Here is a 91175-nt window from a genome sequence, read left to right on the forward strand (position 1 = left end):
ATATCATAATACCATACTAGAATTTACAAGACAAGTTTTTTTTCTTGTCTTTTTTAATATGAGAAAATTGCATAATTCCCTTTAATTAATTCTTTAACACTAATATATTAGGTTCCCGTGGGTCTAAATAATTTAATGTGTGTAAAGAATAATAATTTGAGTTATGCAATTTCCTAAATAAAACTAAAACCCTCAATTGAAAATTAATTTCCACCCAACCCAACATCCTATCTAATTAAGCTTAATATGTTCTTTAATAGAAAAATAGTAGTAACTATTATAATGAACACAGCACTTATCTTTTGCATATCAATGGCAAATTCACTAGGCTCAATTTCACTATCATCATTTTCGAACATCCATCGCTTACCCCACATAAAGGTTTCTTCTGGGTGAATAAACATATATATAGAAATTCCATAGATTGCTATAGAAAATATTATAACAAAAAATAACCCTATTATATCTCCCAACATTGTAATCACCTCTATTTTCAGTTTTTAGTATTCTAATTTCTCATACATAAATTCATATACAGATTGTCTTTAAAACTCAAACACTAGAATATTAATCCTATATCTATTCCAATGTAATATAGCTCTATGTAACATTTGCAATTTTATTATACTATATGAAATATATTTATCTGCCTGTGTATATTATTTATTGATATGTAGTCACTTTATTTTTACCACTACTTTTAGCTTTATATAATGCTTTATCTGCTTCATAAAAAATATCCAGTACAGATTTATTGGTACTGTTTGACTCTCCAATACCAAGACTTAGAGTAACAATTTCTTCATTTTCTTCTCCAATTTTTATAGGTTTAGCACTTACGTTTTTTCTGATTCTTTCTGCTATTTTATGGGCAATTTCTATTTCTGTGTTTGGAAGAATAACTGTAAATTCCTCTCCACCGTATCGGCCAATGGTATCTGTTGGACGTAACACCTCTTGACATCTAGTAACTATATCTTTAAGAATCATGTCTCCAATTCCGTGACCGTATTTATCATTTAATATCTTAAAATTATCTATATCCATCATAATAATAGACATGATTTTTTTCTCAGCTCTGTGTTCATTAAATAATAGTTCTGCCAGCTCAAAAAGATGTTTTCTATTAAAGATTCCTGTTAATGAGTCTATTACCGAAAGCTTTACAGCATTTTTCATAGTAATTAGTGTCTTTATCCTAGCCAACAATTCAGATTTTTCAAAGGGCTTTATTATATAGTCATTGGTACCGCACTCAAAGCCTAGGCAAACATTGTTTAGCTGACTGTTGGCTGTAAGCATAAGAACAGGTAGGTCTACAAGGGTAAATTTCTCTCTAATTCTTTTGCAAACCTCATATCCAGACATTTTAGGCATCATTACATCAAGTATAACTAGATCAAAGGATTCCTCTGATATAAGCTTTAATGCCTTCTTACCACTTAATGCAGTAGTAACATTATAGTTATTAAGAATTAACTGGCTAGCAAGCACCTGTAGATTAACTATTTCATCATCAACTACTAGTACTTTAAACTTATTTTTATCATTGTCGACTTCCATATTAACATCAGCTTTCTCATATGAATGATTCCTTATTAACTTACTTCTGGTTACTGCTCTTTTATCATAGCCTTCCAAACTTACCGGCATGGTGAAGGTAAACTTCGAACCAATTCCAATCTCTGATTCACATTTTATTCTTCCATTATGGAGTTCTACCAACTGTTTAGTTATGCTTAAACCTAGTCCTGTACCTCCATACTGCCTTGCTACTGATGCATCCACCTGTTCAAAGGACTTAAATATATCTTCAATTTCTTCAGGTGCAATTCCAATACCTGTATCTTCAACTATTATTTCAACAAAGCTACCTTTAGCTTGTGCTCTTACATTAACTTCGCCTGATTCAGTAAATTTAACAGCATTTCCAACTAAATTGTATATGATTTGTTGTAGTCTATCTTCATCGGCATAAATATCAGGTATATTTTCTGGAATTTCATTACTTAGAATTACTTGTTTATCTTCCATTGACATTTTAAATACCATTAGTATTGAATCAACCACTTCGTTTAAATTTAAGGCTTTCCTGTTCAACTGCAAATCTCTATGCTTAAGCTTTGAATAGTCTAGAATATCATTCACAAGGTTGCTTAATCGTTTAGCACTGGAGGAAACAACAGTAAGATTTTTCTTAACTGATAAGGGTATTTCTATGGCAGCAGCTCCCTCTAAAAGAGATTCAGTGATACCTATAATTCCATTTAAGGGTGTTCTTAACTCATGGGATGTGTTGGCTAAAAATTCATCCTTCAACTTATCTAAGGACATAAGCTTTATAGACAAATTCTCCACTGATACAAAGGCATTAGAAAAAATTTTTGAGAGCATAATAGCAAGAATAAATGCAAAACTCATTATAGCCAGTGAATTCATCCCATAAAAAGATATAACTGTATCTATATTATTGACATACAACACATCACTAATAGCAGCTATTATTCCAAATGAAATGCCTCCCATCATAAAATAGGAGCCCTCTCTTTTAACTTTAACTGCTTTGAAAATAACGAATGCAAAGTAAATTAGACTAAAAATCAAGAAAAAATTATTAATGTTTTTCATTTTACTATATATATGATTAGGCAAAACAATCATTATAATTAAGAAAAGCAAGGAATAACCTTTTATAAACATATATACCCCTTTAGGAAATTCATCCTCATAAAGAGAATATAAGAAATTGGCTATGTAAATAATTCCAAGCATACCTCCGGCGTAATTAATGAACTGAAATAGACTAAAAGGCACATTCATGAAATTGCTCATAATTACAGTATCAGCTACAAAGGCAGTTCTAATTGCAACAACTGCACATAATATCCCTAGGAATAAAGAATATTTTTTTTGAGGTAGAAATAAATAAAGAATAATATGATAAAGTCCTAAAATAAATAATGCACCTACAAAAAACATATCACGTAGCTTCTCATTAGTATTCTTATTTATTAAATTATAATAGTCACCAATGTATATCGGAAGATCAATTTGAGAGTAATAACTACTACTTAAATTTAATATTATTTCAAACTCATCCTCTATAGCTCCAAGATATACTATTCTATTTCTAATTCCGTCTTTTTTTTCACCATCATCTAAAAAATCTCCTGCCTCACTTATAATTTCATTGTTTATCATTAATCTATGGGATATTATAGAATATGGTATGAATATTCCCATTTCAAGACCATCATTATTCTCACTTGTTCTTATTATTAATCTATGGGTACTGTAGCCCTGCTGATTAGTTTTATAATCATTTTTTTCTTCAGGAAGATTTATAAAGGATGTCATTACAGGTATATTAGTTTCTTTGAAGTCTTTATAATTCAATACTTGACCGTAATAAAGCTCCCATTCACCCTTTAACTCAACAATTCCTTCCTTTTTATGATCCCAATCCTCTAAATTAAGAACACCTTCTTCTGCCAGCGGTATATATACATTACCTATAGACTTTGTATTTCCAAACATCACAAAAACACCTATAAGACATAAAGCAATAAACAAATATGCTACGTGCTTCCCATAAATATCATAAAACTCATCCCATTTAAATATAATCTTCAAAATACCACCTACTATTAATTAATGTATTAAAACTCTAATTCGCCAATTTTTATTAAATTCCTTGATTTTTCTAAATCTTTTGGTGTGACGCATGGAGCAATCGGATTAAGTGGTATGGAATATAATGTATTTTCCTCTTCCTTAAGCTTACTCCACATGTCTACAAATCTTTGTTTAGAGTTGTACAGATCAATGTCTATTACTGCTAAGTCCGCATTGGAATTTGAAATATCCCTAATTTCATTTGAAGCTTCCATCATACCTTCTTTGATTTTCTTTAAGGTAATACCTTCTATGCTTAACTGATACTTTCTATTATTGTCTGCTTCGTCAAAGGCCCTATAGGCTACTTCAGAACATACCATTGGAGTTGTTTTATTATCAATTAGTTTAAAAAGATGCGCAGTAGCATCATCAAGAATGCTTCGTATTATTTTTTTCGTTGTATAGTCTAGGGGTATTTCTCTAGTTACACTTAGTATGGCAAGTAATATTAAATGACTGAAGGCATATTTCGTTTTTGAATCAGCATATTTCTGGCATACATCAATTACTGGATTGTAGGGATATTGATCATCACCCAGCTTATGTCCATTTTTATTAAATCTGTAAACATCTGTAAAAGTTTCAGTTTTGATATCTTCAATAGGTGTACAAACTACTCCATCTGACGTTGCCTGAATGATGAGGTGCTCTCCACATCTTTCTCCAACATATACAGCAGTGTGACTATATGTACCTCCATCAAAAAGAACTATTAGGTCAGATATCCATCCTTTCCCTCTGCAAAGCAATATGTCACCTGGGAATAAGTCAATTTTTTTTATTTTTTCCATAAAATCCCCCCTGTTTTGATTTGATTATACTACATACATTTTTAGTTGTCGATATAAATAGTAATATGTCAAAATAACTGTAAATACATATATCTAGGCTTCAACTATAATACAAAAATCAATAAAACCTTGTTAATATAAACAAGGCTTCACTGTAGGAATTATTATTAATATCACAGCTCATTACTAGAAATTAGCTTTAGAAACATATGTATCTATATGTTATTATTGAGAATTAAAAAGGTTTAGTGATTTTAGTTTTTTTACAAATACCTTAACTTTTTCTTTATCTTTATATCCATGTGTCTCTACGCTACTGCTTACATCAACACAAAAAGGGTTTACTATTCTAACTGCATCTTTTAAATTATCTGCTGTTAATCCTCCAGCCAATACTATGGGAGCTTCAAAGGTTTTACCAGATAGTATATCCCAATTAAAGGCAACTCCTGTTCCACCATATGCAACAGCACTGTACTTATCAAAAATAAGTCCATTGATATTTAAGTATGGCTCTCTATCGGAGGCAATTTCTTTATTAATACGGATTACCTTCCATATACTAATCTGGTTATTATTTATTTTTATTTTTAATTCATTAATAAATTGTTGATCTTCATCTCCATGAAGCTGTACTACCTTTATTCCCGCTTCTATGGCCTTCATTATGAATGTTATTTCCTGGTCAACAAAAACACCCACTGGAAGAATCTCTTTCTGCAGATAAGGGATTAGTTCTTTTACCTCCGTAAGCCCCACTTTCCTTTTGCTTTCTGCAAAGACAAATCCACAATAGTCTGGCCTATACTCATTTAATATTTCAATATCATTCATTGACCTTATTCCACATATTTTAACCTTTGGAATAGTTTTCATTTTCCTCATCCTCTCCACTATAGTGAAGCTCCTTAAGTTTTTCCTTAACACTATTAGCCTTCATTAATGCTTCTCCGATTAGAACAGCATTGAATCCAATCTCATGAAGTCTTTTAATATCGTTAATTGATTTTATTCCGCTTTCGCTTACCTTTATAATATCTTCAGGAATTAACTTTACAAGCCTCTCACTTGTTTTTAGATCTACATAAAAGGTTCTTAGGTCTCGGTTATTAATTCCAATCATTTTAGCTCCTATATCAATTGCCTGCTTTGTTTCAGCTTCATTATGGACCTCAACTAAGCAATCCATCTTAAGCCTATTTGCGACATCGAAAAAGCTTCTAAGCTGCACATCATTTAAAATTCCAGTTATTAGAAGTATTGAATTTGCCCCTAATAGCTTAGATTCATAGATTTGATACTCATCTATAATGAAATCCTTTCTTAGAACTGGGATATTAACCTTGCCTTTTATTTCAGTAAGGTACTTAGGGCTGCCTAAGAAGAAATCCTCCTCTGTTAATACTGAAATGGCACTGGCTCCGTAGACTTCATAATCTAATGCTATCTTCAAATAGTCAAACTCCTCACTAATGATTCCCTTAGATGGTGAAGCTTTTTTCACCTCGGCAATTACTGCTATTCCTTCTTTTTCGCTGATTGCCTTAGCAAAGACAGTATCCTCTACTTTCTTTAACTTCAATACCTGCTCCTTTATCTCATTCAAAGTGATGTGTTCTTTTTGCTCCTTTAGCCTCTTTATTTTATGGGTAACAAGTCTATCTAAAATCATATATTTATACCACCTTTGTTTTTTCAATAAAGTTGTTTAATACCGCTAGAGCTCTCCTCTCTTTTACTGATTCCTTAGCTTTTTCAATACCCTCCTTTAAGCTTTTTGCCCCTCCACCAACATAAATGGCAGCACCAGCATTTAATTTAGCAATATCAGCCTTTGCACCTTCTTCTCCAGACAGTATTCCTTTAATTATTCTTGCATTCTCTTCTGGTCCACCACCTTTAATATCATAAGGCAGGCAAGGAGTAAGACCAAAATCCTCTGGTTTGATGGTATATTCTGTAATATCTCCATCCATAACCTCAGCTACATAAGTATTTCCTGTTAGGGTTATTTCATCCAGTCCATCAAACCCGTGTACAACCATGGCATGTTTAGTGCCTAATCTATTTAATACCTCTGCCATCTTTAAAACTAAATTTTTATCGAATACTCCTAATAATTGTCGTTTTGAAGCTGCCGGATTGGTCAGGGGCCCCAACACATTGAAAATAGTTCTAAAACCCAGCTCCCTTCGAACAGACATAGCATGCTTCATTGAAGAGTGATACATAGGTGCAAACATAAATCCCACACCAACTTCTTCTATGCACCTTTCTACAACTTCAGGTGGTGTATATATTTCAGCCCCAAGGCCCTCTAACACGTCTGCAGCTCCACTTTTGCTGGTTATGGATCTATTACCATGCTTTGCAACCTTAACTCCAGCCCCTGCTGCAATAAACATGGCTGCTGTTGAAATGTTAAAGGTATTTCCTCCATCTCCCCCTGTTCCACAGGTATCAACAATGTTTTCTTCCCTACATTTAACTCTAAGACACTTTTCTCTTAAAACTCTGCTGCAAGAATATATTTCTTCAGTTGTTTCGCCCTTTAGTCTGAGGGCAGTTAAAAATGCAGCTATTTCTACTGGAGTTGCTATTCCTTCCATAATTTCATTCATGGCTCCATAGGCACATTCATCACTTAAATTCTCTTTTACTGATAATTTTTTAATCGCTTTTTCTATAAACATAAATTTCACTCCCCTTTAATTTACGCTGCAAATGCTTTTAATAAAATTATCTAAAGCCTCTATCCCTTCATCTTCAATTACCTTCTGAATCTTGCTGCCAATAATGGCGATGTCTGCCACACCCACCAGCCTCTTAACATCATCTTGATTTTGTATCCCAAAGCCCACAGCAACATTTTTACCGGAGTATTCTTTAACAAGGCTTATTTTATCAAGCACATCCAGGTTAAAATCAGTTTTACACCCTGTTACTCCTTTTCTTGGTACATAATATATAAATCCGTCTCCTGCAATTGAAAGCTTCTCTATCCTTGATTTATCAGAATATGGAGATGCTATTGTAATGGCCGATATCCCTTCATTACTGCAGCCTTCATAATACTCATGGGCCTCATCAATGGCTGCGTCGGGGACTATAATTCCTTTTACATTAATTTCTTTACATTTTTTAACGAATTGAGGAACTCCATACTGATATAAAATGTTGTAGTAGGTCATTATTAAAAAGGTTATTGGATATTTTCCACTGATTTTTTCAATAAAATCTAAGCACTGCTTTACTTTAACCCCCTTTTCAAGTGCTGCTTGATTAGATTTTGCAAAGGCTGGACCATCTGCTACAGGATCTGAAAAGGGTATTTGAAGTTCAATCATATCAACACCATTTTTATAAAAGCAGTCAATAGCCTTCTCATTTGTTTCAAAATCTGGATAGCCAATGATTTGATGGGTCATAATTAATATCTCTTTTGTTTTCTTTCTCTCTGCTATATATTTTTCAATCTGCATATTGTTCCCCTCTTTCTATAACAAATTTTTTCCAGTCTGAATCCTCCAGTGCCTCTCCAACATTAAAGATGTCCTTATCTCCTCTGCCTGACATATTTACTATTAATATATCCTCTGACTTTGTATTTTTAATTTCTGAGAAGAGCCCTGCAAAGGCGTGGGTAGACTCAAGGGCTGGAATAATTCCTTCCTTTGAAACCACCAGCTTAAAGGCATCGATTACCTCATTATCCGTAGCCGCCAAAGCCCTTACTCTATTAATATCTGACAAATGGGCAACTATTGGAGATACCCCCACATAGTCAAGTCCCGCTGATATACTCCAGGTATCCTTCATCTGTCCATCATCATCCTGTAAAAATAGGGTTTTATATCCCTGTGAAACCCCTACCCTTCCTTTACCGTAGGCAATTCTTGATGCATGGAGATCTGTATTTGAACCCTTACCGCCGGCTTCAACAGCAATTAAGCCTACATTTTTATCTTCCAGAAATTCATTAAAGGCTCCCATTGCATTAGAACCACCACCAAGGCATGCATATATCCTATCTGGAGCTTTACCCTCCAGTGTCATTATTTGTTCTTTTATTTCCCGGCCAATAACCGATTGAAAATGGGTAACCATTTCTGGAAATGGCTTTGGACCACAGGCAGTACCAAGAACATAGTGGGTAGTATCAAAGTTGGTGGCCCAATCCCTCAAGGCTTCATTTATTGCATCCTTCAAGGTTGCTGCTCCTGTTTCCACTGGAATTACCTCTGCACCCAATTGCTTCATCCAGAAAACATTTGAATATTGCCTTTTAACGTCTTCCTCTCCCATATAAATAGTAGCCTTAAAGCCCATCTTAGCAGCCATTATTGCTGTTGCTACTCCATGCTGACCTGCTCCTGTTTCTGCAATGGCTCTGGTCTTTCCAAGTCTTTTCATTACAAGCCCCTGTCCCAATACATTATTAATTTTATGGGCTCCAGAGTGGTTTAGATCTTCTCGTTTTATATATATTTTTCCCTTACCAAAATACTCTGTTAAATTCTTTGCATAGGTTAAAGGTGTTGGCCTACCAGAAAAATTAGTTAGTAATGAGTAATAATCATTATAAAATTCATTATCCTCAGCTATTTTTATAAACATTGCATTTAACTCATCAAGGGCTGGAATCAGGATTTCAGGTACATATCTACCACCATATTCTCCAAAATATCCAGTATATTTTTCTCTTTTCATTTTTATTGAACCCCCTTTATAGTATTTAATAAATTCTGAATGATTTTATATCCCTTATCATCCTCCATAGACATGATGGATTCTGGATGAAATTGAACACCAAACATCATTTTTTTCTTGTCTTCAACTGCCATTACTATGCCATCATTGGTTTTTGCTGTAACCTCTAAATTATGAGGTACATATGAGGCATATAGAGAATGATACCGGCCAACCTTTATTTTTTCTATGTTGTCAAAAATAACTGAATGAGAAGCTATTGTCAATTCCGATTGCTTTCCATGAACAGGGTAATCGAGGCATCCAAGGTCTCCACCATAATATTCAACTATCCCCTGTAGACCTAGACATACTCCAAAGACTGGAATTTTCATTTCTTCACATAGCTTAATTGCTTCTGATATTCTATAATCTGATGGAGTGCCAGGACCCGGTGACAGTACAACCAAATCATATTTTCCTGCTTTGATAGCCTCTTTAGCTATAGTATGTCGTAAGGTTTTTACCCCACAGCCGGCCTGTCTGAAATAGCTTCCTAGAGTGTGGAGAAAGGAATCTTCATGATCAATAAATAGTACCTCTAGTCTTTTTTCATTGTCTTCTTTCCGATCTATAAATATTTCTTCTTCCTTTGTATCCACCTTTTCATCCTTCAGTACCTTCATTAGGGCAGCTGCCTTTACAATTGTTTCCTCCTCTTCTGCTTCAGGGTTGGAATCGTATAGGACTGTTGCACCTACTCGTATACTTGCAATATTGCTCTTAATTCTTATGGTTCTAAGGGTAAGTCCTGTATTAATATTTCCGTCAAATCCGATGAAACCAACAGCTCCACCATACCAGTCTCTGTTTGAAGCTTCATTTTCTTCAATCCATTCAATTGCGGCCTTTTTAGGTGCTCCTGTTACGGTAACTGCCCACATATGGGTCATAAAGGCATCTAATGAGTCGAGTTCTTCTTTTAAAATACCCTCTACATGATCGACTGTATGAATAAGATGGGAATACATTTCTATTTGACGTCTTCCAATTACTTTAACGCTCCCAGGAACACAAATTCTTGATTTGTCATTTCTATCTACATCTGTGCACATGGTAAGCTCAGTTTCATCCTTATGAGAATTCAAAAGCTCTCGGATACGTTCAGAATCTTCAATAGGATTTTTCCCTCTTTTAATTGTCCCTGATATAGGACAGGTTTCTATTCTTTTTCCTTCCACCCTTACATACATTTCCGGCGAAGCTCCAATTAGAGCTTCATCTCCCAGGTTGATTAAAAATCCATAGGGACTGGGATTGATTGTTACCAGTTGATTAAATAACTCGGATAAGGTTTTTGTACAGTTTCTATGAAACTCATGGGAGGGTACAACCTCAAATAGATCTCCCCTTGCAAAATATTCCTTAGCATATTGAACTTTTTTTGAATAGTCTCCCCTCTTATATTCTGGTATATCACGTTTAACATTTATTTTGTTTTTTGGGGAATCTGCTGTTGATCTATCTTTTCCTTCTGTTGTTTTACCTTCAAACTTAAAATTGTACCTAAGCAAGTAACGTTCATTTTTTTGATGATCAACTATAAATATTTCATCTGGAATATATAAAACCATGTCCGGCTGATTTATATCTCTTTCTCTAGATAGAGGAATACTTTCAAATTGAAAAATAAGATCATAGCCGAATGCACCATAGAGACCTAAAAATCTATCCTCCTCTGTATAAAAAGCTTCTCTTAAGGTTCTTATCAAGGAAAATACCGAAACCTGCCTGCTCCTTTCCTCTTCAGAAAAGACTTCCTCCATCTTGGTTATCTTCCCGTTGATTTTATTTTTTTCTCTATTGATGCCCTCTGTATAGCTCTCCCACTCTATAAATGAATAAATGTAATCTAAAAGCAGCTCCCCCTTTTCATTTAAGGCATTAATTTCAAACCTATCTCTATAGGTTTTTATTTCAACTGGAGGATTCACAAAGCCCATATCCCATCTTGTATATCTCCCTGGATACTCAAAGCTGCTGCAGAAATAGGCTCCCTTCGTAGTATTTAATTCATTAATGAGAAAATCCTTAAATGTAGCCTCTACAGACTTCCTCACAATCTGTATTTCAATTCCGCCCTTCCCCTTAAACAAGTTTTTCATTTTGATACTCCTCCTTTTATCAAAAAATAAAAAAGCCCCTTATCCCTAACAAAAAGGGACAAGAGACCTATCTCCTGCGGTGCCACCCAAATTGGTATATTCCTATACCCACTTAAATCATGTACCATCATACATGTCCTAATGATAACGGGTAGGATTCCCGGCGACGCCTACTATAGTGATTCGGATCGCACTCATGAGCCCATTCATCATAAACATCCCTGCCGCATTCTCACCAACCAGCGACTCTCTGTAGGTTTCAATTCATGACTACTCCTCTCAATCTTCGCTTTCAAATGATATTTTTAGTATCTTATCATTATAAGTTACTAAATGCAATATATTTTTGTCGACATTTTTTGATTTTTTCTTAAATATTATGTTCTGTGGACAGTAGTCTCACTAGCTCCTTGCATGATTATTCTATACAGTCTTAAACCTAGCTATACTAGTCTGTAACTCTTCTGCCAGTTTAGCTAATGCTTCACTTGAATTGGATATCTCAGCCATTGAAGCCGTCTGTTCTTCAACTGATGCCGATGCTTCTTCTGTTCCTGCAGCATTCTCTTCTGCAATAGCTGAAAGGTTTTGGATAATATCTATTATTTCAGCCTTTCTATCCTCCATGATGAGTGCTGATTTTTCTAGTTCTTCAATTAATATTTTAGTTTTTATAATAGATTCAGAAATTCCTTCAAACTTTACTCTTGTAGTTTCAACGCTTGCTGTTTGAGCAACAACTAGATTTGAAACCTCCTTCATTCTATCAACTGCATTTTCAGTTTTGCTGGTGAGGTCTTTAATTACTAATGATATCTCCTCTGTGAATAAATTAGATTGCTCGGCAAGCTTTCGTATCTCCTCTGCAACTACAGCAAAGCCCCTTCCCGATTCGCCTGCCCTTGCAGCTTCTATCGCTGCATTAAGGGCCAGGAGATTAGTTTGAGATGCAATGTTTTTTATCATAAGACTGGCATTTTCTATTTTCTCAGCACTCTTATTGGTATTAACTATTGCTTCATAGATTTCTTTAGATGCGTTACTATTACTATCTGTTTTTTCAACTAAATCCTCTAAGGTTTCAAAGCCTTCATCCTTAAGCTTGATTACCTCATTGGCAGAAAGCATTAATTCCTTTTTATATTGTTGGTCCTTCTCAATCAATTGTCCCAGATCGCTTACCTTAGAAACACCCTGTTCTGTATCAACTGCTTGATCAGAGGCTCCTTTAGCTATTTCTTCAATAGTCTTAGCCACTTCTTCTGCAGCAATACTAGATTCCTGTGTTGTAGCTGTCAATTTTTCTGAGGAAGCAGCTACTTTTTGCGATGCTTCAGAGACGTTTTCAACAAACATCCTAAGATTATAAGTAATCGCTTCAATAGATTTACCTAGGCTACCAATTTCATCTTCACGCTTTGTAATATTTTCAGTAATATCCTCTGTTATATCTAAATCAGCAATTTTCTCAGCGTAGCTAACTGCTTTAATAATTGGGTCAGCAATTTGTTTCCCTATAAAATATGTAATGGCTATTGAAACAACCATTCCAAACAATAAAATAAGAACAAAAGAATTACGCAAAGTAATTAAATTATTGCTAATTAATGCTGCAGCCTCTTCTTTAGAAACTCCAACAAAAATAATGCCTACAGTATTACCGTTATTATCCGTAATAGGATCATATGCTGTTAAATATGGCTTTCCTAATATATTTGCTTCACCAATATATGTATTTCCCTTTGACACTACTTCATAGGCTGGACTATCCTTACCTAGAAAGGTACCTACTGCCCTTGAACCATTATCAGTAATAATATTTGTGGTTATCCTTGTAAAGTCATCATCGCTTTTTACAAAAATAGTTGCAACATCTCCTAAGTCCTTCATTATAGCATCCACCATGTCAAACCTGCCTTCTATGGTTCTTCCATTTTCGTCGACTAGAGTACCTCCTGCATACTTAATTACTCCATAATAATTTTCTACATATTGATTTGCTGCAGCAATATCCCCTGTTAGCTTTTCACTTAGTAATCTTTCTTCAAGATTCCTCATTCCTTCTGCTGCTTTATTATAACCCCAAAAACTAATAACAGTTGTAATAAAAATTATTAGACAGGAAAAATATATAACTAATTTAGTCTTAATACTCCTCATATTATCCACTCCCTTTATTAAATTTTTAACAAGTCCTTGTATTATCATTAATACCAATATTTCACCTTTTTAAAACACTATTTGATATATTATGACAAATTTCGATATAATAATTATATCCTAAAATGTAAAAAACAGCTATTGCCAATAGCTGCTAACTTATCTATAATTTTCAATTAATTCTACAGAGGATTTTTTTATAAGCTACTGGTTTTATTATTAATTACTGTCAACTTGGTTTAATTCACTTAAATCACCCATTGGTATTCTCTTAGATAATACATATGTTAATATAAATGCAGCTATTATCCTTGTCCCCAGCAGAATAAAGCCATTGGCACCTACTGCAACAAAAATAAGAGTATCCTCAAAGACTGCATGACATGCTACTAAAAAAACAGTTATCAATGTTAAATCCCGTTTTGTAAGGTTACCTTCTTTGGCAGTTTGAATTATAACTCCTGCACCATATGAGAGTCCAAAAATAAGGCCTACCAAGAGGGGGAGCACCGATTCATTAGATGTCTTGAATATTTTCGCAAGAAAGTTAAAGGGCTGAGTAATTTTATCTAGTACTTTGAAGTCTTTAAGAATTTGAAGTGCAATCATGATAGGGATTATTATAATGGCTATCGAATAAACTGAGTTAATACTTCCAAATGCTGCTTCTCTTATAATATTAATCATAGAATTGCACCTATCCTTCCTATTACTACTCCTGAAGCTATAGCTAAGCCTATCCTAATGAGAACAACCTTCGTTACACTAATTCCTAATTTCTTAGAAACTGCTGTTTCTATTAATAATGAGTGAGAAAAAGAAAGCATCATAGCTATAACAGTAATTTCTAATGTTGTTAATTGAATTGCATTTATGGCGCCAACAGCAGCATACAAGTTAAGTATATTTCCTAATACTAATATGATGGCAGCTTCACCAGGCAAATTAAAAATAGCCATCACTGGTCTAAATATATCTGCAATCCAGTTAATAACTGGTGTGTATTGTAAAAAGGTTATTACAAAATAAACAGGAATTATAACCTTTGCAAGCATCCAGGTGGTTTCTATCCCCTTCTTAAATCCGATTTTTATAGAATTTACAAGCATAAATATTCATCCTTTCAATCTGACGGTCTTTTTAGCAGCTATTAAAAACAACTAGTATTAGTATAACAGAGGTTCTTTCACTTCTCCATAGAAAAATAAATCAATTTCTTTTACAATATAAGCATGTTTATTTTTATTTGCAAGGCTTTCCTTCAATGACTTTAATATATTTAAAATTTGTACACAGTAAAAAAAGCTCTCAAAAGGAGGCCACTGAAAAAATCCCGGGTTGAGTCATTCTGAATGAAACAAAGTGGAATGATGTCAGTGTACTCCTAAAAAAGCCTTCTTGCTTTGTGAAACTTCATATAAAATTTAGCTATGTTTAATTTTTCCAAGATATGATTCTAGGATGCTTCCATCCTTTAATAATTCTTTGGCATCACCTTGTTTTTTTATTTTTCCTTGTTCTAATACATAGGCCCTATCAGCAATAGAAAGTGCTTTATAGGCATTTTGCTCTACCAATAGAATTGTTTTATTCATTTTTTTTATATCTTCAATGATTTTGAATATTGTCTTTACTAAAAGTGGTGCTAAGCCCAAGGAAGGTTCGTCGAGCAAAATTAAGTTTGGATTACTCATAAGTCCTCTACCCATAGCCAGCATCTGCTGTTCTCCTCCACTTAGTGTTCCTGCCATTTGATTAATTCTTTCTTGTAAACGAGGAAATAGATCATATACTGTATTTAAGTCTTCATCTATTTTCATTTTATCATTTCTTAAGTAGGCTCCCATCATCAAATTCTCTCTAACTGTTAAGTTAGCAAAGATCAATCTTCCCTCTGGAACCTGACAAATCCCTTGTTTTACAATATTATAGGGTGCTCTTGTTAGTCTTTTCCCTCTAAAAGTTATAACACCCTCCTTTGGCTTTACAGTTCCAGAAATAGCATTAAGAAGGGTTGATTTACCAGCACCATTTGACCCTATTATTGAGACAATCTGTCCCTCTTCTACTTCTATGTTGATACCCTTTAGAGCATGAATACCTCCGTAATAAACATTTAAATTTTCTACCTTAAGCAAGCGTAACCTCCTCCTCCCCAAGATAAGCTTCAATTACTACTGGATTTGTCTGAATTTCTTGTGCATTTCCTTCCGCCAGCTTTCTACCAAAGTTTAAAACAGCTATTTTGTCACATATGCCCATTATTAAATCCATATGATGCTCTATAACAAGAACCGTTAAATTAAACCTATCTCTATTTTCCTTAATAAGCTCCATTAGTTTTATTGTCTCTTCAGGATTCATTCCTGCAGCGGGCTCATCTAAAAGTAAAAGTTTAGGTCTAAGGGCAAGGGCTCTTGCAATTTCAAGCCTTCTTTGGAGACCATAGGGTAGGTTTCCAGCAATTACATCTTTTCTATCGGCTAAACCCATTATTTCCAATAACTCATTAACCTGACTATGGAGCTTCCTTTCTCCCACCTTAAATTTACGATTTCTAATGATTGCATCAAGAATTGTATATTTTGAATTATAGTGACACGCTGTTAGTATATTTTCATAGGTAGATAGTTTTTTGAAAAGCCTTATATTTTGAAATGTTCTTGTAATACCAATATCGGCTATCTGATAGGGTTGGAGTTTTGTTATTCTTTGTTTTTCAAATAGTATTTCACCCTCAGTGACCTGATAGATTCCTGTTATTAAGTTGAAAATAGTTGTTTTTCCAGCACCATTAGGACCAATCAGTCCATAAATACTATCCTTTTCAACATTAAAGTCTACATTACCCACCGCTGTTAATCCACCAAATTTCTTAGTAACATTTTTTATCTCGAGAATGTTCATTGTTTATCTCCCCCTAATGTTTTCTTAGTATTAAATATTGAAAAAATACGAGAGACAAGTTTTTTTATATTTCCATAGGTTATTTCATATCCACCCATCAAACCCTGTGGTCGTGTAATCATAATAAAAATAACTGCCATTCCATAGATTACTAATCTCCATTTTGCAAAGGCTCTTAATATCTCTGGTAAGGATGTTAATACTATAGCTCCAATTATACTTCCTGATATACTGCCTAAGCCCCCAAAAATTACAATGATGGTTAATTCAGTGGACTTAATTAGTTGGAACATTTTAGGCTGTATAAAGCCCGTATAATGGGCCAGGAGTCCACCTGCTACTCCCGCATAGGCTGCACTAATGGCAAGAGATGTCATCTTATATTTAAAAACATTTATACCAATAATTTGCGAGGCAAGTTCCTCTTCTCTAATAGCCTTCATATTTCTTCCATGCCTTGATCTGATTAAATTAACTAATATAACTACACCAATAATATTTAATATAAGAACATTAGTTAAATTAGTGTATAGTGGTATACCTGGCCAGCCTCTAGCTCCACCAAAATATTGAACATTATCTAATATTAATCTTATGGCCTCACCGAAACCTAAGGTTGCTATACAGAAGTAATCGCCCTTTAAGTTTAATGTCCATCTCCCTATAAACAAGCTGACCAAAGCAGCACCCATTGCCCCAATCATCAATGAAGGAATAAAGGGCAACCCAAATTTAATGCTCATGGAGGCTGTTACATAAGCCCCAATAGCCATAAATCCAGCATGTCCAAAGGAAAATAAGCCTGTAAAGCCAGTAAGTAGAGAAAGGCCAAGTACAGCTAATAAATTTATTCCCGACAATATAAGAATCCCTTTAACATAAAACCAGTCCATCCTGCCACCCCCTATGCCTTATCTTCAGTTACTTTACCCATTAACCCTCTAGGACGAAAAATAAGTATCAATATTAATAATACAAATGAGATAAGATCTCTATATTGTGAAGATATGTATCCTGCTGTTAATGTCTCTATCGTTCCAAGGAGTACAGATCCTATAACTGCTCCAGGAAGGCTCCCAAGTCCGCCAAAAACTGCTGCAATAAAGGACTTCATTGTAATAAATCCAATTTGTGGATATACAGTGTATTTCATTCCAAAAAGAACTCCAGCTATCCCTGCCAATAGCCCACCTAGCCCAAAAACTATAAATATAATTCTATCTGTATTAACTCCCATTAGTACACTTGCCCTTCCACTATATGCCGTTGCACGGATTGCCATACCCGTTTTGGTTTTCTCTATAATGAAGATTAAAACTGCTAAGCTAAAGGCAGAAACCCAAAACATAGTTAAATCTAATCTTCCAATTGATATACTACCAATGGTGTAGGGTGTTGCAGAAAAAACTCTAGGATATGTTCTAAAGTTAGGCCCTATAGTTGCAATGACTATATTTTCTAAAAAAATGGAAGCCCCCATTGCTGAAATAATAAAGTACAAAAAGGGTGCATTTCTATTTCTCAAAGGCCGATATGCTACCCTCTCCAATACCACTGCCACCATAGCCGCCCCAACTGCAGCTAAAGCAAAAGCAATAATAAATGGTAATTCTATAAGAGTCATTGCAAAAAAACCTAAATATGCACCGATCATTATAACTCCACCGTGGGCGAAATTACTAAAATTCATAATACTATAAACTAAAGAATAACCTACCGCCATAAGGGCATAGACACTTCCGATAGATAATCCATTAATGACTTGCTGTAAAAAGGTAGCCATAATATTCCCCCTTTGAAATAGCCTTCCTTTGCTTAAACTGTATAAAATAATTATTGAACAGAGAAGGCTACCCCTTCTCTGTTCAATACTAAATTAATGCATAACATCAACTTACTTTGCTGAATATTTTTGTTGGAAAACGTATTTGCCATCTATTATCTTAATAATTGCTGCTTCTTTTCCTTCGGGATTATGGGTTTCCTTACTAATATTTATTTGTCCAGTTATTCCTTGGACCTTTGCAGTTTCTAATGCGTCCCTAATTGCTACTGAATCAGAGCTTCCAGCATTCAAGATTGCCTTTTCTAGCAATTTTATTGCATCATAGGCTAAATATCCGTTTAATTCAACTGGCAAGTTGTATTTTGCTGTATAAGTAGCTTTAAAATCTTGAACCTCAGGATCATCGAAGTCCAAATGATTAACAAAGTAGCTTCCTTCTACTGCATCAGCTGCCATTTCTAATAATATATCTGATGGCCATCCGTCTCCACCCATTAATACAGCGTCTATTCCTAACTCCCTAGCCTGATTTGCACTTAATGCAACTTCCTTAAAGAAGTATGGCATAAATACTACCTCAGGATTTGCTTCTTTTATTTTGCTGAGTTGAGGTCTAAAGTCTACATCGCCAAACTTAAAACCTTCTTTGGCTACAATCTCTCCACCCTTTTCTATAAAATACTTCTCAAAAAACTCTGTTAGTCCCTGAGAATAATCGTCAGCTACATCATATAAAACAGCTGCTTTTTCGAATCCTAAAACATCATAAGCATAACCAGCAGCTACAGCTCCTTGATATGGATCTATAAAACAAACTCTAAAGTTAAATGGCTTAGTATTACCCTTTTCATCTATAGTAACCTTAGGGTTTGTTGCTACAGTTGCGATATTTGAAACCTTCATTTCTTCTAAAACTGATGAAATAGCTATGGCCTGCCCACTGGCATTGGGTCCTACAATTGCAACAACCTTATCTTGGGAGGTTAATCTTCTAACAGCATTTACAGCCTCCATAGCATCTCCACGGGTGTCGTAGCCAATTACTTCTACTTGTTTACCAAGCCAACCACCCTTCTCATTAACTTCTTCTATTAACATCTTTACGGTATTTAACTCACAGGTTCCCCACACCGCCTGATCTCCAGTTAATGACCCTATCCAACCGATTTTTATTGTGTCAGAACCCTCAGCTTCATTTTCTTCCGAGGAAGTATCTGTACTATTCGTTGTGCAGCCTGTTAAAATTAGTCCTAGCACCAATAATGCAATTAAGGCTAGAACAAAAATGTTCTTTCTCATTATTAATCTCCCCCTACATTAATTAATTTTTAATCGATTAAGGCTATAAATAAATACACCTTAAAGATTTAATTATAATTATGCCTGTCTATATAATTTAATACTTAATTTATGGGCTTCGTTAAAATAAATTTTCCAAAAAATTTATACATATAAAAAGAGCATTTACGATAAAAAGCCACCCCAGTAGCTTCAACTAAAGGGGGTGGCTTTAAAGATATAAGTGGTTTTATTCAATTTGATCTATATCATAGGGGGTTTCTTGATAAACATAGTAGTTCAACCAATTTGAAAACAAGAGATTTGAATGTCCTCTCCACCTTACTATGGGCTCTTGTGTGGGATCATCTTTAGGAAAATAGTTATATGGTATACCAATAGGTGCTCCCTTAATAATATCCCTATCATACTCAGCTTTTATAGTTAAAGGATCATATTCAGAGTGACCTGTAACGAATATTTGTCGTCCGTTTTTTGATATAACCAAATATACACCGGATTCTTCAGATTCAGATAGTAATAAAAGATTATCTACCTCTTCGATATCTCTTTTTCTAATTTCTGTGTGTCGAGAATGGGGAACGAAGAATTCGTCGTCAAATCCCCTCAGCAGCTTTACATTTCTTTCGGATAATTTGTGCTTAAAAACTCCAAATATTTTTGATTCCAAAGGATATTTGGCTATTCCATGGTGGTAATATAACCCTGCTTGAGCACCCCAACATATATGCAGCGTTGAAAATACATTGTTTTTACTCCACTCCATTATTTCAGTTAGCTCTTTCCAATATGTTACATCTTCAAATTCCAATTGTTCTATTGGAGCCCCAGTAATAATTAGACCATCAAACTTTTTATTTTTTATCTCCTTAAAGGTGGTGTAAAATTTTTCTAGATGCTCTTCAGGAGTATTTTTAGACTTATGAGATTCTGGATGAATTAATACAATATCCACCTGTAAAGGTGAGTTCCCTAATAATCGTAATATCTGGGTCTCTGTAGCAATTTTTGTTGGCATCAAATTTAAAATAGCAATCCTCAAAGACCTTATATCCTGGTGAAATGCATGACTTTCATCCATAACAAATATATTCTCCTTTGTTAGCATTTCTTTAGCTGGAAGACCATCTGGAATTTTAATAGGCATTAGATTTCCTCCTATCTAATTATTCTATTGCTTTATTTAGTGCTTGGTCTAAGTCTCCGATTAAATCTTCTACATCCTCTAATCCTATTGAGAGCCTTACCATATCTGGGGTAACTCCAGCTGAAAGCTGTTGTTCCTCAGAAAGCTGTGCATGGGTTGTGCTGGCTGGATGTATAACTAAGGATTTTGCATCCGCTACATTGGCAAGTAACGAGAAAATTTCTAAACTGTCAATGAACTTCTTACCTTCCTCAACTCCCCCCTTTATTCCAAAGGTAAATATTGATCCCGCTCCCTTGGGCAGGTATTTTTTTGCTAAAGCATTGTATTTACTATCCTCTAAACTAGGATAGTTTACCCATGAAACTGCTTTATGTGTGTTTAGGAAATTTATAATTTTTTGTGTATTGGAAACATGCTTTTCTACTCTTAGGGACAATGTCTCTAGTCCTTGTATTAGTTGAAATGAATTAAAGGGACTTATGCAGGCTCCTGTATCTCGCAAAAGCTGTACTCTAGCCTTGATAATGTAGGCAGCTGCACCAAAGGCTTCAGTATATTTTATACCATTATAGCTTGGATCTGGCTCTGTAAGCCAGGGGAATCTACCGCTATTTTCCCAATCAAACTTTCCTGCGTCAATAATTACTCCACCTATTGTTGTACCATGGCCTCCGATGAATTTTGTTGCTGAGTGAACAATAATATCAGCTCCGAATTCTATAGGTTTAATAAGGTATGGAGTACCAAAGGTATTATCTACAATAAGAGGCACCCCGTTGGAATGAGCAATTTCAGCAACAGCTTCTATATCGATCAAATTAATACCAGGGTTGCCAATTGTCTCAATAAAAATTGCCTTTGTTTTATCATTGATGGCTCCTCTAAAGTTTTCAGCATCGTCAGGATTTACAAAGTTGGTTTTAATACCTAATCTAGGAAGTGTTGTTGAAAAAAGATTATAAGTACCTCCATATAAGGTGCTTGCAGCCACAATTTCATCTCCTGCTCCTGCAATATTTAAAATAGCATAGGTTATGGCTGCTGAGCCTGATGCTGTTGCTAATGCTCCTACTCCACCTTCAAGCAAAGCGATTCTTTGCTCAAATACATCGGTGGTGGGATTCATAATTCTGGTATATATATTACCAAATTCCTTTAATCCAAATAGATTGGCAGCATGGTCGGTATCCTTAAATGAATAGGAAGTGGTTTGATAAATTGGTACCGCCCTGGACCCTGTTGTTGGATCAGGCGTTTGCCCTCCGTGTAGTTGTAATGTATCAAAGCTTTGCTTTTTACTCATTATTATCTCTCCTTTATTTTTAAAATTATTTGATGTTTAAGGAGAATTCTAAAATAAAAAATCCTCCTTCGACATGAAAGAGGACTATATTCATAAAATCCCCTCACATCTCCCAGTATTCTAACTGTCGGAATTAGCACCGTTACTAAAATTAGCCGGTTGCCGGGTTTCATAGGGCCGCTCCCTCCACCACTCTGGATATGAGTTTCATAGTTATTTAGTTTAAGGTCAAGCAACGTCTTTAACTCCATTAATCACATCCTTTCCATAGAAAATATAAAAGCCTCTTTCACAGGGAAAGAGGCAAAATAAACTAATTCTGCTCTCTCATCTGTCGATACAATGTATCGCAGGAATTGGCACCGATGCTATAGCTTATAGCCGGTTGCCGGGTTTCATAGGGCCAGACCCTCCACCTCTCTGGATAAGAGATAATTTTCATTATCTTTATAATATTCAACTATTAAAAATAAGTATAATAGGCATTAAATACATTGTCAATATATTTTTTGATATATTGACAATTTTTTTATACAAAACCAATCGGAGTACTATGAATTGTTATATTTACTAATTTTTCTATAATCAAACTCCTGTTGTCGCCTTAATACTAGGCTGTCTCTTAACCTTTATTATATTAGAAAGAAGTATTGTAACTATTGGTGAAATATAACAAAGTATAGCATAGGGCCCATATGAAACTGCAGATATTCCTGATATGGAAACTATAATAAGGGCATTTACATTCCATGGCATAAGGGGTGCAATCACGGTACCGGTATCAGATATTGTCCTTGCCAGTACCGAGCTATCTACACGTAATGCTTCATATTTATCTCTTAATAAACGTCCAGGTAAAACAATACCAACCGTTTGATCACAGGTCACTATAGTCAATATACTACTGATAAAACCAGTTTTTAGTATTAGCCCCCCTTCCGAATGAATTGAAGAGATAATTTTGTTAATCATTGGTTTAATAATACCCGACTTCTCTAATATGCTACTTAATGATATTGCACCAGCAACAATTAATACAACCTCCACCATCGAAATAACACCACCACTAACTAAAATACTATTAAGCATGGTTGAAGAAGTGTTTCCTTTGTAGCCCCAAATAATATAGTGAAAAACTGATGAAACCGATATTTTCTGTAAAACTGCACTGGCAATTATACCTCCCAATAATCCAATGGAAATTGTATAAATAGTCTTTATTCCCATAATAGATAAAAATATTATGAGTATAGGTAACAATAAAAGCCATGGAGAAATATTAAATCCCTCAATAATAGCTGATTGATATTCCATCAAGCTTCCTAAATCCGTCTTTATTGAATAATTTATTCCAATATAATAGTACCCTAATGCAGTAATCACATAAACTGGAGCTAGAGTCACCAGCATAGTTCTTAAAGCTTCCTTGTACTTAGTTTTTGTTGTAGTGAGGGTAAGGTTCAGTAACCCAGAAATAGGTGAGATTTTATCAGCAATGAAGGCCCCAGATACAATGGCACCTAATAATATATGGGGGGGTATACTAAACCCCTTTCCTATTCCTAGTAAAGCTATTCCAATAGTACTGATGGTTCCTATAGCAGTTCCCATAAAGATTGCTGAAATAGATGTAATGAGAAAGGATGCCAGTAAAAAGTTCATACCCTTCATATACTCAAGTCCATAAAATATCATGGCCGGCACAACCCCTGAAGACATCCAAACTGAGACAGTAGCACCTATTAATAATATTAGCAGATATAGAATTCTACATTCAATTAATCCAGTATATACCATACCCCATAGTTGACTATATGAGAAGCCTTTTATGTGTAGAATAAATACCATTAGTAAAATGCTTCCTAAAAAGCCATATAGTAAAGAGATACCTAGATATATACAGCCAGCTATAAGGCCTAATACTATTGTTAAAATAATATATGTGTCCTTTTTTGAAACCTTACCCATAAGCTCATCCTCCGATTTGTAACATACTTCCCATTGTTCAATACGAAAATTCCATATAAGTATTATACGGTATTTTATAGTTTAGTTAAATATAAATGTTCTGAAGTTATTTATTTGGTAAAATCTGTACTTGTTTTAATAAGTATTTTTATTTTTTGTAACTTATAGAGAATATGGTAGTCTATAATAAGGAAATACATTTGCTGGCCAGCAATTAGAAAGGACAGATTCAGTTGAATAAGGACTTTACAATTCTATACCAAAAATATAAGGAACCAATATTTTCATACATATACTATCTTTCAGGTAACCGTACTATTAGCGAAGAAATTTGTCAGGAGGTTTTCTTGAAGGTATATCTACATATTGATAATTTTCAAGGTCGTTCCAGCTTTAAAACCTGGCTATATAGAATTGCAAAAAATACCTATCTTAACTTTATAAAGAAGAGAGAAAATGTAGTCTTCTCAAAGGACGTTGGCCAGCTTGACGAAAAACTCATTGATAGCAGTTACACTCCCGAAGACCATCTTTTAAATGTTGAAATCAATGAAATGATTCAATCAGCCTTAAAAGAGATGGGTGAAAAATATAGAACCTTTATTATACTTAGAGATATACAGCAGCTTACCTATCAAGAAATAAGCGAAATTACTGAAACAAATCTTAACTCTGTAAAGGTAACCATTTATAGAGCACGAGAGGAATTTCGAAAAATATATATTAGATTGGAGGAAAAGTAATATGAGTTGTCAATATAATAGAAAGCTTCAAAAATATTTAGATGAAGGACTTTCCTCTAAAGAAATGCTTGAGGTGGAAGCTCATATTGAGGAATGTCATGATTGTCAAACAAAGCTAGATAGTTTAATCGAGGAGCCTGTAGTAATTGTAAAGGAATCATTGAATATTGATGATGAGGTACTTATAGATAGAATTAAAGCCCATCGAAAGGGAGTACGTCGCATTACACTTTATGGTGTTTTGGGTTTTATCTTGGGGCTATTTTCCAGGTACTATACCACTGATCCATTTATTGTGACTAAGGCTCTTATGGCTTTACCCTACAAATTAGCTGAATTTGCATTAAGTCCTTTCTTTTCTAAAAATGCTATCTCTCCTTGGGATCAATGGCATTACAGAGTAACAATGGGTTTTGGATATTTTCCATACCATCCAATTTTAGGTGCAGTTGTGGAATTTATTACACCTGCTATTATTGTAACTTTTATTGCTATTATGATAGGACATTTGGTTAGCGATAAACGTGTTTTTAGGCGAAAAAATATAGTTAAATTCATTCTTGCTGGTATTATTGTCTTTAGCCTTTGGATTGGAGTAGTCCATATAATTTATAGCCGTACTATTACTCAAATAGAAGAATTAAATGGAATAAAATCTGTAATTATTTATGAACGGGATGAAAGAAGTACCAGCTGGCTTATTAAAATTGATCAGTATAATTTGGGGATAGAAAATCACGCAGAATTTTTAAGTGATATTTCTAATGCTGAAATAATAAACAGTACCTATTATGGTGAAATAGGAAGCACAGGCTACGAGCTTGCCTTTGAATTCAATGGAGGTGGTCGGATGATTGGTCAGTTAGACGAAAGTGGAGCATTTATTATGCAAAATAGAAGACTTTATCAGTTATCAGAGGATACAATGAACCTATTAAAGCAAATTGTAGGGAGGGACATCAATGAAGAGAAAAATTGATAAATTAATAGTACTGGCAGCATTAAGCTTATTGGGCTACTATTTAGGGTTGTCTATTTTTAGAGCCCCTGTTCATCGCTTACTATTAAATGTGCTTCCTCCAATGAATACTCGTCATTTACCTATGTATTATTCAGGTATATTTAGTATCGTTATAGTTGCTTCTTTAGGTTACCTACTATATACAGGCTTACTTGAAAGGCATTCCTTTAAGGATTGTAAAACCCAGTATATTGGTGGTGTTATTTCATTATTATTTCTACCAATTATTGTATTGGGTATCTTTAGAATTCATGCCATTGGCATAGTAAAATCAGCAGAGGCAACACCTCCAACCGGTATTATCATTGCCATTCATGAGGCTGATGCTAGCTTCAGGATTACAGAAACTTCAGGTATTATCTATGGTAAATCGATTGAGCTTTTAGAAGATACCGAAATACTAATTGATATTGGTAATGCAATACAGGAACTTAAAATTGATGAAGTGGTAAATAGGAATAAATCAGGAGATGCTACAATGTGGTTAACGTATGCTTCTCAAAAAAATAAGTGGTACTCAAAAATAATAAACTATGATGAAGGTAAGTTTTTAGAGTCTACTCAAAACGCAAATACGGTTAGATACGAAGGTAATTTATTGGCCGAAATAATAGATGATCAAATCCTTGAAGTTGGCGAATTAGATAATTTTCACCAGGGTAGGCTCATCCATATGGATTGGGTTGAAGGAGGAGGAAAGGATGAATATAACTTATCTGATGAGGATTATCAGCTCCTTATTTCATTAATGATGGATAACAAATTAATTACACCAGAAGCTAGTATAGTTGCCTTATTTAACCATTTACTGACAAATGGAATAACTCCTCAGGATAACCACATTTATGTTATTCAGCTTTTAAGCGACCAAAGTGATGGAAGACGATTACAGAACTTTATTATATATGATGATAAGTTAAAGGTGCTGCGTTTTGAGGGAGAGTTTTATAGCTCTGATTTAGAAAAAATAATCGAAAAGTACAATTAACAAAAAACATAAAAAATGATCCACCAGTTGGATCATTTTTTATTTAATAGGAAAGTTCTACTTTCCTATTAAATTCGGGGTTGTTAAGGGGGCGATCCCCCTTATGATCAATGAGGAGGATACAGCGAAGCGTCCTAAGGAACTCAGGGGTTCCTTTGGAAAACAAAAGCATTTTATCCATAGGTTTTAACGCATGAAATGCTTTTGTTCTCATTCTAATCTTTCCATAAGCTTTAAGCTGTAGCCAATATCTTCTATTTCACCTCTATTTAATATTGCGCCTTCAGGAGGCCTATTATTAAGCTTAAATACTATAGCCAATTGCCCTACTTCTTGATAAAATTGAATACGATTCATTGGAATATGTATTTTAAATAACTCTGACATTATTTCTGCCGTAGCTTCATGTCCTATAGCTGATATATATCCGTTATCTTTTATATAACTCTTAGCCTCATTAACCCCTATATCTTTTACAAGATATAACCCGTTAGTAGTGACAACTGCACCATTAAATAATGCAACAGGAAATTTTTTCTCCTCTTTCATTATTATTCCCCCATTCAAGCAAGCCATTAATAAATACTATACATTTCCTTAAGTATATCAAAAGCCTATAATACTAAGATAGTGTATTATGTAAATTTAGTTTATTAGCTTCATAATGTCATACAATTCTTTATCAGTTAAATTACGCCACTGTCCAGTTTTCAATCCATCTAGTTTTATATTCATAATACGTATACGTTTAAGCTTAACCACTCTATAACCAAAGACTTGACACATTCGTCTTATTTGTCTGTTAAGGCCTTGGGTTAAAATTATTTTGAATACCCTATCACTTATGGGGACTAATATACATGGTTTAGTTCTTTTACCAAGGATTCTAACTCCACCTGCCATACCTTCCATAAAGGAAGTAGAAATTCCTTTGTTTACTGTTACAATATATTCCTTTTCATGGTTATTTTCTGCACGTAATATCTTATTTACTATATCACCATCATTGGTTAGGAGAATTAATCCTTCAGAATCTTTATCTAGCCTACCAATTGGAAAGATACGATCAGGATGATTAACAAAATCCACAATATTCCCTTTAATATGCTTTTCAGTAGTAGAAGTAATTCCCACTGGTTTGTTCAGTGCAATATATACAGGCTTTTTTTTAACTCCAATAGGTTTATTATCAATCATTACTATATCACCAGACTTCACAATACTACCTATCTCAGATATAACATCATTTATCTTCACCCTCTTATCCTGAATTAACTTATCAGCCTCTCGACGTGAACATATACCTGTTTCACTTATATATTTATTAATTCTCATTTCTGCTCCCATCCTAACTAAAATAGTTCTCATTTCTGTACACATATATTATTGTACATCATGGATATAGAAAAAGCATTCTTTAATATTATTTCACATATATATTTGCAATAATCCTTTGTTTTCAATGGATAAAATAGTCCCCTCACTTGATAAGTATTAAAAACACTGAATTTATTGGTTGATTACTTATTTTTAGGGGTATATATTTAAATATTTGGTACATATCTATTAGTACTACATACTTTACAAGGAGGTATTCGATGAAAAATACTATTATCAACATGGTGGGTAAAACCCCATTGGTAAGAGCTGAAAATTTAGAAAAGGAACTTGGTTTATCAAAAATCTATCTTAAGCTGGAGGGAAATAACCCCTCTGGACAAAGAATTGATAGATTAGCACATTTATTAATAAAAGATGCTGTTTCGATAAACAAAAGAACTATTTGCATGGGCACCCATGGCCCCCTGGCAAATTCGCTGGCATTAATATCACAATTTTATGACGTGGAATGCGTGTTCGCCTTCCCTTCAAACAGTAAGGCATTAAAGAGCAAAGTATTTGAAAAGGAAAATATTAAGTTAATTGAATGTGGTAAGACTCAGTATGATTGTATTAATTATAGTAGAGATATAAGCGAAAAAAATGGATGGTATAACGCTACACTGGGAATGGAGAACAATATTCTGAATATGACAGCATTATCATTCATCGCAGATGAGCTTCATAAGCAAGTAGGTGGCGAAATAGATACTGTTTTTTCCCTTATGAGCTATGGTTTCTCAGTTTCTGGCCTTCATTTAGGCTTTAGACAGCTATGGATCAATGACCATATAAAAAAGCTCCCTAAACTTTATAACTGCACAATAAATGAGGGTAATATAATTTATGAATCCTACAAGAAGAATGCCTTGAAAATTCAGCCATTACCGAATGAAACTATTAAAGTTACAAAATATAACAGACATTTATTGAACTTCAATAGCTCCATATCTCAGGATGCCCTTGATTCTATATATGATGCCAATGGTAAAATTACAGGTATAAGCGAAGATGAGCTTGTGAAATACACAGATAAATTTAAAAAAATAGAAAATATTAAGTTTAGTACTGAAAATGGATATGCTATAGCAGGATTTATGAAGGAAGTAGAAAATGGTAATATATCAGAGGGTAATCATGTTATTTTATTAAATGATGGACGAGTAGATCTAGATGTTAGAAGAGTAAATAGAACAGATGTTGATATTCCAATTGAAGAGATTGTTAGTAATATAGATGAGTGGCTAATGGAATATACTGACCCAATTTACGAAATTAAAGAGGCATTAGAATCAGCATTTGAATCTGGCTTTGTTCTAATGGCCTATTATAATAATCAATTGGCTGGTATCTCAGTTATTGTTCACACTGGCTTTGATGAATTTATACCCACATATCATTTAGGATATATAGCCACAAAGCGAACCATTAAAGGCCGAGGAATTGCTACTCAGCTACTGAGTAAGGCTATTGAGCTTTCAACTGGTAATATATCATTGCATGTTGCTAGGGACAATAATAGAGCCATTAAGCTTTATGAGAAAATGGGCTTTAAAAAGTCTTATTTAAGAATGATACATCAATCAAGATAACTTATGATATAAAAAGGCAACTGGAATTCAGCTGGCTAAATTCCAGTTGCCTTTTTGATTTTAAATGCATTTTTTCTTAATCTGGTTTATTAAGTAAAACCTTTTCAATAAATATTCTAGTTATGTATGGGTCGAATTTTTTAGCTGCATTAATATACAGTTCTGTTATTGCTTCTTCCTTTGATAATGTTCTCCCAAAAGGTTTTATACTTATCATGGTATCGTAGGAATTGGCAATTGATAGTATTCTTGATTGAAATGGAATATCTTTTCCTTTAAGACCTTTAGGATAACCAGTTCCATCCCAATTCTCATGGTGGGCTAATACATATTCAGCTATCTTTGCCATCTCATTGGCTGAGCTTAATATTCTATAGCCTATTTCTGGGTGACGCTTAATTTCCTTCCATTCCTCCTCACTAAGCTCTCCCTCTTTATCTAATATCTCATCAGATATAACTACTTTTCCTATATCATGATATAAGCCTAAATCTTTAAGCTCCTTAATCTCTATAACTGATAAACCCATTGCCAGGCCTATGGCTTCGCATATTTCACTAACTCTTCTGGAATGTTCACTTTCTCTTTGATTCCTTTCAGCCAACTGCTGAACAATATTTCTAATCGTTTCTCTTCTCATCCTTGGGCTTTCAAATAACTTCCGTCTATACATGTGATCTTCTGCCTTTTTAAGGATATCCTCTATTTTTTCTTCCATATTTCTCTTTTCATGCCAGCCTATTGAAATAGAAAGTGCTAAGGATTCTATTTTGGTTTTTGATGATAAACATCTTATTCTCTCAACTATTTTTTCTGCATCATCGTAGCTAGTCTTAGGCAAGAGAATAACAAATTCATCCCCACCTAGTCTTGCAATTATATCATCACTTCTACACGCCTCCTGCATTATTTTTGCAGTTTCTTGTAATAACCTATCTCCTACGGCATGGCCAAAGGCATCATTAGTTAGCTTCAAACCATTAACATCTGCCATAACTATTGTAAGGGGTAAGTTCCTTTCGGTATCTAGCCTTTTTAATTCTTCGTCAAAATATCTTCTATTATACAGCCCTGTTAATTGATCATGGAAACTTAAATACTTAATTTCCTCTTGTTTAATGTCTTCATCAGTTACATCCTTAAGTACAAGTACTATCCCTTGAGCTCTCCCTCTTTTCCCCTCAATAGGTGAAATACTAATCATTATTAACCTCTCATTATTATTTTTAGAAATTATCATGTCTCGTTTTTGTAAATCTACTATGTTCCCTTTTTTTAGTAGGCTTTCAATAGAAGCCATATCTTTTTCACCAGTATATTGATTAATAATATTCAAAACCTCATTAAGCTCTTTTCCAAGAGCTTCCTCTCGTTTCCATCCAGTGATTATTTCAGCAGCTGCATTCATAATTCTAATTTTACCTTTTTCATCTGTAGCAACAATACCATCCTCTACTGAAAGAAGTATAGCTTTGAATCCTTCTTTTTCCTTCCACAAACTATCCTCAAGGGCTTCTTTATTATATCTGATGGTTTTTAAAAGATGAATGATGAAAATAAGCTGTACCAAAATTAATAAAGCTAAAATAAAAAATATAGTTGCATTTATGTAATGAGGCTTCACGGATTTATGTATAAATGCGGAACTCTCGTAGTAATCAGCTGCCCCTATATATTCAAGTGAATTATATAAAGATATAAAAATAGAAATTGTAAAGATTTCTTTTATGCTCTTTCTCATCAATTTCACCCTCTATTATAATAGATTTGTAAATAGTCACTTGTCTTCATACTGGAAAACTAAAATTGAAAATTTATTTTTATTTATACCCATATGTAGTCCTTACCAACTAATTTTTAGCTTAAACATAATATTACTCGCTAAATTTTTACATCAAATGACATTAAAGAATTTATATGTTGAAGAAAAATACTATATATTGTAATATATTAATATTGTAGTTTTTTGTAATTATTTATTTTAAGGAGTGAAGAAATGAAAAGTTTGCGAAGAACAATAGCTTTTATAATAATACTTGCTTTGTTAATACTTATTGCCATGAGCATGCTAAATTTTTTCTATATTAAAAGTGTATTTAATGATTTAGAAAAATTTAATGATTCAATTACTACACTTAATACTATTTACATAGAACTTGATTTACCTATCAAAGTAATAGATAATTTATTATACCAGCTTCCCATACATCCCACTATTAATTTCGAACATTTTTATAATCTGGCAGATTCAAATACTATCGATAATGTACAAGATAGAATTCAGCAGCTAAACAGTAAATTGCTTAAACTAAGTCAGGTAAATGAGGAATTGATAAATTCAACAGAACAGCTTAATAGTAGGCGTCTTTATAATATATTAGAAGAACTATCTTTAATTAATGATAGTGTAAATAATATTAATGAAAAAAATAACCAGCTTATTCATTTAGTAAGTGAGTTTACATCAAATTATCCCAATAAAGACTTAATAAAAGAAATAATTTATTGTTATGAGTCTACAAAAGAAGATATAAATACCACTATTATAAGCTATAACTCTTTTAGAAAAAAACTTACATTAGATTATATACATTTTACTTTTATAGCCTTCATAACAACATTAGTTATCATAGGTCTATTATCTACAATACTTGTAAAGTTTTTAATTTATAATATACCTTTTATAATTGAAGGTTTTATGATGTTATCAAGACATGACTATAACCATAATAATTTACCACAAATGCACGAATTTTTTTCTGAAGAAACTTCCACAAAAAATTTAGTACACAGTGTAATTCAAGAACAAAAAATTATTGATGAAATTAAATTAATATCAAGTAATGAATTTATTTTGGAGGATGTTCTAGATAGCATATTTAATATAATAAATAGTACCTTGAAAACAGATAGATTAGGTGTAGCATTTGTAAACTATAGCCAAGAAAAAATAATAGCCGAGCATGGTGTCTTCAAATATAACAATGTACTTCTTGGACCTGGTTTTGAAGTCAGCTTTAAGGATACATCATTGACTGAATTAATCCACAGCAAAAAACCAGCTGTTATAAACAGCGTGGAAAAGGAACTCCGAAAGCGACCCCATAGTAGACCTTTAAGGCTTTTATTGGATGAGGGTGTAAAATCAAATATGATAATACCCTTAAAAACAAATACAAATGTAATTGGATTTTTGTTCTTTAGCTCCATCAATGAAAATAACTACGATGAAAAATCTTTACTTCTTGGCAAAAACATTGCGTATGAGCTATCATCTATTATTAGCAAGACTTATTTAACACAAAAAATGTTTGCCAACGTTACAAAGACATTTGCTGATATAGTTGAAAAAAAAGATTATGAGACTGGTGATCATATAAAACGAATGACAAGCTATGCAAAAATTATCTCCCAAAAACTTATAAACCATGATAACGAAAATTATAGAGTTAAACAAAGCTTTATAAATGATATTGAAAATAATGCTGCTGTCCATGATATAGGTAAAGTTGCTATACCCGATAATATTCTTAACAAACCAGGCAAACTAACACCTGAAGAATGGCAAATTATGAAGGGTCATGCTTCTATTGGTGCAGATTTATTAGTAGGTTTAAAGGATAGTCTTCAAATCTTCAATAAGAACTTCTTTGAAATAGCCATTTATATAGCACGGTATCATCACGAGCGATGGGATGGTTCAGGCTATCCTGATGGATTGTCCAGAGAATCTATTCCCTTAGCAGCAAGGATAATTGCTATTGCGGATGTTTTTGATGCTATGTCTACCAAACGAGTGTATAAAGATCCATATACCTTTGATGCAACTGTAAAGTATATAAATGAGAATTCTGGAAGTCACTTTGATCCTGTCCTGGTTAACATCTTTAATTCCTCATTAAACGATATAAAAGAGGTATATGACAGTCAGAATTTATAAAAGAACCTTCCTTGTTGGAAGGTTCTTTTTTCATTCTATCAATGTTTACCTTGTATTTACTGGGGTAAGTAGTACTAATAGCTATAGATACTTATTATCTATGATATTACATATAAAAAACGAAACAAGGAGGTTAATAAATGACTTTTTTAACTAAGGATTTACTTGCTAGTTTGATAAAAGAAAATTACTCAGAAACGTGTGTGTCCATCTTTATACCTACCGCACAGGCAGGTAAAGAAGTAGTGGAAGGAAGCATAAGACTTAAAAATTTACTAAAGACAGCAAAGGGTGAATTAGAAAAGGAAGGTATATCGGCTAAAAACATCGAGGAATTATTGAAGCCCGCTTATGATTTAGTTGAAAATTCTATGTTTTGGAGTTATCAAAGGGATGGCTTATGGATTTTTATCAATAGCGAAGGCATTGATTATTATCGACTACCAATTAAGTTTCGCGAATTGGTGGTAGTATCAAAGGGTTTATATATACAACCACTTCTTCAGCTATTTTCTAAGGATGGAGAATTCTATGTTTTAGCACTCAGTCAACAGAAGGTTCGACTAATTCATTGTACTCAATATACATCTAAAGAGATTAACCTCGATGCCCTTCCAAGCAATATGTCTGATGCACTTGGTTACGACACCGATTCTGAAAAACAGCTACAACACCGAGTGGGAGGTTCAGACAGAAATGATATTATGTATCATGGTCATGGAACTGGTAATGAAGAGCATAAAAAGGATATTCATAAGTTTTTACAATTAATTAACGCTGGTTTACCGGATTATATTAAATCAAATAATGCCCCAATAGTATTGGCAGGTGTTGATTATATATTATCAATTTTTAGAAAAATGAATACATATAATAATATACTTGATAAAGGAATGTTAGGTAATGCAGATGAGTTAAGCCCAGTAGAGTTACAACGAAAAGCCTGGGAAATCGTCAGCACTTATTTTGATAAACCCTTGCAAGAATCTATAATTGAATATGATCAGAAGAAAGGCTCTGCTGAGGTCTGTAATGATATAAAAAAAATAGTTAACTACGCATACAACGGACAGATTAAAATATTATTTATAACATCTGGCATACACCAATGGGGAGCCTATGATCCTACAACTAGTAGTACTCAACTATATGGGGAGAAACTAACTGACTCCATTGACTTACTTAATTTCGCTGCAATTCACACCTTTCTTAATGGAGGTAATGTTTATGAGGTTACAAAGGAGGAAATACCAAAAAAATCCTTGCTCTGCAGTTTTAAGATACTAAAATAATGCTATAATCATGCCAATCAAAACCCTTCCTATAGTTTTTTTAGGAAGGGTTAGACTGATGAAAAACCCCCATCTTCTTCGTTGCTTCGAAAACCTAGCACCCTTACGTATTACGTATACGCTGCAGTCGCTAGGTTTTCTTGCGCCTTGAATCTGCGGTTTTTTGATCAGTCTGCATTTTGATGACTTTGTCATCAACCTGACCCTTCCTATAGTTTTTATAGGAAGGGTTTTTTATAAAAAAACATGGTAATAATTCCCTCAAACAATTAAATAATGTATACTTAAATTATAAAAAACAAAAGTAGGTGTTAGAATGAAGCCACTAAATAAATATTTTTATGGAACAATTGCTTTAAGCATTTTTTTAATACTTTTAGCCTCTTACATTATTAAAGACACTAATGTATCAAATACTGATATATTAGTATTTAATCGACAATGGTATGAAGAAGATAAAGAATATTTTTATACCTTATATAATCAGTTAAACTCTGATACCAATGCTTATGAAGTTTTATTTAACGAATATAAGGATTTATTAGAAAAAAAGGAAAAGGTATATGATAATGCTTATATAAGTAAAAAAGGATATTTGATATTTTCTCCAGAGCTTACTGACAATATTAATGCTCTAGCATTAGCAATTGAAGCTAGAGCTAAATTGTTATATGATGTAGTATCTAACAATAAAATACTACCAAAGGAAAGCTACTATCCTGAAGAGTTTCAATATACATTTTTCAAAGCAGAAAATGTCATAATGCTAAATGATTCAGATGATAATCTTATTGAAATCAAAGATGATTTTGACTCTTATGATTTTAAAGCAATTAAAGATTTCATTGAATCCCTTTCTATACCTGAGTATTGCTTGAGGGGAAAGAATATATTTTTTGTTAATGCTAAGAATAGAGATTTTGGTGCAATTCATGCTAATGGACAGATTATTATTTATAATTGGGATAACAATATTGATAGCCTTATTAAATTTTTAGCCCATGAGCTTGGACATGAGGTTGGTTATTCAATATTTGGAAGAGATTATTATCTTAATGAATGTACAGAAACTAAGCTTGCCTATGCTAATATATATGGTAAGAAATTAATTCCCGACCATTTCCTCCCCTGGGAAGAAAGATTATCCGAAAATTTTGCTGAAGATTTTGCCCTTATCTACGCTGGTAGCCAAAAATGGAGCTCCTGGGAAGGAGATAATAGCCTATATGTAAAAGAATTTATCGAAGATAGTCTTCAGCAGACTCAAATAGAAGATTTAATAATATTAAGGGATACGATTCATGTGAAGGCTGGTAAAGATACAACAACTTTTTTTGGAGGTTTTAATGATGGTAATATTTTTATTACAGAAAAAGATGAAATAGAAATAAATATAAAAGATATTAAAGGGGGGCCCTATACCCTATATGCTTATATTAAAGACGATGTAGTGGGTAATCTAGGCCGAATACCAATTGAAGATGATAAATTTGTTATTCCTTTAGGTGAAAATTTGCAGGAGGATGCCAAATGCATTACATATGAAATAGATTTTAAGCTATATTATTTTGAATCATTAACTAAGTATCATAGCTCCCCCTTCGGCAGAGTCAAAATACTCTATTCAAAGGATTTATAGAGTATGCATTTTAGTAATCCATGATTATCTATCATTAGATAACTTCTATCTTATGACCTACAGTAAATCAACTTTCTTGAAGATATGCCTTCTGTTCAATATTTGATACGCCTAAGCTGCGTGCTGTTTTTCTATTGCTATAATTCAAATAAGCCGCTAACGGGCGGTACATAAACTTTGGAATCTTTATTGTGAGTAACTCTTGAGGTTTACAAGATATCTTTTTTCCCTCTATTATATCCACAACTGCAAGGTCTAGTGCTTTTATAATATTTTTACCTTTCTTACCTAAGTTTTCAAATAGTGCTCCATCGAGGATTGCCCCACCGCCATAGCCTAATCCACCAAGCCAGTTCATTTTGCAGACTTCTGCAAAAAATCTACAAGAGTCTATTAGTGGCTGACAGAATTTAAACTCAGGAAAGCCACACTGCGCAATAGAAAAGAAATCTTTTCCCTTTAGGTCAATACTATACATTTTAGAAAGCTCCTCTAAAAACCAAATTGTAGGATACGGTAGTGTATCAACATATACTGGTGCAATTAATCCTATAATATGACAGCCTTCTATCATTTCTTTTAACATCTTCAGATCATTTTTACCATCAAAAAAATCAATTGTATGAATAACTTCAACTTTACAATTTTTTTCCTCAGACAGCATTTTAATGGTTCGAACAAAGCTATAGGAGGTTTTATTCCTTCTTGGACTACCATTTATTAGAATAAGTCTTTTTGCTGTTACCATGACGATACCTCCTCAATCATGCCCATTACCTTGTTTTCTATATCATTAATTTCTTCTGACATATTAAGAGTTAATACTCCACAATGTGGTGCTTGCATATTCAAAGCATTTCTTTCAACTAACATTTTAAATGCTTCGTCCTGTTTTTCAATACTCCCATTACTAATACCAATCCCAACTAGAGAAAAATATCCATAGCGCATAGGATGTAAAAGATTGCCTTCCTTTACAATATATAATGGAAGTCCCATAAGGGCAAGTTTATCTACAGCCTTCTTTAAATTAGAAGAGTAACCTCCAAATCTTATAGGTGTAAGAAAAATAATCCCTCTACTTTTAGCTATTGCTCGAATAATATCAGGCATATCATCATTATAAACACATCTTCCCGGTGATTTAAAGCCACAAATTCCACAACTCCTACACGCCAATATATTCATATTCTTCAGGTCATAATAAACATAACTCATTCCGCTTTTTTTCATAGTTTCAGTTATGTAATTTGTAACAAGCTTTTCACTCGTCTTTAATTCCTCTGTTCCATCTAAAATTACCCAATTCAAAATATAACAATCCCTTCCAATGATACTTATTAGTTATACAGCAGCTTACTTCCGTTATTTAATCATACAGAATAATGCTAAAGGGACATAAAGTTACGCATTATTCATTAACTCTGAAAAATCAACAATATTTGTCTCCAAAATATTAGAAGTATCTTTATCGGTTTTAGAAACCTTCTTTACAATAAATCGGTCTATAAAACCCATCTTATCAAATATGAATTCTCCACCAAAGGCATCTATTGCTATAGCTTTATCTACTAGTTCCTGTGGAAATGCAGCTTTGAGTTGTATATCCATCTCGTTGCCATCCCTCATACAACAAATGAAGAGTCCTAGTTTTTTTTCCTTCAATGCCTCCAGGTTATTTGAACAAAAATTTGTTACTTCTTTTTGAATTCTCCCTAAGTAAATAGAACCACCAATGATTACTCTCTCATAAAGTGATAGGTCTATATCATTGATACTCTTTAAATTAACTAAGTCAATTTCTCCTGAAAGTTTTTTTGATAAGCTGTTGGCACATTTTTCTGTAGTTCCATATTTTGTAGAATATACTATTATAGTTTTCATTATATATACCTCCATTAATTTATATTTTTAATTTTGAGTTAAGGCATTTTCTATTGCCTTACGAATAGCATTACTGCTGATTGTTGCTCCACTTATTATTTCCACATCTAAAGTCTGTTCCTCAATAATTGAATCTACTATTTTTTCTGCTTTTCCTCCTAACCCATTCTGATGCTCCTCTATAGTAATGTCTACTATCTTATTATCTTTAACCTGTAAGACCACAGCAACCTTTACTAAGCCTGCATCATAGCTTCCAGAATATACGCCTTCGCAAATTCCAGCTAAGTTTACGTTATTGACATTTATTTCGGCCATTTCTTTTGGTAAATCTAATGACTTAACAATAAATACAACAGCTATCATTGCAACTACTAGAGTTAAGAATATTACCCCCAATATTTTCAATACCTTTTTCACTCTATCAATCTCCTTAATTGATAATATTTATTATTCAAATTCTTCAAGCTTCATAGCAAGCTTTAGAACTCCTTTATACATACCATTAAGCTCCTCTTCATCACAGTCCTTAAATAATTCCTGTAGGAATGCAGTACTATTTACTTGATGCTCTTTCCAAAATTCATAGTTTTTATCAGTTAACCTAAGTCTAGTGGCCCTTCTATCGTCCTTATCTTTATTCAATTCTAAAAATCCTTTTTTTTCAAGCTTAAGGGCAATTTGCTTAACATTCTGATGGGAGGACCCCATTATGTGTGATACCTCCTTGATGGTTGGAGGAGCATCAAAAAATTCTTCAATTACAGCAGTTAACAACCATTGCTTTGTGGTGATATCAAATACAGCAAATTCACGATCTATTACTGCCTGAAATTTATTGGCCAACACAAAGATACTACCAAAAATATGCTTTTGTTTATGCAAATCAATACCACTCATAAAACTACCTCCTTCCGATTAGGTAATATATTACCTACATAAGTAATATATTACCTATTTTCTTCTGTGTCAAGTGTTTTTTTATTTTTTTATTAAATTATACAACAATGCACAAAAGCCACCTGATAAGAAACAGGTGGCTTTTGTGTGCTTATGATTATTTTTTATTAAGGAGTTGATTACAAACGAAGGATTATATTTGGAAAAATTTATCAAATACTCTTTTTACCAGTGAAATAGCCTGCTCACGTGTAGTATATGCCTTAGGAAGTATATATCCTTGAGATCCTTTAAAAATGTCATTATGATTTAAGAATCTTAGATTTTCTACTGCCCAGTCGGAAATTTCTGCTGCATCGTAGAATACTTGAGTAAATTGGGCTCCACTTGTTTCCAATTCAGGCATTACGTTCTTTAATGTCCTTACAAGCATAGTAGCTATTTCTTGTCTTGTAATAGAGTTATTTGGCGCAAATTTATCCGGTGCTACCCCCTGTACTATACCAAGATTATATGCCTTTAAAACTTCAGGATTCTTTGTGTCTGTGAATGGATTGCTGGCTGATGGTTGAGCAGTCTTTCCACTCATTTTTTCATATAGCTTTATTGCCAACTCGCAAAACTCTTCACGGGTTATATCTCTACCAAAGTCCACCATTACTTTATCAGTAATTAAATTGTTCTCAATTGCTTCATTTATTTCGGGTACTGCCCAGCTAGATATTCCTTCGTATCCAGCAACGATTCCTGTTGCAGATGCTGTTCCCACTGTGAATCCTACTGTACCAAATAGTCCATATTCCATTTCATCTTCAGCAAGATTATCTTTGCAGAAAACACGAACTTCGTAATTTCCAGGTTCGTTTTCAACAATAAACTCATATACGTTATTTTGAGGTAAGTATTTTATAGTGGTATGATAGTTGGTATTAATTAATTTATCCCCTACTTTTGCCACACCTATCCAAGCACCTTCATCAATCTCGCCTTTTGTTAACCCCTTTACTGTTAATGCAATTTTTTCACCGTAGGCTGGCTTAGTATTTGAAAGTACTAGATCCCCTGGCTTAGCTTTGCTTGATTCAACAACAAAGCTTGCCCTACCAAATGCAGTATTTTTTTCATCTGGATAAATAACTCTAACTTCATACTTGCCAAAGTTATAGGGTGCATTAAACTCATATGTATTATTTGCTGGTAATTGATAAACAGAAATATGGTAGTTGGAGTTTTCCATCTTGGTACCTTCCTTATCAATTCCAATCCATACACCCTCTGATATTTCTCCATCTGTAAGTCCATTTACTGTTACAGACATTTGTTCATTTATTTTCACTTCAGTTTTAGAAAGTTTTATATCAGATCCACTGGCTACAGCTGGTACTACACTAAAACTTACTTTTTCCAAAAGGGTATCATCATGATTAATTAGTCTTATCTCATATTCTCCGAACTTATATGGTGCTGTGAATTCCCAAACATTATTTGCAGGTAGTTGGTTTACACTTATATGGTAGTTAGTATTTGCTACCCTAGTACCCCCCTCAGCAATTCCAAGCCATGCACCATTTTCAACATCATAATCAGAAATTCCTGAAATCGTCAAGGTACCCTTTTCATTTATTCTGAATTCAGTTTTAGAAATTGCTAACTTTACACTTGTTGATGCGAAAACAGGTAGGCTAGAAAAAATCAATAATAGCATACAAACTACTAATACAGAGCTTAATAATCTTTTTCTCATTAAATATATCCCCCTTTATTGGACTAATGTTTTCTCTAGAGCTGAATTAACTCTAGACATAAAGTTTATATCAAATCCACAGTTAGTAATATAATAATATTGCCTTTTTTGTTAGATAAATTGCTTTTTTTTGACAGACTTATTTACCAACATATGCTATAATTATTAAAATATTGTGAATTATTAAATTATTATTGCTTTGCAAGGTAGATTATTGTAACGGGGGAGAAAATATGCTTTATGAAAAAATAGTTGGTCATATTGTAAAAGGTCCAATTCCACCAGTGCCTTATTACAGTAATGATTTAATATTATTATTACGTCCTAACTACTTCATAAATGCGAAGGCTACTTTTAAAGATTATTATCATTTAACTATACTTTTTCAAGATAAGGCTCCTTCATTAATTATAGATGGCAAATCCTTTTCTATCCCACCTCAGTCTTCAATTATTGTTAATCCCGGACAAATGGCGGAATCTTCCCTAGAGAATATTGTTTTATCTCAAGAAAACAAAGAATATACTGTAGTTTTTTTAGATAAAAGGCTATTTAACCAGCTTTCCACTGATATTGGTAAGGGGCAGGGTATAACATTTGATAATACGGTTACTCTCCCAAACCAATTTTTATCGAGATTGCTTCAAACATTTATGTTTGAACATGCTCTTAAACAACCAGGCTACCAATTAATGCTAGATACTATTTCTTATCAGTTAGGTACTCAGATTATTAGAAGTATACCTAATAATTTAGTATTTAACACCAGTCCAGAATATAAAGCCAGCAAAGAAATAAAAAAAGTTATAGATTACATGCATGAACACAATAATGAAAAATTATTACTGAATGATTTATGTAATATAGCACATTTAAGCCCCTATTACTTTATTAAAATATTTAAGTCCCAAACTGGCAAAACACCTCGGGAGTATTATATTGATATTAAATTAGAAAAAGCAAGAAGGCTATTAAGGGATAGATCCTTTTCGGTAGCTGAAGTTGCTTATATGGTTGGTTTTTCTAGTCAAAGCTACTTTTCATCAGCATTTAAGAAAAAGATTGGATATACTCCGCTGGAGTATCAAAAACATTTGAATATTTAATTTTTACTATAGTAAAACCCTTATGATTATTATTTCAAGAAAATAAAAAAATCAGACTATTTATTTTCACTAATCTGATTTTTTTGCATTTTACTTTACTTTGAACTTACATATTCTTCTTTTAACATAGACATTATATGCATTGAATAATATGAATCGTTATACTTTTTACACTGTCTTAAAGTTCCTTCATGAACAAAGCCCTCACTTTTATATAGTCTATAGGCTTTTTCATTATAATCAAATACATCTAACCATAACCGATTGCATTTTAAGTTTTCAAAGCATAGGGTTTTTATAAGTCTAACACTTTTTCTTCCGTATCCCTTCCCTCGTTCTCTTAGTGCGATTCTATCAAACTCAATGACATCATGTTGATTTGATAAGCCTGAAATTATTATATAACCAATGATTCCTTCATGCTTATTTGAACGGATAACTAAATGAAGCTCATCCTCCATTTCAATGGATTCAAGGTGTCTTTCTTTTGACCAGAGGTAGACAAATCTTCTATTTTCTTCATCCTGTTGTACCCTCTCTATCTCTAGTATTTCATCAATTTCATTTGGTGTAGTAGGACAAAGCATTATGTCTTCATCTTTTATCAAAATTGTGTTCATTAATCATTCCTCCCTATTAAAGTCAAAATAATCCATGTTCTCTTCCATTTTATAATTAATACTATTTAGAATCAAGTATGCAACCAATAAACCCTACTAAACACTTTCTCCTTTACTTCTTTTCTTATTAATAAAAAGTTTTAAAGCACCTAATTTTTCCTTAATAAAAATTTTAGTTGAAATTTCTATTTGAATTATAATCACTGATAGAAATACCATTAAAATACCCAGTAGCTTATATCCCCAAATTTTATCACCAAAAATTAGAGATGCAGCAACTACTGCAACAATAATTTCTAAGGTGGTCAAAATACCAGTTTTGGACATTTCTATATTGTAGGATATTCCTGTTATATATAATCCATAACCAAGGGCTGTTGGAAGTAAGCCCAATAGGAATAAACCTAGCCAAGTTGATGGGCCAGGATTTATTTCCAATATACTTAATGGATTAGAAATAGGTATAGCGAATAAAGCTCCAAATCCAAATACATATAAGCATATAGTCCATCTACTATATCTTGATACTAGTGCTTTGGTAGAAATGGTGGTAATAGCAAAGGTAAAGCCTGCAGCAAGACCCATGATTATGCCAATTGGATTTAATTTTAAAGCAGCAAGAGCTCCTTCAGTAACTGTTAAAAAGCTTCCCCCCATACACATGAGAAGTGCCATTAACTTAATTGAGGTAATGTTTTCTTTATAGAATAACCTAGACATAATAATAACAAAAATAGGAGATGTATATAATAAAATGGTAGCTGTGGCTATACCTGTATATGCAATAGCACTGAATATGAAATAGTTATAGCTGGCTTGACATATAAGTCCCATCAAGCTTAAGTACATTAGTCCTTTCTTATCTATCCTTAGTAATGTCTTGTCTGTTATTAACAGATATATTAAGATAATTATAAAACCAAATATTAATTTCCAAAATACTATATGATTAGCTTTTAATCCTTGTTGGTATAGCATTTGACCAATAATTCCCATTGAACCCCATAATATACTTGCCAGTGCAACCATACAATAACCTCTGGTTTGGCTTTTTAATGGCATATTATTACTACTCCTTCCTTATACCATCTCAATTGACAGAATTATTCTATCTTTTACCCCATAGCTAACCCTAAAGTATAAAAATCTCCGGGATAAATTATATACACAAATAGGGGGATCAAATGTCCCCCTTGTCTACGACTTTTTCTATATTCCATAATCAAATCAATATGTAAGTATTTCAGGTTATATACAAACCCTGATATTTTTAAAACTACGTAAACCTACTCAGAAGCAAATTGGAATGAGCTTTTACTACTCCTTACATTTTGCCGTAATACTTAATTCCAGTAAAGCACCTTCGGGGAGGACACTTTGAACAGTAATTCGAGCAGGATAAGGCTTTGTCAAATATTCTCCATATATTTCATTAAAGCCAGAAAAATCCTTCATGTCTGCTAAATGTGCATCTACCTTTACAATGTCATCCATGGTGCAATTAGCAGAAGCTAAAATTGACTTAATATTTTCCATTACCTGTCTTGTATGCTCTTTAATTCCTCCATCAACAATCTCATCTGTACCTGGCTTCTCTGGTGTCTGTCCACTAACAAAAACAAATCCACCAGCAATAATTGCATGTGTATATGGGCCTGCTGGTAATGGAGCGCTATCTGGATAAACGGGTTTTTTGTTCATTGTAATCACTCCTCAATTATAATAGTTAGTCAAAATTATATTTTTGATGACTGCAGTGGTTTTCCACAGGAAAGCTGCTGCTTTATAAGATCAAAGTAGCTTTCTAATTCAATGCTACTACCACTAACTACAACTCCTACTCGACTTCCCTGACAGGAGACTTTTTTCTTAAGTAGGGCTGCAATGCCAACTGCAGCAGCACCCTCAATAACTAAACCGTGGGATTTAAGGGCATATAGCATGCCTTCTGCTATTTCCATCTCATTAATGATTATATGCTCATCCACCAAGTCCTTAATTAAAGTAAGAGTATAATTATTTTGTTGTCCAATACCCCCTAAAAGGGATACTGCTAATGAATTTTTTTCTTCAATTTCTACAGGCTTTCCTGCTTTTAAGCTTTCTAACATAGCAGGAGAGGCTTCTATTGATACTCCCACAACTCTAATGGAGGGGTTGATGGCTTTGGCAACAAGGGCTACCCCTGCCAGCAAACCGCCACCTGATAATGGCACTAAAAGAATATCTAACTCTGGTTTTTCTGTTAAAATTTCTAGAGCCACTGTTCCTTGTCCAGCAATAATAGCTGGATCGTCAAAGGGAGGAACCGCCATTAGCTTCTGTTTTTCCATAATATAATCGAAATGCTTTTCTGCCTCATCCTGTGAACGGCCATGAACCTCTACCTCTGCTCCCATATCTTTAATTAATTCCACTCTATTCTTAGGCACATGTTCTGATAGACATACCACTGCCCTAATATTCATCTGCTTAGCAACGTATGCTACCGCACGCCCATGGTTTCCAGTTGAAAAGGTAATTACACCCCTAGCCTTTTCATCCTCTGAAAGTCCTAATATTTTATTGGCGGCACCTCTTACTTTAAAAGCACCAGTGTTTTGCAGTGATTCTAGCTTTAACATTACCTTCTCTGCTCCGGAAATTTCCGCAAGTGATTCAGCTGCAACAAGGGGGGTTTTTCTTATAAATGGAGCAATCCTGAGTGCCGCCATGTAAACATCCTTTAGGCTTATTGTTTTATTGTTTTCCAATATCGATCACCCCTATAAAATCTATTTCTTGATAAATAGCTCAAGTGGATAATCATATAGATGCTCAAAACCATTTTTAGTAATTTGTATTGATGCATCTATCTCAAATCCAACATCATCAAACCAAATACCTGGAATAAGATGAATTGTCATATTGGGTTGTAGTACCGTTTTATCACCAGGTCTAACACTAATTGTTTGCTCACCCCAATCTGGAGGATAATTAACCCCTATAGAATAACCTATTCTAGAAGTTTTTATTATACCTGAATGAGCAATACTTTTTCTCCATGCTTCTTCAACTTCCTCTACAACGACTCCTGATTTTATTATATTCAAAGCGTCCTGTAATCCTTCAAGCACAACTTTAGCAGTATCTAACATTAATTGCGGAGGATTCTTTCCCAGATATATTGTACGGGCGATTGGTGCATGATAATGTTTATATGCTCCACATAGCTCCAGTAACACTGCTTCTTCCTGCTGATATCGTTTATCAGTCCATGTTAAGTGGGGAGTTTTAGTGGCTTCTCCCGCCATCATTAATGGAACTATAGCAGGATAATCGCCACCATGCTCTTCTGTTCCACCATACTGGGCAGCAGCAATAGCCGCAGCCGCATCACATTCTCTAACTCCTGGTGCAATTACTTTACGGGCAGTATCCATAACTTTTACAGCTATTTTACCTGCTCGTCTCATAAACTCAATTTCTGCATTTGATTTTATTAGTCTTACCCAATTAACAAGAGTATTTGCATCAACAAACCGAGCATTAGGAAGGGAAGCCTCTAATTCTACATAGGACCGATGTGTGAAGAAAAATTGATCCATTTCAACTCCTATTGATCCTTTATCCCATCCCTTTTCTTTAATGTAGTCTGCAATAAAATGCATTGGATGTTTTACAGTAGACTGAACATAGTCATCTGCATACTCCAATATATTTTCCTCCGACAGAAAGCTAGTAATACGGGCTCCATTTGCATCCATACCTCTTCCAAGCCAAACTGGCTCTTCTTGTTCTAAAGAAACTAGTACACATTGATGTACATAAAAGCTCCAACCATCATATCCAGTTAGATAGTTCATATTAGCAGGGTGAGATATCAATAATAGATCTATACCTGCCTCACTCATTTTTTCCTTGGTCTTAGATATTCGTTGAAGATATTCCTCTCTTTCAAATACTGGCATCTCTAATCCTCCTTACATTTCTTTTTAATGAGCTTACATGAAACCTGTGACTCTATTCTTTACTACTACTGAATAAATATAGTTAATCATAGTTACAAAATCGAAAACTGGCAATCCTGTTGCCATCTGAATTGCAGAACCATAAGGTGGAAGAACACTACATTCTAAAAGTATAAGCTTAATTGTTGGATCCTTCTTTATCATAGAAGTTGCCGCCGCAACTACCTCAGTTTCAACCTTTTTAAAATCCAGTTCTCCTACTTCTTCAATAAAAGCCGAAGAAAAATACGACGCATTTTGAAGCCCCTGTATGGCTATTCTTCCTGGTAAAGCTGCACCACATAACTCCAATATACCTTCACTTAAGGCATTAGAATTCACGGTAATAATTCCAATTTTTTCATTTGCTGCTATCAGTCTTTCCATAAAAGGAACTTGAAGCAGGCTTGATAGAAACACTGGTAGTTTCAACTGATCTACCAATTGCTTTTGATATAATGCCATAAATCCACAATCACTGGTTATGGCACGGACTCCTTCTCTTTTTAACTCCAAGCCTGCTTCCAGTACTGCATCTAAAGCCGTAAGATCATGACTTAAAATTCGTTTGACTGTCAATCCTGGAACTCGTCGAAAACGCACCGGAAAACTATAGGTGGTGGCATTGGCAACATCACCTGGTATAAATGGTGCAACACTATCCAATAGAATAATTCCAATAGCTTCACCATAGCTTACTTGGCCAGGTTTTGCATAATATATCATCTGATCACCCCTCTACTCTTTACATAAATGCCATGTTTGGTAAGAACAATGCAATTTGAGGAAACATCACTAACAATGCTGTTACCAGAAGTAAAATAAGTACAAAGGGTGGAGTATGCCCAATAATTTCGAGATAAGGCCGCCTAAAAATTAACTGAGCAGTAAAAATATCGCAGCCAAAAGGTGGTGTGGCAGAACCAATTGCCGCCTGCAAAGTAACAAGAACACCAAGTAAAACAGGATCAATACCTGTACTAATTACATAAGGGGCAAAAATCGGACTTAATACATAAATAGCAACAATAGGATCTACAAACATACAGGCTATAAAGTATGAAGCTACAACAATTAATACTACATATAGCTGTGATGGGTCTTGCCCGAATAGTCGTGGCAAGTATTGCTGAGGAATTCTTAAAAAGCTTAGTATCCAAGATAAAACATTACCTGCTCCTACTAAGATAAATACAACCCCAGTTATGACACCAGTTTGAAGAAAATGATCGATCATACTATTAAAGGAGAGTGTTTTATAAATTAATCCTTCCAATAAAATTGCATAAGCTACAGATACTGCTGCTGCTTCCGTTGGACTAAATATACCACCATAGATTCCACCAATAATAATTACTGGGAATCCCATAACTAGAATAGCACCCTTAATAGCTTCTTTTCGTTCTGTCCAGCTAGCTTTATCTATGCTACCGATATTATTTCTTTTTGCGTATATATAGCAGTAAATAGAAAACAGTAGGAATATAAGAATTCCAGGGCCTACCCCTGCTAAAAACAATCTACCTACAGAGGTTCCTGTAACAACTCCGTAGACTATAAATCCAATACTAGGAGGGATCAGAAAAGCAATATCACTAGAATTTATTATCAAGCCTAATGTAAATGAACTTGGATACCCAGCATCAAGTAGCATTGGTCTCATAGTACCTCCGATTGCTGCCACTGTTGCTTGAGTAGAACCTGAAACTGCTCCAAAAAGGGTACAACTTGCATTTGTGGTAATTGCTAGACCTCCTGGAATATGTCCCACAAAGCTTTTTACCATACGTATTAGTCTGTTGGCAGCTTGTCCGGCTGTTATAATATTGGCAGCTAATATAAACATGGGGACGGCCACAAGAGCAGGAGGAATCATGCCAGTAATAACCTGCTGAACCACAACGTGCATATTTAAATTTGGCATGTTCATTTGAATATAAAGTAGCAATGATCCTAATAGAACCACCATGAAGGGGAACCCCATCATAAGTTTAGTGAACATAGTAATTGCCATTAAAAGCATATTTACACCTCTCTTTTAGACTTTATCTTTGTCTTTGACTACTTCTTCCACCATGAAAATATTTTCTGCTAAGTCTTCATGCTTTTCCACAATACTCCTGAGTTCTTCTGCTTCGTAATCTCCCTGCTGTTCTGGTGATAACCATACATCCTTCTCAACAATATTCTTTACGATTGTTCTTATATATTGAATTCCTGCAGAAAAAAAGCCAATAGGTATAATAATCAAGAAAAACCAATATGGCAATCGCAAGGCCGGTGTGCGATGAAGCATCCTTCGACTCATCATCATGTAATCATATGAATAACGGGACATAAGAAACATTACAATGGCACTAATACCACAAATTAAAAATATCAATACTTTCTGAATTTTGGGGTTCATGGCATCAAAAATCGCACCCATGCGAACATGTCGAGCCTTTCGCACAGCATAGCTAACACCTGTAAAGGTTATCAATATTACCAAGAGTTCAGATATTTCTTCTGCAAAGTATATACTCTTAAAAAAGGTTCTTGCTATAACATTAGTTATCAGTAAGCTAGCAAGGGCACATACTCCTAGTGATAAAACAATAACTTCGAACCATTCAACACTCTTACCTATAATCTTAAAAGTAGAAAAAACGCCATTCTTTATGTTTTTTAGCATACCTACGCCCCTTTCTGAAATCCCTGCGGTGCAACAGCACCGCAGGAGAATGGTACTCAAAGAATGTTAGTCGTTAATTCCCAAAGCTTTTTTGGCTGCTTCTATATCTTTTTGAAGTGCCTCTAAAATTTCTTCTGCCTGAACCCCTCCAATTTCAAGGAACTTAGGATATACTTTTTCAGCACGCTCTTTAAAAGGCTTTAGGTCTTCACCAGTAACTTCTATAACTTCTATGCTTGGTTTATCCTTAAGCATTGCTTCTAAGTCAATTTCTGTCTTTTCATCAATCCATTTACCTGAAGGAATAATGGCATCAATCCACCATTCTCTCATTTTTTGTTGTGCTTCTTGTGGTAATGAATCAAAGAATTGCATATTAACAGTTGGAATTCCTAAGAAAGGCTCAGCATATATTTGAGTGAAGTAATTTTGCACTTCATAGAAGTTCATGCTTCTTATGGCAAATATAGGATTTACCTGTCCGTCAATTAAACCCATCTGAAGACCACCATAAACTTCTCCATATGACATAGGAGTAGGTGAAGCACCATAAGCCATGTAGTCTTCAACTAGAAGTGTAGACCCCATTACTCTAACCTTAAATCCATTCATATCTTCTACAGTTCTAATTGGTTTATTAGCTGTCATCCACTGCCATCCTTCATACATTACACTTAGTGGAACTAAACCATTTCGACGGAAGCTTTCTTCTAAAATATCCATAAACTCCCCATTTCTAACAACATGGTCAATTACCTCTGGAAGGCGCTCAGATGGCCAAATATAATGTAGAGCCAATACTTGAGCCTCTGGTACAAAGGCGCTTATCCATGCGAAATCGGTGAAAACGTATTCAACCACACCATATTGTGCCAATTCATTAATGTCACGTGTATCTCCAAGGGTACCATAAGGATAAACAGTTACATCAAAATCACCATCAGACCAAGCCAGCATTTCATCAGCAAAATACTCTGCCCATACCGTCATAAAATCTCCTTCAATTTCTTCCGAGGCAAATTTTGCTTCAATTTTAGAGTCAAATATTTTATTAGTTTTTTCTACAGCTTCACCATTGGTTGATCCTACTGGTTCAGTAGTATCATTATTACTACTGCATCCTGTCAGCCCTAATGTACCCATCAAAATAAGGATTAATAACATTGCCAACATCTTTTGCATTGGTTTTCTGTTTTTCATTTTTCTTCCCCCTTAATTTTTTTAGAATTTGATAGATGATTACTACCAAACCACTTTAAAAAGACTGTTATTTTAATATTTAACTGTCTTATTAAAAAAATATGAAATATGTTATCTTCGCATAGCTTGACATATAATGCTTAATCTATGCTCAGTCCAATGCTTGATGGGTATATTGGCATTCATTTTATTGACAATTCTGATAATTTAGACTAGTTTATAAGCTCTACTAGTAGGTTTTATTCCCACTAGATAGAGCTGTGTCTTTCTAATTAATGTCTTTCTTTTCGCCCATATAACCCACAAAGGCAGCTAATTCTTTAGTTGCTATATCGAGGCCTTTTTTAATATCCATTATTTTATGAAAGCTCAATCTAATACTTGGGCCGCTAACACTTACTGCTGCAACTACCTCATTTCTGTAATTTCTTACAGGCATTGCTATACAAGTTAAGCCTGGTACAAATTCTTCATCATCAATACTGTAGCCCTGTTTTTTTATTTTTTCTAGCTCTAGCATTAAATCATCTAATGAAGTAATGGTATTGGCCGTAAATTTCTTCAATTCGGTGTCACCATACAGGTTATCTATTTCTTCCCTTGTCATCTCAGCCATTAAAGATTTTCCCATTGCTGTTGCATGCAATGGTTCTCTACTACCCACCTGAAGGTTAGCAATAAGGGTTGCCTTTGCATTCATTTTTGATATTGTAACTACAGAGTTTTCTACCCTTACTCCTAAATTTACAGTTTCTCCATAGGTATTACATAGGTCTTCAAGAATTTTAGTATCATAATTAAATAGGTTTCTTTGCTGTGGAATTAGATTCCCAATTTCAAAGAGCTTCCATCCTAACCTGTATTTAGTATTGTTGGGACACTTCTCAACATAGTTATACGACTGTAGAGTATCTAATAACCGATGCACAGTGCTTTTTCCCATCCCTAGCTTACTGCTCAGTTCACTTATTCCAAGACCTCCATTTAAGCCATCCTTAGATAAAATATCAATTACATCTAGTGCCTTCTCAACTGTTTGCACTGGGTACTTGGGGTTTTTAACATTTTTTACATTTTCCAATTGTATCTTCCTTCCTCTTATAATTCTATATTATAGAACGTTTTTCTCGAGTTTATTATACTATATACAATCTAAATATCCCAGTACATTTTTAACTCCCATATGATATTTTCTCTTATTATAGTTACATCTTGTTTAAATAAGCTAAAACACTTCTAATATGCAGCTCAACACCAATAGCTAATGAATCTTCGTCAATATTGAACCTTGCGTGATGATGTGGGTAATTTGATCCCTTTTTGTCGTTTCCAGTACCAACAAATATAAATGTACTTGGTACCTCCAATGAAAATTCAGAAAAATCTTCCCCTGCCATGCAAACATAGGGTACAATGTCTTTTTGAGGATCATTTACAACTTTTTCTGCCTCCTGCCTTACCATGCTTGTAAGCTGCGGATGATTAATTAATACTGAATTGCTGGGGATAAACTGTAATTCATAGTGGGCTTGATGTGCTTCACATATGCTCTTCACAATTCTTTCAAACCTTGCATAGGGCTTTTCTTCACTTGTATCATTACCCTCATATAGATGTCTGATGGTTCCTTCTAAATCTATGGCTTCGGGTATAATGTTTGCTGCAGTACCACCATTGATTTTTCCAAACATAATAACGGTTGGATTTAGTGCATTAATCTCTCTTGTTTGTATCATCTGGACATTTTGAATAATACTGGCTGCCGTCAAAATTGGGTCTATTGAGTACTGTGGAGCCGAGGTATGCCCTCCTTTTCCAATGATTCTTAGTTTGAAATTCTTATGGGCACCCATTATTGGTCCTTCAGAAATTCCAATTTTTCCTGTTTCGAGGGGTGTCCAAAGATGAATTCCAAGTGCCGCATCTACTTTTGGATTTTCCATTACCCCTTCATCAATCATTATTCTTGCTCCTGCTTCTTCTTCATTGGGTTGAAAAACAAACTTTATATTACCTTTGATTTTTTCCTTATGCTTAGCCAAAATTTTTGCAGCTACCAGTAGCATCGCAACATGGCCATCATGACCGCATGCATGCATCTTTCCTTCATAAAGGGATTTATATGAAAGGTCATTTTCTTCACTGACCAATAGAGCATCCATGTCTGCCCTCAAAATGACTGTTGCACCTTCTTGACTTCCCTTTAATAATCCAACAACTCCAGTAGTTGCTATTTTCATTACTTCAATTCCACAATCCAATAAATATTTCTCTATAACCTCTGAGGTCCTAAATTCTTGAAAGCCTAACTCTGGATGCTGATGAAAGTCCCTCCTTAAGTCAATCAGTTCTTGAGCATATTTTTTAATCTCTTCTTTAATATTCATGTGACTCAGCTCCTACTTAAAAAAGTCAATACTTCAAGGTCTTCCTTCCATAAAATTATAAGAATATTATGGAAGGAAAACCTATTAATTGGTTATACCCAGCCTCTGGCCTTCATTGAATTACTAAGCTTCGTTAATGCATTAACCCAAGCTGCATTCCTCATTGATGTTTTCTTTAGATCAGCTGTTTCAACTGTTTCTCTATATGCCTTTACAATGCGTTCCTTTAGCTTTGAATTAACTGTCTCGATATCCCAATAGGTATCTGTTAATCCTTGTGTACGTTCAAATGAACATACGATTGCACTACCACAATTTGTAACTACATCAGGTACAACTTTAATCCCTCTGTCTTCTAGTATTTTTTCGCCATTAGGTGTTATTGGTCCATTGGCACATTCAAGAATTAACTTTGCTTTAATGTTATTTGCATTTTCTTCTGTAATAACACTCTGAACCGCTGCAGGCATTAGGATATCACAATTAAGCTCAAGTAATTCTTGGTTTGATATAGGTCTTGACCCAGGGAACCCTGCCACTGTACCTTCTTTATCTACATAGCTTTCAAGCTCATTAACATTAAAACCATCTAACTTAACAATTCCACCATTAATGTCACTTACAGCTATTACTTTATAGCCTTCTTTATATAATAATCTTGCAGCTATTCTGCCTACATTACCAAAGCCTTGAAACACTACAGTTGACCCCTTAGGAATGGACAAATCCTTCACTGCCTCCATTGTTACAAAGAAAGCTCCTGTTCCTGTAGCTTCCATGCTTCCAACAGTACCATTAACCTCTGCTGGTTTATCGTTAATTGCAGCTGGACTGTGGAAACCCATTATTTCTTCGTATTCATCCAACATCCATGCTTGTGTTTTAGCACTTGTTCCTATATCTGCACCAGGAATGTCTACCCAAGCTCCCTTCATTGGAAGCTTTCGAATATAAGCCCGCGTAAGTCTTTCAAGCTCACCTTCACTTAATTTCTTAGGGTCAACCTTAATTCCACCTTTTCCTCCACCAGCAGGTATTCCTGCTACTGCATGCTTAATTGTCATCCAAAAGCCCAACGCTTTAACAGTATCAAGGTCTAAATCAGGTACAAATCTAGTACCGTTTTTTGTTTGTCCTAATGCATCATTATAATGTACACGGTAAGCAGTGAATATTTCTAGATCTCCATTATCAAGCTTCAATGGAATACTAAACTGGAATATTCTTTTGGGTTGGCTTAGAAATTTTACTACATTAGGCTCCAGTCCTGCAACTTCACTTGCTGCACGTAAAGTGCTTAACGCTGTATCAAACGGGTTACTCATAATTTTCCTCCTATCATGTTACCCCAAAGGGTTACTTTGTTGTTACCTAATCAACTTTATGGTTTAGGTATTGCAAGGTCTTCCTTATAGTCATTAAAGATTAATTTCTTTCCACTATCCTCAACCCATTCTTTACAAATCTGAGCCATTTTTACCTTCACCTTCACTAGATGGTTTAGATGGTCAGAATCATGCCATGAATTATAAAGATCACACTCATTTTTACCAGGCTCAAATTTAAAATATACTGGTGCACAAATTCTAGCAATTTCATCGGCTTCGATATGTCTTTGGTTTCCGCCCATGGAATCCACAATGCTCATATATACATCCAGGGGAATATTAGTTACGCTCCTTATAGCAGCAAACATGGCTAAGCTTAAATCAGCCAGGGGGTTAAAGCTGTCTGCCCCTAACTCTTCTAATAGCTTTCCACCAACGGCATTACCATGTCCTGCGAATACTGAAACCTTGAATTTAACATCAGCTGGAATTGCTCCATCTGCCCGCATCTTATTTAGTAGGTATAGTAATCCTTCATCTGGAATTAAGAATCCTCTTAGACCAGCTTCTAAGCATCGATTGAATTCCTTAAGCCATAAGTACAAATTATCTTGACCTCTAATTCTCATTCCTGAAACATATCCTTCTGCTGTAAGATACTGTCGACCTGTATCCCATCCTCTTGTAGGTGCAGGATTAACAAGGGCTTCGATTTTAGCTTCTGCGCCTATCTGTGCATAGTATTTTAATTCTTGTTTATCCAGGAGAGCTGATCCGCCTACCGTTCCAATAACTCTGTGGATAGGCATTTTGTATTTAGCTGCTTCTTTAACCAACACCTCAAAATTCTCAGCATTTTCTATTCCTGGTATTTCCATTCTATAATGAGCTCCACCTTCAAAAGTAGTGGATGAAGAAGGCAAATCGTGTCTGTCTTTTAATGGAAAGCTGGTTTTTTCAAGAATGAAATTTTCAATATTTTTCATTGTCATAATAAATCCCTCCAGTTTAGTTTTTATAAATCCTTTAATAACAACCCTTACTCAAACTCTTTAAATAGTTTTTCAAATTCATCCATGCTCTCTAAGACATGATAAACATGGTCATCAGTTGGAAATTGTCCATTTTTTACTTCATTTATATATTCCTTAAAAGCATTAACTTCTATCTCAGCAACATTTGCGTATTTTTTTACAAATTTAGGTGTAAATGCTTGGAACTTTCCTAGCATATCACCACTTATAAGTAACTGTCCGTCACATGCTCCAGCACCAATTGAATAAACTGGTATATCTAATTTTTTTGCTATAAATGCTGTTACCTCTGGTGGAACTGCTTCTACCAACAATGAAAAGGCTCCTGCCTCTTGTACTTCTAAAGCATCTTTAATAAGAGCTCTAGCACTATTTACATGTCTCCCTTGTGCCTTAAATCCACCCAATTGTCCTGAGCTTTGAGGTGTTAGTCCAATATGCCCCATTACTGGAATTCCAGCATCTGTTATGGCTCTAATCCTACTCTTTACCCTTTCGCCACCCTCCAGCTTAATGCAGTCAACATCAGCTTCTTTAAGAAATCTCACTGCATTTTCTACTGCTTGTTGATCATTCACTTGGTACGAACCGAACGGCATATCTCCAATTATCCAAGTATTTGGAGCTCCTCTTCGAACGGCTTGGCAGTGGGAAATACAATCCTCCATTGTCACTGGGATTGTTCCTTTATAGCCTAACACCACCATTCCCAAGGAATCACCCACCAATATCATATCCATACCTGCTTGTTCAGCAAAGGAAGCTGTAGGAAAATCATAGGCAGTTATCCAAGCTACCTGTTCCCCTTCCTTTTTCATTCTCATTAAATCAAGAATGCTTTTTTTCTTTGCCATTAATATGCACCCCTTTAACTTTGTTATTGATAAAATATATTGAAAAAATTATTGCATGCACTGAATTGTTATTTGTTGAACTATATTAAATTTTCTGATATTTTAATTTAAAAATAAGATTCCAATAGTGATAAATAACCTTCACGTTTTTCTAATTATTAGAACGCCGTTTATTTTGTTCTTTTGTTGTTTTAATTCTACATCTCTTTTTGATTTCCTTCTATTTTTTTTATTTTTTTTATAGAATTCCATTCTATTATAGGTCTTGTATTATGTTTGCGTAGCTAAATCACTACTTTTTTCTATATATTTTATTAATTTATTCTATATTTTAGAACGTCATTCTTGTATTTATCTATTTCTAGATTCATTTTCGTATTCCTCCTTTCTACTTTATTTTTTTTATATTTATTTAGTTACACATATATTTTTTCTTTAATTATGTGACAATTCTACATTTTAGAGACACGTTCTATTATGTTGTCGAAATACATACAAAAAAAACTCAGAGCTATAAGATTATAGCCCTGAGTAAATAAGGTCAAACTGTTAATGAATTATTGAACTCCTTTAATTATATATGCTGCCTTTACAAGATTCTCAAGTAGTAAAGTGGTTGTAACTGTACCAACTCCATTAGGCACTGGTGTAATTCCTGCTACAATGTCTACTACCTTATTATAGTCTACATCTCCACATATACTTCCTTCTTCGTCAGCATTAATTCCCACATCTATAACTATGGCTTCCTGACTAAAATACTTTTCATCAAAAAACTTGGGTTTTCCAATTGCAGTAACAATAATATCTGCATTTGTTGTAATACCTTGAATATCTTTTGACTTTGAATGACAAATAGTAGGTGTCGCCCCGTCTTGAATCAACATCATGGCTAAAGGCTTACCAACTACTACACTACTATTAATTACAATAACATTGGAACCAGCTAATGGTATTTCATAGTATTTTAATATTTCTATAACTGCCTTTGATGTACATGGTACCAAACCATCTAATTCTCCCTCAAATACCTTACCCAAATTAATGGGATGCATACAATCTATGTCCTTTTCAGGACTAACTAAATACTTCACTATTTCTTGAGGCAATTGTATTGGTAAAGGTCTAAAAATTAGAATACCATGAATATCATCATTATCATTTAATGCCCCTATTTCTCGTTTAAATTCTTCTAGAGAAATATTTAGATCTAGGTGACACAAATGCGTTTCAATCTTCATTTGATGACAATTCTTAATTATATTCTTCTCGTAGGCTATATCATCTTCACGTTTTCCTACCCTTACTATAGCTAGCTTAGGATAAATATCTTGCTTATTCAAAGCTTCAATTTTTTCTTGTATATTTTGCTGAATACTTTTCTTTACTTCTTTTCCAGTTAGTATTTTAGTCATTTTAAATCCTCCTATCGATTTTTGCATACCATATCATTATTAATATATTTTTTAAAAGCATTATACCTTCTTAATTTACTCTACAGTATTTGAAAACCCAGCAACTAAATGTATATAGTACAAGCACCGAGTCTTCTATGGCAGAAACAATAGTATGCATTAGATAAGTAAGTAGCTTGCATGAGTCTTTTTCTTTTATCTAGAACAAACCAATTATCTCTCCATCTTCTAGTATATCCATATTATTGGCTGCAGGTATCCTAGGTAATCCTGGCATAGTCATTATGTCTCCAGTTAAAGCTACAATAAACCCAGCTCCAGCGGAGATTTTTATTTCTTTAACATTAATTCTAAATCCAGTTGGTCTTCCAATCAAGCTAGGATCATCCGATAATGAATATTGTGTTTTTGCCATACAAATAGGCATTTTATCTAGTTTTAGTTTTTCGCATTTTTCTATTTGGTTTAAGCAGTTTTGCTAAAGTCAACTCCATCAGCACCATATATCTCAGTAGCTATTTTTATAATTTTTCCTTTAATGCTCTCATTTTCGTCATATAGGGTTTTGAACTTATTACTTTTACCCTCAGCCACTTCTACAACTTTATAGGCCATTTCAGTTCCGCCAGTTCCACCATTTGCCCATACATCCGACAAAACAACCTCAGCACCCTTTGATTTCAGTGTTTACGGAGATAGTTAAGTTCAGCTTCAGTATCTGTTGGAAATTTATTAATTGCAACAACCACTGGCACTCCAAATTTATGTACATTCTCTATATGCTTTTTGTTGTGGTCTTACCCTCTCCTGCAGGAGTTGGATTTATTGCAGTAACAAGGATTAGTTTTCCATCCGGTTTATCTTCCAGACGTTTAAAAACCTCTAAGGATACCTTTGCTTTGTAATTACCATACAACTCCAACTCATTTTCGTCAATTCCTAAATTCGCAGCAACCTGCGTTATAGGAATCATTTTTGCTTCTTGTCCAATTTGAACATCTGTTTTCACAATAACACCTCCGATAATTCTTTTTCACAGAACATTGTATCACAATTCAGAAAATTCTACCATATTTTTTTATCATTTCCTTCCACATGTATCTTGCAACTTAAACATCTCATGAAAATACAATGAAAAATGCCATTGGTTTGTGGTTCTGGATATTAGAATTTCATTAAGCCTAAGTAATTACATATCTCTAGTTAATCTAATATACTTTTCCCTTAGATATAACAGTTCATTTAGAGAACCTATTATTTTTAATTGAATATACTATAGTATACTATGATACCATGGTATATTAAAACATTAAAAAGGAGGAGAAAATATATGTACTATCACTACAATCAAATGCCCTGCCCCACTGGAACTACACCATATATTATTCAGGCAGGTGATACTTTTTATAGCTTGGCAATTCGCTATAACACCACTGTTCAAGCTATAATTGCAGCAAACCCAACTGTTAATCCATACATGCTTATGATTGGCCAGAGGGTTTGTATTCCTACTGTTGTGCCACCACCAACAACATGCCCCACAGGAACAACCCCATATACCATAAGGGCTGGAGATACATTCTATAGAATAGCTATATCTCGTGGAATTTCCCTTGACGCTCTGTTGGCAGCTAACCCTGGAGTTGATCCCGATAGGTTGTTTATTGGCCAGATAATCTGCGTACCTGTTACTCCGCCGCCACCAGCTACTTGTCCAACTTTAAGATTAGGAAGCAGAGGTGCTGATGTTGAGAGGCTTCAACGTCTATTAAGAGATGCTAGCTTTGATCCCGGTGCAATTGATGGTATTTTTGGCTCAAGGACACAATCAGCAGTTATAGCCTTCCAAAGAAGTAAAGGTATAACTGCTGATGGAGTTGTAGGAGTGAGAACATGGACTGCACTGGGTGTAGATTGTGCTGTTCCACCACCACCGCCACCACCACCTACTTGTCCAACAGGAACTAGAGCCTATACAATAGTAGCAGGCGATACCTTCTTTAACCTTGCACAAAGATTTAATACAACTGTTGATGCAATAAGAAGAGCTAATCCAACAGTTAATCCAGATAACTTGCAGATTGGTCAAAGAATTTGTATTCCAACAGCTTAAAACTATAATAACAAAACCAAAAGACTCATTTTCATGAGTCTTTTGGTTTTGTCACTAATTACAAAATTCCAAGGCTATTGAAGCGTATATCAAGGTGGCTGGCAATACCTCATGTATATTTAAGTACTCAATAGCTGAATGGGCAGTCTCTAAATCCCCTGGAGCAAAAATAACAGTTGGTATCCCTGCATAGCTGCTTAATAATCCACCATCCGTCCATGCAGTAAAAAATGTTATTTCAGATTCTTTTTTATAAATATCCATAGTTGCATTTCTTGCTATTTTTACAAGGGGGTGATTTGTGTCTGTTTCCAATGCCTCGTGTATATATCCTTTTCTCATAGCACTTACATCCATAACCTTAAAACTACAATTGAATAGAGGATCTTCCGACTTTAATTCTTCTATAATTTCCTGGTACTCATCCATGATATCATTATATTTTTTTCCTGGTACCCATCTTCTATCAATTTGTAAAGTACACTCTCCAGCTACTGTGCTGGGTTGTGTCCCTCCTTTAATTGCACCATAGTTCATGGATGAGCATCCTATAATGGGGTGGGTTTCAGCTTCTATTTTGGTGATTAACTTTTCTTCACATTTCTGTATAAATCTCGATGCCCTTACTATAGCATTAATGCCATCCTTCTGCTTGCCCCCATGTACTGTTTTTCCTTTGAAGTAAAACTCCAACCATTCAAGTCCTCTATGGGCAACACATACATTTAGGCTTGTGGGTTCACCAACGATTGCTCCATCAACCTTCATATTCCTTTCAATAAAATTAATAGTGCCTTCACTTTTTTCTTCTTCATCGATTACACCTGCAAATATTATATCTCCCTTAAGTTGAAGATTAGCTCGCTTAATTGCAATTATAGCTGATATCATGCAGGCTAATGGCCCCTTCATATCAACAACACCTCGACCTATCATTTTGCCATCTATAATTTTAATTTCAAAAGGATCTTCTTCCATGTCGTAGGGTGGTACAGTGTCTATATGTCCTGTTAAAAGTAAACTTTTACCACCGCCATTACCCTTAAGTTTAGCAACAATATTACATCTACCATCTACAACATGGTGGAGTTCAGAATCAATTCCTTCTTTTAAAAATAAGCTATGTATGTATTCTGCCACTTTTGTTTCTTGATTCACAATACCCGGATAGCTTGGTATTTTCACCATATCTTTAATAATGCTTACTACCTCATCCTGTGAAATAACAGCTCTAATACTGTCCATTTCTATATTTTTCATATATAAATCCCCCCTGTCTATTATTATATAACCAATCCCTTGGTTATAATTCTACATTACATGAGTTCATATATCCAACTATAGCAGTCATTAGAGTATATTATATAGTAAAGAACCAAAGTAAAATACTATTGGTTCTTCGCTAATAATTTTTTAAAATATCATAATTAATATATATCCTTATTTGTATACTCAAATTTAAAATATTCTTCCAGGGTTATATCTGAAGCTGATATTATCTCAGCTACTTCCTTCCCAACATATCTAAGATGCCATGGCTCATAGCTATATCCAGTTAAGTGTTCTTTTCCTTTTGGATATCTAATAATAAATCCAAATCTATGGGCATTTTCCTTCAACCAAATTCCTTCTTTAACATCTCCAAACTCCGGCTTTAGCCCTAAACCTACACTTCTACTACTAACATCCATTGCTAATCCTGTTTGATGCTCGCTTTGACCCGGAAAGGCGCTGGTCTTATTTGCTTCCCTTTCACCCTGACGCTTAACATTAGCCTCAAATATCGATTTTTGAGTGCTATATGCACGATAACCTGACACAGCGAATAGTTCAATATTATTATTTGTAGCTTCCTTGAAAAGGTCCTCTAGCGCATCAGCCGCAATTTTCCTCATATACTTTTTAGGTAAGTCTTCACTAAAAGAAAAGCTTATATTAGGTATAACAAGGTCTGATGGAACGTAATCTGAGGGTAGGGTTCTTTCCTTGTTTACTAATACCAAAATATCCTGTGGGTCTTCTATAGTAACTATATTTCTTTTTACTTCAGTATTATTATCTACCACAGGTGGTGTAGCTGTATTAGAGTTGTTATTACCTTCATTAATTTCTGTTTCCTGTGTTTCTTCTATTACCACTATAATATCCTCTTCTTCAATATCGCTATCCTCTTCTATAATATCGACTTCTTTTAAATCTTCATCAATACTATCTTCTACTTCATTTCCATGGGCTTCTTCATATCCTTCTGCCTGTACTGGTTGTTTTAGATACATTCTTACTGTTCCAACTATTACAAAAATCAATAATATTACTACTAAAAGTATTCTCCCCTTTTTCATCAGTATATTCCCCTAACTGTTGTCTATTGTATAGATATTATTAACCAACTTATCACCATTAGTATATCATACAAGAGGTGATAAACTCAATTATAAGCTATTATCTAACTTTATCAACAATTTCCTTTGCCCATTGCCGTGCCTTTTCTACGGCATCCTTTTGCTTGTTAGATAATGGCTCAAAAAAGTCTATTTCTCCAACTACATTACTATCCTTCAAGGCCTTTCTAAGATTGGTAAAGGTTTTACCATTTTGACCACCATGACAGCTAAATAACCCTATACCCTTGTTTTTAAAATCTACAGTATCAAGAAGTGTCGCTATAGGTGGCACATAGGTCCAAGCCCATACTGGTGTTCCAATAATTATTACATCATAATTTGCTGGATCTAAATTTAAAGGCTCCAGTTCAGGCTTTTTACTCATTATCACTTGGCTACCACCCCAAAGATATTTAGAAAACCCCTTTGATTTCATTTCTTTTACAGGTTTAATTCCCAGAAGATCTGCGCCTATTGCCTCTGCCATTACTTCAGCCATAAGCTTTGTATTTCCCTCAAACGAATAATAAACTACTATTGCTTTTAATTGTTTTTCTTCCATAATTTGCATTACTCCTCTCTTTTGTTAATTCTATCTTATAAGCTACACTTAGCTTCTTAAACTCCCACTATATTTAATGACTTTTTGATGATGTTAAACCAAAAATACTACCGCCAATGCCAAGAGTTATACTTAATGTCACTATCATAATTGCAAGACCCGAAACTAGCACCTCTCTAGGAGGTAAAGGAATAAATGGAAGTGGACCAGTCATTTGAGTATAAATTTGATTTATAGCCAGATTCGATAAAATTGATGCCACAATACCTCCACCAACAGTTAAGAACAACCCCTCCAGTAAAAATGGGAAGGCAATAAAAACTTCAGGTGCTCCTAGTAGCCTTAAGGTCTTTATTTGCTCTCTATTGTTATAGATACCCAGTCTAATAATATGAGAAATTATAAATAACGTGGATATGCCCACAGCAGCAACAACAAGGAATCCTAAAATTTGCAATAATCCTGCTATATTATGTAGTCGATCAAGTACATTTCTATTATCTCTTACGTGACTAACTCCAGTTAAGAGATCAACTTCTTTAAGCACATTATTGACTTCTTCTAAATTAATTTTCGCCTCTATAAAGGGGCTAAAGGGATTATCATCAAAGAATTCTAATACAGTTGCTTCTTTTCCAAGTATCTCCACCATTCTTTCGTAAGCTTCACCTTCATTAACAATTCTTACCTCCCCAACACCCTCTATATTCTTTATTTCTTCAACAAGCTGTTGAGTAGCCCTACTGTCTATATTGTCATCGAAATAAATGCTTATTTCAGCCTCCCCTTGAATAACATCAATGACTTGATTACTTACCCACCAACCTGAAATTACCATAGCAAGAATAAAAAATATGAGACCTATACTAAAAACTGAAAATATATTAGACAGTAAATCCAATTTTACTATGGTTTTTGCTTCTTTTATAAAGTATCCTGTATTATATATTATGTTTTTCATTTTGCCTCACCCAGACTTTCACTGTAAATATTTCCCCCATTCATTTGTATTAATTTATCATAATCTTCATATTCAATTAAATGAGTTGCATGGGTAGTAATAATTACTGAGGTATTATCATCCTTAAAGGATGCCAATAGCTCTAATATGTTCAAAGCATTATCTTTATCCAAATTACCTGTTGGCTCATCAGCTAATATTAGTGAAGGTTTTCTTGCCACAGCACGAGCTATAGCCACCCTCTGACCCTCTCCCCAAGAAAGGTTTTCTACTGGCGATAGCAACTTATGCTTTAATCCTACCTTTACTAAAGCATCATTGGCTGCTTCCCTTATCAGACTAGGAGAAAGATCTAAAAATCGCATCCCCAGCATAACATTATCAAGGGCTGTTCTTCCCTTTATTAGCCTAAATTCTTGAAAAACAGGCCCTATCCTTGTACGCAATTTTCTTATGTTGGAAGAATTACCCTTAGTCATATTATGTCCTAGAACATTTAAAGAACCCGTAGTAGGAAACTCCACCCCCATAAAAAGCTTTAAGAGGCTGGTTTTTCCCGATCCGCTGACTCCAGTAATATATACCATCTCTCCAGCATCTACACTGAGATTAATATCCTTTAAAGCCATAGTTCCATCAGTATATCTTAAACATACGTCTTTCGATTCAATCATTTTTAGTCCCCCTCTTAAAGATTGTACTAGAAAAAAGAAGGTAAAAATAGTAGCCTCAAATAACCCTCTGTTATTTCAACAGACCGAATAGTATTACCTTCTAGTAGTGGCTTAAAATCCAACTGCAACTCTTCTTCACTGAATAACTCATCTATTGCCCCAGCCTGAAGAGGCATGTTGAAAAAGCTCCCTTCCTCCACCTTTAACGTAAGTATACTGCCCTCTTTAATTACAAAAGTTCCTATTAGAATAAGATGATTGTCAGGCATCCTTAATTCAACTTTATCTTGGTAAAAATTCAACTCCATTCTCGGTAGAATTGATTGTTCAGCTACTATGCTATTGAAGACTTTATCTTCTAAAGAACCTCTTATTCCAAATAAGGTAATGGATATCTTTATGGCATCATCCGGGAAATTCCCTTCTTTGATTATTCTAGTAAATTCCTTTATAGTTTCTGAAAATAATGGTTTAAGTTCAGTCCACATGATCTGCATATTTTCAAGCTGCTCTTGATAATATTCTCTATCTTCCTCTAAGGAAAATAAATAATGCTCCATCTCTTCCTTCAGGCTAAGGGATTTTGCTAGAGACTCCCTCAGCAATTGATGTTTTTCCTCTATTAAATTCAATTTTTCAGTAAGTTTTTGATTTTCAGCTGTCAGTTTATCTCTACTTTCCTCCAACTGCTCCATCAGATCTCCTGTGTTACGGGTTAGATCCCTTAAGGTGTTTATTCTTCTAAGAAATGTTGTCAAACTATCTGAATTAAGTATTATTTCTAAATAAGAACCTGGCCCCATACGCTGATAGGTTTTAAGAACCTGCTCCAAAGCATCCTTACTTTTTGTGTATTTAATTTCTTCTTTTTTTATGTTTTTCTCCAAAATCAGCATTTCTGTATTTATGCCGTCTATTTCCCTGGCAATTTCAACCTCCTGCTTTTCCATTTCTTCTATTTCATTTGCTAAGACAAAAAGATTATGAATGATTTCAATTTCATCCTCCGATATATTTAAAAGCTTTAATTGAATCTCTGAAAAGGGGTCTACCTGTCCTACAACATCAATTGGAAATAAAGCTATACCAGCTAAAGATATTACTAAACACAAAAGAATAATTAAATTAACATTTTTTTTCATATATCCTACCACTCCCCCTTTACAACAATTATCAAGCTTATTTCATGGATTATAATCCTATTCTATCAGAATGCATACCATACTAAAATCTTTTTTTAGATGAATCCAGTAAACTAAACAAACTAAAATTTATTATTAGATAATTTAATTATTATAAATTTTGTATTGTAATTTTACAAAGCCAAACATATAATATAACATATGTTATATATCATTAGTTATATAAAGTTTTTATATTTTTAAGGAGGAATAGTATGGCACCTAAGAAAAAGTTTTCAAAGGAAAAAATTATTGATGCAGCTTTTGAAATAGCACGGATGGAGGGAATTGATAACATTACTGTAAGAAAGGTGGCTGATAGATTAGGAAGCTCTATTGCACCGATTTATGTAAATTTTAAAGATATTGATGAATTAATCGTTGCGGTGATAAGAAAAATCAATGAGGTTGGCCAGAAAATGTACCTCGCTGAGAATTCGGGGAATTCCTTTCGTGATATAGGTGTTGCCAGTATTAAATTCGCTAAGGAGTATAGCGTACTTTTTAGAGATTTAATAATGAAGAACAATCAACATATGAAGGACTATGATCAAGATATGGGTGGTTTTCTAATAGAAGAGATGAGAAAAGATCCTGATCTTGAAGGCCTGCCTGATGAGGTGCTAATGAATATTTTACTAAAAATGAGAATTTTTCAGCTAGGACTTTCTGTTATGGTTGCCAATGGACTGCTACCGGAGGATTTTAATGAAGATATGATAATTGGTATATTAGAAAGCACAGGCAGCGATATTGTTACTGCCGCAAATTTACAAAAAAGTTTATTAAAGGGGAGATAATTTCATGCTTAAAAATTTAAAAATCGTGCTAAAGACAGCTTTGTTAACTATCCTAATTTTATGTTTCGCTATATCACCTGTTATAGCAAATTCTAGCAATGTTAAAAACGTTGAAGAATTTCTAGATGATGTAATCCTTTCAAAGATGGATGAATATAATATTTCAAATCTTACGATATCGATTGTTTCAAATGGAGCATCAGTTATGGAAAAGGGCTATGGATATTCCAATATAGAAAAGAAAATTCCTGTTAATCCTGCTGGTACTCTTTTTCGAATAGGCTCCACCTCTAAAATATTTACATGGACAGCTGTTATGCAGCTTGTTGAGGCTGGTATGCTGGATTTAGATGTTGATATTAATAATTATTTAGATTTTGAAATTCCATCAAAGCTTCACAATGAAAAATCAGAAACAGCACCAATTACCCTAAGGCATTTAATGACCCATACTCCAGGCTTTGAAGATGCTTTTGCAGGGCTTTTCTACTTGGAAGAAGATAAACTTCCTCCTTTAAATGAGTACCTGCGTCTCCACCTTCCTGCCCGTGTGTTTCCAGCTGGCGAAGTGGCCGCCTATTCAAACTATGGTTCGACCCTTGCTGGTTATATTGTTGAGAGGGTCTCTGGAGTCGAATTTGCTGAATACATAGAGGAAAATATATTTACACCGCTGGGAATGAATACTAGTTCCTTCCGTCAGCCTTTACCACTTGAGCTGTCATCAAAACTGGCGACTCCCTATAGATTTGTCGATGGCCAATTCTTAGAAGCTAGCTTCGAATATGTGCCAGAGCCTGCAGGTGCCATGAGTACTACGGCTTCTGATATGAGTAAATTTATGATGGCTCATTTGAATGGAGGTAGCTTAAACGATATCCAAATTCTAAATGCGGATACAACTAAATTAATGCATAGCTCTCAGTTTACTCATCATCCTTTACTTGGAGGTATGACCCTTGGTTTTATGGAGGGCATCTTTAATGGAAAGAGAACCCTCTTGCAGGGTGGCGGAACTATGATATTCACTACAGGCTTTTATTTACTACCAGAGGAAAATGTTGGTGTTTTCATTTCCTATAGTGGTGGCGGCCACATTATTTCTAATGAAATATTCCAAGCATTTTTAGATCATTATTATCCATCATCTAACAGCACATTTGAAAAGCCAAACCAAAACAGCCTCGAAAGATCTCGTCAGTATCGAGGAGAATATCATATGAGTAGACGTAGCTTCACTACATCAGACAGTCTGATTAGTCTTATGATGGGGGTTATCCAAGTGGATGTAGATGATGATGGGTATTTACTCGTAACTCATTTGGGAGAAACTAATTCTTTTGTAGAAATTGAACCAGGAGTATATGGCAATCTTAGAGAAGAAAGAACTCAGGATTATTTTGGTCCTTTTAAAACAATTGTTTTTGAAACAGATCCTCTTGGGAGAATTATGATTACTTCTGATGGACCAATGACCTATTCAAAGGCTCCTTGGTATGCCACAGGTATGTTTACAATTTTAGCCTTTGCCATTGTCTTATTAACATCTATCGCTTCTTTTATATATTGGATAGTGCTATTTATATTAAGCTTATTTAAAGGTAAAAAAACGCAAAACCCTAAACTGGCGGTTGCTGCTGGTTGGATTGCTATAGCCTTTAGTCTTGTAACTTTACTACTTGTGACGGGATCTCTTGCTTCCAGTGAACCTAATCCAGTATATGGTGTGCCTATGTCATACTTTGGTATTTTACCAGCTTGGGCTTCAATTCTAGATATTATTCCTATGTTATTGGCTATTATGGCAGTTCCAATTGCTATACTTTCAATTGTAGCTTGGGTGAAGGGTTACTGGGGAAGATTTGGCCGTATCCATTATTCTATTTTTGCCACTTCCTCCATAGTTTTAATATGGATATTCTACTACTGGAATTTGGTTTAATATAATAAAAATATAAAATCCCGCAAAATACACATAGCTAATTTGCGGGATAATTTTAATCTCTTTATGAAAAGTAATTATTATATATTTGATTTTTTAACTATTAATAGGAGAACCACAATATTGACATTCGTCAACGCTGCCTTTACGGATCTTGTTATTTGCGCCGCAGCCTTTACATCTGACGGCAACCATTTCTAAATTAGGATTAGAGTCAACCTTTACATTTGTATCCATATTATATATGTCTTGCTCTTTAGGTAAAATAATCTCTTTTAATGTCTCGTTAATATATGCACCTGAGAAATATCCCCTATTAATCATCTTTTGTATATCTTTTTTGGCTACTTCATATGATGTTGGTATAGCTGCTGCAATATTATTAATAGATGTTTCTTCATGGTTTACAATAATTGAAATGTATTTTTTAAATCTTTCTGCATTTTGTTTTGTTCTTCTACCAAGGAATATTAATGCACCACCAGCAATTAAAAAGAATAAAATCATAAAAACGTCATCGCTGCCTAACCCTTCTGAAATGCTAACTAAGAGTCCAATTACTGCAAAGGCAACACTTATCCACCCAATTATTGTGATTATCTTTCCTGAAATCAGTGCAGCCTTTTTGTCAATAGTAGTTCTCTTCCAAATTAAGAATATACCAACAGGCCAAAATACTATTGTTACAATGATAATTATAGGCCAAGAAAGCCACCAGGATATTGGGGGATTTTTATGCAGATCTTTATTTTTAGCATGATAGCTAGAGTTGTCTGTACTCACTTTGTTTTTCCTCCCTTTATTATTATAAGTTTGCTTTTATTCTAAAAACCCCCTCGTTTTGATTGAAGAGTTATCATATTTCTTTCTTTAATCATTGAATTAATCTTATCTATAAATTGCTTTATTTCTGTTTCCTTTCCCTCCTCGTCCTTTAGAAAGGCAGCTAATTTGCTTATTTCATTACTAATTTCTTGATCTAAAACAATGTTATTAGCCATTTTATCACTGTATTTCAACATTTCATATAGCTCATCAAGATAGTATCTATATGGTTGAAATTTTGTATCATTCTTGAGAGAAAAAACAATATTTTCACCATCCTGTAGCCATTCTCTGATATTTGAATTTTTCTTATTTGAGTTATGTATATTGGAGGATAATACTAATAAACTAATACATATAGTAGCTGCTACACCCATTATCATAATCTGCGTTGTAATAAATCCACCTAAGTTATCATTAAAAATTTTTCTAAACAACAGGGAAGTAAAGGTGGCGAGTATCCAATAACCACTCAATGCTGTAGTTATACCTGCCCTAATAAATGTTGTCTTTGTATACCTATCATTTATTGTTAGTAAAAACAAACCTGCAAATAAGGCAAATTCTGAAATCAGCACAAAAACCAAACCTGCATAGTCAAAACTTGTTCTATCATCCTTTGAAAATCCCACAAAGAAAGTAACTAATGTAATAGCTATTATTATTAAGCATATTCCAACATACGCAGCTAGTTTATTACTTTTTTTCATTTAATCCCTCCTCTTTAAGTGATGACTATTTTTACAGTACTTGTTATCATTTTTTCTTTGTCGAATTATAAAATTCTATATTTTATTGCCACACTCTGGACAGAATTTTGGAGTACCGTCTATTTCAAAATTACAATTAGAACATCTTTTCACCAGAGTTGTTCCACACTCTGGGCAAAATTTCATTTTTCCTTTTAATAACGTGCTGCAATTAGAACATGGCTTTGGCATTGAACTTCCACATTTATGACAATTGTCGGCACCCTCTTTAACATCCTCTTCACATTCAGGACATGGATTATATATGGTTCCACATTCAGGACAGAATTTCACATTTTTTCCATACTTAAAATTGCAATTGCTGCAGGTTGTTTCGTTTTTTTCCTGTTTTTCTTCAAAATTATGTCCACATTCACTGCAAAATCGCTTTTCTATTTCCATGGCGGCATTACAATTTGGACAACTTTTTGATAAAGTTTTTACTGTTGAAGTTTTTATGTTCTCTGCTATTCTACTAAATTGAGGGCCCATAGCACCCCCTAAACCAACTCCCATTCCTAATCCAACCCCAGCTCCCATTAGACCAGACTGAGCTGAGCCTGGATTAGTGGCAGCACCTTCTAATGTGTCAAAAGAACGCTCTTGAGCATAATCATATCCAACAATGTCCATTTCAGCCCGCTTCGCTAAAGCTTCTTTTAGTTTATTTACCGCAGGGTCATCCTCTGGAATGTTTATATCATTTACATAAAAGTTCACCAGTTTAATTCCATATTCCGACATAATTGGAATCATTTTATCCTTTATATACTCTGATAATTCATCAAGATAGGCATTAATCTCCAAAACACTAACTTTTTTATGTACTAGATAAGTAGATATGGCATCCTTTGCCTTTGTTAGATATAACCCTCTAAAAAATTTAAGCATATTATCTTTATCAAATGAAGGAAGTGTACCAACCAGCTTCATCAAGAATTTTCTTGAATCCTCAATCTGAACACCAAATTGACCAAATGATCTAAGGGAAATAAAAATCTTGTACTTAGGATCTTGTAGTTGAATTGGAGTAGGTGTACCCCATTTTACATCAAGGGAGAAAATTTTGTTTATATACCAAACCTCCGCAGTGAAAGGCGAACGCCCGCCAAAGGGAAGATTGACTATTTTATTTAAAATTGGGATATTTGCAGTTTCTAAAGTATGTCTTCCGGCGGGAAACAAGTCTAGAGCTTGCCCACCCTTAAATAAAATAGCCTCCTGTGATTCATTAACAATAACCTGTGTCCATGTACCAAGCTGTTCACTCGGATATTTCCAAGCAAATACATCTGGATTACCGTTATATTTCACAACCTCTACTACTGCCATTATAAACACCTCTCTATGATAAAATCAATTTTTTTGAATCTTTTATAAAAATTTAATTTGGTTAGTTTTTACTTTAATAAATTTCTATTCAAATTAATTCAAATCTATGTAGCTTTTTATTACATTTTTCATTTAATAGGAAAGTCTTAATTTCCTATTAAATACGGGGTTGTAAAGGGGGCGATCCCCATTGTGATCAATGAGGAGGATACAGCGAAGCGTCCTAATGACCCGAGGGGTTCCTTTGGAAAACAAAAGCATTTTATCCATAGAATTTAACCCATGAAATGCTTTTGTTCTTTGCCTTGCATTTTTCCTTTCTATCTTTTCAACATGATTTGCTTTTATTCCTCCATAAATCCAAAAATTATTATATAATTTCTACCGCAAAATTCGACAAATAAGTTGCTCTAAGTTGAAATTTCTTCAAACTAAAGGCGTAAGAAAACCCAGCCAACGCAGCGTATAAAGTTATACGTATGGGTGCTGAGTCATTGTAACAGCGGGTAAAATCAAGGTATTTCAAGCGTCTTATCTTTTAAAAAATGCTCAAGGTATAATTTGTTTTAATGTGTTATTACCTATCGTATATAGAATTTATTGAATTTCATTTAGAATTTTTTCTATCTGTGAGTTTATTTTCCATACATCTATAGAGTCAATTACTTCATCCTTTAAATCATATTTGTGTTTTAATTGTAGTATTCGGTATAGACTTTCATCTATCTTCTCAATTGATATTATTCCACCCTCTACTGCACTTTTCAAATCTTTTATTACCTTTATAGCATTATCATATCCATGACAGACCAAAATAATATCACTGCCTGCATTTACAGATTTAACAGCTGCATCACCTATATCATAGTTTTCAATTATAGCCCCCATGGTCATATCATCAGTAATAACTACTCCTTCAAAGTTCATCTGATTTCTTAAAACTTCTGTAATAATGGTCTTAGATAACGTGGCTGGGTTTTCAGAATCTATCCTACTATATAGTATATGGGCAATCATTACTGCATCAGCATTATTATCGATAGCTTCTTTAAAAGGTATAAGCTCAAATTGTTGAAGACTATTTAAGTCCTTATCCACAGTTGGTAGACTTATGTGAGAATCTAAAAAAGTATCTCCATGCCCTGGAAAATGCTTTACTACTGGAATAACTCCACTATTTTGGAGACCCTTCATTGTCTCAATACCAAGTTGACTTACAATTCTTTCATCAGAGCCAAAGGATCTATCTCCAATTACTGGATTCAAAGGATTACTATCTATATCCATAACAGGAGCAAAATTCAGATTAAAACCTAATGCTCTTATTTTCTCTCCAATTACATTTCCAATTTCAAAAGAGAGTTCTTTATTATTAATCTGTCCAATTTTTCTATTTGTTGGTACCTTCATAAATTCCTTCGGAACCCTACTAACCCTTCCACCTTCTTCGTCAATAGATATAAATAATGGAATTTTATTATTTTTGTTTGTACTTTTTAATGAGTTAATTAATTGAAGCAGACTATTTGTATTTTTTACATTTCTACCAAATAAGATAAAACCGCCCACATAATATTCCTCAATTAGGCTTTTGGAATCATCATCTATTGCATATCCATCAAGACCTACAATTACCAATAGTCCAATTTTTTCGTCTATAGTCATTTTTTCAATTTGCTTTTTTATGGGGTCTTCTTTTATCTCTTCATTAATATCTTCAGTGTTTTCTTCGTCATTGTTCTGTTGCGGTGGAGGATTTTCCGTCTTTTCTTCTTGGATTGTAGGAAAACATCCACTCATAAGGACTAATGCTATAATTATAACAATAAAAAAAGTTAGTTTTTTTGACATTATTTGTCCTCCATCTTTTGTTTATGATTATATTTCAAGGGAATTAATGTTTAAATTTAACTTGTTTATTTCATAAGCTTGTTAATATCATTGTATACTGATGTCGTATTCTCTTTACTTTTATAGTTCAATATAATAATATCATTTCCTGTAACGATATAAATATAAGGACCCTCTGAAGCATGAAGGTATAATCTAGCTTTATCTATTTCATCCATTCTGAAATGTCCTTTTTTTAGGTTGAATATACCTATACCATTTATTTTTCCATGAATCCTAGGAATATCCTCCCTTAAGGATATTTCTATAATATCATTTTTATCTATTTTGATGCTATACATCCCACCTATTGCTATTGTGTTATCATAGATACTAACTTTACTTTCCCTACTGCCAATGAAAATCACTGCTATTAAAACTATGATAATTACTACTTTAAAAAGTGAATACCAATCTTTAAAGCCTTTAATATTTTTCAAACCATCACCCTCCAGTCTAATATTCCACATTGGAATTTATTCAAAACTATTGATTAACATAAGACTCATATGCTTTCCATTTTATTACAATAAGAAGTATTATATATGTTATATATACAATATAACACTTCTACTAGAAAATGCAATTATAATTTTATAATAAAAATGATAATTATTGTCTCTAAGACTGAAAATTTCGCTTTTTCTAAGCGACTCAGGTTGAAGATGATTTGGCTGTTGCTCCTATTAATTATCTCTAAAGCTAGTGCTTCTTCATCCTTTTTTTCTTAAAATTACTTATTAAGTACGTACAAAATACTTGTAGTACTCATGCTAAGTTCATCCAATCCTACAAGTAGTTAAATAGCTGTTTCTTCTCCTGCCTTTTACCCACACATACCTACCCTTTTCCTTCATTATGTGCAGTATCATAACTAATTTTATTAAACGCAATGGTTATATTTCTTAATGTGTATAGCCTTAGTGCTTTTAATATAGTCTTGTATTTCTTTACAAATTTATAAAAAAATAGTATTCGACAAAAGTATGCAAATTTCTTCAAAGGATGCTTGACGTAACTGTAGAATATATTCAAATGGGAGAACAAGATAATTACTCTTTAAGATGATCTTTTTATACCAATTACTGTAATCTGGCACCCACCTTAAGTACCGAAATATCAAAATATCAAATTCACGAATGTATAAGTTGTGCGCAATGGCAAATGCGTGTTAATGTTATAAATAAATTTTAGGAGGAATTTCATGAGAGCTGACTTAGAAAAAGCGCTTAAAGAAGCAAAAGACAAAAAAAGACTTAATCCACTTATGGGAAAAGGTTTATATGAAATGATTGACAAACAATTGTTGGACAGTGAAGAAGTAATACACTTACGTGCAGTTAATGTTGGTATTATCACTCAAAAGGAATCAATTAAAGTAAAGCCTTATAATTTTAGTAACAAAACCCCTGGTATTTTGACAATTACAACAAAGCGAATCTTACATTGTTCAAAAGTACTATTTAATACTAAGGTAGAGCAAATAGCATTAGAAAATATCAACAATATTCAATCGCAAGGAGTATTATTATCTTCTGTTTTACGTATTGAATCATTAACAAATATTATGGAAATTGATTTACCTCAAAAGGATACAGATGAAATTACTAAATTGATTCACGAATTGATGGAAAACATAAAAGATAAGCCTATTCAATCTAGCCCAGCTATTGATGATCCTATTGTTAAAATTGAAAAACTAAAGGAATTAAAAGAAAAAGGTATATTAACAGAAGAAGAATTTCAAAAGAAAAAAGAGGATTTATTAAGTAAAATATAATATTTGCCACTGCGTACAACACATATATAAGTATAGTTTAATCGGATTTGATAAATGAAGAAGGTTATGATTATTAGACAAAGGAACAGGTTGCGACAGAGAGAAGATATTTTTCTCTCCTGTCGCTTATTTTTACCCCTAAACCCTTTAATTTTTATATTATCACCCTCAGAATATATTTATAAACACTACCTTTAAACAAGTTACAAATCATTAACATACTATATTGTTAAATTTATTTATATATTTATTAAGCACAACATAGTATGACACACCATATAAGCTAACTAAAATGAAGCTGAAAATTATAAGAATAACATTAGCACTTAAATTATTAATCAGCATGTAAAGAAGGTATAATACCCCTCCTGTTAATAATCTAATTAGCAAAGAAATCATAATGTTTAAATTGTTTTTCACAGCTGTTGTTGGATTAGTCCAATTTAATATTGGTCTTTCAATATTAATAGCTATGTCTATTGTAGAAAAGAATAGAGTAGCAGATATACAGAAAATAGATGCTACAATTATCATTATTGGCGACACTGGTAAAAAAGCTGCTCCTACAATGGCAAGAACCAGTGATCCTCCAAAGGATAGAATGAAAGTTGAATATACTCTATATTTTATATTATCAGCTGTTGTTATTGGCAATACCTTTGTTTCCCAAAAGGTTTTTCCCTCTCTAGTAATTACTGTTGCCGATATGCTCCCGACAATGGCAGGGGTAGCTATAACTGCTGTATATATAAATACTACATAAGGAGCCAGCATTGGAGACTGAAATAGCCCGGTATTAACCTCACCGGTAAATAACATTATTATAAACACTAGGATTGGGATAATCATAGTCATTACAGTGTTTAGTGTAAATACGGGATTGCTAAAAATAATTAGAATATGCCTTTTAATTATTTGAATACCCTTGCTTCTTTTTTTATAGTAAATTTTACCTTTTTCATTAAAGCCACCGCCCTCTTGATTGAAGGCCAGTAGTCCATTCCTATACAAAAGATGTGATACTAATTTGAGAGAGTATATCAAAGCTATATTTAGAAGAATAAATAATACTCCACTTATTAATGATCCCTTTATCATTTGTGTAAGCCAAATACTTGGCGGAAAGCTTCGGCCAATAAGCATTAATAATCCATCCTCTTGAAGTAAAATACTAGAAAATGCTTCAGGATCAATTTGGACTTTTGCTATAGATAACTGAATAAATATTATGGCCACCACTAATATAATGTTTCCAGCCATAACCATCAGATTCCTTCGTTTACCTCTCCCAATTATGGACATAAAGGGAATAATTAGCAATGTTGATAGTATCATAGGTATTAATGGGGATATTAATAGTGCTATTAAACCAGCAGTTAAACTATATAGTTGAAGTCCTCCCTTTACCCCATATATTATGACTGAGGTGCCAAAGAAGAAACAACCTATTGCTAAAAGATATATATACACTGAGGCCAATTTAGAAAATACAATTGTATCCTCCTTTAATGGCAGTGATGTTAAAAATGGTAGATCCTTGGAGTAAAAAAATACAGATATAATGAATGGAATGCCTGCGAAAAACATCATCATCACATTAGCAATATACATATAGGTTATTGTAAGCTCCGGAAAACCAACACTATCAAAGATTTCATACATACTTAAGACCAATTGTAGTGCTGGAATTATGAGTAAGGCTGGCAATAGCAGGGCTAGCTTACCAAGCCATTTATTTTTAACATTTAAGTGCTGAGTATATTTACTTAAAAAATCAAATATCTGAATTTTGGTTAGTGCTATAAATTTATTCATCTTTAGTCATCTCCAAAAACACTTCTTCAAGAGTTAAATCTTTATTCTTTTTAATATTATCCGGTGTATCACAAGCAATAAGCTTCCCCTTATGAATTATAGCTACCCTATCACATAAATTTTCCACCACTTCCAGCACGTGGGAAGAAAAAAATATGGTACCACCATTTCGACAATGCTCCTTCATTAAATCCTTTAATAGTTTAGCTGAATGGGGGTCCAAACCAACTAAAGGTTCATCTAAAATAAAAAGGTTGGGATTTGGCAACAGTGCTCCTGATAATAATAGTTTTTGTCTCATTCCGTGGGAGTAGGAATTAATTGTTTGAGCTAAAGCATCATATATTTGAAATACCTTTGTAAACCTTTCTATTCTCTCTTTTCTATCTTTTATGGAAACCTCATACATGTCCGCAATAAAATTCAGATAATCTATACCCTTTATTGCATCGAATATAGAAGGATGATCAGGTACATAGGTGAAATTCTTTTTTGCCTCAATTGGTGCCTTTGAAATATCTACTCCATTTATTACTATATCTCCTTCAGTTGGTGAAATGATTCCAGTTATCATTTTGATGGTTGTTGTCTTACCTGCACCATTGGGTCCAATAAATCCGATTATTTCTCCTTTTTTGATTTCCAATGAAATTTTATCTACTGCATTTTTAGAATTGTCGTAGGATTTAGAAACATTTTTTAATACCAGCATGATAATAAACCTCCTTATGATTCATGAACTTTCAACTTTTTTACGGCACTCATTATATCTGTTATATATATAATATAACACATCAACTAATATATGCAAATGAATTTTTGTGATAAAAACTTAAAAGTTTCATCAAAAAAAGAAAAAAGTCACCTCTGAAGTGAGGAGACTTTAATGAAATTTTTTATCTATTCAACATAATTTTACGGTATTGATAAGGGGTTACTCCAACCTTACGTTTAAAAAATGTAATAAAATTACTAAGGTTGTTGAATCCACATTTGTAGCTAACCTCAGTTATATTAAAGTCACGTGAAGTTAATAACTCCTTTGCCTTATTTACTCTTAAACACAATAGATACTCATACGGGGTTTTACCAGTGTATGATTTAAAGGTTTTAATAAAATAATAGGGACTCAAATGTGCTATTTTAGCTACTTCTTCCAGGGAATATTCCTCATCGTATTGATCTCTTAAGTATTCAATAGACTTATCTATATTAGCCTTAGATGTATTGTAGCTAGAAGATAATAGAAAGGGCATATTATTATCAATTTGTCTAAGCAGATATACTGCTATCTGAGTACTAATGCTCTTTAATACCAGTTGTCGACCATGCTGAAAACTACTGCATTCCTCGGTAAATAGGCTTATCAGCTCTCTTAACCTATTGTCAAAACTATAGTTTCCCTGTTTAAAGTACACATTAGCTTTCCCATAGACAGAATATGCTATTTCATTTAAAAAGTCAGTGTCGATATTGATGGAAATAAAATGCTTGTTAAGCATAGGTTTATGAGGACCGTGATACTGACCAGAATTAACAGTCCAAATTTTCCCTTTTTCACCTATATAGCATTGCTTTTCTAGACTAAGGTAGGGCATCGTTGAGGAGGGTATGAAAAATTCGAAGCTATCATGAACATGCTGCTGAGCATTATCCGGAAAATCTATGCCTACTTTCGGGATAATTATACAAATGTCAGTATCCATACTTAGATTTATTTTTTTTTGGAAATCATCCATCGGTAAAGGATAAGGTCCTTCGCCCAGTATTTTCACCTTATCTATGCCCATTTTTTTCCCTCCTTTATACTACTTTAAAGGCTATTCTATAATAATTATACTATATACTTATCAATAAATCACTTACAAACTTCCATTTAATAACAATGTAAAAGTATATTAAAGAGTTAATTAGCCTAATAATCTTATGTTTAAATTAACTAATTTAAAAGGGACAAATAGTTGTCCCTCTTTACTATATTCTTCTCCAATAATAAATTGCCAATTGAGTTCTATCTCTCAATTGTAATTTTTCAAGTATAATTGAAAGGTTATTACGAACTGTACCCTCGCTTATAAATAATTGCTCTGCTATTTCTCGATTTGATAAACCTTGTACAACTAATTCAGCTATATCCTTTTCTCTGGGAGTCAGTTGTTGAATTTCCTCTTTTTCTGGCTGCATCAGTCGTTTAAGAACCTCACCATCTAAGACTGAAGTGCCTGCAACTAAAGTTCGTAGTTGTTGAGCCATTCCAGAAACCTCTGTGGATTTAATTAAATATCCCTCTGCACCAGCTAGAATTGCAAGTCTTATACTCTGTTCATCTTGAAATGTGGTGAGCATCATTACACGAATCTGTGGCCAGTCCTGCTTTATTTGTCGCGTTGCTTGTGTTCCATCCATAACAGGCATACGTATATCCATTAATACAACATCTGGTATTGTATGCTGGCAATAACCAATAGCTTCAGCGCCATTATTAACTGTTTCAATTACTTCCATATCCTTTTCTCGAGAAAGTAGAACCTGAAGGCTTTGACAAACCAATGGGTCATCATCTACGATTAATATTTTCAAATTGTTTGCCTCCTTATCCATAGTCTAATTTAATAATAATCCTTATCTAAAGGCAATACACAAATAAGCCTAAATCCGTCTGAGGTATCTATAGATAGGCTACCCCCAACAGCTCTGGCCCTCTGTCTAAGATTTCTCATACCAATACCAATGACGTCACTGTTACTGACACTACCATCATTCTGTATACTCAGCCTTATAATATTTGGATTAACATCTAAGTCTACATCTACCTTTGACGCTTTTGCATGACGCATTACATTGGTTAAAGCTTCTTTTAAACAGGGTTCAAGAATACTCCATAAATAAACTGGTACCCTAGATGTGTCTCCATAAGCTTGAAAATTTACAGGGCATATACTAAATCCATTACTTATCTCCAGTAGACTATCTATTCCGATGGCTTTTACTGGCTTCATATTATGAACTGTTTCCCGTAAGTAAAGAGCACTATTGGAAAGTCTCTTTTGGGCTTGAATAAACATCTCATTAGCTAATGGATCATCTTCCCTCCATAGCTGTTCAAAGGCTTGCAGTGCCAATACAGCAGCAGTGATTTCATGTCCTACTTCATCGTGCAATTGCTGGGCAATACGATTTCGTTCTGTTAGCTCTGCCATCCTAGCTCCTTGAATATTGGAAACTAAAAGCTCACTTTTTAAAGCTTCTAGCTCATATCGGCTTCTTCTTTGGAGATCTGCCTCTTGTCTATAGAGCTTCATTTCCTTCCACCAGCATCGAAGGACCCAGCCTGTAAACCCAGCTTGTATAAATACAGCAATTAATATAATGGGTGGTGGGAGATATAGCAAAGCAACAACTGTTGGTATCATAATCCAATGTTTACCAATCAACATAGCTTCAAACATAGGTATGGCTAAAAAATAGTAGGCCGCAGGCCAATGGGGTATTATAAGGAAACACGCCAACTGATCAATGATCACCATCCATTCTGGTAAAACAAACCTCCACCTTGCTAAAGCCATTATTGATAGAAACAGAAGAAGGACTACCCCTACTTCTCCACCCTGGCTCCTTAACCAAAGTATACATAGTAGACATAATCCAATTACTCGCCAAAGTATTATACTGTTTTCTGGTGTCCATATTTCTCGATCTCTTATCATATACTATACACCTTCTTATAAGGTTATCCTATCCCTTTGTCATGACCTTAGTATAACATCTATTTATGGAAGGAACAAAACTCTAAATTCTCCTTCTACTACCTAAAATAATAAATCCCAAACTAAACATAGCCATTAAAGCTAAAGGTTGCATTAGATCAATGAAACCTCCGCCTTTTACAACAATCAATATCCCCTCCATCAGCCAATAGGTAGGTAATAACATAGCAAGCCTCTGAATTAATGGAGGCATAATCTGAATGGGCCACATAACTCCCCCAAGCATTGATATCAATATAATAACTCCCCCCAATAAGCTAAAGGCTGTTTCCTTATTGCGAAATAAGGAATACCATGCCAAAGCAAAGCCTATTGAAGTCATGGAAAACACAGTGAAAATGATAAAAAGCAACCCTGGGGAAATTAAAGCATCCCCATGCACCACTATTCCCAAGATCATAACTATTACATTTACTCCTGTTAGTATTGCAGAAAATGCAAGCAAATTTTGCCATAAATACTGGAGATGAGTCATTGGTGTAACTCCAATTCGAAGCAGGATTTTATTTATACGATCCTCCATAATCACTTCAGCTAATCTTGCTGCAATTAATAATTGTATAAGTCCATAATACTGAAAGCCTAAAGGCAGGGGAATCCACTCTGGAGTTCCTCCAATTGGTAAAAATGCTGCAGCTATGGGAAGCAGTCCTAGAAAAATTACATTCGATAGATTACGGAAATAACGCTTAAAAACAAATTTAAATACTGTCACGCCAATTTCCTCCTTCCAAGATATACTGCAATAGTTCCCATTACAAGTGATGCTCCTACCAATATACCAACACTCAAAATTCCTTTACTAAGATCTTCTCCAGTTATAATTGCATATACAGCATTTTGCCCTAGTGACAATGGACTAACATAGGTTGAAATCAAGCCTATAACTCCAGTTTGTGGCATAGGAAACCACACCCCCGCTAAAACGATGGAGATCATTCCAAACCAAGTACCTGCTCCTTCAGCAGTTTTATAGTTTTTCACTCCTAAAACCAGCACTACATAAACTAGATGAGATAAGGTTGATATGCCCATAATTACCAGCAAGACTAAACCTATGTTTCCCCAGTTAACCCCATAGACCCATTGTGTAAATAAAACCGTTACAAATCCTTGCAAAGCTGTAAAGAGTGAAGATGTTAAAACAATTGCAAAGGCATGGGTATGGGAGTTATAGGGTAAAGAGGCCATCCGCCATTTATTTGATGAAAGGAAGTCATTTCGTACATATTCCATTGTATAATTACCTCCAAAAAGCTGGGTGGCAAGAACCATAGTAATTGCTATTCCATCCATCATTGGAATACCTGATTTCTCATCTATAGCATTTCCCGCTATCATACCTAATACAGTAATTAGAACTAATGGGAGTACTGTTAACATAACTACTCCAAGATATCCCCTCAGCATTCTTCTGAGCATAAAGTAGCTTGATCGTAGAATCATATCTACCCCTCCTCTCCATCTCTTAACTGTTTACCAGTGAGGGTTAAAAATACATCCTCTAACGTTGGCTTTTCTGCGCTTACTGATCTTACTCCCCCAGCATCCTTTGCAATGGAAAGTGCTCTATCCAAATTTCCTGATCCAACACGGGAGATAATTTGTATTTGTCTACCAATTTGAGTAACCTGCTTAACCCCCACAAGATTACGAAGCTTTTCTAGAAGTATTTCGCTAGGTTCTGCCACCTCCAGCTTAATTTTTTCTTCATGTTTAATTTTCTCCACCAGTTCATCTATAGTTCCTTGAGCAATTACATGACCTTGATCCATAATTACTACACGCGATGAAATAGCTTGGATTTCCTCTATATAATGGGTGGTGTACAGAATGGTGGTGCCTTGTCCATTGAGCCTTCGTACAGTTTCAAGAACATGGTTTCGAGATTGAGGATCAATTCCCACTGTTGGCTCATCCATAATCAAAAATTTTGGCCTGTGGACCAAGGCACAAGCAATATTCAATCGCCTTTGCATACCACCAGAAAACTTGGTTGGCAGCCTTTTCCCATATTCTGAAAGGCCAACAAATTCTAGTGTCTCATCTACACGATCCTTTAATGCTTTCCCCTTCAGTCCATATATTCCACCAAAAAATTCAAGATTTTCTCTAGCTGTTAAATCGTCAAATATAGAAATTTCCTGTGTAACTAATCCAATCTGACGCTTAATTTCTATCATATGACCTTTTTGACTCTTATCAAATAGCTGAATTTCTCCTGAGTCAATCCCAATTAAGCCTGCTAATGAATATATTAGAGTGGTCTTCCCTGCTCCATTGGGGCCTAGTAGACCTAAGATTTCTCCGTTTCCAATATCTAGATCAACGTTATCAAGAGCAAGCTGAGTGCCATATCTTTTTACAATATTCTTCATATATGCAATCGCCATATTATTACCTCCTAAATTGTGATTATATCTATACATTTATCATATCAGGTGGCTTATATACCTAGTAGTTACAAATGTAATGGATTTAAGCCTACATCAATATATTCATAAGACTCACAAAAAAAGGATAGATTAATCTACCCCCAGACTGAAGATAAAGTATATTTTTGCTAACAAACCCGATTTTTAAAACTAAAGTAACCGTTTGTACTATATAAGTTACTAAAAATTATTGGTTGTATTAATATTTTGTAATTTTCTCACAATTCAATTGACAGTGTATTTCGATATTGGTACACTTTTCCATATAGCCGATTATAGACAATTACTTATTATTAATTTGTAAAAGGAGATGATGCTTATGAATAAAAGAGCTTTACTCTCGTTAACTTTTATCATCATACTTTGCATTGCTGGTATTGCAGTTTTCTCTTCAAATCAAACTTCGTATGATAATATGAAAGAGCAATCAGAAATTGACAATCTTCAAGAAGCTGCTAATACAAGCACTACCGAGAACACTACAATACCTGGACGAGGCTTTAGTGGTGTTTTATATGAAGTTCCCAATATGGATAATGTTGAAGTAGTAAAAAATATAGAATATAAAGAAGATAGAATATCAAACCTTAGCTTAGACATTTACTATCCATCCGATAAAAAACCTGAAGATAACAACAGCCCAATAGTTTTTGTTCATGGAAGGGCACAAGGGATGTCTAATCTTAAAGACCATGATTTCTATACTTCTTGGGCCAGACTTGTTGCTGCATCTGGCCATACTGCAATAACCTTTAACTGGAGGTCAGATTTTCCTGATGATGTGTTAGACTTACTTTCGTATATAAGACAAAACAGCAATGATTTAGGTATTGACCCCGATAATATAAGTGTATTTATGTTTTCTGCTGGTGTGCATCCAACCTGTAGGAGGATTTCACAGGAGGGTATGGAGTATATTGATGGCATCATTGCTTATTATGGAAAGATACCCGAATCAATATTAGAAAATTATACACCATCTAACCTTCCACCAATCTTTATAGCTGAAGCCGCAAATGACGCACCTAGTCTTCATAACAATTATTTTATTTCTAAGGGTTTAGAAACTGGATATGATATAACCCATATGGTTCACTCAACAGCAGACCATGCATTTGATATGCATAATGATGATGATGAAACCAAAAAAATAATTGAAAAAACCTTAGAGTTTATTGATAAAATAAAGAAAAACCACATATAGAAATGTGGAACACTTAATTTTATATAGATGTTTAAGTTTTTTGGAGCAGATTTGCAATCTGCCCCTTAAGTATTAATTAATCTATTATTGGTTGATAAATATCCATTTCTGGATACTCCTTCCTCCTGCTTCTATCATCATAAACTTCTAATGAAAATGTCTCTGCATGTTTGTAATTTGATTCTGGAAGCCAAGATGTAAGCAGATGGTCATTTGCTTTTTGCATAGAGTCATTAACCATCTCATCAAAGGTCCTCCCGTTAAATGTACATACAGCATACTTTCCCTTTGGTATATCAAATTTGGTATACCCCTCCGGAACACCATCATATGATGTTACCTCATCAGTTACTAAATAATTAACGGCACCATTTTCAAAGGTTAGTATGCCATATCTAACAGAAGGATATTTTTTATTTGGTATCTTGTTACTTATATCTTCATCCCAATATCGGGTCCAAAGATCCGCAAAAATACTAGGATCTGGAGGCCATGATGGTATTGTTACAGAAATACCTATAGTCTTAATTTCGACTTCTTTTGTTACCACCTTAACCTCTAATTTATTATTATCTTGCTTGTTTATATCCATAAAATCGCCTTCACCTCCTACATAATTAATCTTATCCTTTAGCTTTCTTCTGATATATGTAATTTTCTGCTCTTCCCAGAATAGTTGGTCATATTTTTCCCTAAGTGAATCTTCCAAGGTATTCTTTTTATTATTCAAAAAAGCTTTGATTTCCTCCAGTGAAAATCCATATTCACGCATCTCTGATATAAAATGTATATCATCAATTTGCTCTTCTAAATAATATCTGTACCCATTATACTTGTCTATAGTACTGGGTTTCAGCAACCCAATTTCATCGTAAAACCTTAGCGCAGATGTAGAAACCATACCTATTCTGGCAAACTGTCCTATTGTGTACACAATAATAATTCCTCCTTCGGCCTAATTTAATTATAAAGCTTAAAGCTACTTTAATGTCAACAGTATTTTCGAAATTTTTTTCATTATTGTTTAAATTAAAAACCCGTATTGGATAGGAATCTGGAACGAACTTCCCTATTTAATAAAAAAGGCTGCAAATCATTTTCCCATGCCCACTGTAGACGATGTTAAAGGGTATTGTAATGCAACTCCCAATCTATGCCCATCTGGGTCATGAAAATAAGAAAAAGGGGTTCAAGAAAATAATCCTTCCTATTTTAATGCCTCTAAATCATTTATAAAACTTTCTATAGCCTCCTCCTTTGTTGCCCAAGAGGTTACAAGTCTAATTATAGACATAGCATTTCCAGATTTACACCATACATAAAACAAATATTTCTTACTCAATTTATCAATAATCGTATCTGGCAGTATTGGAAATATTTGATTAGACACCGATTTAGTTAATAAACTATAGCCTAAACCCTCTATACCAGTGCTTAATTTTGTTGCCATTATGTTAGCATGCTTTGCCAGATCAAAAAACAAATCATCTTTAAATAATTCAAGAAATTGCACACCTAATACTCTACCTTTTGAAAGCAATGCTCCTTTTTGTTTTAAATTATATCTAAAATTTGTCTTTAGCTCCTCTTTGTTAATTACTATGGCTTCACCCAGTAATGCACCATTTTTTGTTCCTCCAATATAAAAAGCATCTACCAGTCTTGATAACTCATCTAAGCTTAAGTCATTATCCTGTGATGTTAAAGCAGAGCCTAACCGTGCTCCATCTAAAAATAATAACAATTGATTGTCTTTGCAGAAGGATGATAATTCTTCCAATTCATTCTTCTTATAAATTGTACCTAATTCTGTTGTGTTTGAAATATAAACCAATTTTGGTTTTACCATATGTTCATCGACATGATATTCCAATACGGATTTAACATCATTAGGTGTTAGTTTTCCATCCTTAGTATCTACCCCATTGACCTTATGCCCTGTGGCTTCAATGGCACCTGTTTCGTGGGTATTGATATGCCCTGTGGTAGCTGATATCACAGACTCATAGGGTTTAAGTATCGAAGAAATCACTATCAGATTAGCCTGTGTACCACCAGATACAAAATGAATATCAGCATTTGAATTGCTTATTTTACTTCTTAAAATATCTACTGCTTCTTTAGAATAATCATCTACACCATAGCCCTCCTGTTGTACTAAATTTAAATTTTTAAGGGCTTCTAATATATTAGGATGTGCACCTTCACTATAATCATTTTTAAAGCTATATACCATGTTAAGATTATTTTCCTTTTCAAATAATTGTGCCACCAATACCACTCCTTATCAACTTTAGTAACTTTTTCATTAGTACTATCATATTTATTGCTTTAAGTACCATGACCCTTTATTGATTTCATTTTATTCTTCGACATAATATATTTTAATCCTTTTATACAAAGCAAAAAGGATGACTCAATATCATCCTCGTCTAAATTTATAAGTTTATTCACTTTTTTTAATAACCACTAGTATCTTTATTATTGGGAGGTTCTTTAGTGTTAGTTATCATACCTCAATTAATCTTTAATTTGCCTTATATAGCTTTTTTTTTCTCCTTTTCATTATACATTATTACATCTGCTTCTTTAATAAATTCCCTTGGTGATTTATTTTTATTTAAGTCAAATTCAACTAGTCCTTTACTTAAGCTGATTTTAAATGGTATATTGTGAATATTCAAGTTCATCAAGCAATTATCGATTCTTCTACATATATTATCAGCTTCTTCTAGGTTGGTATTTGGAAGTATAATAACTATTTCATCTCCTCCATATCTAAATACTGTATCACTTTTTCTAACATTTTTCTTTATTAAATTGCTTATAGCTATTAGTATATTATCTCCTTGACAATGCCCTAATGTATCATTAATCTTTTTTAAGTCATCAACGTCTATAAAGCACAGGGTTAATGGCTGCATACTGATAACGGCTTTTGACATCTCAATTTCCAGTTGGTTAATGCCTTTTCGCTTATTAAATATCTCCATTAAGTCATCCATATCAGCATGTTTTTCTATATTATTAAGCTTCTGTTTTAAATGTATGATTTCCTTTTCTTTTTTGTCTAATAGCCTAAGTAATTCCTGATTATATATGCTACTAATCAATCTGACTCCCCCTTAAAATCAAAGTATTTTCCATTTAATATGCCTGTTGAATAGCCGTCCTTATCATTTGTAGAGGTTTAATGTTTGTGTATATAAAGTCGTCTAACATCTTGTCTGTAAGATTAATTCTAAGAGTCTTTGCATAGAACTTTAACATGGTTTTTTGTGCCTTAATAGGAATAGGCTCCTTGTGTAGCTTTAAACTAAAACTCCTTATTAAATTAATATTATTTTTAAATTCATGAAAACTCATATTATTACCCCCACGTCTTTTTTTCTTATACTATAAATACGCGGTTAATAACTCTTTTCAGGGTGAATAAGTATTAGTAATTAATGGAAAGTCTTCTATTAACATTTCTTAAAGTTATTAAGGAATATTGGACTGAACATTTTAATGCCTTTATAAATATAGTATCCTACCAGTCCTCCCAAAACATTCATCAACAAATCATCAACATCTGTAGCCCTAGGTAAGACAAGCTGTACCACTTCAATAAATAATGATATAAGGAAACAGGTTAAGACCGTAGCTCTCAAGCTCTCAAACCTTTTCCAAAGTAGTGGTAGCATGAATCCTATAACCAAAAATACGCCAATGTTACCTAAAACCTCTATTATGAAATAGTCAATATATCCATCTATATAGGCAATCTGCCAAGTTTCAATAACCTTGTTAAAAGGAATAAGATTTATACGGCTATGATCAATCCCGCCACCAATAATACTAATTCCACCTATTCCATATTCCAACTTGGGTATAACAGTTTGAGAAGCGAGTCCAACTAAATATAGTCCAAAAACAATAATTCCTGCTTCGTGCCAAAATTTCACCTTAACTTCTTTGTCTTTTTTATGTAAATAAGCTACTAGTCTTACTATTATTAAAATAGGAAGTGCAATTATCATATAAGGTAACATATTAACAATAAATCCGATGATCTGTCTCATATTGTTGTCCATCCTTTTAAAGATTATTTATTTCACTTAGCATATTTAAATTATACAGTTAAAATTGATATTTAACAATTGATTCACCCAAGCACATAATTTCTTAATCAGAAGCATATGCTAATCAATTTTGCTGATGAGTGCCATCACAGAAAGGTTGATTTTTAGACTTTCCGCATCTACATAGAGTATACCTTTTTTGTGCCTTTAATTGTTTTATACTCTCATCCTCATCGATAAGCTCCACATCACCTCTAACCGTAATAGGGCCTTTGGCTGATATAATAATAACAGCATCAGAGTCAAAATCTGCAATATACTGCCCATCCTTAGTATAGGCAAGTGCACCGGAAGGACATTTTGAAATTAATTGGATTATTTCTTCTACAGAAGCACCATCTGCATTAATCCATGGTCTTGAATCCAAGTTAAAAACTGATGGAAGTAATTTTAGGCATAATCCTACATGACTGCATAACCCCAAATTGAAATGAACAGTAATTTTTTCTCCTTTGTAACTTTTCCATTTATTTTTGTCCCTCTCATGAGACTTTTTAATTACTACTCTATCCTTTTCATGATTATTATCACAGTAAGGCATTGATTGTGATTTTCCACAACGACATATTGCTGTTACCGCCTTTACATTAATTGAATTATTATTTTCATCTGTTACATTTTGACCATTTACTATAAAAAAAGGGCTGCTTTTTGTAAAAATAATTTGAGTTTTTTTGCAATTCATCATATCACCTCTCATTTATTTGTATATTTTGATATAAATATCTTTTACTTATACACTCAAATACTGTATTTGCTTAGTTTATTCATATAGAATTATTCAAATCACTGATATGATGATTATAATAGGTCTTTAATAGGTAAAAATATAAAGAAAATCATTTTAAATCCTTAATCCTTTTAAAGAAAAATTAGTAATGAAAGAAGGAGATATCATGTTTGAAGAAAAGATTCGTCCGTTATTTCTCCGCCTTTTGGCAACACAAAGTGATACCAATACATTAAGGGAAACCTATATTGAGGAGCAAATTTTAAACTGGATTAAGGAGCAGCCTTATTTCCAGGAAAATAGTGATCTTTGTGGAACTCATCCAATAGAAAATGACCCTTATGAAAGAAACGTTGTCTGGTCGTTGGTAAAGGGAAAGGGAAATAAGACCATTGTTATGATTCATCATCACGACACCTTAGATATTGAAGAGTACGGGAAGCTCAAATCTGTTGCTCTACGTCCAGATGAACTGGAAGCAGCACTAAGAGAGCGACAGCTCTCCCCTCAGGTAGGGAAGGATCTTGAATCTGGTGAATGGACCTTTGGTAGAGGGACTGCAGATATGAAATCAGGTGCCGCCATTCAGCTGGTATTAAGCTCTTATTTTTCAGAGGATAAAAACTTTAATGGCAATATCCTATTACTCAGTGTACCCGATGAAGAAACCCTATCAAAGGGAATGCTTAGTGCAATTTCTTTAATGACGGCCCTAAGAAGCAGGTATCAATTAGAGTATATATTGACAATCAATAGTGAGCCCTATTTCAATCAAACAAAGGGGAAAGCCATTTTTTACGAAGGCTCAGTTGGTAAGATTATGCCTGTTCTTTATGTAAAGGGTGTTAAAAGTCATATTGGAGAACCCTTTAATGGCTTTAACCCATCCTTAGTACTTGCAGATTTGCAAAGAAAGACTGAGCTAAATGTGCAGCTTTGTGATGTATATGGTAATGAAGCCACACCACCCCCAGTATGGGTGAATCTAAAGGATCGAAAAAAAGCCTATGATGCATCTATTCCAGAGGCTGCTACAGGTTACTTTAATTGGTTGACCTTTACTAGATCTCCTAAAGAGATTATGGACAAATTAGTTTCTTTATCCAATAGAACCTTAAGAGATACCCTTATTCACTTTCAGGATGCCTATGAAAACTACTGTAATTTGATTGGAGAAGAACCAGATGAGATATCCTTTACACCTAAAGTCTATACTTTTGAGATGGTTTATAATATGGCTATGGAAAAGAACAAATCTCTTTTTGAAGAAGCCTATAATGATTATCAAGTGGAAATGGTAGGATTACTACACGAAAATAAAATTGCCCTTCCAGAGGCAGCTACACGTCTTATTGAATTTATTACTGAATGGATTGATTTAGAGGGACCAACCATTATTGTTGCTTTATCGGGTCCATATTATCCACACATCAATAACCAATTTATTGATCAAAAGATTCCATTTTCACTCGAAGAAACCATTAACAGGATTGCAGGTGAGAAATATAACTTAACCTTTGAGTCTCAAGGATTTTTTATGGGTATCTCTGATTTATCCTATGCTTCTTGGGTGGGTAAAAAGGAAGATATTGAATTGATAAAAGCCAACAGCCCTGGCTGGGACGTTATTTATCGTATACCATTAAAGGACCTTTCTACTTTGAAGATGCCTGTTATTAATATTGGTCCCTGGGGAAAGGATCTACATAAGGTAACTGAAAGGGTTTTAACAATGGATGTCTATGAAATAATGCCTAACATCATTAAAGATTTAATCCTTGAATGCCTTTTAAAGTCTGATCAAGAACAAAAGCATTTCATGCGTTAAAACCTATGGATAAAATGCTTTTGTTTTCCAAAGGAACCCCTGAGTTCCTTAGGACGCTTCGCTGTATCCTCCTCATTGATCATAAGGGGGATCGCCCCCTTAACAACCCCGAATTTAATAGGAAAGTAGAACTTTCCTGAGACTGTTGACAAAGTCCACCTGAAAAGGGTGGATTTTTTTTTATTCAAAAAGGATTTATCCAATCGATGTCGAATATGTATAATGAGGTGATGAATTATGCTTACTAAAGCTAAAGATAAGCAAACTTCTTATGAGTTTGTTATGCTCGAAGAGCTAGTTAAAGAAGACCATTTACTAAGAAAAATAGATAAGTACATTGATTTTAGTTTTATCTATGACGAAGTCGAAGAATTGTATTGTCATGATAATGGACGTCCATCTGTTGATCCAGTAGTTCTTTTTAAAATGACTTTACTTCAGTACCTTTACGGT

Annotated in this window: 86 protein-coding genes, 2 pseudogenes, 2 riboswitches and 1 other annotated feature; of the genes and pseudogenes, 15 read left to right on the plus strand and 73 right to left on the minus strand. The window is 33.9% G+C overall.

Annotation, left to right across the window (positions count from 1 at the left end):
* Positions 1-227: 227 nt before the first annotated feature.
* The 20 genes from BLP68_RS14275 to BLP68_RS14370 form a co-directional block, all read right to left on the minus strand.
* Complete coding sequence (locus BLP68_RS14275) at positions 228-476, minus strand: DUF6199 family natural product biosynthesis protein (protein WP_091545166.1); 249 nt, start codon at positions 474-476, stop codon at positions 228-230.
* A gap of 187 nt (positions 477-663) precedes the next feature.
* On the minus strand, positions 664-3633 hold the full coding sequence (locus tag BLP68_RS14280) for a diguanylate cyclase (protein WP_091545167.1): 2970 nt from the start codon (positions 3631-3633) through the stop codon (positions 664-666).
* A 26-nt stretch (positions 3634-3659) separates the two neighbouring features.
* Positions 3660-4469 (minus strand): C40 family peptidase, encoded by an 810-nt coding sequence (locus BLP68_RS14285; protein WP_091545169.1) that lies wholly within the window; start codon positions 4467-4469, stop codon positions 3660-3662.
* Between the two features lie 225 nt (positions 4470-4694).
* Entirely contained in the window at positions 4695-5345 is a 651-nt protein-coding gene (locus BLP68_RS14290; protein WP_176759044.1) for a phosphoribosylanthranilate isomerase, read from the minus strand.
* Positions 5323-6141 carry an indole-3-glycerol phosphate synthase TrpC gene (trpC, locus tag BLP68_RS14295; RefSeq protein WP_091545172.1) on the minus strand — a complete coding sequence of 273 codons (819 nt, stop codon included), beginning with the start codon at positions 6139-6141 and terminating at the stop codon, positions 5323-5325. The genes BLP68_RS14290 and trpC overlap by 23 nt, the downstream gene beginning before the upstream one ends.
* Positions 6142-6145: 4 nt before the next feature.
* On the minus strand, positions 6146-7162 hold the full coding sequence (trpD, locus tag BLP68_RS14300) for an anthranilate phosphoribosyltransferase (protein ID WP_091545173.1): 1017 nt from the start codon (positions 7160-7162) through the stop codon (positions 6146-6148).
* Positions 7163-7177: 15 nt separating this feature from the next.
* On the minus strand, positions 7178-7951 hold the full coding sequence (trpA, locus tag BLP68_RS14305; protein WP_091545175.1) for a tryptophan synthase subunit alpha: 774 nt from the start codon (positions 7949-7951) through the stop codon (positions 7178-7180).
* Complete coding sequence (gene trpB, locus BLP68_RS14310; protein ID WP_091545176.1) at positions 7941-9179, minus strand: tryptophan synthase subunit beta; 1239 nt, start codon at positions 9177-9179, stop codon at positions 7941-7943. Before trpB ends, trpA begins: the two co-directional genes overlap by 11 nt.
* Before the next feature lie 2 nt (positions 9180-9181).
* The gene (locus BLP68_RS14315) at positions 9182-11323 is read right to left on the minus strand and encodes an anthranilate synthase component I (protein ID WP_091545178.1); all 2142 of its coding nucleotides are present in this window, start codon (positions 11321-11323) and stop codon (positions 9182-9184) included.
* A 51-nt stretch (positions 11324-11374) separates the two neighbouring features.
* Positions 11375-11619: a binding site (T-box leader), on the minus strand.
* A gap of 127 nt (positions 11620-11746) precedes the next feature.
* Positions 11747-13483 carry a methyl-accepting chemotaxis protein gene (locus tag BLP68_RS14320; RefSeq protein ID WP_176759045.1) on the minus strand — a complete coding sequence of 579 codons (1737 nt, stop codon included), beginning with the start codon at positions 13481-13483 and terminating at the stop codon, positions 11747-11749.
* Positions 13484-13702: 219 nt separating this feature from the next.
* Entirely contained in the window at positions 13703-14170 is a 468-nt protein-coding gene (locus tag BLP68_RS14325; RefSeq protein ID WP_091545181.1) for a nucleoside recognition domain-containing protein, read from the minus strand.
* Positions 14167-14592: a nucleoside recognition domain-containing protein gene (locus tag BLP68_RS14330; protein ID WP_091545182.1), complete on the minus strand. Its 426-nt coding sequence runs from the start codon at positions 14590-14592 to the stop codon at positions 14167-14169. Before BLP68_RS14330 ends, BLP68_RS14325 begins: the two co-directional genes overlap by 4 nt.
* A gap of 315 nt (positions 14593-14907) precedes the next feature.
* Positions 14908-15621, minus strand: a complete 714-nt coding sequence (locus tag BLP68_RS14335; protein WP_091545184.1) for an ABC transporter ATP-binding protein — start codon at positions 15619-15621, stop codon at positions 14908-14910.
* Positions 15614-16390, minus strand: a complete 777-nt coding sequence (locus tag BLP68_RS14340) for an ABC transporter ATP-binding protein (protein ID WP_091545185.1) — start codon at positions 16388-16390, stop codon at positions 15614-15616. The genes BLP68_RS14335 and BLP68_RS14340 overlap by 8 nt, the downstream gene beginning before the upstream one ends.
* Positions 16387-17283 carry a branched-chain amino acid ABC transporter permease gene (locus BLP68_RS14345; protein ID WP_091545187.1) on the minus strand — a complete coding sequence of 299 codons (897 nt, stop codon included), beginning with the start codon at positions 17281-17283 and terminating at the stop codon, positions 16387-16389. Before BLP68_RS14345 ends, BLP68_RS14340 begins: the two co-directional genes overlap by 4 nt.
* A gap of 11 nt (positions 17284-17294) precedes the next feature.
* The gene (locus BLP68_RS14350; protein ID WP_091545189.1) at positions 17295-18173 is read right to left on the minus strand and encodes a branched-chain amino acid ABC transporter permease; all 879 of its coding nucleotides are present in this window, start codon (positions 18171-18173) and stop codon (positions 17295-17297) included.
* Between the two features lie 111 nt (positions 18174-18284).
* Positions 18285-19475, minus strand: a complete 1191-nt coding sequence (locus BLP68_RS14355; RefSeq protein WP_091545190.1) for an ABC transporter substrate-binding protein — start codon at positions 19473-19475, stop codon at positions 18285-18287.
* Between the two features lie 229 nt (positions 19476-19704).
* Positions 19705-20622: a homoserine O-acetyltransferase MetA gene (gene metA, locus BLP68_RS14360; protein WP_091545192.1), complete on the minus strand. Its 918-nt coding sequence runs from the start codon at positions 20620-20622 to the stop codon at positions 19705-19707.
* 19 nt (positions 20623-20641) lie between these two features.
* Positions 20642-21928, minus strand: coding sequence for a homocysteine synthase (locus BLP68_RS14365; protein ID WP_330389180.1), 1287 nt, complete (start codon positions 21926-21928; stop codon positions 20642-20644).
* Positions 21929-22030: 102 nt separating this feature from the next.
* Positions 22031-22133, minus strand: a riboswitch (SAM riboswitch).
* A gap of 119 nt (positions 22134-22252) precedes the next feature.
* Positions 22253-22359: riboswitch (SAM riboswitch) on the minus strand.
* A gap of 154 nt (positions 22360-22513) precedes the next feature.
* On the minus strand, positions 22514-23896 hold the full coding sequence (locus tag BLP68_RS14370) for a Na+/H+ antiporter NhaC family protein (protein WP_091545196.1): 1383 nt from the start codon (positions 23894-23896) through the stop codon (positions 22514-22516).
* Positions 23897-24129: 233 nt separating this feature from the next.
* Here BLP68_RS14370 and BLP68_RS14375 point away from each other — a divergent pair, with 233 nt between their 5' ends.
* The 3 genes from BLP68_RS14375 to BLP68_RS14385 are packed head-to-tail and all read left to right on the plus strand — an operon-like array spanning position 24130 to position 26648.
* Positions 24130-24639 (plus strand): RNA polymerase sigma factor, encoded by a 510-nt coding sequence (locus BLP68_RS14375; RefSeq protein WP_091545197.1) that lies wholly within the window; start codon positions 24130-24132, stop codon positions 24637-24639.
* Position 24640: 1 nt separating this feature from the next.
* Positions 24641-25618, plus strand: coding sequence for an anti-sigma factor family protein (locus BLP68_RS14380; RefSeq protein WP_091545199.1), 978 nt, complete (start codon positions 24641-24643; stop codon positions 25616-25618).
* On the plus strand, positions 25602-26648 hold the full coding sequence (locus tag BLP68_RS14385; RefSeq protein ID WP_091545201.1) for a hypothetical protein: 1047 nt from the start codon (positions 25602-25604) through the stop codon (positions 26646-26648). Before BLP68_RS14380 ends, BLP68_RS14385 begins: the two co-directional genes overlap by 17 nt.
* Before the next feature lie 210 nt (positions 26649-26858).
* Here the strand turns inward: BLP68_RS14385 and BLP68_RS14390 are convergent, their stop codons facing one another.
* Complete coding sequence (locus BLP68_RS14390; protein WP_091545202.1) at positions 26859-27197, minus strand: YddF family protein; 339 nt, start codon at positions 27195-27197, stop codon at positions 26859-26861.
* Positions 27198-27293: 96 nt separating this feature from the next.
* The gene (gene rluF, locus BLP68_RS14395) at positions 27294-27983 is read right to left on the minus strand and encodes a 23S rRNA pseudouridine(2604) synthase RluF (protein WP_091545204.1); all 690 of its coding nucleotides are present in this window, start codon (positions 27981-27983) and stop codon (positions 27294-27296) included.
* 263 nt (positions 27984-28246) lie between these two features.
* Between rluF and BLP68_RS14400 the strand changes: the two genes are divergently transcribed.
* The gene (locus tag BLP68_RS14400) at positions 28247-29620 is read left to right on the plus strand and encodes a pyridoxal-phosphate dependent enzyme (protein WP_091545207.1); all 1374 of its coding nucleotides are present in this window, start codon (positions 28247-28249) and stop codon (positions 29618-29620) included.
* Positions 29621-29696: 76 nt separating this feature from the next.
* On the opposite strand, the gene BLP68_RS14405 is transcribed toward BLP68_RS14400, so the two are convergent.
* Positions 29697-31361, minus strand: a complete 1665-nt coding sequence (locus BLP68_RS14405) for a diguanylate cyclase (RefSeq protein ID WP_091545208.1) — start codon at positions 31359-31361, stop codon at positions 29697-29699.
* A gap of 255 nt (positions 31362-31616) precedes the next feature.
* Between BLP68_RS14405 and BLP68_RS14410 the strand changes: the two genes are divergently transcribed.
* Positions 31617-33560 carry an HD domain-containing phosphohydrolase gene (locus tag BLP68_RS14410; protein WP_091545210.1) on the plus strand — a complete coding sequence of 648 codons (1944 nt, stop codon included), beginning with the start codon at positions 31617-31619 and terminating at the stop codon, positions 33558-33560.
* Positions 33561-33700: 140 nt separating this feature from the next.
* On the plus strand, positions 33701-34852 hold the full coding sequence (locus BLP68_RS14415) for a baeRF7 domain-containing protein (protein ID WP_091545212.1): 1152 nt from the start codon (positions 33701-33703) through the stop codon (positions 34850-34852).
* Here the strand turns inward: BLP68_RS14415 and BLP68_RS21995 are convergent.
* On the minus strand, positions 34844-35047 hold the full coding sequence (locus tag BLP68_RS21995; RefSeq protein WP_091545213.1) for a hypothetical protein: 204 nt from the start codon (positions 35045-35047) through the stop codon (positions 34844-34846). The two genes, BLP68_RS14415 and BLP68_RS21995, sit on opposite strands and share 9 nt — an antisense overlap.
* A 121-nt stretch (positions 35048-35168) precedes the next feature.
* On the opposite strand from BLP68_RS21995, the gene BLP68_RS14425 reads away from it, so the two are divergent.
* On the plus strand, positions 35169-36491 hold the full coding sequence (locus BLP68_RS14425) for a hypothetical protein (protein WP_091545215.1): 1323 nt from the start codon (positions 35169-35171) through the stop codon (positions 36489-36491).
* A gap of 67 nt (positions 36492-36558) precedes the next feature.
* Here the strand turns inward: BLP68_RS14425 and BLP68_RS14430 are convergent, their stop codons facing one another.
* From BLP68_RS14430 to BLP68_RS14455, 6 genes are all read right to left on the minus strand, one after another.
* Complete coding sequence (locus BLP68_RS14430) at positions 36559-37239, minus strand: flavodoxin family protein (protein WP_091545217.1); 681 nt, start codon at positions 37237-37239, stop codon at positions 36559-36561.
* Entirely contained in the window at positions 37233-37802 is a 570-nt protein-coding gene (locus BLP68_RS14435) for a flavodoxin family protein (protein WP_176759046.1), read from the minus strand. Before BLP68_RS14435 ends, BLP68_RS14430 begins: the two co-directional genes overlap by 7 nt.
* A gap of 93 nt (positions 37803-37895) precedes the next feature.
* Positions 37896-38375 (minus strand): flavodoxin domain-containing protein, encoded by a 480-nt coding sequence (locus BLP68_RS14440; RefSeq protein ID WP_091545220.1) that lies wholly within the window; start codon positions 38373-38375, stop codon positions 37896-37898.
* A 27-nt stretch (positions 38376-38402) separates the two neighbouring features.
* The gene (locus BLP68_RS14445; protein ID WP_091545221.1) at positions 38403-38795 is read right to left on the minus strand and encodes an FMN-binding protein; all 393 of its coding nucleotides are present in this window, start codon (positions 38793-38795) and stop codon (positions 38403-38405) included.
* Positions 38796-38825: 30 nt separating this feature from the next.
* Positions 38826-39275 (minus strand): MarR family winged helix-turn-helix transcriptional regulator, encoded by a 450-nt coding sequence (locus BLP68_RS14450; protein ID WP_091545223.1) that lies wholly within the window; start codon positions 39273-39275, stop codon positions 38826-38828.
* A 193-nt stretch (positions 39276-39468) separates the two neighbouring features.
* On the minus strand, positions 39469-41019 hold the full coding sequence (locus tag BLP68_RS14455; protein ID WP_091545224.1) for an S-layer homology domain-containing protein: 1551 nt from the start codon (positions 41017-41019) through the stop codon (positions 39469-39471).
* A gap of 233 nt (positions 41020-41252) precedes the next feature.
* Between BLP68_RS14455 and BLP68_RS14460 the strand changes: the two genes are divergently transcribed.
* Positions 41253-42125, plus strand: coding sequence for a helix-turn-helix transcriptional regulator (locus BLP68_RS14460; RefSeq protein WP_091545226.1), 873 nt, complete (start codon positions 41253-41255; stop codon positions 42123-42125).
* A gap of 95 nt (positions 42126-42220) precedes the next feature.
* Here the strand turns inward: BLP68_RS14460 and BLP68_RS14465 are convergent, their stop codons facing one another.
* The 18 genes and pseudogenes from BLP68_RS14465 to BLP68_RS22340 form a co-directional block, all read right to left on the minus strand.
* Positions 42221-42745 (minus strand): GNAT family N-acetyltransferase, encoded by a 525-nt coding sequence (locus BLP68_RS14465; protein ID WP_091545228.1) that lies wholly within the window; start codon positions 42743-42745, stop codon positions 42221-42223.
* Between the two features lie 96 nt (positions 42746-42841).
* Positions 42842-43807: a DMT family transporter gene (locus tag BLP68_RS14470; RefSeq protein WP_091545229.1), complete on the minus strand. Its 966-nt coding sequence runs from the start codon at positions 43805-43807 to the stop codon at positions 42842-42844.
* A gap of 255 nt (positions 43808-44062) precedes the next feature.
* Positions 44063-44446: a Rid family detoxifying hydrolase gene (locus BLP68_RS14475; RefSeq protein WP_091545231.1), complete on the minus strand. Its 384-nt coding sequence runs from the start codon at positions 44444-44446 to the stop codon at positions 44063-44065.
* A 35-nt stretch (positions 44447-44481) separates the two neighbouring features.
* A complete protein-coding gene (locus BLP68_RS14480; RefSeq protein ID WP_207647928.1) occupies positions 44482-45498 on the minus strand; it encodes a threonine/serine dehydratase in 1017 nt (338 codons plus the stop codon).
* 21 nt (positions 45499-45519) lie between these two features.
* Positions 45520-46695 (minus strand): M24 family metallopeptidase, encoded by a 1176-nt coding sequence (locus BLP68_RS14485; protein WP_091545233.1) that lies wholly within the window; start codon positions 46693-46695, stop codon positions 45520-45522.
* Positions 46696-46728: 33 nt separating this feature from the next.
* On the minus strand, positions 46729-47460 hold the full coding sequence (locus BLP68_RS14490; RefSeq protein ID WP_091545234.1) for an aspartate/glutamate racemase family protein: 732 nt from the start codon (positions 47458-47460) through the stop codon (positions 46729-46731).
* A gap of 19 nt (positions 47461-47479) precedes the next feature.
* Positions 47480-48757 carry a TRAP transporter large permease gene (locus tag BLP68_RS14495; protein ID WP_091545236.1) on the minus strand — a complete coding sequence of 426 codons (1278 nt, stop codon included), beginning with the start codon at positions 48755-48757 and terminating at the stop codon, positions 47480-47482.
* 15 nt (positions 48758-48772) lie between these two features.
* Positions 48773-49408 (minus strand): TRAP transporter small permease, encoded by a 636-nt coding sequence (locus BLP68_RS14500; protein ID WP_091545238.1) that lies wholly within the window; start codon positions 49406-49408, stop codon positions 48773-48775.
* Between the two features lie 66 nt (positions 49409-49474).
* On the minus strand, positions 49475-50608 hold the full coding sequence (locus BLP68_RS14505; RefSeq protein ID WP_091545241.1) for a TRAP transporter substrate-binding protein: 1134 nt from the start codon (positions 50606-50608) through the stop codon (positions 49475-49477).
* Positions 50609-50876: 268 nt separating this feature from the next.
* Positions 50877-51689 (minus strand): IclR family transcriptional regulator, encoded by an 813-nt coding sequence (locus BLP68_RS14510; protein ID WP_091545244.1) that lies wholly within the window; start codon positions 51687-51689, stop codon positions 50877-50879.
* Between the two features lie 124 nt (positions 51690-51813).
* A complete protein-coding gene (locus BLP68_RS14515) occupies positions 51814-52995 on the minus strand; it encodes a M20 metallopeptidase family protein (RefSeq protein ID WP_091545246.1) in 1182 nt (393 codons plus the stop codon).
* Between the two features lie 92 nt (positions 52996-53087).
* Complete coding sequence (locus BLP68_RS14520; RefSeq protein ID WP_091545249.1) at positions 53088-54320, minus strand: Glu/Leu/Phe/Val family dehydrogenase; 1233 nt, start codon at positions 54318-54320, stop codon at positions 53088-53090.
* A 56-nt stretch (positions 54321-54376) separates the two neighbouring features.
* A complete protein-coding gene (locus BLP68_RS14525) occupies positions 54377-55315 on the minus strand; it encodes a hypothetical protein (protein ID WP_091545252.1) in 939 nt (312 codons plus the stop codon).
* Between the two features lie 47 nt (positions 55316-55362).
* Complete coding sequence (gene panB, locus BLP68_RS14530) at positions 55363-56211, minus strand: 3-methyl-2-oxobutanoate hydroxymethyltransferase (protein ID WP_091545254.1); 849 nt, start codon at positions 56209-56211, stop codon at positions 55363-55365.
* A gap of 557 nt (positions 56212-56768) precedes the next feature.
* Positions 56769-57626 carry a bifunctional 5,10-methylenetetrahydrofolate dehydrogenase/5,10-methenyltetrahydrofolate cyclohydrolase gene (locus tag BLP68_RS14535; protein WP_091545257.1) on the minus strand — a complete coding sequence of 286 codons (858 nt, stop codon included), beginning with the start codon at positions 57624-57626 and terminating at the stop codon, positions 56769-56771.
* A 199-nt stretch (positions 57627-57825) separates the two neighbouring features.
* Positions 57826-58283: pseudogene (locus BLP68_RS22335) on the minus strand (formate--tetrahydrofolate ligase).
* Positions 58284-58306: 23 nt separating this feature from the next.
* Entirely contained in the window at positions 58307-58381 is a 75-nt protein-coding gene (locus BLP68_RS22390) for a hypothetical protein (protein WP_334292593.1), read from the minus strand.
* A 20-nt stretch (positions 58382-58401) separates the two neighbouring features.
* A complete protein-coding gene (locus BLP68_RS22340; RefSeq protein WP_176759047.1) occupies positions 58402-58635 on the minus strand; it encodes a formate--tetrahydrofolate ligase in 234 nt (77 codons plus the stop codon).
* Between the two features lie 321 nt (positions 58636-58956).
* Between BLP68_RS22340 and BLP68_RS22000 the strand changes: the two genes are divergently transcribed.
* A complete protein-coding gene (locus tag BLP68_RS22000; protein ID WP_242877000.1) occupies positions 58957-59739 on the plus strand; it encodes a LysM peptidoglycan-binding domain-containing protein in 783 nt (260 codons plus the stop codon).
* 54 nt (positions 59740-59793) lie between these two features.
* Here BLP68_RS22000 and BLP68_RS14555 read toward each other — a convergent pair whose 3' ends face one another.
* The 6 genes from BLP68_RS14555 to BLP68_RS14580 all read right to left on the minus strand — a co-directional run bounded on the left by BLP68_RS14555 (position 59794) and on the right by BLP68_RS14580 (position 65462).
* A complete protein-coding gene (locus BLP68_RS14555; protein ID WP_091545259.1) occupies positions 59794-60999 on the minus strand; it encodes a M20 family metallopeptidase in 1206 nt (401 codons plus the stop codon).
* Between the two features lie 167 nt (positions 61000-61166).
* Positions 61167-62081 (minus strand): M15 family metallopeptidase, encoded by a 915-nt coding sequence (locus BLP68_RS14560; protein WP_242877001.1) that lies wholly within the window; start codon positions 62079-62081, stop codon positions 61167-61169.
* Positions 62082-62181: 100 nt separating this feature from the next.
* Entirely contained in the window at positions 62182-62685 is a 504-nt protein-coding gene (locus BLP68_RS14565) for a flavodoxin family protein (RefSeq protein WP_091545261.1), read from the minus strand.
* 73 nt (positions 62686-62758) lie between these two features.
* A complete protein-coding gene (locus tag BLP68_RS14570; protein WP_176759048.1) occupies positions 62759-63646 on the minus strand; it encodes a cell division protein FtsX in 888 nt (295 codons plus the stop codon).
* Positions 63643-64320 (minus strand): cell division ATP-binding protein FtsE, encoded by a 678-nt coding sequence (locus BLP68_RS14575; RefSeq protein WP_091545262.1) that lies wholly within the window; start codon positions 64318-64320, stop codon positions 63643-63645. The genes BLP68_RS14570 and BLP68_RS14575 overlap by 4 nt, the downstream gene beginning before the upstream one ends.
* A gap of 26 nt (positions 64321-64346) precedes the next feature.
* Positions 64347-65462, minus strand: a complete 1116-nt coding sequence (locus BLP68_RS14580) for a coiled-coil domain-containing protein (protein ID WP_091545264.1) — start codon at positions 65460-65462, stop codon at positions 64347-64349.
* Positions 65463-65716: 254 nt separating this feature from the next.
* Between BLP68_RS14580 and BLP68_RS14585 the strand changes: the two genes are divergently transcribed.
* Together BLP68_RS14585 and BLP68_RS14590 are read left to right on the plus strand one after the other, a co-directional pair.
* The gene (locus tag BLP68_RS14585) at positions 65717-66301 is read left to right on the plus strand and encodes a TetR/AcrR family transcriptional regulator (protein ID WP_091545265.1); all 585 of its coding nucleotides are present in this window, start codon (positions 65717-65719) and stop codon (positions 66299-66301) included.
* A gap of 4 nt (positions 66302-66305) precedes the next feature.
* Entirely contained in the window at positions 66306-68243 is a 1938-nt protein-coding gene (locus BLP68_RS14590; RefSeq protein WP_091545267.1) for a serine hydrolase domain-containing protein, read from the plus strand.
* A 96-nt stretch (positions 68244-68339) separates the two neighbouring features.
* On the opposite strand, the gene BLP68_RS14595 is transcribed toward BLP68_RS14590, so the two are convergent.
* The 5 genes from BLP68_RS14595 to BLP68_RS14615 form a co-directional block, all read right to left on the minus strand.
* Positions 68340-69026 (minus strand): DUF4381 domain-containing protein, encoded by a 687-nt coding sequence (locus BLP68_RS14595; RefSeq protein WP_091545269.1) that lies wholly within the window; start codon positions 69024-69026, stop codon positions 68340-68342.
* Between the two features lie 41 nt (positions 69027-69067).
* Positions 69068-69778: a hypothetical protein gene (locus BLP68_RS14600; RefSeq protein WP_091545271.1), complete on the minus strand. Its 711-nt coding sequence runs from the start codon at positions 69776-69778 to the stop codon at positions 69068-69070.
* Positions 69779-69853: 75 nt separating this feature from the next.
* Positions 69854-71149, minus strand: a complete 1296-nt coding sequence (locus BLP68_RS14605; RefSeq protein ID WP_091545272.1) for an SPFH domain-containing protein — start codon at positions 71147-71149, stop codon at positions 69854-69856.
* A gap of 597 nt (positions 71150-71746) precedes the next feature.
* Positions 71747-73000 (minus strand): beta-N-acetylhexosaminidase, encoded by a 1254-nt coding sequence (gene nagZ, locus BLP68_RS14610; RefSeq protein WP_091545274.1) that lies wholly within the window; start codon positions 72998-73000, stop codon positions 71747-71749.
* A gap of 65 nt (positions 73001-73065) precedes the next feature.
* Positions 73066-73479, minus strand: coding sequence for a hypothetical protein (locus BLP68_RS14615; RefSeq protein WP_091545275.1), 414 nt, complete (start codon positions 73477-73479; stop codon positions 73066-73068).
* Between the two features lie 764 nt (positions 73480-74243).
* On the opposite strand from BLP68_RS14615, the gene BLP68_RS14620 reads away from it, so the two are divergent.
* Positions 74244-74819 carry an SHOCT domain-containing protein gene (locus tag BLP68_RS14620; protein WP_091545277.1) on the plus strand — a complete coding sequence of 192 codons (576 nt, stop codon included), beginning with the start codon at positions 74244-74246 and terminating at the stop codon, positions 74817-74819.
* 213 nt (positions 74820-75032) lie between these two features.
* Here the strand turns inward: BLP68_RS14620 and BLP68_RS14625 are convergent, their stop codons facing one another.
* The 8 genes from BLP68_RS14625 to BLP68_RS14660 form a co-directional block, all read right to left on the minus strand.
* Positions 75033-76634, minus strand: a complete 1602-nt coding sequence (locus tag BLP68_RS14625; RefSeq protein ID WP_091545279.1) for an ABC transporter permease — start codon at positions 76632-76634, stop codon at positions 75033-75035.
* Positions 76627-77346 (minus strand): ABC transporter ATP-binding protein, encoded by a 720-nt coding sequence (locus tag BLP68_RS14630; protein WP_091545281.1) that lies wholly within the window; start codon positions 77344-77346, stop codon positions 76627-76629. Before BLP68_RS14630 ends, BLP68_RS14625 begins: the two co-directional genes overlap by 8 nt.
* A gap of 184 nt (positions 77347-77530) precedes the next feature.
* Positions 77531-78424: a helix-turn-helix domain-containing protein gene (locus tag BLP68_RS14635; protein ID WP_091545283.1), complete on the minus strand. Its 894-nt coding sequence runs from the start codon at positions 78422-78424 to the stop codon at positions 77531-77533.
* 184 nt (positions 78425-78608) lie between these two features.
* Complete coding sequence (locus tag BLP68_RS14640) at positions 78609-79214, minus strand: response regulator transcription factor (protein WP_091545284.1); 606 nt, start codon at positions 79212-79214, stop codon at positions 78609-78611.
* Positions 79215-79243: 29 nt separating this feature from the next.
* Positions 79244-80341 carry a sensor histidine kinase gene (locus BLP68_RS14645; protein ID WP_091545286.1) on the minus strand — a complete coding sequence of 366 codons (1098 nt, stop codon included), beginning with the start codon at positions 80339-80341 and terminating at the stop codon, positions 79244-79246.
* Positions 80342-80423: 82 nt separating this feature from the next.
* Complete coding sequence (locus BLP68_RS14650; RefSeq protein WP_091545287.1) at positions 80424-81116, minus strand: ABC transporter permease; 693 nt, start codon at positions 81114-81116, stop codon at positions 80424-80426.
* Positions 81113-81847 carry an ABC transporter permease gene (locus tag BLP68_RS14655; protein ID WP_091545289.1) on the minus strand — a complete coding sequence of 245 codons (735 nt, stop codon included), beginning with the start codon at positions 81845-81847 and terminating at the stop codon, positions 81113-81115. Before BLP68_RS14655 ends, BLP68_RS14650 begins: the two co-directional genes overlap by 4 nt.
* Positions 81848-81849: 2 nt before the next feature.
* A complete protein-coding gene (locus tag BLP68_RS14660) occupies positions 81850-82794 on the minus strand; it encodes an ABC transporter ATP-binding protein (RefSeq protein WP_091545290.1) in 945 nt (314 codons plus the stop codon).
* Positions 82795-83155: 361 nt separating this feature from the next.
* On the opposite strand from BLP68_RS14660, the gene BLP68_RS14665 reads away from it, so the two are divergent.
* Positions 83156-84040: an alpha/beta hydrolase gene (locus tag BLP68_RS14665; protein WP_091545292.1), complete on the plus strand. Its 885-nt coding sequence runs from the start codon at positions 83156-83158 to the stop codon at positions 84038-84040.
* Positions 84041-84116: 76 nt separating this feature from the next.
* On the opposite strand, the gene BLP68_RS14670 is transcribed toward BLP68_RS14665, so the two are convergent.
* The 6 genes from BLP68_RS14670 to BLP68_RS14695 all read right to left on the minus strand — a co-directional run bounded on the left by BLP68_RS14670 (position 84117) and on the right by BLP68_RS14695 (position 88849).
* On the minus strand, positions 84117-84974 hold the full coding sequence (locus BLP68_RS14670; protein ID WP_091545293.1) for a MerR family transcriptional regulator: 858 nt from the start codon (positions 84972-84974) through the stop codon (positions 84117-84119).
* 273 nt (positions 84975-85247) lie between these two features.
* Positions 85248-86312, minus strand: a complete 1065-nt coding sequence (locus BLP68_RS14675) for a threonine aldolase family protein (protein ID WP_330389182.1) — start codon at positions 86310-86312, stop codon at positions 85248-85250.
* A 265-nt stretch (positions 86313-86577) separates the two neighbouring features.
* Positions 86578-87153: a GGDEF domain-containing protein gene (locus BLP68_RS14680; protein ID WP_091545295.1), complete on the minus strand. Its 576-nt coding sequence runs from the start codon at positions 87151-87153 to the stop codon at positions 86578-86580.
* A gap of 34 nt (positions 87154-87187) precedes the next feature.
* A complete protein-coding gene (locus BLP68_RS14685; protein WP_091545297.1) occupies positions 87188-87406 on the minus strand; it encodes a hypothetical protein in 219 nt (72 codons plus the stop codon).
* Between the two features lie 98 nt (positions 87407-87504).
* Positions 87505-88104: a VanZ family protein gene (locus BLP68_RS14690; protein ID WP_176759049.1), complete on the minus strand. Its 600-nt coding sequence runs from the start codon at positions 88102-88104 to the stop codon at positions 87505-87507.
* Positions 88105-88228: 124 nt separating this feature from the next.
* On the minus strand, positions 88229-88849 hold the full coding sequence (locus tag BLP68_RS14695) for a CDGSH iron-sulfur domain-containing protein (RefSeq protein WP_176759050.1): 621 nt from the start codon (positions 88847-88849) through the stop codon (positions 88229-88231).
* A gap of 211 nt (positions 88850-89060) precedes the next feature.
* Between BLP68_RS14695 and BLP68_RS14700 the strand changes: the two genes are divergently transcribed.
* Both BLP68_RS14700 and BLP68_RS14705 read left to right on the plus strand, forming a co-directional pair.
* Positions 89061-90722: a M20/M25/M40 family metallo-hydrolase gene (locus tag BLP68_RS14700; protein ID WP_176759051.1), complete on the plus strand. Its 1662-nt coding sequence runs from the start codon at positions 89061-89063 to the stop codon at positions 90720-90722.
* Positions 90723-90959: 237 nt separating this feature from the next.
* A pseudogene (locus BLP68_RS14705) lies at positions 90960-91175 on the plus strand (IS5/IS1182 family transposase); the annotation flags it as partial.

The sequence above is a fragment of the Alkaliphilus peptidifermentans DSM 18978 genome (assembly GCF_900101495.1).
GTDB classification, from domain to species: Bacteria; Bacillota; Clostridia; order Peptostreptococcales; family Natronincolaceae; genus Alkaliphilus_C; species Alkaliphilus_C peptidifermentans.

Coding starts and splice junctions, on each gene's coding strand:
- BLP68_RS14275 (WP_091545166.1), bottom strand. CDS start 476: ATGTTGGGAGATATAATAGGGTTATTTTTTGTTATAATATTTTCTATA.
- BLP68_RS14285 (WP_091545169.1), bottom strand. CDS start 4,469: ATGGAAAAAATAAAAAAAATTGACTTATTCCCAGGTGACATATTGCTT.
- BLP68_RS14290 (WP_176759044.1), bottom strand. CDS start 5,345: ATGAAAACTATTCCAAAGGTTAAAATATGTGGAATAAGGTCAATGAAT.
- trpC (WP_091545172.1), bottom strand. CDS start 6,141: ATGATTTTAGATAGACTTGTTACCCATAAAATAAAGAGGCTAAAGGAG.
- trpD (WP_091545173.1), bottom strand. CDS start 7,162: ATGTTTATAGAAAAAGCGATTAAAAAATTATCAGTAAAAGAGAATTTA.
- trpA (WP_091545175.1), bottom strand. CDS start 7,951: ATGCAGATTGAAAAATATATAGCAGAGAGAAAGAAAACAAAAGAGATA.
- trpB (WP_091545176.1), bottom strand. CDS start 9,179: ATGAAAAGAGAAAAATATACTGGATATTTTGGAGAATATGGTGGTAGA.
- BLP68_RS14315 (WP_091545178.1), bottom strand. CDS start 11,323: ATGAAAAACTTGTTTAAGGGGAAGGGCGGAATTGAAATACAGATTGTG.
- BLP68_RS14320 (WP_176759045.1), bottom strand. CDS start 13,483: ATGAGGAGTATTAAGACTAAATTAGTTATATATTTTTCCTGTCTAATA.
- BLP68_RS14325 (WP_091545181.1), bottom strand. CDS start 14,170: ATGATTAATATTATAAGAGAAGCAGCATTTGGAAGTATTAACTCAGTT.
- BLP68_RS14330 (WP_091545182.1), bottom strand. CDS start 14,592: ATGCTTGTAAATTCTATAAAAATCGGATTTAAGAAGGGGATAGAAACC.
- BLP68_RS14340 (WP_091545185.1), bottom strand. CDS start 16,390: ATGAACATTCTCGAGATAAAAAATGTTACTAAGAAATTTGGTGGATTA.
- BLP68_RS14345 (WP_091545187.1), bottom strand. CDS start 17,283: ATGGACTGGTTTTATGTTAAAGGGATTCTTATATTGTCGGGAATAAAT.
- BLP68_RS14350 (WP_091545189.1), bottom strand. CDS start 18,173: ATGGCTACCTTTTTACAGCAAGTCATTAATGGATTATCTATCGGAAGT.
- BLP68_RS14355 (WP_091545190.1), bottom strand. CDS start 19,475: ATGAGAAAGAACATTTTTGTTCTAGCCTTAATTGCATTATTGGTGCTA.
- metA (WP_091545192.1), bottom strand. CDS start 20,622: ATGCCTATTAAAATTCCAGATGGTCTTCCAGCTAAAGAAATGCTAACA.
- BLP68_RS14365 (WP_330389180.1), bottom strand. CDS start 21,928: ATGAGTAAAAAGCAAAGCTTTGATACATTACAACTACACGGAGGGCAA.
- BLP68_RS14370 (WP_091545196.1), bottom strand. CDS start 23,896: ATGGGTAAGGTTTCAAAAAAGGACACATATATTATTTTAACAATAGTA.
- BLP68_RS14380 (WP_091545199.1), top strand. CDS start 24,641: ATGAGTTGTCAATATAATAGAAAGCTTCAAAAATATTTAGATGAAGGA.
- BLP68_RS14385 (WP_091545201.1), top strand. CDS start 25,602: ATGAAGAGAAAAATTGATAAATTAATAGTACTGGCAGCATTAAGCTTA.
- BLP68_RS14390 (WP_091545202.1), bottom strand. CDS start 27,197: ATGAAAGAGGAGAAAAAATTTCCTGTTGCATTATTTAATGGTGCAGTT.
- rluF (WP_091545204.1), bottom strand. CDS start 27,983: ATGAGAATTAATAAATATATAAGTGAAACAGGTATATGTTCACGTCGA.
- BLP68_RS14400 (WP_091545207.1), top strand. CDS start 28,247: ATGAAAAATACTATTATCAACATGGTGGGTAAAACCCCATTGGTAAGA.
- BLP68_RS14405 (WP_091545208.1), bottom strand. CDS start 31,361: ATGAGAAAGAGCATAAAAGAAATCTTTACAATTTCTATTTTTATATCT.
- BLP68_RS14410 (WP_091545210.1), top strand. CDS start 31,617: ATGAAAAGTTTGCGAAGAACAATAGCTTTTATAATAATACTTGCTTTG.
- BLP68_RS14415 (WP_091545212.1), top strand. CDS start 33,701: ATGACTTTTTTAACTAAGGATTTACTTGCTAGTTTGATAAAAGAAAAT.
- BLP68_RS21995 (WP_091545213.1), bottom strand. CDS start 35,047: ATGACAAAGTCATCAAAATGCAGACTGATCAAAAAACCGCAGATTCAA.
- BLP68_RS14425 (WP_091545215.1), top strand. CDS start 35,169: ATGAAGCCACTAAATAAATATTTTTATGGAACAATTGCTTTAAGCATT.
- BLP68_RS14430 (WP_091545217.1), bottom strand. CDS start 37,239: ATGGTAACAGCAAAAAGACTTATTCTAATAAATGGTAGTCCAAGAAGG.
- BLP68_RS14440 (WP_091545220.1), bottom strand. CDS start 38,375: ATGAAAACTATAATAGTATATTCTACAAAATATGGAACTACAGAAAAA.
- BLP68_RS14450 (WP_091545223.1), bottom strand. CDS start 39,275: ATGAGTGGTATTGATTTGCATAAACAAAAGCATATTTTTGGTAGTATC.
- BLP68_RS14455 (WP_091545224.1), bottom strand. CDS start 41,019: ATGAGAAAAAGATTATTAAGCTCTGTATTAGTAGTTTGTATGCTATTA.
- BLP68_RS14460 (WP_091545226.1), top strand. CDS start 41,253: ATGCTTTATGAAAAAATAGTTGGTCATATTGTAAAAGGTCCAATTCCA.
- BLP68_RS14465 (WP_091545228.1), bottom strand. CDS start 42,745: ATGAACACAATTTTGATAAAAGATGAAGACATAATGCTTTGTCCTACT.
- BLP68_RS14470 (WP_091545229.1), bottom strand. CDS start 43,807: ATGCCATTAAAAAGCCAAACCAGAGGTTATTGTATGGTTGCACTGGCA.
- BLP68_RS14475 (WP_091545231.1), bottom strand. CDS start 44,446: ATGAACAAAAAACCCGTTTATCCAGATAGCGCTCCATTACCAGCAGGC.
- BLP68_RS14485 (WP_091545233.1), bottom strand. CDS start 46,695: ATGCCAGTATTTGAAAGAGAGGAATATCTTCAACGAATATCTAAGACC.
- BLP68_RS14490 (WP_091545234.1), bottom strand. CDS start 47,460: ATGATATATTATGCAAAACCTGGCCAAGTAAGCTATGGTGAAGCTATT.
- BLP68_RS14495 (WP_091545236.1), bottom strand. CDS start 48,757: ATGCTTTTAATGGCAATTACTATGTTCACTAAACTTATGATGGGGTTC.
- BLP68_RS14500 (WP_091545238.1), bottom strand. CDS start 49,408: ATGCTAAAAAACATAAAGAATGGCGTTTTTTCTACTTTTAAGATTATA.
- BLP68_RS14505 (WP_091545241.1), bottom strand. CDS start 50,608: ATGAAAAACAGAAAACCAATGCAAAAGATGTTGGCAATGTTATTAATC.
- BLP68_RS14515 (WP_091545246.1), bottom strand. CDS start 52,995: ATGAATATTAAAGAAGAGATTAAAAAATATGCTCAAGAACTGATTGAC.
- BLP68_RS14520 (WP_091545249.1), bottom strand. CDS start 54,320: ATGAGTAACCCGTTTGATACAGCGTTAAGCACTTTACGTGCAGCAAGT.
- BLP68_RS14525 (WP_091545252.1), bottom strand. CDS start 55,315: ATGACAATGAAAAATATTGAAAATTTCATTCTTGAAAAAACCAGCTTT.
- panB (WP_091545254.1), bottom strand. CDS start 56,211: ATGGCAAAGAAAAAAAGCATTCTTGATTTAATGAGAATGAAAAAGGAA.
- BLP68_RS14535 (WP_091545257.1), bottom strand. CDS start 57,626: ATGACTAAAATACTAACTGGAAAAGAAGTAAAGAAAAGTATTCAGCAA.
- BLP68_RS22000 (WP_242877000.1), top strand. CDS start 58,957: ATGTACTATCACTACAATCAAATGCCCTGCCCCACTGGAACTACACCA.
- BLP68_RS14555 (WP_091545259.1), bottom strand. CDS start 60,999: ATGAAAAATATAGAAATGGACAGTATTAGAGCTGTTATTTCACAGGAT.
- BLP68_RS14560 (WP_242877001.1), bottom strand. CDS start 62,081: ATGAAAAAGGGGAGAATACTTTTAGTAGTAATATTATTGATTTTTGTA.
- BLP68_RS14565 (WP_091545261.1), bottom strand. CDS start 62,685: ATGGAAGAAAAACAATTAAAAGCAATAGTAGTTTATTATTCGTTTGAG.
- BLP68_RS14570 (WP_176759048.1), bottom strand. CDS start 63,646: ATGAAAAACATAATATATAATACAGGATACTTTATAAAAGAAGCAAAA.
- BLP68_RS14575 (WP_091545262.1), bottom strand. CDS start 64,320: ATGATTGAATCGAAAGACGTATGTTTAAGATATACTGATGGAACTATG.
- BLP68_RS14580 (WP_091545264.1), bottom strand. CDS start 65,462: ATGAAAAAAAATGTTAATTTAATTATTCTTTTGTGTTTAGTAATATCT.
- BLP68_RS14585 (WP_091545265.1), top strand. CDS start 65,717: ATGGCACCTAAGAAAAAGTTTTCAAAGGAAAAAATTATTGATGCAGCT.
- BLP68_RS14590 (WP_091545267.1), top strand. CDS start 66,306: ATGCTTAAAAATTTAAAAATCGTGCTAAAGACAGCTTTGTTAACTATC.
- BLP68_RS14600 (WP_091545271.1), bottom strand. CDS start 69,778: ATGAAAAAAAGTAATAAACTAGCTGCGTATGTTGGAATATGCTTAATA.
- BLP68_RS14605 (WP_091545272.1), bottom strand. CDS start 71,149: ATGGCAGTAGTAGAGGTTGTGAAATATAACGGTAATCCAGATGTATTT.
- nagZ (WP_091545274.1), bottom strand. CDS start 73,000: ATGTCAAAAAAACTAACTTTTTTTATTGTTATAATTATAGCATTAGTC.
- BLP68_RS14620 (WP_091545277.1), top strand. CDS start 74,244: ATGAGAGCTGACTTAGAAAAAGCGCTTAAAGAAGCAAAAGACAAAAAA.
- BLP68_RS14625 (WP_091545279.1), bottom strand. CDS start 76,634: ATGAATAAATTTATAGCACTAACCAAAATTCAGATATTTGATTTTTTA.
- BLP68_RS14630 (WP_091545281.1), bottom strand. CDS start 77,346: ATGCTGGTATTAAAAAATGTTTCTAAATCCTACGACAATTCTAAAAAT.
- BLP68_RS14635 (WP_091545283.1), bottom strand. CDS start 78,424: ATGGGCATAGATAAGGTGAAAATACTGGGCGAAGGACCTTATCCTTTA.
- BLP68_RS14645 (WP_091545286.1), bottom strand. CDS start 80,341: ATGATAAGAGATCGAGAAATATGGACACCAGAAAACAGTATAATACTT.
- BLP68_RS14655 (WP_091545289.1), bottom strand. CDS start 81,847: ATGATTCTACGATCAAGCTACTTTATGCTCAGAAGAATGCTGAGGGGA.
- BLP68_RS14660 (WP_091545290.1), bottom strand. CDS start 82,794: ATGGCGATTGCATATATGAAGAATATTGTAAAAAGATATGGCACTCAG.
- BLP68_RS14665 (WP_091545292.1), top strand. CDS start 83,156: ATGAATAAAAGAGCTTTACTCTCGTTAACTTTTATCATCATACTTTGC.
- BLP68_RS14685 (WP_091545297.1), bottom strand. CDS start 87,406: ATGAGTTTTCATGAATTTAAAAATAATATTAATTTAATAAGGAGTTTT.
- BLP68_RS14690 (WP_176759049.1), bottom strand. CDS start 88,104: ATGAGACAGATCATCGGATTTATTGTTAATATGTTACCTTATATGATA.
- BLP68_RS14695 (WP_176759050.1), bottom strand. CDS start 88,849: ATGAATTGCAAAAAAACTCAAATTATTTTTACAAAAAGCAGCCCTTTT.
- BLP68_RS14700 (WP_176759051.1), top strand. CDS start 89,061: ATGTTTGAAGAAAAGATTCGTCCGTTATTTCTCCGCCTTTTGGCAACA.